Here is a 101180-nt window from a genome sequence, read left to right as displayed (position 1 = left end):
CATCGACTGGTACAACACCACCCGTATCTCGACCACGCTCAAGGGCCTGAGCCCGGTCGAATACCGAGCCCAGGCCCTCGCGGCCTAACCTTCAGCTAGCCAGTCCAACTTCCGGGGACCAGTTCACCGGGGACACCGCCCTTTCTCACTGCTTCCTGGCCCGCTCGACCACTTCCTCGAGCCGCAGCGGACTGGGCGGATGATGACTGAGGCACAACGGCGCCCGCATCCGCCGAAACCCGAACGTGTCGCCGGTGACGTAGAACTGCCCGCGCTCCAACCGCGAGATGTCCGCGACCGAACTCCCCTTGGCCCGCGCCATGTCCGTGGCCGCGGCGATCTGCGCGGGACTGTTCAACCGCCCGAAGAACTGCGTGGTGGCGTTCCCGGTCACCTGGTTGTGCACCCCTTTGGGCGCCTGCGTGGCGAGCACCAACCCGAGCCCGTACTTGCGAGCCTGCGAGGCCAGCAAGATCGTGGTCTGCAAACTCGCCGTGCCCCCACTCGAAGGCGCGATCGTCTGCGCCTCGTCCATCACCATCAACCCACCGAGCGGCCGATCCACCGCCGGATTCCGCTTGATCCAGGCGAACACCTCCAGCTGCAACTGGCTGATGAACCCCTGCCGCTGTTCCTCGGAAGGCAACCCGACAAAACTGATCACCGAAACCCGCGCCCGCCTGCCCTCGGCCGGCGTGAGCAACACCCCGGGATCCGTGGGTTCCCCAAGCCCACCGAGCAACGGATCGTTCACCATCGCGGCCCTGAGCGTCTCCGCGAGATCAGCAGCCGTGGCCGCCGCCGAGTTCAACTTGCTGACACCCTCCGGCAACTCCGCCAGCAGGTCCACGAACCCGTTCAAATCCCGCCGATCCTCCCGCGCATACCGCTTGAGCGCCTCCTTCAACACAGCGCGCCCTCGAACAGCGAACTTGGTCTCGTTGGCAATCCGCGCATGCGGCACCAACCGCGCCACCGCAGCCTCGACCGCCGCCGCGAACTCGTCCTCGTCCCCCCGGACCTCGGCAAAGTCGGGCAACGGATGAAACACCAACGGCCGACCGCTGGCCCGCCCCGGCGTCCACACCACGACCTCGGTGCCCGCGATGTACTCGGCAGCCTTGGCCTCGTCCCCCGGCAGCCACTCCCCCGGCGCCTCGGGCCAGGCATCACCAAGCCGCGCCAGGTCGTTGTTGGGATCCAGCACGATCGCCGAAACCCCGCGCAACGCACACTCCTCGACGATCCGGCGCAACAACACCGTCTTCCCGCTCCCGGACCCCGCGAACACGATCGCGTGCTTGCGCAACGACTCCAGCTCGATCCGGATCTCCCCGTCCATCCCGAGCACGATCGCGTCGTCACTCTCGACCGGCTGCCGCGCCTGTGGCTTCGGTGCCGACTGCGGCTTCAACGCACGCGGCTGGGGCTTCGGTGCCGCCTTGGGCGGAGGCCTGGTCTCCTGGTGCCCGCTCCTGCCACCGCTTCCCGCCGGGTCCGGCAGGATCGCCTGCAGGAAGGTGTTGCTGCTGGCCGGTTTCCGCGCCACCAGCCAGGCGAGCAGCTGGTGCGACTGCGACGACCACATCTCCTTGAGCGCGATGAACGTGCGCAGGTCGTCGTCCGACACGTCGATGCTCTTGCCGCCGCGCTTCTCGAACTCCGCGACCTCACCCTTGGTCTTCGCACCGGTCCAGCCCTTGGAGCCGTTGCGAATCAACACCAGGTGCCGGCCACGTCCGTCCTCCGCCGCCGCCCGCGCGTCCCTCAATCTGCGCAGCACCCGGTTGCCGTGGCTGCTCGCGATGAGCCGGAAGACCCAGCGCTCTTCCACATCGCGTTCCTCGTCCACGGTGTGCCGCAGACTCGCGTGCAGGCTGTTGTCCTCGGACTGGGGCTCGGGATGCCACGCGAGGTCGTCGTTGCCGATCTCGGTGACCCACGACCTCAACCCGGCCAGCAACAACGCGGGCATCACGTCGTCCTCGTTGTGCGGCTTGACGTCCGCGGCGGCCAGCGCGGCTTTCGTCCGCAACCGGGCGAACTTCGCGTCGAGCTCGACGAGGTAGTCCGGCTCCGGCCCTGTCGCGGCAACTGGCGTGGGTGCGACCGGCTCGGACATCTCCTCGGACTTCTCCTGGAACGAGCGCAGCTCGCGGATTTCACCGTGCAGGCAGGTCTCCGCGTGCGAGTGAACCCGCTTGAGCAGAGTGCGCGGAGTCTCCGCCTGCCATCCGTCACCGAACGCCTCCGGCGCCACCGGCCAGGTCGGATGAGGAGGCGTGATCCCGTGGCTCTGGTAGATCACCCCCAGCCACTTCTCCACCAACGTCCTGGCGATCGCCGGCTCCACGATGGCGCCGAGAATCGGAGTCGTCGTGAACCGATCGCCGACCGTGTCACTCGCGACCTGGCGCAGCTTCTTCCACGTGGTCGGCAAGCAGGCAACGATGGTCAACGTCCGCCGCGTGATTTCGCGTAGCTGCATCAACCCGTCCGAGATGAGCGCGATCTCCCGCGCCGCCTCGGGACTGATCTCGTCCTCGATGGCCTCCTGGCTCTTGTTGACCACGGTGTCCAGCTGGTCGATCGCGATCACGCACGGGCCGGTCATCGCGAGCACACGGGAGATGTCCCGCACTATGTGCTGGGCGGACTTGGCCCTGGCCGACAGTCCCCAGGTACCGCGATCGCCCTCCGTGTCGTCGAGCCCTTCAAGATAGGTGCGCCCAACGGCGGTGTGCTTGGACGCGTAGAGCACCAGCGCACGGATGACGTCTTCGCACTCGCTCGCGATCCGCGCGTCGACCTTCCACAGTCCACTGATGAGCGCGTTCAGATGTTCGGGCTTCAGCGGCGCTTCCTTCACGATCGCCCGAGCGACTTCTTCGGACACGTCGGCACCACGGCACAACTGCCGCAGCAGAACCAGGAGCTGGAGTTCGCCACCGTCATCGGTCCTGAGCAACTCGCTGCGCATGGCGTCCGCGACGTCCTCCCAGAACACCGCCGCCGTGGAGACCTCGATCAGGAAGAAGTAGCCACCGGCCTCCTGCACCATGCTGCGCACCGTGCCGAGCAGATGGGTCTTGCCCACGCCTTTGCGCCCCTGCAACACGAGCCCGATGGGGTTGGAGCCGGTGCTGTCCCTGGCGTCCGCGATGGCCGTCCTGATGCGGTGCTCCGCCCTCGTGTGCAAACCGTCCACATGGGACGGCGACCTGCGCCAGACGTCGTCCGGTGTCTCGGCGGAGTTGAAGCGCAACGCCGCCAGCGCCTCCCGCAGCTGCGCGGTCATGACTCCTCCATCGCCACGAGGTGCAGATCCTCGCTGCCGACCCGAAGCGCCGCGGCGTGGTCTTCGGAGGTGAGCACCTTGGTGTTGGACTCCGGCGCCAGGTGGACGGTCCCGGTCTTCATCATCTTCACCAGCGCCTCATCGACCTCGTCCTTCTGCGCACCGTTGAGCCGCGGCCGAATGCGCGCGAGCCGGATCCAGTCCTGCGGTTCGACGGCGAGGTCCTCGTAGACACTTCGGATCAACGACTCGAGGTCCCGAGACCTGATCACCTCGATCAGGGTGCCGCGCGCTTCGTGGTGCAGGATGAACTTCTTCAGCAGGCCGAACGTGGCCTTCGCGTGCGAGGTCGATCGTGGCGGCAGCTCGCCCCTGACGAGATCTTGCAGACACCACGCGATGCCTTCATTGGTGATCTCGTGAACCATCGGCTTCACGGTTTCGTCCGTCTTGACCAAACCGGCCTTGTTCAGCTTGATTCGACCAGGCTTCGTGAGCCTGGCCTGGTCGTTCAGTTCCGTGTTGGGCATCGTGCGGTTCGCCAGCATCAGGACCATCAGCACCGCACGTTCTGGAGCACCAAACTTCTCCGGCATCACGCCGCCTCTCTCAGTCGGTGAACGCGTTGAGTCGTCGATCGATCCGGGCGAGCAGGTCATCCACCGCAGCTCGCAGTTCAGGAGGCATCACGGACTGCGCGCCGTTGCCATGTGCCTTGCTGATGAGCGCGAGGTCGGCCGAGTGATCGAGCAGCAGCTCCACGTCGCCGCCGTCGAGCGCTGTCGTCATGCCGTGCACGGTTTCCTGGACGAGCGCGAACCGTCCGGCGTAGGGCATCTCGTCCGGAAGCCCGCGCAACGCGGCGGCGGCCGTCGCCAGCGCCTCGTGGTTCGGTTCGTGTTCGGGGACCCCCTGGGTGAGGGCGTGAAGCTGCCGCGCGACCAGCTCCGGCTGCGAGCCGAGTTCCAGGTGCCGGAGATTGCGCAGGAAGCCCGGGAGCTGGTCCCGTTCGCTGTTCTTCGACAGCACGCAGAACAACTGGCGTTGATCGCCTTCCGGACCGATCGCGTGCCGCAGGAAGCGCTCGGCTTCGGTGATCTGCCACCGGCTGGCCCGTCCGTCCACCAGGAGGCACAGGTGCTTCGCCGGTTCGCCGGCCTGCTCCAGGATTTCCGGGTCACCCGACACCGAACGCTCTGCTCGCAGGCCGAGCGCGTTCAGTTCGGCGATGAGCGTCTCGGTGGCTTTCAACAGGGTCCGGGGACTGGACACCAGCAGGTCGAGGTCGAAGTCCCGGTGGTGGTTGCGAGCGGCCGCGACATAGGCGTCGCGGTTGTCCTCCAGCACGTCGGTCCGGTCGAATCCCTGCGCGATCACCGCGGCGATGGTTTCCAGCGCGTACGAGATCTGGTCGGGGGAAGGGACGAGTTCGTCCAGCACCGGCAGTTGCTCGCCGAAACTCCAGTAGGAGACGTACGGCACCGTGAGATGCCGCAGCATCAGGTCCTCGGGGACGCTCTTGACGAGCCAGTTCTCGAAGAGCGGAGCGACCACGGCGGCGCACTTGCGCTGCCACATGTCCGCGCGTTCGTACTCCACCCGGTTGTCCAGTCGCGACAACACGGGGAGCACGGTGTGCCGAGGCCGGTCGTAGGGCATCCGGTCTCTCGCGTCGTCGGCGCGCCTGGCGATGTCGACGACCTCGTCGAGGTTCTGATCGTTGGCGGTGAAGACGACGACCAGACGGTCCGGTAAATGAGCGGTGCAGATGCTCGCGATGTCGGAGATACCGGTCCTGCTGTCGATCAGCACGAAGTCGTGGTCGGCGGTCCAGATCTCGCGGCACGTCTCGAGAAAGGTCGCGAACCCCTGCGCGTACAGGCTCTCCCAGTCGATCGACTGCATCCGGCCCATGTAGGAGCGGTCCATCTTCCCCGCGGCCAGCAACGCGAGCGATCCGTTGCCCTCGACGCCGACCTTTAGGACGTGCGGGGTGGGTCTCTTCGCTCCAGCGAGAAAATCGTGCGCGAGATCGATCACGCCGCCCTCCGGCGTCTCCGACATGACCGGCGCGAAGTAATGGTGCAGGCCAGGAGCTTCCAGATCCCAGTCGATCGTGAGCACCCGATAACCCCACCTGGCGAGCAGCACCGCGATGCTGGCCATCGTGAAACTGCGTCCGACGCCGCCCTTGTACGAGTAGAAGGTGATGACGGTCCCAGCCATGGTCAGAACCTCGGTATCTGCGGTGGTGGCATGAGCGGAGGTTCCGGTGGATCGACGTCAGGCCAATCCGACTGCCACGGAGGTGCCTGCTTGGCCAACCTGACGAGGTCGGCCGCAAGATCGTTCACCTTGGTGTGGAATCGGAGGTATTTCCTGCTCTGCTGGTACACCGGATCCGGGTGGGCCACGTCCTTCAAATCCACCCACGAGCGTTCCTTCTCCTCGATCGGAAAGTTCTCCGAGTCGGAATAGAGGATGGGGTAGATCAGCCCTTGCGAGATTTCCGAGCTGGCGAGCCCTAGCCTGTCCTCCCTGGCCCGCATGCTCTTCTGCTCAGCCATGCACCAGCGCGAGGTGTAGTACTGCGGGGTCAGGAGCTGGATCATGATCTTGCTGTGCCGCAGGGCGTCCTGCAGGTTCGACGGCCAGTGCACGCCGCGCTCCATCGTGCGGTCGACGTACACCGTGGGAGTCGGTGCGTATTGATCGGCCAGACATTCCTTGAGCTTGTCCAGAAAGTGGTTCAGCAACCATCTCTGCACGCTGCCGTATCGGCAGTAGCTGATGAAGAAGTCGTACTTGTAGCCGGACACAGCGACCAACAGTAGATGCGCCTATCCCGCGATAAAAGACAAAAAAGTGGGCATTTTCGGCCGTTCCGACCAATAATTGGACAAAAACTGGGTGCGCGCTGGACTGTGCCACGAACAGCAAGAAGCCCTCGATCTTGGTAGATCGAGGGCTTCTCTGAAGAGTGGACGATACAGGGATTGAACCTGTGACCCCTACCGTGTCAAGGTAGTGCTCTCCCGCTGAGCTAATCGTCCGAGCGGATGACGAGACTCGAACTCGCGACCCTCACCTTGGCAAGGTGATGCGCTACCAACTGCGCTACATCCGCGTGCCCCAGGGTTTCCCTTGGCGCGAGAGGAACTTTATCCGACGGTCCCCCGAAGTTCCAAATCGGCTGATCTTGAGGCCGCCCGCACCACCATCAGCGCCCTGAGACAGCAGTGGGGCCAGGCGCGACGTGCACCTGGCCCCACTGGTGATCCGAATGGACGATACAGGGATTGAACCTGTGACCCCTACCGTGTCAAGGTAGTGCTCTCCCGCTGAGCTAATCGTCCGAGGCGGAGACGGGAATCGAACCCGTGTACAGGGCTTTGCAGGCCCTTGCCTAAGCCACTCGGCCACTCCGCCAGGAGCATGAGTCCACAGCAGCTATCCACTGAGGACCCACAGAGCGGATGACGAGACTCGAACTCGCGACCCTCACCTTGGCAAGGTGATGCGCTACCAACTGCGCTACATCCGCGTACATCACTGACTTCATGATGTTGAAACGAAGCTTATACGAGGGGTTCAAGCGGGTTTCACCGGGGGTGCCCGCACCACCTTCGCGGGCCCCCTACCTCGGGTTGTTCAGCTCAGGTCGTTCGAGATGAGGTGCGTGAGCGCCTCGTCGACGTTGACCCAGAGGTGCTCGTTGCCCGGCACGACGACGTCGTAGGTCCGGTCGAGGAAGTCTGCGAGTTCCTGGGCGGACGCCTCGAACATGGCGTGCCCGGAAGGCGAGCTCAGCTCGATCACGACGACCTCGGGATCGTCGGCGGCGGGGCGAATCCGAACGTCACCATCGCCGGCGTCGGCGATGAGACCGTCTGCGAGCAGGTCGCGGGCGTACACCCACTCGACCCAACCGGCTCGGCCGGTGCGGAACGCGGCGACGACCGCGTACGGGTCTTTCGTGTCGTATCGCAGCTCCACTTGAACCGGGACCGCGGGGGTCCTCGGTGCCAGCAGGTCGAAGACCGCTGTCGAGCGGAGCGTCACGTGATCGTTGCGCATCGTCGTTACCCTCTTCTCCCTTCCCGGTCAATGAAACGACCGAGCACCTTAGTTGTGACGTGCATGTGGCGAGGAACGCTCGCGAAACGGGCGCAGATCACCCCATCGGGTCAGCCTCACTGCGTAACGCGACGGTCTGCACGCGCTCCGTGTCCTCCTCACCCGTTAGCCCGCGTTCAGCGACTCCCATCTTGCTGGGTCTAACCTGAACCCGGTACCGGCTGTTGCGCGAATGTTGGACGTGAGGACATCTCTGGTGGCTGACTCGCCCGGTCCACCCGTTGCGTCACGCGACGGCCGGCCGACCGATTCCGACCTCGTGCAAAGGCTCGCACAGGGCGACCGGTCGGCGTTCGGTGAGCTGTACGACAGGTACGGCACCCCAGCATATTCGCTGGCCAGACGCATCTGCGTAGACCCCGAACTAGCCGAGGACGTCGTCCAGGAAGCCTTCCTCGCGCTCTGGCGGCACCCCGCCAGGTTCGACCCCACCCGCGGAAGTTTCGGCACCTGGTTGATGACTTTGGTGCACCACCGCGCGGTGGACGCCGTACGTAAGGAGAACACTCAGCGTCGTCGTACTGTTCCCCTCACCGACGATGTGTCACCACCGGCCGAGGGCTCCGACCACGCAGCGTTGGTCAGCGTGGTGAGCGCCGAGGTCAGAGCGGCATTGCGAACGTTGCCGGAAGAACAGCGCCAAGTCATCGCACTGGCCTATCTCGGCGGCTACACGCAGTGCGAAGTGGCGAAGCTGACAGGCGTGCCATTGGGGACTGTGAAATCGCGCACGTTCGCCGCGATAAGACGTCTCAGAGGCACGTTGGGGAACTTGTGGGCCGGCGAGACCGGCGAGACGACAGGAGTTCACCGGTGAACGGCGAGTTGTGCCCTCACGAGGAGCTCGCCGTCGGCTGGGCGATGCACTCCTTGGAGCCGGACGAGGAATCACTGGCCCGTGACCACGTGCCGACCTGCGCCACGTGCCAGCACACGGTGCGGTCGACGCAGGAGGTCCTCGCGGGCATCGGCGGCGCAGTCCGCCAGGAGCAGCCACCGCCCCGCCTGCGCGCGAGGCTGATGGAACAGATCGAACACATCCCGCAGGAGACGCCGGCCCCGCACATCCCGCGCCACGCCGCCCCCACTCCCCTGCGCCCGCAACACCGCCGCCGCACCGGCCGCGTCCTGCTGGCCGCCGCGGCAGCCGCCGCGGTCCTGGCAGGCGGCGGCTACCTGGGCGTGCGCGTGAACCAGCTGTCCGGCGAGGTAGCGGCCTCCGAGGCCCGCACGAACGACCTGAACAAGGCCCTGTCCCTGGCCGCCGACCCGGCCACGAACAGGGCGGTGCTGCGCAACGGTTCCGGCGAAGAAGTCGCCGTGGTGTTCTCGAACCCCACCTCCGGCGCGGTGATGCCGATGAACCTGAAACCGAACGACTCAGATCACGTTTACGTAGTTTGGGGTGCAAGTACGAAAGCGCCGGTACCGTTGGCGCTGTTCGACGTACGCGCGGGCTCGACCGACCCACAACTGCTGAACTGGTCCGCCGGCGCGCACGAGCACACGACGTTCGCGGTGTCGCTCGAACCAGGCCGCCAAGCCCCGCCGAAACCCTCGGAGGTGCTGGCAGGAGGCCAGGTTGCACCCGCCTGAGTCCCAACAGGATGATCGACACATGACGAAGCCGGACGTGAAGCCCGACGAGCACAAGGGCTGGCGCCACTGGTTCCACCGCAACCCGGCGCTGAACCTGGCCTACCGCATCGGCGTAGGCGTGATCGGCGGCCTGGTGCTGGTCGCGGGCGTCATCATGATCCCGTACCCCGGCCCGGGCTGGCTGGTGGTCTTCGCGGGCCTGGCGATCCTCGCGACGGAGTTCGAGTGGGCGGGCCGAGTCCTCAAGTTCGCCAAGCGCTACTACGACCGCTGGGTGGCCTGGCTCAAGCGCCAGCCGAGCTGGGTCCGCGGCCTGGTGATGGCCGGCGTCTGCGCCATCGTCCTGGCAACCTGCTACTTCCTCAACGTGTTCGCGCTGGTCGGCGGCTGGTTCGGCGTCGAGTGGAGCTGGTTGCAGAGCCCGATTTTTGGTTCTCGTTGATGATGTTGTAGGCTATGGCCACACCGCGAGAGCGGGACAGCAACACAACAGAACACGGGCGTTTAGCTCAGCGGGAGAGCGCTTCGTTCACACCGAAGAGGTCACTGGTTCGATCCCAGTATCGCCCATTACAGCCAGAAGGCCCCTCATCTGCACAGATGAGGGGCCTTCTGGCTTTCGGCGCACGCCAACAACTCCCCGCACTGGCCTGCGGGACACAAATCTGTACACAAACGGGCTCTACAACGTCAGTCGATCTCCCTCGGCAGGAATAGACCACTGATGCTCTCCGCCGCTCCTGCATCGAGGTCCGGGATGTCCTCGGTGTAGGTGTCGAGGGTGAACGCGACCGTCGCGTGCCCAAGCCGACTGCTCACGATCTTGGGGTGCACACCGGACCGCAGTGAGATCGTGGCGTAGGTGTGCCGAACGTCGTGCAGTCGAATAAGCGGCACCTTGGCGCGGTCCACGAGCCGGTTGAACTGTTCGGTGATCGTGTCCGGGTAAATCCGACGGCCGTCCTCCCAGCAGAAGACCAGACCGTGGTCCTGATAGCCGTTGCCGAACGCTTCCTTCTCCTCCTCCACCTGTGCAAGGTGCCGGCGCAGCACCGCCACGGTGAATTTGTCGAGCGCTATCTGTCGGCGGCTCTTCGTGCTCTTCCCGGTTCCGCTCCTGACCGAGCCTCCCGCGACGACACGCGTCGCCTTCATCCGAACTACTGCGGCATCGAGGTCAAGTGAGGCGAAGGTCAGCCCGCACAGTTCGGAGCGCCGCATCCCAGTGGCGGAGACGAGCACCCACAGCGCATACAGCCGTTCCGGTCGAGCCACCTCCAGGAACCTCGTCAGCTGTTCGGGCTCCCACGTGGGGCCTGTAAAACGAGCGGTGTAACTCCCGATCATGGAAGTGCACCTGATGACCGACATGATGTCCGGCGTGCAGAACGCCGAGGACTCGAAGCCCGCGACTGGCCTGGATGGCCTGGATGAGCAGCTCGTCGCGCAGCTGCTGAGCAGCGCGAAGGCCAGCGGGCTGAAGCTGACTGGTGAGGGCGGGATGCTGCAGCAGCTGACCAAGCTGGTGCTGGAGTCCGCGCTCGAGGGCGAGATCACCGACCATCTCGGCTATGACAAGCACGACCCAGCCGGCCGCGGGACCGGTAACTCGCGTAACGGCGTCCGGTCCAAGACCGTGCTCACCGATGTCGGCCCGGTCGAGATCGATGTGCCGCGTGACCGCGACGCGAGCTTCGAGCCCAAGATCGTCGCGAAGCGTCAGAGGCGTCTGGGTGGCGTGGACGAGATGGTGATCTCGTTGGCCGCCAAGGGTTTGACGACCGGGGAGATCTCCGCTCATCTGGCGGAGGTCTATGGCGCGGAGGTGTCGCGGCAGACCATCTCCACGATCACCGACAAGGTGATCGAGGGCATGGTCGAATGGCAGAACCGGCCGCTGGACGCGGTGTATCCGGTGATCTTCATCGACGCTATCCACGTCAAGATCCGCGACGGGCAGGTCGCCAACCGGCCGATCTACGTCGCGCTCGCGGTCACCTGCGAAGGACGGCGCGACATCCTCGGGTTGTGGGCCGGCGACGGCGGCGAGGGCGCCAAATATTGGCTGCATGTGCTGACCGAGCTCAAGAACCGGGGCGTGGCCGACGTGCTCATGGTGGTCTGCGACGGACTTGCCGGCCTGCCGGACGCGATCACCACCGTCTGGCCGCAGACGATCACCCAGACTTGCGTGGTTCACTTGCTGCGCAACAGTTTCCGTTACGCGGGTCGTCAGCACTGGGCCGCGATCGACAAGGCGCTCAAGCCGGTCTACACCGCGCCGACCGAGGCCGCCGCGCGTGAACGGTTCGGCGAGTTCGCCGAGGCCTGGGGCGGCCGGTATCCGGCGATCGTGCGGTTGTGGGACAACGCCTGGGCGGAGTTCGTGCCGTTTCTGGCGTTCGACCCGGAGATCCGGCGGGTGATCTGCTCGACCAACGCGATCGAGAGCGTCAACGCCCGCATCCGCCGCGCTGTCAAGGCACGCGGGCACTTCCCCAACGAGCAGGCCGCGCTCAAGTGCGTCTACATGGCCATCATGAGCCTGGACCCGACCGGCACCGGCCGAGCACGCTGGACGATGCGGTGGAAACCCGCGCTGAACGCGTTCGAGATCGCCTTCGACGGCCGCCTGGCCGCCGGACGCAAGTAGTTTCCTTCAACCCGAGTTACACCGCTCGTTTGACACACCCCGTTCGGCGACGACCACGGCCATCCACCTGGTTGAAGTGACATCGCCCCAGCTCATTACGCAGATCATCTCCGTCTCCATCGATCGATCTCCACCAACTGGACTGGCATCTCGGAGATGAGTTGGCTAGAAGCAGAGAGTAGTGATAGCATCTCCACTATCGTTGCCAACCTCGACGAGAGACGACAGGGTGAAGAACGCAGGTCAGCACAGCTACGAGCACGAGTGCCGGATTCGCGACTACTACGCCGCCGAACTCGAGCGGCATCGCCCTAACGAGAGGCTGGTTGCGCGCGAGAACAGCTACGCGGGTACGACCGTTCGCGCAGACATGCGGACCATCGATCGCACCAACACGGTCCGCTTGTGGGAGTTCAAGATCCACGCAAGCTACGAGGCCCTCGGGCAGATCTTGGTTTACGTGGCGATGGCGCGGCGTGCAGAAGGATACGATCCACTCATCCGCGGCGTCATAGCCGCCTTTGATTTCCTGCCAGAACTCGTTGACACCGTTGAGCGATTAAACCTCAACATCGAGTTGGTCACTCTGCCACGAGTTCTCGCGCTCGCAGGGCGCATTCCAACCAATCATTCGCCCGTTGCCATCCCTGTAATTCCCAGCTTCACCTCACACTCGTTCTCGCTAGACGTTAACCATCAGCCAGCCAAGCGACAGGAGTACCCGAAGTGAGCACCCCTTTTATTGCACAGCAGAAGTTGATCAACACCGACGAGATCCCTGAGGACCAGAGCTTCAGCGGCATGCGCATCCTTCGCGTCAACTCGAATGACGATGAGCGCGAGAACTTCGAGAACCGCCGGTATCGATTTCAGCATGAAACCGAAAAACGGCACGTTATGCGCGGCATGCTCTGCCTGAAGGGCTCAGAAAAGGGTCGGCGCATATGCGTCTCATTGCATCCCAGCCTGCGCCAGTTCACCGACATCGTGAAGTACAACCCGTCCGATCCACCGCGAACGGTCGACTACGAGGCCATCGGCATGAAGTCCGCACATGAGAAGACCCAAAGTGACTTCAAAGGCGCCAAGGCAACGAACCGCACTGACTTCCGTCGGTACATCCTCGAAGCGGTTCAGGGCGAACGTACCGCCTACCTGCCAACCGTGACCGGCTGGCAGTCCGTCGAAGAGTTCGAAGAGGATCCTCAACCCATCTTCGTAGCCTTCGATGAAGCAAACCCGGCTGTCTTGTACGGGGAAATCTGGCTACCGAAACGACCCGTCATGCAGGCCGACGGCCAGACACAGACAGCCGCCCTCTTCGAGGCTGCGCAGAGCGGAATCGCGATAAAGAGCGGCGCTCTCGATTCGTTCTTCGTCTCGCTCGAGATCGAGCTTAATGTCAGCGTTGACGCTGCCGCGCAGAGCTTTGCTGACCGCAACGGCCGCGGTACCAAGAAGAACGCGAATCTTGTTGCTACCTACGACACCTCGTCTGCGCTCTCCAGACTCCGCAACCAAGCCATCAAGGGAACCGTCTTCGAAGATCGAGTGGCAGACGGCCGCAGCACTGGAGCAACGCTCACCGCGGTCCAGAACATCGTTGACGCTTCAACACTCGAACAGATGCTCCTTAACGTGATCTCGCACGGCAATCGCAAACGCGAGCACCTCAAGCACCACCACGTGCCGATCGTCCTGCCCTACTGTCGTGAGTTTCTCCAGATGCTGGACGACCTTTTTGGCGACGTATGGCGTGACACCAAGCAGGCTGACACCTACCGACGTCTGTACGTCCACGGCTGGGCGTTCGCTCTCAAGGCACTCGCACTCGCCTACAACCAGGTACGCCGCGACAAGCTCGGGCCAATTATGGAGGTCATGGGCCAGGAGCAGACGACGGATCACGATACCGTCGAGGACCTCGAGAAGAGGTTCACCGAAGCTGTGTCCAGCCTTGAAGAGCCCAAACCAAAGGTTACGCTCAAGGAGTTCAAGCACCGCTTGGCTGAGATCGATTGGCGGCGCGACCGCAAGCATTGGATCCGGATTACGGGCTTCCTTCAGGAGAAGAACGGCACGAAGAAGGTAGCGAAGCTGAAGACCACGGGAGAAGTCGTCGTGGCTGCAGCAGCATCCAACACACCAGCACACATCAGCCAGGTCGAAAACAAGATCCTTTCGGACACTTGGGAGGAACTCACCGAGCACGAGTCCGAACCTCTCAAGTAGGGAATCCTATGGCGGCGGCACAGGGTGGACCAATCAGCAGGGAACCCGGTCTGCTGGCTGCCGACGGCTTGTACCCGGATCTGTAGCCGGGACGGCGCTCCACTACGACGAACCATCGAGACGCGCCGAGACTTCTCGGTACAAACCCGCAGTTCAGAGAGCGACAACTGAGACTCGGTCGTCCACCACGGACGTAGCCGGTGCCGTTCACACCGAAGAGGTCACTGGTTCGATCCCAGTATCGCCCATTGCAGGTCAGAGGCCCGGAGCCATTCACGGTTCCGGGCCTCTGGCGTTGCTGCAAGCAGCGGAGTACAGCAGCACCTCAAATGTCGAGGCTTTCGCTGAGCTGCCGGAGAGCCTTCAGCGTCTCCTCGTCCGAGACCTCGGTGTAGATCTCCATCGTGACCTTCATATTCGCGTGCCGCAGGATGCGCATGATCACCCGAGGGTGCACATTCAGTTCCGCGAGCAACGAGGCACAACTCCGCCGGCCGTCGTGAACCGTGATTTTGGGAACGCCTGTGGGGTGCCAAAAACTAGGCTTAGCGGTCTGACCTGCGCCTTAGGCCGCCGCGGTTTCGTATTCGTTGATCAAGCCGCCGAGTACTCGCCGACGACGAACGGACCTACAGCCTGACCATTCTCTGGACGTCCGACAGATCCAAGGAATACGTGGCGTTCAAGTCGCTCGCCTCCGCGATGTCCGCCCTGCTGACCAGGAACCACCCGCGCAAGCAACCGTCCGCCGCCGCCGCGAACCAGGCATTCGCCGAAATCACCGCCAATCGCCACGAGCGGACGTGGACCGCCGTCCCCAGCACCCGCGAGCCCTGACCGCTCAACCGAGCAGCTTCACGAGCTTCGCCGGCGCCAGCACGCGGTAGCTCTCAGTCAGCAACTCCCGCACCTCGTCCCAGTCCACGTCCGGCCGCACCTTCAGCCCGACCACGTCCTTGCCCCACGCCGCCCGGAAGAACGGCTCCCCGGCTCCGGCCAGGGCGTCGAACTCCTCGGGCTGGGCGCGGAACGTCATGATCACTGTTGGTTCGGTGAGTTCGGCGGCCCGGCTGTACGCCCCGGTCTCACCGGGATGCGCCGTGAAGACGTGCACGAAGCTGCGGTTGCGGATGCTCCACCGCATGCCCACCCACGCCGCTTGCTCGGTGGCCTCCGGCAGCGCGGCGCAAATGGCCCGTACCTCGTCCAAGACCCGGTCCGGCACGTCCGCACGATCGTTCACGGCGCACAACGCTACGCGCCCGCTCCCCTGTCCACGAGCACGAGCGCCCCGCGCACCATCGATGCCCTGTCGCTGAGCAGCCAGGCCGCCACCTCGCGCGGTTCGGCCATCCTGCCGAGCGGACTCGAGGTGTTGTAGTGCGCGATGACGCCGGGTGCGGGGTGCCAAAACACGGTCCGGTGGGTCTGACCTGGTCTATCAGGCGGCCGCAGGTTCATACTCGTTGATCAAGCCGCCGAGTACTTGTCGGCGACGTACGGACCTACGGCCGGGCACCGCGATCGGGCGATCGGGTCGCGGTGGAGTGTGGTGTCGCGCTTGATGTGGCCGCCGGTGGTTGTAGTGGGACACGTAGCGGTTCAGCACTGACTTGAGGTGATGCTCGTTGATGATGAGCAGTCGGTCGGTGAGCTCGCGTCTGACGGTGCCGACAAAACGTTCGGCGTAGCTGTTCGCCCGCGGACAGTGCGGCGGGATCTTCACGACGTCGGTGCCGACGTCCGCGAGAACGGAATCGAACGACGCGGTGAACTGACCGGCCCTGTCACGAACTAGGAATCGAAAGTCACTGGCCCTGGCGCCGAGGCTCATCAGGAGGTTGCGAGCCTGCTGGGTGGTCCAGTGCCCGTCAGGATTGGTGGTGGTGCCGAGGATGTGGACGTAGCGGGTGCCGACCTCCATCACGAAGAACACGTACACCCGTTTCAGGGTGACCACGCAATCCACATGGAAGAAGTCGCATGCCAGCATGCTCGCCGCTTGAGCACGCAGGAACCGCCGCCACGACGTGTCGGTATTCCGGATCGGCGAGGGTGTGGGGTACCACAACGCCGCCCAACGGTCTGACCTGCACATCAGGCTGCCGCAGATTCGTCGGGGATGAGCACGGCGCAACACAGCGACCTGTGCCGCAGCCCCAGCAACTCCACGTCCTTGGCCACCGAGGAACGGCCGAGCAGAACCGGCCAGTCAGCAAGTCGGACGAAGATGAGGCACAGCAGTCGTAGCACCACCGTGTGCGCATCCGGCAACGCAACTTGATGCCACCGAGCGTCCCCGCCGACCTCAGACGCGACAGAACTGATGAGCCTTGGGAGCACGAAGTGGGAGCAGACTGGGAGCAGCTCCGCGTGGCGCGTCACCACGGATTCTAACGAAAACCTGTGTTGTTCTTAGAATGGTGGGATGGAGGACATCGAGGCGATCGTCGTGCTGCAGGACCCCGTCCGGCGGCAGCTGTACGAGTACGTGGTCGCCCAGGACCACGAGGTGAGCCGGAACGAGGCGGCCGAGGGCGCCGGGATCAGCCGCACGCTCGCCGCGTTCCACCTCGACAAGCTCGTCGACGCCGGGCTGCTAGCCACCGAGAGCCGGCGACTCACCGGGCGTTCGGGCCCAGGCGCCGGGCGGCCGGCCAAGCTCTACCGCCGGTCCGGCGCCGAACACCACGTCTCGGTCCCCGCCCGGGACTACCGCACCGCCGCCGACCTGCTGGCCGAGGTGGCGGACGGCGCCCGGCTGGATGTCGAGCTGCGGGCCGCTGCCGCGCGGGAAGGCCGGGCCGCGCGGGTCGCCGCCGGACCGATCGAGGACCTCGACGCGGTGCGGGCCGTTCTGGCCGTGCGTGGCTACGAGCCGCGCACGGACGGTGCCCTCCTTCGCCTGGTCAACTGCCCGTTCCACGTCCTTTCGGAGCGGCATCCCGCGCTGATCTGCGGCATGAACCTGGCGCTGCTGGAAGGCCTCCTCGAGGACACCGAAGGGCTGCGGGCCCGCATGGATCCGCAGCCCGGGATGTGCTGCGTCACCGTCGAGAATTCTAAAAATAATGGTGATTGACATAGAGGGATTGAGGATGGTGAGGTGGGCTGCATGGCCGGACACCACCTCGCCCAGCTCAACGTGGGCACCCTGATACATCCGCTGGACGACCCGCGCACGCACGGCTTCACGTCGATGCTGGACACCTTGAACGATGTCGCCGACCGGGCGCCTGGGTTCGTGTGGCGGCTGGTCGGCGACGGGAGCAACGACGCCACCGCGATCCAGACCCCCCTCGGCGCGGACGTCATCGTGAACATGTCGGTCTGGGAGAGTCGCGACAGCCTGTGGGACTACGTCTACCGCAGCGGCCACCTGGACGTCCTCCGGCGCCGCGCCGAGTGGTTCGAGCTGCCGAAGACGGCGTTCCAGGTGATGTGGTGGATCCCCGCCGGCCACGTACCCACCGTCGAGGAGGCGGTCGAGCGGCTGCAACATTTGCGCGCGCACGGCCCGTCGCCCAGCGCCTTCGGGTTCAGGGACATGTACACGCCCGAGGACGCGGGCCTCGGCGTCGTCACCACCGACGGACACGATCAAGGCCCAGACCGCCGACTGAGCTCCGCCGGGTGACCAACACCGTCCGATGCACGACCTCGAGGTCAGGCTGAACGATCAACTTCTCCAGCCCGTCAACACACTCGTACAGCGACACCCCAACCACCGTGACCGTCTCATCAGGATGGTCGTGCTGCAACAACCGTTGCCACAACGACGAAAGCGCCGACTGATCCGGAACTGTTACGTCGACGGGCATCAACTCGGTTGCGCCCCGACTCGGACGCCGCGACCCACCTGCGCACCCTCGCCGCCCCGCCGGCCGAGCCCCACCAGCCCAGCGAGGCCAGGGGCGAGGTGCTCGTGGCGGAACTGCAGTCCCACGACGAGTTCCGCGCGCTGTGGGACCGGCACGACGTACGCCCGACCCGCGACGAGATCAAGCGGTTCGACCACCCCGACGCGGGCCGGCTCACCCTTCGCCGCCAGACCCTCACCATCGCCGGAGCCGAGGACCAGGTGATCATCGTCTACCAGCCGGAAGCCAGCGGTCCCTCAGCCGACGCCCTGGCGAAGCTGCTGTAACCAGAGACTCAGCCGTGTCCTGCGTGCCGGCACGAGCGTGAACTCGGCGATCGGGCGAACCGTCCCGGTCGCGTGTGGGATCGTGATCGAGTGAACACGGGACGTGCGGTGCTGCTCCTGACATGTCTGGTGGTCGCGGGCCTGGCCGGCTGGTTCGCGATCGCCCGGTGGGACGACGCGAACAAGGTCGCGGCCTTCGCGTCGGCACTGGGTGCGGTCGCGGCTGTCGGTGTGGCGGTCTGGGCCGCGTTGCGGACCTCGGGATCGGGTCAGGTCACCGTGCGGCGCACTGGCCGGGCGGAGGCCCGTGGTGGTGGCTCCGCCAACAGCGGTGTGCGTGGCAAGACGTCCGGTCCCGTGCGCGTCGAGGACACCGGTGATGCGGTCGCCGACGACGGTGACGCAAACAGCGGCGTCCGCCTCGACTGACGCATGGCTCGGCGCATCGAGGCCTCGGACACGGGCGACGCGGTCGCGGGACCCGGAGGGTATGCCAACACCGGCGTCCACATCGGCGACGTGTACCTGTCGCCGGGGAGCCCGGTGCGCAGCGGGTACTTGCACCAGGTCCGCCGCATCGCGCCGCGTGAGCTGGTGGGGCGTGACGAGGAGCTCGCCGAGCTGGCCTCGTTCTGCGCCGACCCGGCCTTCGCGGGCGGCTACCGTTGGTGGCGGGCGCCCGCGTGGTCCGGCAAGACCGCGCTGTTCTCGTGGTTCGCGCTCAACCCACCTCCCGGCGTGCGGATCATCTCGTTCTTCGTCACGGCGCGGCTGGCCGGCCAGAACGACCGCATGGCGTTCGTCGACAACGTCCTGGAGCAGCTGCAGGCGCTGGTCGGCGGGCCGGTCGCCGTCACCGACGCGACCCGCGTCACCCGCCTGCTCGGGCTTCTCGACACCGCGGCCCACGCCTGCCAGGCGGCGGGCGAGACGCTCGTGCTCCTGGTCGACGGCCTGGACGAGGACCAGTGCGCCGACGCCGATGCCGGAGAGGACCGCAGCATCGCGGCGCTGCTGCCGATGGGCCCTCCCGCGGGCATGCGCGTGGTCGTGTCCGGTCGCCCGAACCCTCCCGTTCCCGGCGATGTGCCCGAACACCACCCGCTGCGCGCATCGGCCGTCGTACGTCCCCTGTCCGCCTCGGCCGCCGCTCAGGTCGCGCGCGGTGACATGGAACGGGAACTCGAGCGCCTCCTGCACGGCACGTCCGTCGAACAGGACCTCCTCGGTCTGCTGGTCGCCGCCGGTGGTGGCCTGACCGGCGACGATCTCGCCGAGCTCACCGGCCGCACCCACAAGCAGGTCAGCGACCAGCTGCGGACGGTTGCCGGCCGCAGCTTCACCAGGCGAGACAGCCGGTTCCGGCCGGGTGAGTTCCCGGACGTCTACCTGTTGGGCCACGAGGAACTGCACGTGAACGTCCTCGCCGCCCTCGGTGGGGAACGCTTGGCGGGGTACCGGGACCGGGTGCACGAGTGGGCTGACGGCTACCGCGATCGACGGTGGCCCACCGGTACGCCCGAGTACCTCCTGCGCGGATATCACCCGATGCTGCTCGCGACCGGTGAACTCGCGCGGGCCGTGGCGCTCAGCGTGGACCGCGACCGCCACGACCGCATGCTGGACATGTCGGGCGGTGACGTGCACGCGGCGGAGGAGATCACCGCCCTGCTCGACGTGCTCGGCGATCAGCTGCCCCCCGACCTGGCCACGATGGCGAGGTTGACCGTGCGCCGTGATCACCTCCTCTCGCGGTGGATCGGCCTTCCTCTCGAACTGCCCGCGGTGTGGGTGGCGCTGGGCTTCCCCGGCCGGGCGCTCTCGCTGGCGCGATCGATCGGTGTGCCGGGCATGTGGAACGACGCGGTGCTGAAGGTCGCCGACGCGCTGTTCACGGGTGGTCATCGCGAGTACGCCCACGAAGCCGTCGACCACCTGGTGGCAGACGCGCACGCGGAGGCCGTGTCGTACGACCGGGACGGTTACCTGATGTCGGTGGTGAAGGTGCTGGCCAAGGCGGGCGAGATGGACCGTGCCGCCGAGGTGGGCCACATGGTCGAGCGGCCGGGTGGAATGCGTGAGGCGCTGCTGGACGCCGCGGGCGAACTGGCAGGCTCCGCCGCGCGATCGCTGGTGCGGCACGTCGAGTCACTCCCCTTCGACGAGTGTCGGAGCCCGGCGGAACACGGCGGCGAGCTCGCGAAGATCGCCGCGGTGCTCACCGTGACCGGGGGACGCCGCCGGGCACGTCGGCTCGCCGCGCGCGCTCGCTCCCTGGTCCTGTCCGAGAGCACCGACTGGTGGCGCGCCAATGGGGCGCTGGCCGTGGTCCGATGCCTCAACGGGCTCGGGGCGCATCACCGTGCTCGCTCGTTCGCCAGGAAGGCTGTGCTGCCCATGGCCGCCCACCCCGGCGACTACTCACCCTGGACCTTCGAGACCGGAGTGCGGGTACTGGCCGATGCCGGACTGCTGCTCCGGGCGGAGTGGTTCATCACCCACGTCGACAGCGGGTTTTCCCGGTCCACGTGCGCGGCATACGTGGCGCTCGCCCATGCACGCCGCCGTGACTACGACGCCGCGGCCGATGTCATCGCACGGTGGGGCCGGCGGTCCAAGCTGCTCGACATGTGGTTCGAGGTCGGGATGACCGCGGCTCGCAACGGCGATCTCGATCAAGCACGAGCCATCGCCCGGTACCAGGACGAGGTCGGGCTCGGCTTCGGCGAGATCGACGGCAGCATCATGAGCGTGGCGGCGGTGGAGATCCTCTGCAGCACCGGAGACCTCGACGAAGCCGAGTCGGCCGCGCGATCCATCGCCCCCGTCCGCTCCCAAGCCGAGGCACTGACCGCGGTGGCCGAGGCGCTGGTCGCGGCAGGAGAGATGGATCGTGCCGCGCAGCTGCTCCGGCAGGCGGAAACAGCGGTACTCGGTCAGCAGATGCTGGAGGAGCAGTCCGGCCCGTACCTGGCCCTCGCCGAGACCTTGCGCGCCATCGGTGACATCGACAGTGCCCACACCATCGCAGACTTCCTGCCTGCACCTCGGGACCGAGCACAACTGCTCCATGCCGAAGTCGTCACTGGAGTGGCGGAGGCGGATGCACCGGACCGGCTGTTCGAACTCGCTGCCAAGACCGAGTTCGGCGGCTCCAAGGCACAAGTCCTCGCCTGGGCCGCCGAAGCGATGGCGTCGGCCGGACGACTCGAACAGGCGCACTGGTTGCTGAACGAAGCGGAGACTCTGGTCGGTGAGAACTGGCTGAATCGCAGTGCTTGCCCAGCACTCGCAATAGCGATGTTGCGTCTCCACCAACCAGAGCGCGCCCTGAAATTCGTCCTGAAGCACGAGATGTCGGCTTGGCGGCCGTTGTACGAGGCCATGCTCGTCACAGGCGAGCACGCCCTCGCGGCCGAACTCGTTCAGGCCGCCGACGCCCAACCAGCCGATGAACCCGTAAAACGGCTGCACCAGCGTGCGTCCCTCGTCGAACCGTTCGTGGCGACGGGCGACACCCGTCGCGCGAACGAGATCGTCCAAGAGGTGCTCGCGTATCTCGACGCGACTCCGGACCCGCAGCCCGACAGCGTCTACCTCGCGTCGCTGACGGCAGGTGTGCTGGCATTGCTCGATCTCAGCGAGGCACGACACCTCGTCGATCGAGTCCGTGCCCGAATTCGCCATGACGCGACCAGGTTCGACTACCTCGTGCAGAACGATCTAGCTCGACCGGTCGTGACGGCGATGATGAAGGCCGGCGATCTCGACGGTGCGCTCGAACTCGCGGCGATGCTCTCCACCAACACTTCCTTCCGGACGGATGCGCTGCTGCAGATCGCGGCGACGTTGCTGCGCGACGGGAACGTGGCGCGAGCACACCCTGTGGTGGCGGAGGCGTTGCGGCTTGGCGAAGGCCCGACGTGGAACCGGCTGGTGGCAGAAGTCGGTGAGTTGCTTCCCGACGTGGTGAAGGCGGTCGGGGCCGAGGTGGTCAGGTGCCTTCGCCGGGAGTGAGCTGGTGCTGGTGAGCAAAGTGTTGGTGTGCACCGAACTCAGAAGACAGGCGCCCCAGCCGCCTCTCACACCTTTGCCGTCGAGCTCACGGCGGACTCAAGCATGGTCGGCGGGTACCTCTCCTCGATCACGCGCACGATGGTGACGGCTTCCCTCGCAGCTGCCAGGGCATCCTCCCGTCGTCCCGTGACGACCAGCGCGATCGACGCCGTCGACCACTCCGGCAACTTGGTCGACCGCTCCGAAACGGCGATGGGCACGTCGGACGAGGCCCACCTCGTGCTGGGCGGCCGCGGCCACGACACCGACCTGTTCGTGCCCGACAGCGCACCGGACGTCGCCGCGGGCTTCCACACCGACCGGCACGCTGACGATCCTGCCCGCCCGCCGGCGCGCGGGCGGTCCCGACACCAACACCGTCGCCGCCCTCAACGACTGGCCGGTCCAGCCGTTGCCCGGCGGGGGTCACGGCTACCTGTTGCCGCGCTCGACGTGAACCTGTCGAACGTCGCGTCGATTCGACTGCCGCGGCGTTCGCCTGCGACCGAACTTCTCGCGGCAGCAGATTGATCATCCCAAAAGGACTCTTCCGCAGGGCACGACGCGCGGGCCACGGCCCCCGAGCTGCTTGAATCGTTTCAAGAAGGCCTGCGCCGGGTCGGCGGCAGCTCATCGTCGGCTCATCCGGAAAGCGATTACCTCACCAGGTTGAGCCAGAGTTGACCCTTGCGCCACCAATTGAAACGGTTCATCGTGACTAACCGTTGTCCGGCGTCGGCCGGCCTCGTGTCCCCTTCTGCCCGAAGGAAACTCATGCTGAAAAGTCTGGTTGTCGCACTGGTCGCGACGGTGTCGGCTGCGCTCGTCGCGCCGCAGGCCGTGGCGGCGACGGACGTCGGCGTGACGGATCCCAACCTCCACTACGCGGGCCGATGGCACGCGGACGGCTCGTTGCGGGTGCCCAACTGGGCCGGTGCGTACGTCCAGACGTCGTTCACCGGCACCACGGTCCGGGTGAAGCTGCGGGACGCGGTCAACATCTACGTGAGCATCGACGGTGGTGCCGACGTGTTCCACCAGGGCGTGCGCGGCACGGTCAACCTCACGCCGACTCCGCTGGCATCAGGCACGCACCGGCTGCGCATCGCGTTCCGTTCCGGTGACACCGTGTTCGGCGGGCTCGTGCTGGATTCCGGTGCGCGGACGACGAATCCGAACGTCTCGCCGAAGGTGCTGGAGTTCGTCGGCGACTCGATCACCGCGGGATACCTCGACTCGAAGCTCGCGTTGTCCTCGTACGGCTGGCTGGTCGGCCAGAAGCTCGGGCTGCCGCGCACGATCGTCGCCCGTGCCGGCTACTGCCTGGTCGCGAAGGACGGCTGCGTCGGACAGAGCACCCAGTTCTTCCGCCTGGCCAGCACCGGCACCACCTCGTGGGACTTCAGCCGGTACCAAGCCGCTGCCGTGGTGGTGAACCTGGGCACGAACGACGCCGGGCGCGGGGTCGCGGCGAGCACGTTCCAGTCCACCTACACGCAGTTCCTGAGCGACATCCGCGCCAAGTACCCGAACGCGGCCATCTTCGCGTTCGAGACGCTCAAGCGCCGGTACGTGCCGGAGACCAAGGCCGCCGTCACGGCTCGCAACAACGCGGGCGACAGCCGCGTGTACTTCGTCAACACCGAGGGCTGGCTCACCGCGGACGCGGACTACGTCGACGGTGATGGCCACCCCAACGACCAGGGCCAGGCCAAGATCGCCGATCGGCTCGCCCCGATCATCTCCGCACGGATCTGAGGGACGCTCACCACGGTCGGAAGACGACGCGGACTTCACCCGCGGGCACGTGCAGGCTGCCGCTGACGTCATCACCCGTGAGCAGCTCCGCGCCCGGCCCGATCGGGACCTCGGCGTCGTCACCGGTGTGGTTGATCGCGAACAGGTACCGCCCCTCCGTTCCGGCGCGTTCGACCACCTCGACGTCGCGGGGCAGCTCGCGCGGGGTGAGCGTGGTGGGTGCGATCGCGGCGCGCAGCACGGCATCGAGGCCGGCCGCGGTCAGACATGTGGAGACGTACCAGGCACTGCCGGACCCGTAGGTGTGCCGGGTGACGGCGGGAAGGCCAGCCACTGGTCCGTCCACATAGGACCACACCTGCTCCGCGCCGCGAAGGGTCACGACTTCGGACCACACGTTGCCCGCCGTGTCGTTGTCCAGGCGCACCTGGTGGCCGGCGGGCAGCGGGGTGAACTCCTCGACCGTCAGGCCCAGCACGTCACGCAGCGCTCCGGGATGAGGGCCGGGGTGGATGGTGTCGCGTTCGTCCACGATTCCGGAGAAGCAGGACACGACCACGGTGCCGCCGTCCTGCACGTAGCGGCGGAGGTTGGCCCCTGCGGCGTCCGTCATCAGATACAACGCCGGCACGACGACCAGCGGATAGTCGCCGAGGTCTGCTTCCGGGTGGGCGAAGTCCACCGTGAGGTGCCGGTCGTACGCCGCGGCGTACCAGGCTTCTGCTCGCTCGCGGGCGTCGAGGTCGACGCTCGGCCGCCATTCGAGCCGTTGGGCCCACCAGGACTGCCAGTCCCACAGCATCGCCACGTCCGACACCACGCGGCTGCCGCGGACGGGAGCGAGCGCGCCGAGGTCGTGGCCGAGCCGCACGACCTCGCGCCAGATCCTGCTCTCGGTGCCGGCCTGGGGAAGCATCGCCGAGTGGAACTTCTCGGCACCGAACCGGGAAGCGCGCCACTGGAAGAACATGGCACCGTCCGAACCGCGCGCGACGTGCGCGAAGCTGTTGCGCGCCATCTCTCCCGGCCGTTTGGCGATGTTGCGGGGCTGCCAGGACACCGCGCTGGTGGAGTGTTCGAGCAGCAGCCACGGCCGGCCGCCGGCCAGCGAGCGCGTGAGGTCGGCGGTCATCGCGAGGTTGACGTGCTTGCGGTCGCCGTCGGCGGGCAGGTAGTGGTCGTTGGTGACGAGGTCGACCTCCTTCGCCCAGGCCCAGTAGTCCAGCGAGTCGCACTGGGTCAGTGCCGCGTGGAAGTTCGTGGTCACCGGGATGCCCGGCGACAGGGCGTGCAGCACGTCGCGTTCCCGCTGGTAGCTCGCCAGCAGGGCGTCGCTGGTGAAGCGGGCCCAGTCCAGTTGCTGGGTCGGGTTGCCCACCGTGGGGGTGAGGCGCGGCGGCCGCACCTGGTCCCAGGAGTTGTAGGTCTGGCCCCAGAACGTGGTGCCCCAAGCCTCGTTGAGCTCCTTGACCGTGGTGTAGCGGTCGGCCAGCCAGGTGCGGAACTCGGCGGCGGAGGTGTCGCAGTAACACGCGCTGATGGGGGCGCCGTACTCGTTGTGGACATGCCACAGCGCCACGGCGGGGTGTTCGCCGTAGCGGTGGCCCAGCTGCTCGGTGATCGAGACGGCGGCCCGCCGGTAGTCCGGCGAGCTGTAACAGATCGCGCCCCTGCTGCCGAACGCGTACCGCACGCCCTCGCGGTTCACCGGCAGCGCTTCGGGATGACGCTCGTAGAACCACGCGGGCGGCACGACCGTCGGGGTGGCGAGGTCGACCCGGATCTCGTTGTGGTGCAAGAGGTCCAACAGGTGGTCGAGCCAGCCGAAGTCGTACTGGCCGGGCTCGGGCTCCAGCAGTGCCCAGGCGAAGATTCCGACGCTGACCATCGTCACGCCGGCCTCGCGCATGAGGCGCACGTCCTCCTGCCAAAGCGGCTTCGGCCACTGTTCGGGGGCGTAGTCACCGCCGTACGCGAGCGTGTCCAAACCAGTGGGCCAGTGCCGCCGCTTCATTCACGGCCCCCATCTCTGTGATCGTGCACAGTGAACGCTCCGCCGAACTTCCCGCTTACAACCGTACATTTCGGCTATTGAAAGTGTCGAGCCTGCGTCACTACTGTGAACGTGCACAGTCCAGCACCTCCCCCCGACATCGGAGGAACGGATGCAGCGCCGCACCGCCCTCACCGCCCTCGCCCTCATCGGCTCCCTGACCCTCGCCGCGTGCAGCGGCGGCGGCACACCCGCGGCCGACGGCCCGGTCGAGCTGACCATGTGGTCCTGGGCGAGCTTGCAGAAGGTCGCGGACCTCTGGAACGCCGACCATCCCGACATCAAGGTCACCGTGCAGGAGCAGGGAGGTGGCGACGAGCTCGTCACCAAGGTCATCACCGCCGCGAAGGCAGGTGACGGGCCGGACCTGGTGCAGGCCGAATACCAGATGATCCCGACCCTGGTGTCCAACGACGTGCTCGCCGACATCACGGAGCAGGGCGGTGGAGCCAAGGACAAGTTCACCGAGAACGTCTGGAAGCAGGTCACCCTGGACGGCGCGGTCTACGCGATCCCCCAGGACACGGCTCCGCTCGCGTTCTACTACCGCGAGGACGTCTTCACGCAGCTGGGACTCAAGGTGCCCACCACGTGGACGGAGTTCGCGGACGTCGCGCGGCAGCTCAAGCAGAAGGACCCGAAACGCGCGCTGACCACGTTCTCCAGCAACGACGCCGGCCTGTTCGCCGGGCTGACCCAGCAGGCGGGAGCGACCTGGTGGTCGGCCTCCGGTGACACGTGGAAGATCGCCATCGACGCCGAGGCGTCCCGCAAGGTCGCCACGTTCTGGGGCGACCTGGTGGCCGAGGGCGTGATCGACAACCAGCCGATGTACACGCCCGCGTGGAACGCGGCGCTCAACGACGGCACGCAGGTCGCCTGGGTGAGCGCGGTCTGGGCACCTGGCGTGCTGACCACCAGCGCGCCGGACACCAAGGGGAAGTGGCGGATGGCCAAGCTGCCGCAGTGGACCGCGGGCTCGAGCGCGACCGGCAGCTGGGGCGGTTCCGCCACCGGTATCACGGCCAAAGCGGCGAAGAACGGTCACGCGAAGGCCGCCGCCGAGTTCGCCACCTGGCTCAACACCGACCCGAAAGCCGTGGCGGCTCTGGTCAAGGAGGCCGGCGTCTACCCGGCCGCCACCGCCGCGCAGATGAGCGGTGCGCTGACCACGCCGGAGTTCTTCCCCAACCAGCCCGACTTCTACCAGCAGGTCGCCGAGCTCGCGAAGGGCACCGCCGCGGCGAGCTGGGGACCGAACGTCAACGTCGCCTACAACACCTTCAAGGACGCTTTCGGCAAGGCGGCCACGGAGAAGTCGTCGTTCCCGGTCGCGCTCAAGAGCGTGCAGGACTCCACCGTCGCGGACATGAAGAAGAGCGGCTTCAAGATCGAGGGCTGATCCATGGCGTCCACCCGAACCGGCAGACGGCTCGCGCCGTACGGCTTCCTCGCTCCGGCGATCATCCTCTTCGGACTCTTCTTCGCGCTGCCGATCGGCTACGCCCTTCACCTGAGCCTCCACTCGGTTCAGGTGAAGGGCCTGGGGATCGGCCGGAACGCGCGCGAGGAGGTGTGGGTGGGGCTGGACAACTTCACCACCGCGCTGACCGATCCCGAACTGCTGGCCGGCGCGGGCCGGGTGTTGCGCTACGGGGCGATGCTCGTGCCCACCATGCTCGGCCTGGCACTGCTGTTCGCGCTCCTGCTCGACCTGCCCCGCACGCGGTTCAGGGCGTTCTCGCGGCTGGCGATCTTCCTGCCGTACGCGGTGCCCGGCATCGTCGCCTCACTGCTGTGGGGCTTTCTGTACCTGCCGAGCGTCAGCCCCGGCTACTTCCTGCTCAGGGCAGTGGGTTTCAGCGGACCGGACCTGCTGCAGGGCGACTGGCTGTTCCTCGCGCTGACGAACATCGCGGTGTGGGGCGGCACCGGCTTCAACATGATCGTCATCTACACGTCGCTGCGGGCCGTCCCGCCGGAGCTCTACGAGTCCGCGCGGCTGGACGGCTGCTCGGAGACGCAGATCGCGCTGCGCATCAAGATCCCGCTGATCATGCCGTCCCTGGTGCTCACCTTCTTCTTCTCCACCATCGCGACGCTGCAGGTGTTCGCCGAGCCGATGACGCTGCGTCCCCTGACCAACTCGCTGAGCTGGACCTGGAGCCCGTACATGAAGGTCTACCGGGACGCCTTCGTCCAGGGTGGTCTGCACTCGGCCGCCGCCACCGCGGTGGTGATCGCGGTGGTGACGCTGGTGCTGTCGTTCGGCTTCCTCAAGGTGGTCAACAGGCGCACCGCGGAGCGCACCCCGTGAGCGCCTTGCTGGTCGGGCCGCGGGTGCAGCCGTCGGTGTCGGCACGGGCGACCCGCCGCACCTCGTGGCTGGCGACGTTCCTGCTGCTGCTGGGAGCCATCTACTGCCTGGTGCCCGTGTTGTGGGTGGTGATGGCCGCCACCAAGAGCCGCAGCGAGCTGTTCAGCACCTTCACCTTCCTGCCCGGCAGCGGCCTCTGGGCCAACGTCTCCGAGCTGTCGGCCTACCGCGACGGGGTGTACTGGCTCTGGATGCTCAACTCGGGGCTGTACGCCGGTGTGGGCGCCCTGTTGTCCGCGGCGGTGTCGGCGGTGAGCGGATATGCCCTGGCCAAGTACTCCTTCCCCGGTCGCGGCGCCATCTTCACCGTGATCCTGGCCGGGGTGCTGATGCCACCGATCACCCTCGCCGTGCCGCAGTACCTGCTGCTGGCGAAGGTCGATCTGGCGGGGAGCTACTGGTCGGTGCTGCTCCCCAGCGTCCTGAGCCCTTACGGCATCTACCTCGCCCGCGTCTACGCCGCCGCGGCGGTGCCGGACGAGGTGCTGGAGGCGGCCCGGGTGGACGGTGCCCGCGATCTGCGGCTCTTCCTCTCGATCGCGCTGCCGATGATGCGGCCGGGCCTCGTGACCATCTTCCTGTTCCAGTTCGTCGCCATCTGGAACAACTTCCTGCTGCCGTACGTGATGCTCGCCGACGACACGACCTTCCCGGTCACCGTGGGCCTCTACAGCCTGCTCCAGCAGGGCGCGAGCAAACCGGCGCTCTACACTCTCGTGATCACCGGTGCGCTGCTGTCGATCATTCCACTGATCGCGTTGTTCCTCGGTCTGCAGCGCTACTGGCGCGTCGACCTGCTGTCCGGGGCCGTAAAGTCGTAGTACCAGTCACCGCAGATGAGGCCAGATGACGGACACCACGCCACAACGGCGGGCGCGCCCCCGGACGAAGCGACCGCCGACGATCATCGACGTCGCCACGCACGCCGGCGTCTCCCGCGGCACCGTCTCCCGCGTCCTGCAGGGCGGGCACAACGTCAGCCCGGCCTCCCAGGAGGCGGTCCACGCCGCGATCCGCAAGCTCGGCTACGTGGTGAACCGGGCGGCCCGCAGCCTGGTGACCCAGCGCGCGGGCTCGGTGGCGTTCCTGCTGTCGGAGACCCAGGACCGGTTCTTCGAGGACCCGAACTTCACCACCCTGCTGCGCGGCTGCACCACCGCGCTGGGTGAGCACGACATCCCGCTCATCCTGATCACCGCCGGCACCGAGGCCGAACGCCGCCGCGTCGCCCCCTTCCTGTCCCCGCACCACGTCGACGGCGTGCTGCTGATCTCCTCGCACCGCGGCAACCCGATGATCGACCACCTCCGGCGGGCGGACCTGCCGTTCGTGTGCTGCGGCAAGCCGCTCGGTGAGCGCGACGCGGTGTCCTATGTGGCGGCCGACGATCGTGCGGGCGCCAGGGCCATGGTGCGCTACCTGCTCGAGTCCGGCCGCAAGCGCGTCGCGACGATCACCGGCCCGCAGGACACCCCCGGCGGGCTCGAACGGCTGCAGGGCTATCGCGAGATGCTCGCCGAGCACGGCATCACCTACCAGAAGCGGCTGGTGGCGGTCGGCGACTACAGCCGGGCCAGCGGTGAGGCGTGCATGCAGCAGCTGCTGTCCGCCGTGCCGGACATCGACGCGGTCTTCGTCGCGTCGGACCTCATGGCCGAGGGCGCGCTGACCGCGATCGAGCGGGCGGGCCTGCGCGTCCCCGAGGACATCGCGGTCGGAGGTTTCGACGACTCACCGGTCGCCTCTGCGGCCCATCCCCCGCTGACCACCATCCGGCAGCCATGGGATCGCATCAGCGAGATGATGGTGCGCCAGTTGCTCGCCCAGATCGACGGCGAGGGGGCGGCCACGGTGATCCTGCCGACCGAGCTCGTCGTCCGCGAATCGGCCTGAATCACCCGGCTTCGTCGAATGTGCCGTCGAATTCGACGGGTTCTGTGCACGTTCACAGAAATGCATTTAACTCTCTCTTGAGACGATCACCTGAATACGGTTCTATCAGAGTGAATCGTGCGTTTTTGCGGACTGTGCACGTTCACAGTTCTGGGGTACGCGCGAGCCCTGCTTCACTCGATCAAGGGAGATCGAATGACCGCACGCGGTATTCGCCGTGCAGGGAAGCTCGCCTTTCTGCTGACGGCCGTCACCCTTCCCGCGACGCTGCTGACCCCTGCCGTGTCCGCGGCGAACTCGCTCAGCATGCTGGGCGCGGACGTCTCGACGGCCCAACGAGCACTGGAGCTCGGCGCGAAGTACTACGACGCGAACGGCACCGCCAAGGACCCGCTCGACGTCCTCAAGGGCGCCGGCGTCAACTACGTCCGCCTGCGCATCTGGAACAACCCTCGCAGCGGCTACAACAACAAGGCCAAGGTCCTGCAGTACGCGCGGACGGTGAAAGCCAAGGGCCTCAAGCTGATGGTCGACTTCCACTACTCCGACACCTGGGCCGATCCCGGCAAGCAGGGCAAGCCCGCCGCCTGGGCCGGCCACGGCATCAGCCAGCTGCAGACCGACGTCTACAACTACACCCACGACGTCTGCAGCAGCCTGAAGGCCCAGGGCACCGTCCCGGACAGCGTGCAGATCGGCAACGAGATCAACACCGGCATGCTGTGGGACGACGGCAAGGTGGTCAACAACAACTTCACCAACCTCGGACGGCTGCTCAAAGCCGGTTACAACGCCACCAAAGCCTGCAACGCGGGCACACAGGTGATCGTCCACACCGCACTGGTGGAGAGCGGCGCTCGCTGGTTCTACGACGGGATCCGGGCTCAGGGCGTCCAGTGGGACATCACCGCCCTGTCGTACTACTGCTACTGGCACGGCAGCATGTCCTCCATGGCCGGTGTCCTGTCGGACATGCGTTCCCGGTACGGCAAGCCGGTGATCCTCGCCGAGACCGCGTACCCGTACACCACGGCGAACCACGACGGCACCGCGAACGTCATCACGTCGTCGCAACCGTGCTCGGGCTACCCGGCGACACCGGCGGGCCAGGCAGCCAACTTCACCGCCGTGCAGAACGCCGTCCGCAACGCCGGCGCGATCGGGATCTTCTACTGGGAACCGACCTGGCACGCGGTGCCCGGCAACGGCTGGGACCCCGCCGACATCACCAACTCCGGCAACGGCTGGGAGAACCAGGCCGTCTTCGACCGCACCGGGCGCCTGCTGCCCGGCATCCGCTGGACCCCCTGACCACAACCCCGCTCAGCCCTTCTCTTCACCGTCCCTGCCGAAGAAGAGGTACCGAACCATGTCCCAAATCCAACTGTTCCCTGGTCCGCTGCGGAGAGTGGCGATCGCGTTCGCGGCCGCCCTCGGCGTCCTCGCGTCCACCGCGGCGCCCGGACCGGCCGCTGCCGCGGACAACCCCTACCAGCGGGGCCCGAACCCGACCCAGTCGAGCGTCGCCGCGAACCGCGGCACGTTCGCCACCACGGAGACGAGCGTGGGCGGCGGGAACGGCTTCGGTGCCGCGAAGATCTACTATCCGACCGACACCAGCCAGGGCACGTTCGGTGCCATCGCGGTCTCGCCCGGCTACACCGCCACCTGGGCCGCCGAAGGTGCGTGGATGGGGCACTGGCTGGCCTCGTTCGGGTTCGTCGTCATCGGCATCGACACCATCAGCCGTGAGGACTGGGACGTCGCGCGGGGCACCCAGCTGCTGGCGGCGCTCGACTACCTGACCCAGCGCAGCTCCGTGCGCACCAGGGTCGACCCGAACCGCCTCGCGGTGATGGGCCACTCGATGGGTGGTGGCGGAACCATCTCGGCGGCCCTGCGCCGGCCGACGTTGAAGGCAGCCATCGGACTGGCGCCGTTCAGCCCGTCGCAGAACACGTCGGGCCTGCAGGTGCCCACCATGCTGCTGGCGGGGCAGAACGACGGAACGAGCACGCCGGCGAGCGTTCTCAACCACTACAACACCATCCCGGCCTCGACCGAGAAGGCGTACCTCGAGCTCTCCGGCGCCGGGCACGGTTTCCCGACCTCGAACAACTCGGTGATGACGCGCAAGGTCATCCCGTGGATGAAGATCTTCATCGACCAGGACGCGCGGTACACCCAGTTCTTGTGCCCGGTGCAGGACTGGACCGGCATCAGGACGTCCCGCAACACCTGCCCGCTCCTGCCGGGCGATCCGGCTCCCGGCACCACCTTCGGCCTGGCGGGCTCGGCTTCCGGCAAGTGCGTGGACGTGCCGGGCCGGGTCCAGACCAACGGCACCGGGCTGATCCTCTGGACCTGCAACGGCGCGGTCAACCAGCAGTGGACCCAGACGGCAGCGGGCGAGCTCCGGATCTACGACAACGCGAAGTGCATGGACGCCAACGCTTCCGGCCAAGGCACACGGGTGACGATCAACTCGTGCACTGGGGGCAACAGTCAGAAGTGGACGGTCAACACGAACGGAACGGTGACGAACGCGGCGTCCGGACGCTGCCTCGACACCTCCGGCACCGCTGACAACGCACCGGTCGTCGTGAACACCTGCACCGGTGGCACCGGTCAGGTCTGGGCCAAACGATCATAACGTGTGACAGGAGAATCCGTGTCTCTCAAGCGCCTCGCGCTCCTCACCTCCGCGCTGAGCGCGGCCGTGCTGGTCCCGGTCCCCTCGGCGGCCGCGCTGCCGCCGCAGTGCTCCGGCTCGGCGCCGATCAAGTGCAGTTTCGCCGTCGCACCAGGAAACTACGACGTCACCGTCGAACTGGGCAGCAGCACCAAGGCCGCCAACACCTCCATGTCGGTGGAGGCACGCAGGCAGATCCTCAACCCCGTCTCCACCACCGCCGGCCAGCTCGTGCGCACCACGGCCACGGTCAACGTCCGCAGCCCTGAAGGCCAGCCCACCGGCCAGGGCGGCACCGGCACAGCGGGCCTGCAGATCACCTTCAGCGGCACCGCTCCCGCGATCGGCACGCTCACCGTGACACCGGCCAGTGCCCCGCTGGTGGCCTACCTCGCCGGCGACTCGACCGTCTGCGACCAACCCACCGCGCCCTACACCGGCTGGGGCCAGTACCTGCCCACCCACCTGCGCAACGGCGCGGTGGTCGCGAACTACGGCGACTCCGGCGAGAGCTCCGGCAGCTTCCTGTCCAACCGCGCACTGTTCCCGACGATGAAGCCACTGGTCAAGAGCAGGGACCTGGTGTTCATCCAGTTGGGGCACAACGACAAGGAGACCACCGCGACCGCCTTCAGGGACAACCTCACCCGGCTGGTCGACGGCGTCCGGGAACGCGGAGGTGTCCCGGTGCTGATGACGCCACCGGTGCGCAGGCTCTTCAGCGGCACCAAACTCACCGCAACCGCGTTGCACGTCAACAGCAAAGGCGTGGACCTGCCCGCCGTCATCCGGGCACTCGGCCGCAGCGCGGGCGTGCCGGTCATCGACCTGACCACCAAGAGCAAGAACCTGGTCGAGTCGATGGGACCGTCCGCGTCCGAGGCGCTGTTCCTCACCAAAGAAGCGGGCGACAACACCCACTTCTCCGCACGCGGCGGCGCGGAGATGGCCGGCCTCGTCGTGCAGGGCGTCCGCGAGCTGAACCTGCCCCTGACCGGCTATCTGCGCTGACCCAGGCGTTCAACTCTTCTGTTGGAGGTCAACCATGCTCTTGCATCGACGGCGCGCCACACCGCTCGCCGCAGGCGTCGTCGCCTTGACCTTGGCCGGCAACGGTCTCGTCGTCTCGGCGGCTTCGGCGGCGGCGACCCGGTACGAGGCGGAAGCCGCGCCGGCCACCTGCGCCGGTGCCATCGAGTCCAACCACGCCGGCTACTCCGGCAGCGGATTCTGCAACGGCGACAACGCGATCGGCGCCGCTGCGCAGTTCACCGTGACCGCAGGCGCGGCCGGCCCGAAGGTGCAGACGTTCCAGCTCGACGGCGTCTCCGTCTGAGAACGTGCGCGGGAAGGGCGACGGCCTCGCAGCCGTCGCCCCTCAAGCGTGCTCAGCTCACCAGGAACTGCCAGCGCAGGTTGGGGCTGCCGTCGTCGGTCCACACCTTCAACGGCGATCCAGAACCCACCTGACCGCCGCTGTCGAGGACGAGCCCCGTCACCCGGTTGGCGATCTTGAACAGACCTCCGCCCGTGTCGGTGATCGACCACTGCTGACTCGCGGCGCCGGTGTACACCGACTGCACCGGATAGCCACCGTCCACAGTGGCGCCTGCCCCGTCGACCACGAAACCGTTGGTGCGGTTGGTCAGCGTGTAGAACCCGTCACTCGAGTTCTCCGCCCGGAACTGGAGGTTCGTGCTGTCGTCGGGAGTCCAGATCTTCAGCCGGCTTCCCGCCGCGACCGCGCCGCCACCGTCGATCGCGAGGCCGTTGGTCACGTTGACCACGCGGAACCACTTCGTCGCGTCGAACGCGACTCGCATCGAGACGATGGCGTTGTCGAAGCCGCTCGTCCGCAGATCGGGCGTCGGCGCGGTGTACGTCGACGCGCTGCCGCCCGAGTTGTCGTCCGTGTAGCCGCGAACCTCGTACCCCTTCGCGGGCAGGAGGGCGGACACGGTCCTCGGCTGGAGACCGAGGGGTGTGAGCTGAGCGGCCGTGTACGTGCCGACGGTGAGGGTCGCCGCCGTGCCCCGGTAGTCGCGGTCCGCGTAGGCCTTGGCGCCGGTTTCCGGCCGCAGCGCGGGAATCCGGTCGCCGAAGGTCAGTTTCAGGACGTACGCGGGCGACTCGAACGGCTTCGCCGCCGGCAGCGCGACGTGCAACCCCGCCGTGTCCTGGGTGTGGCTCAGCACCGTCCTGGTGCCCAGCAGCTCGACCCGCCGGAGGCCGGTCAACGGGATCCGGTCGCCGGCCAGCGTGGTGATGGTCAGCGACTCCCCCGGCCAGGCGAGCACCGTCGCGTAGACCACGCGGCCGGCCTTGTCCCGGGTGAAGCGGATGTCCTTGGCAGTGCCCACTTTCGGTGCCACGAACGAACCGCCGCCCATCTTCGTCGGCCCCTCCCCGTAGGAGTCCCAGACGCGCGTGGCGTAGATCGACTCGCCGAGGCGGCCGAGGTAGGTGCCGATGTCGGCGAGCACGGCGCGCTGCTCGGCGGGGATCGTGCCTTCCAGGGTCGGCGAGATGTTGAGCAACATGTTGCCGCCCTTGCTGACCCGGTCGATCAGCGCGTGGATCATCTGCGTGCTGGAGTAGTAACCGATGCCCTTGGTGTAGCTCCAACTGCTGCTGCTGATCGCGTCGTCGGTGAGCCAGTACGGGGTGACGATGCCGGCCGGTCCGCCGCGCTCGTAGTCCTCGACCTGACCCTTGTTGGTGAACCCCTGGTCGAAGTGCTTGTAGGTGGCGACGACCTCCTTGCCCCACTGCTCGGCCCGGTTGTAGTAGTAGGCCAGGAACTGCAGCCGTTCCCGCTCACCGACGGCGCACGGCCCGTTGTTGAGGCAGTAGCCCGGTGAGTTCAGGCTGAAGTCCTGCCAGAGGATGTCGGGCTTGGCGCGGTCGACGACCTCCTTGAGCTTGGCGAGCCAGAGCGCGTCCATCTCCGGACGGGGCAGCTGGCCGTAGAGCTTGCGCAGGCTCGGATCGGTCTGCTGTGGCGCGTAGTCGAAGAAGCCGTTGTAGTTGTACGCGTGGTGCATCGCCACCAGCAGCTTCAGCCCCTGTTCGCGGACGGCGTCGGCGAACAGCTTCATCAGGTCCAGCCGGGGACCTTTCGCGACCGAGTTCCACTCGTTGACCGAGCTGTCCCACATCGAGTAGCCGTCGTGGTGCTCGGCGACGGGGCCGGCGAACTTCGCGCCGGACGCCTTGATGATCCGCGCCCACTCACGTGGATCGAACTGACCGCCCCGCGAGGCCAGCTTCGGCGCGAACTGGACGTGGTTGCCCGCGACATCGGTGCCACCGTTGATGAACCGGTCGTAGCCCCAGACGGCGGGGTCGCCGTAGGTCGCCTTGTGGTGGTCGTACTCCCGGCCACCACTGATGTACATGTTCCGGCCGTACCACTCGCTGCCGAACTCCGGCGTGGTGAAGGCACCCCAGTGCCAGTAGACACCGAACTTGGCGTCCAGGAACCACTCCGGGGCGGCCAGGTGCCGGTCGACCGAGGGCCAGGTGGGTTCGTAGGGCTCGCGCCGGGAGGACGCGGCGGCCGGACCCGCCAGCGCGTCGGGCGACATCGCGGCCGTGAGTCCCGCAGCGGCGAGTGCGCCGAACTGCCGCCGGGACAACGGGCTGTCAGCAGGATGCGTCATTGCGATCTCCTGATGGTGGATGGACCCGCGCTGGAACGGCTCACCCGAGCGCGAAACATCACATGTATGCCAACGCAACCGGCCACAGATGTCCAGATGTTAACGTTCACATGCGGCCTTGCGCGAGGCTGGTGCACTCAATCATCAGATCTCTAGCTGGGTAGTTCAGCCTCAGCCAGATAGGTGCGCAACCAGCGCTCGGAGGTGACGACGTGCAGCAGCGCGGCCGCGTGTGCCGAGGCCGCGTCGCCGTCGGCCAGCGCCTGGTGGATCGCGGCGTGCTGAGCCAGGGTGAGTGCGGCGGCGTCGTCGTCGACGGTGCCGCGCCACATCCGCGCACGCAGCGTGGAGCTGGAGATGCCGTCGAGCACCGTCGTCAGCGCCTCGTTGCCCGTCGCGGCGGCCACGGCCCGGTGGAACGCCGCGTCGTGCAGGTTGAGCAGTTCGACGTCGTCGGCGGCCGCGTGCATCGCCACGAGATGCCCGTGCACCACCGCGAGATCGGCCTTCGACATCCGGGTCGCGGCGAGCGCGGTCGCGCCCGGCTCCAGCAGCCGCCGCACTTCCATCAGTTCGAGCAGGGTGTCGGCCCGCATCAGTTCGACCGCGGCGCCCAGCCCGGCGAGCAGCAGACCCGGAGCCAAACTGGTGACGTAGGTGCCGTCACCACGTCGCACGTCGAGCACACCGGCCACCGACAGCGCCTTCACCGCTTCCCGCACGGGACTGCGCGACATGCCGAGCTCCGCGGACAGCTCGTGCTCGGGCGGCAGCTTCGCGCCAGCCGGGAAGCGACCGGACCTGACCAGCTCCCGGATTCGCGCGATGGCCTCATCGGTCAATGACATCGGGTGACATGGTAGCGATCACCGCTCGAACGGTGCCCGCGCGCAGGCAACCAGGCCACCCGGACAGACGTCATGGGAGCAGCAACAATTCGGTCAGGAGGCCGCGATGAGGCGTTCCCTCGTAGTGCTGATGACGATCGTCCTCGGTGTGCTGCTGGGGGTGCCCGCCACGGCGGGGGCCAGTACCCCGTACTGCGGCATCACCTGGGGGTCCCTGCCGAAGGAAGCGGGTCCCGGCTCCACCGACGAGCTGTACGGCATCCGCACCGGCCGCCACGACTGCTTCGACCGGATGGTCCTCGACGTGCACGGCGACGTGCACGGCTACTCGGTGCGCTACGTCGACGAGATCCGCAAGGACGGGTCGGGCGAGCTCGTGCCCGTGCGCGGCGGTGCACGGCTGGAGGTCGTCGCGAAGGTGCCGACGATGGCAACCGACGCGATCTTCCTGCCGAACGGCGAACTCGCCGACGTCAGCGCGTACAACACGTTCCGGCACGTCGCGTGGGCCGGCCAGTTCGAGGGGCAGACGACGATCGGGCTGGGCGTCCGCGCGCGGCTGCCGTTCCGGGTGCTGCTGCTCGACGGGCCCGGCACCGGGTCACGCATGGTCGTCGACGTCGCGCACCTCTGGTAGTCAGAACGGTCTGCCCGTACGCGTCGTCGGTCGGGCGCCCTGACCGACGACGTCTACGGGCTAACCAGCGGTCATCCGGTCGCGCTGCTCGACCCGCTCCCACAGCCAGCCGAACCGGTCGATCCGCCACAGTTGCGCCACGACCAGCAGCGCCGTGCCGAACACGGTGGGCCACACCTCCAGGCGCACCAGCCCCCAGACCATGAGCCCGAACCCGGCGAGCCCGAGCACCACCAGAATCCGCAGCACCACGAGGTGGTTCGGCGGCACCAGCGACTTGTCCCGCACCCACGCGTGCTCACCGTAGATCCCGCGGGCCACCCACCCGCGCGGCTCGACCGGCGGGAACGCCGACGGGTTCACGAACAGCCACCCGATCACGGCCGCGATCGGCACCAGGCACCACCAGCCGATCCAGTCGCGGCTCCAGATCCCCAGCAGCATCAACGGAATCGCGGCGAACCGCGTCCACACGCTCCACGGGTTCGCGTGCCGGCGCCAGGCCTCCTCGTCCATCCGGAACGCCTTGGCCACCGCTTCCTTCAGGTCCATCGTGGTCCCTCCCCGGTCTCCGCCAACGCCCTCATCGCTCGTCCACCGCCGTGAACGCCTTGAGCCACCGGTCGTCGGCGAACAACCCGCCGGTGAGCATCTCCAGCCCGGCCCGCGCACTGCGCACCGCCGTCGCGGTCTCCGCCGGATCACCGCCCAGCAACCGGCCGACCTGGTCACCCAGCACCAACGGCGCCAGCAGCCACGACACGTAGGTGACCGCCCGCGCCCGCGCATCCGCCGCCGGGCGTACCCAGCCCTCCGCCTCGCCCTGGGCCAGCCACCGTTCGGTGCGTTCCACGACCTCCGTGAACAAGGTCGTGGCCGCCTCCGAACCGTCCAGCAGGGCACGCGCCAGGTACCGGCGCAACGGGGTCGCCGCCTGCAACATCTCGCCCAACGCGCTGATGTCGGCATCGCCACCGGCTCGGATCGCATCGAGCACGTACTCGTCGCACGCCTGGCGCAGCCCCTCCTTGGAGCCGAAGTGGTGCAGCACCAACGCCGCCGACACCCCGGCGTCCGCGGCGACCGCGCGCACCGAGGTGGCGGCGATGCCATCGGCACCGAACCGGGCCAGGGCGGCGTCACGGATCCGCGCACGCGCGGTCAAGTCCGAGGCTGAACGCATGTTCAGAGTATTGAACAGTTGTTCAGTTCACGCAAGGTTCGCGGGCACCGGGTTTCGCGCGCCGCCGAGGAAGATCGCCAGAGCGGCCTCGGTGGCTTCTTCCGGTGTCATCTGCTCACCGGTGGTCAACCGACGCGAGAAAACGTTTTCAGCATTTCCATTCCATACATCCGACCAATCATTGGCGACGAGACAAAACAAGATTCAACAAACTCTTGCTCAAACAGCACAACAAGTGCCAATGTCTCGCGCCAGTGCTCCAGCGGACGAACCAGCCAGATGTTCGGGAGCCTCGCGTAGAACCTTCATTGATCGGAGGTATCGCATGCCCGAAGGCATCAGTCGTCGAAGCCTGATCACGGGCGCCGGTGCGCTCGTCATCGCCGCCACCGCCACGAGCCAGCTCCCTTCCCCACTCGCGCGGGCGGCCACCCTCACGAGTCCCCTGCCGCTCGGCTGGTGCGTCGACGGCGACGGTGCGTCCACAGTGGACGGCGCGAAGATCGTCCAGTGGCCCGGCACCGGCGGTGCCAACCAGGACTGGCGCATCGTCGGTCTGTAGCACGAGTTCCCACGCACACATCCGGAGAGAACAATGATGTTCCGCAGATGCGCCGTGGCCGTCGCCATGGTTCTCCTGTCCCAGATGACGATCATCGGGCCGGCCTCCGCCGCGCCGGTCGTCATCACGAACGCGACGCAGTTCACCGACACCACCGGAGCCGCGGTGCACGCCCACGGAGGTGGCGTGCTCAAGGTCGGCGCGTTCTACTACTGGTTCGGCGAGAACCGCAATCCCGACAACACCTTCAAGGCCGTGTCGGTCTACCGCTCGACCGACCTGAAGAACTGGGAGTTCCGCAACCACGCGCTGACCCAGTCCAGCGCCGCGGAACTGCAGGTGGCCAACATCGAACGGCCCAAGGTCATCTACAACAGCACCACGCGCAAGTTCGTCATGTGGATGCACAAGGAGAACGGCAAGGACTACAACGAGGCTCGCGCCGCGGTCGCCGTGTCCGACACGGTCGACGGCAACTACACGTGGCAGGGCAGCTTCCGTCCGCCGAGCGGCACGACGTCCCGTGACCAGACGCTGTTCACCGACGACGACGGCACCGCGTACCAGATCACCGCCACCGCCAACAACGCCGACCTGAGCATCTTCCGGCTCAACGCCGCCCACACCGGTTACGACGCCCTCGTCGCGAACCCGTGGCCCGGCCAGTTCCGCGAGGCGCCGGCGTTGTTCAAGCGCAACGGGGTGTACTTCATGCTCACCTCGGGCACCAGCGGCTGGAACCCGAACCAGCAGCGCTACGCCACCGCCACCAGCATCACCGGTCCGTGGACGGCCATGGCGGATGCCGGCAACGCCACCACCTACGGCTCGCAGACGACGTTCGTCCTCCCCGTCCAGGGCACGTCGGGCACCTCGTACCTGTACCTGGGCGACCGGTGGGGCAACTCCATGGGCGGCACCGTCAACGACTCCCAGTACGTCTGGCTGCCGCTGACCTTCCCCACCAACACCACCATCACCCTGCCCTGGTACCCGCAGCTGTCCATCGACACCGCCGCGGGCACGATCACCGGCGTCGGCGGAGGCCCCTACTACAACCTGGTGGCGCGGCACAGCGGCAAGTGCGTCGACGTCTCGAGCAACTCGGCCGCGGACGGCGCGACCGTGCTGCAGTACGGCTGCCGCGGCGGGCTCAACCAGCAGTGGCGGCTGACCGCCACGAGCGGTGGTTACGTCCAGGTCATCGCCCAGCACAGCGGCAAGTGCCTCGACGTCTCGGACGCGTCGACGGCCGACGGCGCGACCGTCCTGCAGTACAGGTGCGGCAGCGGCACCAACCAGCAGTGGTCGTTCCAGGACCAGGGCAACGGCTACTACCGCCTGGTCGCCCGGCACAGCGGCAAGTGTCTCGACGTGTCGGACGCGTCGACGGCCGACGGCGGCCGGCTCATCCAGTGGACCTGCGGCACCGGCACCAACCAGCAGTTCACGCGTCGCACGGTCTGAGTCTGATCTGCTCCCACGCCCCGGCCGTGAACTCGGTCGGGGCGTTCTGCGGATAACAGGGTGAAGACCCTTCGCCCGAAAGGCCACCATGACAGCAACCGACGCGGAGCTCATCGAGGCGTCGCTGCGCGTGCCGGAGAAGTTCGCTCTCCTCTTCGACCGGCACGCACCACACATCCAGCGCTACCTCGCCCGGCGCCTCGGTCAGCAGATCGCCGACGACCTGCTCGCCGAGACGTTTCTCGCGGCGTTCACGAAACGGGAGCGCTACGACTCGTCTCGCCCCGACGCCCGGCCGTGGTTGTACGGCATCGCCACCAACCTGGTCGGTCAGCACCGGCGGGAGGAGGTGCGCCGGCACCGGATGCCCCCGGTCGGGTCCCACGTGGACGACCACGCCGACCGGGTGGCCGCGGACGTCACCGCGCAGGCCATGCGGTCGATGCTGAGCGGCGCGCTGGGGGCGTTGTCCGTCGAGGACAGGGACGTGCTGCTGCTGGTCGCGTGGGAACAGCTCAGTTATCTGGAGGTCGCCGAAGCGCTGGCGGTTCCGGTGGGCACGGTGCGATCCAGGCTGAACCGCGCCCGCCGGAAGGTCCGGGCGGCGTTGGGAACCGACAACCACACCGAGGTCGAGGAGCTGCTCAACAATGGATGACCTTCAGCTCGTCCGGGATCTGGACGACACCCCGCTCAAGTCCGCCGACCAGCTGGCGGCCGCCCGCGCGCAGCTCGTGGCGGGTATGAAACCGGCCAGGCGCGGCCGGGCCGGGATCATCGCCGTGGCGACGATCGCCGTGGCGGCGGCAGCCGCCGCCGTGGCCGTGGTGCTGCCGTCCGGCACACCGGACCCGACCAGCCCTGACGCCGCGATCACCGAGCCCAAGGCCCCGGTGGACGCCGCCGTGCAACTGCTGAACCACGCCGCGGCGGCAGCCCGTTCGAAGCCCGATGTGGTGCCTCGGCCCGACCAGTTCTACTACTTGCGCGACGGCAAGTGGGAGGCGTGGTTCTCCGTTGACGGCACCCGTGACGGCCGGATCAGCACCGGTAGCTCCGACCCGAGCACCGTGCCCGGTTGCGTCGACGGTCGCAGCAGGGTGTTCGACAAGTACGACCGGCCGACTGGCGAAACCGAGCCGTGCACGCCGAAGCGCCGGTACCGGGACGACCTGCCCACCACGCCCGACGAGATGCTGAAGGTGTTGCAGGGCGACGACAAGGACCGGCCTGTCAACTCGTACGGCAAGGACGTGCTGTCCATGTTCGCCTTCTCGTACCTGCCGGGGCCGCAGCGCGCCGCGCTGTTCGAGGCGGCGACCAAGGTGCCGGGGCTCACGCTGGTGGAGAACGTCTCGTCCGGCCGTCCCGGCATCGGGATCACCTGGCCGGTGCCGAAGGGCTCGGCGCCGTCGGCCGAGCCGACGGTGATGGTGTTCGACAAGGACACCTACGAGTACCTCGGCACGAAGAACCAGCCGCAGGGCGTGTCCGGGTTCGTCGACCAGGTGGGCGACCGCATCTAGCCCGGGACTCTTCCCCTTTATGCTCGGCCGGTCGCCGGGAACGGTTCGAGGTGACCAGAGCTCTGGGGGAGTCACGTGCAGCTCACGCATGCCCGCGTTCGCGGTAGAGGGTTCCGACGCGTCCGACGACTGGCGTTGCTGGCGGTCGGCGCGCTGCTGCTGGCCTCGACCACCTCGTCGGGGACGGCGGTGCTGGCCGCCGAGTCGCCGGCCGCGTCGGATCCCCACAACTTCGCACCCGCGTCGCGCACGGTGAAGCCCGTCTCGGTGCACAGGACGGCCGGCACCGTGACCACGCCGGAGAACCTCCTCAACGGCGGCTCGGCCCGGTTGTCCGGCAAGGACTCCTACGTCGTGCTCGACTTCGGCAAAGAGGTCGGCGGCCTGGTCTCCCTGGGGTTCGCCGGTGCGAGCGAGGCGGGCCGGCAGGTCGGTCTCGCGTTCTCCGAAACCGCCGCGTTCGTCGGCGTGGAGAGCGACCGGAGCAGTCAGCACTTCGGCTCGGACGGCGCGATCTTCGCCGCCGTCGGCGGTTCCGGCACCTACACGATGCCCAAGGAGAAGCTGCGGGGCGGATTCCGTTACCTGACGCTGTTTCTCGGCAGCGATGGCTGGGTCGACGTCAACGACGTGACGCTGCAGTTCACGCCGGACCCCGACCGCGCCAACCCGCGCGACTACCCGAACTACTTCCGTTCCAACGACGATCTGCTCGACAAGCTCTGGTACGCGGGCGCGTACACGGTGCAGACCAACACCATCGCGCCCGACACGGGACGAAACAAGGTCGCCCCGAACCCCGGCTGGCAGAACTCCGCCGTCATCGGTCCCGGCACCAGCGTGCTGACCGACGGGGCGAAGCGCGACCGCACGGTGTGGCCCGGCGATCTCGGCGTCGCACTGCCCACCGCGTACGCGTCGCTCAACGACACGAAGTCCTCGCGCAACGCGCTCGAAGCGCTGTACTGGCTGCAGCGGGGCGACGGCATGCTTCCGTACGCCGGTCCGGAGATCAGCCGCCTGGACAGCACGGAAGGGGACACGTACGTCTCGGACACCTACCACCTGTGGACGCTGGTGGGAACCGGGCTGTACCACCGCTACACCGACGACACCAACTGGGTGCGGTGGATCTGGCCGAGGTACGTCAAGGCGATGGACTTCAGCCTGGCGAAGGTCGACGGCACCGGGCTGCTGAACGTCTCCGGGCTGCTCGACTGGGGCCGCTCGTTCAGCCCAGGGCACAAGATCACGGCGAACGCGCTGCTGTACGCGGCGCTCACCTCCGGCGCGAAGCTCGCCGACGCACACGGCGACACGGCGCACGCGAACGCGTGGCGGGAGCGGGCGGCCGCGGTGAAGACCGCGGCCAACGCGCAGCTGTGGAACCCGGCGACCGGCCTGTACCGCGACGTTCCCGGGGCCGCTCTGCACCCGCAGGACGGCAACTCGATGGCCATCTGGTTCGGGCTCACCGACAGCCCCGCGAAGAACGCCTCGATCGTCAGGACGCTCACCGCGAACTGGACCGACATCGGCGCGGTCACACCGGAGGCCGGCAACCTGGTCGGCACGTTCACCGGATCGATGGAACTCACCGCGCGCCTCATGGCGAACGACGACGTCGACGCGCTGGCGTTGATGCGCCGGGCGTGGGGTTTCATGCTCAACTCCCCGAACGGCACCAACAGCACCTTCTGGGAGAGCTTCAAGTACGACGGAAGCCCGTACTACGGCAACTCGTATATGAGCGCCGCGCACGGCTGGGCCACGGGCCCGACCAACGCGCTGACGTTCTTCGTGCTGGGGCTTAATCCCAGCGACGCCACGCACTACGACTTCGTGCCGCACCTCGGCGACCTCAGCCACGTGGAAGGCAACATCACCACGCCGAAGGGCGCGGTGCACGGCACCTGGGACTACACGCCCGGCACGTTCACCTCGAAGCTCACCGCTCCGGCCGGCACCACGGGACGGATCGGCGTCCCCACCTACGGTTCCTCGTCGGTCGAGGTCACCGTGAACGGCGCCACCGTGTGGAGCGGCGGGAAGTTCCAGCCCGGCGCGGGCCTTTCCGGTGGTTCGGCCGACGGCGCCTACGTCTACCTCACCGGCGCGGGCGGCGGCACCTACACCGTCACCGCGACCGGCGTCGTGAAGCCCGACTCGTTCGACGTCGCGGTGCTGCCCGACTACCTGCCGCCCGGCTACACGTTCTGCGCGACCGAGGGCCAGACCTGCACCCCGAACGGCACACAGGTGCTCTCGTTCGGCGCGGGCGACCACGCGTACCGGACGATCAGCGGCCCGGCCAAGTGCGAGATCGGCACGTTCGGGAAGGATCCGGCGCCGAACGTGCTCAAGTCCTGTTACCTCGCCCCCGCGGGCGGGCCCTCCGGTTCAGCCAAGTGCGCCTCCGAGGGTGATGTGTGCCAGGTGGACGGCAGGCGAACGGTCGCGTTCGGCGCGAACGGCGCGTTCCGGTTCATGACGGTCAACGGCACGGCCAAGTGCAACGCCGCGGCGTTCGGTGCCAATCCCCTGCAGGGCGTGGCGAAGTCGTGCTACGTGCTGCCGGACGCACCGGCCGGCGCGTGGGAGAAGTGCGTGGACGAGGGCACCCCGTGCGTGGTCGAGGGCACGCAGGCGTTCGGCGCCAGGGGTTCGTACTGGACGGCGAAGTCGGACAGCACGGCGAACTGCGCGGTCGCCACTTTCGGTGTCGACCCGCTCGTCGACTTCGTGAAGTCCTGCTACGCCTGGACGGGCAAGCCCTCCGGTTTCACGACGGAATGCACGGTGGAGAAAGGAACCTGCTCGTTCACCGGCGAGCAGACCGTCGCGTTCGGACGGAACGGGTCCTATGTGTACCGAACCTTCACCGGATCGACGCCCTGCACCGAAGCGGCGTTCGGCGCCGACCCGGTGTTCGGGGCCGTGAAGTCCTGCTACCTGATCCGCTGACCGGCGGATCAGGCCCTTGCCGCTTCGAGCGCCGATTCGAGGCGTCCAAAATTGTCAGACCCCCTTGCTACGGTCGGACCAGGTGATCAAACCGAGGGGGAGACCGTGGCTGCTGCCACCACGTACCTGGAGCTGTCCGAGGCCGGCGGGGGTGCGCACAAGTTCTACGAGGTGATCGTCGACGGCACGACGGTCACCATCGCGTTCGGCCGCATCGGCGAACGGGGGTCGATTCGCTCGTCCACCTTCGCCGATGAGGTCAAAGCCGTGCAGGCGGCCGAGAAGAAGATCGGCGAGAAGGTGCGCAAGGGCTACGCGCCCGCGGTGAAGGGCGCCCGGCAGCGGCGCCCGATCACCCGGCGCGAGATCACGAGCGTCCGGTCGAGCGCGCGGCAGGCTCCGGTGCTGTGGCGTTTTCACTCCGGCGCGCCCGCGTTCGGCATCTTCATCGGCGAAGACGAGGCGTGGGTCGGCAACGAGCGCGGCGACGTCTTCACCCTCGCGCACGACGGCCAGGTCACCGGCCGCTACGGGCTGCCGGACGGCGTCAAGTGCATCGTCGCCGACGACTTCTGGATCTACGCGGGCTGCGACGACGGCCGCGTGTACGACTTGGGCGGCAAGGTTCCCCGCGTCGCGTACGAGATCGCGACCGACGTCGACATCTACTGGCTCGACATCGACGACGGCGTGCTCGGCGTGTCCGACCGGCAGGGCGGCATCACGATCGTCGACCACGAGGACGAGTTCCAGTGGTCGCGCCGCAGCAGCGGCGAAGGCGCGTGGATGGTGCGGTGCGCGCCGGAAGGCGTGTTCCACGGCCACTCGCGCGGCGTCACGCACTACGCGGCGCGCACCGGCAATCCCGTGTGGCACACCGACACCGTCGGCGCGGTGCTGTTCGGCTGGCAGGAGCCGACCGAGGTCTTCGCGGGCACGAGCCGCGGCTGGGTGCACCGGTTGACGCGCGCCACCGGCGCGGAGACGGGCCGCTACCGTTGCGACGCAGCGGTGTTCTCGTGCGCCACGTCACCAGACGGCGACTACGTGTTCGCCGGCGACAACCACTCGTCCGTCTACTGCTTCGCCGCCGACGGCACGCGCCTGTGGAAGCTCGGCACGGGCTGCGGCTCCGCGTATTCCATGCAGTACCGCGACGACCGCCTGTACATCGTCACCACCGACGGCTCATTGGCGTGCATCGACGCGAGCCCGGCCGCGATCCACGCCGCCGAGCAGGGCGAGGTGCCGCAGCCCAGCGACATCAAGGCCGACCACTGGCAGCGCGTCGAGGCCACCACCGAGGTGGAAACCGTGGTGGCGAGCACGGTTCCGCAGGGCGGCGTCATCGTGGAGTGCGTGCAGGAGGGCGGCCGTCTGCGCGTGCACGTGATCTCCGACGGCTACGACCGCGCCCGCGCGGTGCAGTTCCCGAAGGACATCCGCATCCCCGGCGCGCGCTACCTGGTGACCGAGATCCACACCTCGGCGAGCGGCGGTTTCTACCGAGCGAGGGGAGAAATCAAGCGCCTGCTGTGAGGCGCGGAGCCCTCACCACGTCGTCACCTGGTCCGCCCAGCTACCCAGCGAACTGGTGGAGTGGCTCGCAACGTTGCCGTGGGAATTCGCGGTCAGACGGGTGCCGCGAGGCGCCCTGCTGACCGTGAACCACCTCGGGTCGCACCGCTAGCTGAACCAGGTCAGGTCGCGAGCGCGGGCGATGTCCTCGGCGAGCTGAACAGGATCGCGGTGCCACAACAGCACCGACGCGCCGATCAGTCCGCCATCGCTGGCGTTCCCCTCCCAGCCGACCCTGCGAACGTGGACCTCGTGCTCACTCTCAAGTCCACTCAGGTCGGGTCCCGGCGCGTGCAACCGCGCGCCCGGCATGACCGGCGGCCACAGCCAGCCGGCGTGGAGGCCCTGCGAAACCGGCTCCGACACAGGCAGTCCCGCCTGCATCCTGAGGTTGGCCACCTCCAGGTTCACCCCGGCGTGCAACCGCGCCAGCTCCGACACCAACGCCCCCGGCGCCCGACCGGCAACCTCCAGCACCACCAGCTCCCCGTCGCCGTTCACCGCGAACTCGGTGTGCACGACGAAACTCCCCTCACCCCCCAACGCCCGCACGACGCGTTCGTTCAACTCGTGCGCGGCCGCGGTGAACGGCGACACCGGCTCAGTGACACCACCGAGCGTGCGCCCGACGTCGACACCGAGCAGCGGCCCCAGGTACCGCCCCACCTGCACCGGCGTGATCACACCGTCCCGCACCAGCGCGTTGACGTGGTGCAACGTGCCGTCAACGAACTCGTCAACCTGCCACCCGGCCTCACCGTCGTGCGCACCCAACCAGTCCCGCACCTCCTGCGGCGTGCGCAAGATCGCGATGCCGCGCGAGTTCGCCTCCTGCCGAGGCTTAGCCACCACGGGCAGCCCGATCTCCTCGACCAACACCCCCGCCGCCTCGGTGACAACAGGCTCGAAGGCGTGAAACCGCGGCACCCGAACACCACCGGCCGCGAGCAACCGCTTCATCAACACCTTGTCCAGATACGCAAGCGGCCGCCGCGGATGCCGAGCCGCGAGGCCCAGCTCCTCCCGCAACCGCGCACACTCGGCGAGGCAGTACTCGTCGTTCGTCACAACCTCGACCGGCCCCTCGAACCTGCGAAGGTGCGCGAGCCACTTCTCCCGGGCCACCACGGTGACCTCGGGCATGACCCCGGTGACGTCCTCGCGCACCACCGCGCCCGCCGGACCGTCGGTCACCACGACGAGGTCGAACTCGTCAGGCGGAAACGCCACGGCCGGCGCCACGGTGAACGGCTGCTTCGACTGCAACGCAACAATCGTCGTCCTCATCGGTGCTCCCCCAGCTCTCGCACAAGGTACTAGTTCCGGTACAACGGGTTCGGGAAGTCCACGTACCGGCTCGCCGCGCCCTCCGCCCGCGTCCACCGCAGCAACAGGTTCGCTTTCGCCGGCACGAACGGGTTCTCCAACAAAGCCAGCTCACACCCGTAGTCCCGGGCATAAGCAACGAAAACGGCCCGCGCCTCCGCCCAGACATCCAACCCGGGATGCCGCTCCAGCACCGCACCGGCAATCTCCACGAGATGGTTGACAACGAGGCAGTACTGCAGCCGCTCCCACCCCTTGGCCTCCGACACCCCGCGACCATCACCGTCCACTTCGGACAACAGCTGCGCGTGCCGAGGCAACAACCGCATGCCTTCCGGATCACGGTAGATCGCCTGAACCGGCATCCCCGATGCATCCACCCCCACCAGCACGTTCTGCAGGTGGCACTCCATCACCACACCGTGCGCGAAAAACGCGTGCAGCACAGGCGGAACGACGACCGAAACGTACTGACGGAACCACTCCAACGCCGTCGACGGGTCCAGTCCGTCCAACGGATTGCCGTCGAACCCCTCGCTGATTCCGGCCGCCAGCAACGGAGTAACGCCGGGCAACGTGCGCTGCCGAACACCGTCACGCACGACAACAGCAAGTCCCTCAAAGGATTCCGCAGAAGTCCGGTAGCCGCGATCGATCAGGAACGCCGCACCGGGAAACACCGAAGCGATGTCCGCGAACACCGGCCTCAACAGACGGGCGAGTGGCGGAATCCAGCGCAGGTCATGAGCCCACAGGCGGCGCACGTCGTTCGTGATCTGCACGTCGAGGCTGAACTTGTAGAACAGGTCGGCCACCGGGTCGTAGACCGTGCGCACCGAAGACGTCGGCCACACCTCGTGATCAGCCGAGGCACCTTCCAGCCCCAGCAACGAAAGCTGCCACGGATGCGCGGGCAGCACCCCGGCGGGCAACGGCACCTCGCCGTCGTCGATGAAGGAACCTTCCAGGTGTGCCAACGAAAAGCGCGCGTGCACCTCGGGCGCGTACGGCAGCCAGTCCGACGCGGGCAGCCCGCCGCGGCCCTTCGGCGCCGGGTGGTAGCGGTGGCCGGCGATCAGCGCTTGCTCCGAGCGTTGGTAGAGGTCGGGCGGTGGGGCGGGACGGGCGTCGAGGACGGCGGCGATCGCGGCCCGCGAGCCCGCTATCTCGTCCAGGAAGCCGACCGGTGGGTCGCCCAGCTCCTTGGTGATGAGCACCGCGAGCTCCTGCCAGGAAACCGGCTGCCACGAACCGGAAAACAATTCAGGTTCGGTGAGCCAGCGACCCTCCCTCGCCCGCAGCAGGACGTCGGTGCGGGGCAGCCGGATCGTGCCGCCGGGGCCTGGTTCTGCCACCTCGCGGCGCAGGCAGTTCAGCAGCGCGGTCGTGGTGATGCCGTCGGGGTCAGTGATCGCTTCCACCGGTGTCCGCTTTCCTGAAGGCGATGTGTCAGGATCTGATCATTCTGACGCAGACGCCGATCGAGACCGAGTTCGCCGCCACGCTTCCACCCGAACGCGCCGAGCGGTTTCTCGCGGCATTGCCGGGGGCGCGTGCGGCTGTGCTCGCCCGGCTGCGCCGAGCCCTCGCGGTTGAGCCGTTGCCTCAGGTCAGAGTCGATCCAGCGGAGGATCTCCACCCGGTCGACCTCCTCACCGCACTGCGCTGGCCCCACGCTGAGAGCCTCATCACCGAAGTCGCCCACAGCGTGGCCGGACTGGCGCTCTCCCGCACAACGAGCGCGCTCACGACTCCATTCCTCGAACGGTCGTTGGAGGAGCACGAGCAGAGCGTGGTCGACGGCCATCCGCTGCACCCGTGTTGCCGCAACCGCACCGGGTTCACCGCCAGAGACCACCTGGCGTACGGCCCGGAGCACCGGACGACCGTTGCGCTACGTCTCCACCCGACAGCGGACCACGTCGTGTTCGGCGACTGGCCCGACGAACTCCGCGACGGCGCGCAGCTCCTCCTGCCGGTGCACCCGTGGCAGGCTGAACGACTTAAAACCCCCACGATCGGCACGCTCGACGCCAGCCCCCTCATGGCGTTGCGGACCCTCTCCACCGAGAACTGGCACGTCAAGACGACCCTGAGCGCGCAGATCACCTCGGCCGTGCGGGACATCTCCGCCGGCTCGATCGTCACCGCGACCACGGTCTCCGACTTCCTCACCGCGCGGGTCGAGGGCATCGAGCTGCAGCACAACCGGGCGTCCGCGGCGGTTCGCACCGACGGCGAGCCGGACCGCGCGCTCGGCGTGATCCTGCGCGACAAACCCGTGCCAGGCGACCACGAAACCCTGCTGCCGCTGGCCGCGCTGACCGCGCGCCCGGTCGACGGCGGCCCTCCCCCGATCCGCGCGCTCGGCGACCCGGTCGCGTGGTTGAAGGAGTTCGCCGAGCTGGCCGTGCCGCCGTTGATGACGCTGCTCGCGCGTGGCGTGGCGTTGGAAGCGCACGAACAGAATCTCGTCATCGGTCTCGTGAACGGCAGACCGCACCGGTTGATCTACCGCGACCTGGCGGACATCCGCGTCAGTCCGCGCGCGGATCTCCCCGAACGGCTGCACGGGAGCCCGGAAGGCCTGCGCGCCAAGACGTTCGCGACGTTCTTCGCGACCGCGCTGACCGGCATCGTCAACGCCCTCGACGCACCTGAAGCCGAGCTGTGGCAAACGATCGCGAGGACAGTCCCGGACACGCCTGACAGGCACGCGTTGCTGCACGACCCGATTCCGGCCAAACCGCTCACGTTGATGCGGCTCGACCCGAAGACGACGAAATGGGCGTACCTGTCCAACCCGTTCTAGCCCAGCAACGCCGAACGGTGCTGCCACGCCAACGACAACAGCGCCGCACCCGCCGCCTGAGTCGGCTCAGCACGCACGAACCGCTCGATGTTCGCGGCGGTGAACGAAAGCCCCTCCAGAACGCGGCCTTCTTCGTTGTGCGACACCAGATCCCCGAACAGCTCGTCGAACCGCGCAGCCTCGATCACCGCCACCGTCAGCATGTCCGTGGCGAACGTCAGCGGATCCACGCCCATGCCGAGGTAGAACACCCGAGCCGCAGACGTCAGCTCCAGTGCGAACGGCCACGTCGAATAGTCGGCGGAGTGGATCTCCGGCGCCCCGAGCAGCTCCTCGGCGAACTCGCGGATCATGCAGTGCCACAACGAGAAGTCGCTGTCCTGCGCGCCCTGGAAGACACCGACGGGCAGCACCTGGTACATCCCGCCCGCATGGCCGACGCGCTTCGGGTCGCGCCAGTGCAGGAAGAACGTCGAGCCGAGTGGCGAGTGGCGGATGGTGAGCGTGCTGATGGCGACGTTGACCGGGCGACGGGTGAGATCGCACGGATTGCCGATCGACGCACGCAGCGGCAACTCAGAAACCCGCCCGAGCGAACGCGCCGCGTACTCGTGCGCGCAGGCCTCGCCCACGTCGATGCCGTCGAAGTAGGAGCCGATCCCGAACGTCAACCGCCGACCGCTGAAGTCGAGCAACCGGTAGGTCTCGCGGTTCTGGAACACCGTGGGCGCGGCCAAAGCGGCCATCGCCTCCGAGTAACTGCCGAAGCCATCGGGAAGCAGACCCGAAACCGGCTGGAAAACCTCACCGGACCGACGCAGCTCCAAAGTCAGGTCCGACAACGGAACGGGCGCCGCCGGCGTCCAGTGCTGGGCGGTGAGGAGCGGGGTGCCGGCGACCTTCGGCACGTCCGGGTACTCCGTAGCGGCCTCCAGCGCCAGGGCGTGGCGGTGTTCCAGCAGGTGAGCGCGCACTTCGAGCCACTCGGCAGACGTCGGCATGCCCCCATTGTCAGGCGAAGAGGCCGGCCAGCTCCTGCCGGGAGCTGATCGCGAGCTTCCGGTACGCGGCCGCGAGATGGCTTTCCACCGTGCGCACCGAGACCACGAGCGTCTCGGCGATCGCCCGGTCGGTCTTGCCCGCCGCCGCGTGCCGCACGACCTCCAGCTCACGTCTGGTGAGCCCGTGCCTGCGTTCGGTCAGTTCAGCGAACTTCGCCGCCTCAAGGGGCATCCCGGCTGCCCGGTAGGCCTCGGCCGCCGCCAGCAGGTCGGAGGCCGACCGGGACGCACGGGCGCAGATCCCGATCGCGCGGGCCCTGGTCTCCGGCGCCTCGAACGAACGGTCGCCGAGCGCGTGCACGGCCTCGGCGGCAGCGCCCTGCTCGGCCGCCGCGGCGAGGTAGTAGACCATGCAGCGCAACGATCCCGCGTCCGCGGCCTCCCGTGCGGCCGCGAGGTACAACGCGGCCGCCGGCTCCTGTCGCGCGGTGGCCGACGCCGCCGCCACCCACGTGGCCAGCGCGGGCAACACCGCGACCTCGTCCGGTTTCTCGCTGGCCGGCAGCCCTGCCGCCGCTTCGGCCACGGCGAGGTTGGCGATCACCTCGGACCGGAACGCTCCTCTGCCCGCGTTCTGCACCACCAGCGCCTCGCGCAGCCTGGCCAGGGAGGGCATGTCACCGTCCGGTCCGAGCAGCCCCGCGACCGAGCGGGCGAGACCTCGGTAGTACGGCGATATGTCCGTCGCGGAGGTCAGCGCGGCCATCGCCTCCGCGGCCTCGCGCGGACGGTCCGCCATCACCAAAGCCGCCGCGCTGACCAAGGTTGCCCGGCCCCACGCCGTCCGCGACGGAGCACCCGCGAGGACCTTCTCGGCACGAGTCAGCGCTTCGGCCGGGCGGGCCGAGAACAGCGTCGCCACCGCCGCGGCTGATTCCAGGTCGGCGTGAAACCGTTCGGGCAGTGGGGCTTTCTCCAGCAGATCGACCGCCGCCAACGGCTTGCGGTCGCACCAGATCGTCAGCGACGCCTGCGTGAGCACGACGGCAAGCCGGTCGTCGTCGTCACGAACTCGTTGGGACGCAAGGTGATAGGCCTGCCACGCCGATCCGGGCGAACCGCACTCGGCGTGAGCATCGGCCAGCACGAGCGCCGCGTGCGGGCCGGGATCCAACGACAAAGCCCGTTCAGCGAGTTGCACGGCCAGTTTGGGCTGGTCCAGCAGGACCGTCCGGGCCGCCGCCACGAACTGCGCCGGGTCGGTGACGCCCGAGTCGAGCAACAGATGCGGTCGGCCAGGGTCAACGGCCAGCAGCCGGTCCACGAGCCGACGTCGGCGCAACGGCGTGAGAAACGGTGCGGCGGCCGCGGCGAGCATCGGGTGCGACAACCGGACGGTGCCCGCCGCTCCGTCGACCAGGCCGCGTTCCTCGATCTCCGCGAACCCCTCCGGCGAGGCGGTCCTGCACAGCACGTCCACGGTGACCGGCTCGGCGAGCACCAGCGCGCACAACGCCTCGACACCTTCGGCCGACAGTCCGGTGATCGGCTGGGCAGCCGCGACGGGCGGGACGTCGGTGTCGCCGCGCCACATCCACACGTCGCCGGTGCGGGTGAGCGTGCCGTCCATCAGGCCGCGCTGCACCAGTTCGGTCAGGTGGCGCCCGTTGCCGCGGCTCCACCGCCAGAGCAGGTCGGCCGTGCGGGGCGCGATCTCGCCGCCGAGCCCTTCCGCCAACGCTCCCGCCGTGTCGTCGCGGCCGAAGGGCTGCAACGGCATCATGTCCAGGAACCCGTCCTTGACCAGCGCGAGCACCGCGTCCGGCACCGGTCCGGTGAGCTGGGCGGTGACGAGCATCCGCGCAGACCCGCCGACGGCCAGCGCGAGCAACGTGGTCGCGGAGGCCTCGTCGAGCAGGTGGGCGTCGTCCACGACGAGCAACGACCGCGGCCCGAGCCTCCTGCGCAACTCCTTGAGCACCGCGACCGGGTGCAGGTCTTCCAACAGCCCGGCCAGCGCGCCGAACGGCATCGACCGGCTGCTCTCGGTCGCGACGACCCAGTGGACCTCGGCGCCGGTCAGCTCCGCGAGGGCCCGCGCGAACCACGTCCTGCCGACCCCGGGTTCGCCGGTGACCAGCACACCTCGGGTGCGGATCCGGCCGAGTGCGTAGTCGAGCTGCGGCTGACGCCACCGCCGTCCGGTGGTGGCGTCAGCCGTGGGACATCTGCGCAACGCCAGCTCCGCGACAGGGTTCATGCCTCGGATGGTGACAGCCGCGCCTGCTCGGTGCGAGCGATTTCACCGAAACCGCTCGCACTGTCCACAGTGGAGTCAGCTGGCGCAGACCTGCCAGTTGTTCAGACCCCACGAGTTTTCGGTGTTGTCGTCGTCCTCCAGGGCGCCGATGGACACCTCCTGCCGCGGGAAGTCCGACGGGAGCACCGACAGCATGTGCGCCTGCCCGAGCGAACCGGTCAGGTCGAACATCGGGCCCAGCACCTTCTTGCCCGCTGGGCACTCCTTCGTGGTGATCTTGCCGGCCGAGTGGATCGGGCCGGGCTTGTTCACGATCTCCCAGCCCGCCGGCTGGAACGCGCAGATCGCGTAGGCGTCGAGGAACCAGCTCGACGACGTGCCCGCCTTGCCCTCGAAGGCCTTGGTGGAGACCTGGTTGGTGGTCGGCAGCAGTTCGTCGACCAGCACCGTGCCCAGCCCGCCGACGACGTCGAACCCGCCACCGACGACCACCTTGCCGGGTGAACAGGTCGCGACCGCCGGCTTCTCGAACTCCGATCCGATGTTCACGCTGCGGCCGACTTTGATCTCGTAACCGGGCAACGGGTTGGCGCACACGGCGATCACCGTGATGCCCCAGTTCTTCGAGGTGCCGTTGGCGTCCTCGTAGGCCGTGCCGGTGACGAAGGTGTCCCTCATGATCAGCTCGTTCATGACGACGGACCCGTCGTTGCCGACGCCGGTCGCGGTGGAGAACCCTCCGCCGACCACGACCATGCCCGGCGGGCAGTTCGCGGTCCTGCTCTTCGGACTGACGGAGTTGATCTCACTCACGACCGGTACGTGCTCCGTGGTGACCGCTTGCACGGACACCGGTGCCGCCTGAGCCGTTCCTGCCATCGCCAGCAGCCCGATTCCCAGCAGCGCGATGAGCCTGCGCATCCGAATCCCCCTCGCATTTGGTGAAATGTGACTTCGACATTTCAGCCGCGAGGGGTGGAAGCGGACATCCGTGGAGCGGTACGGAGATTTCCGGCACGAGGTACGGAGACGGGTCCTGCGCACACGACGAAATGACCGGGCCGTCCTGCTTGGCCCGGTCTCCGCTCTACGAGGTGGTCAGGCCCGCCAGCGCCTGGACGCGTGGACGACTTCGCCGACCGCACGAGCAAGGCTTCCGTCGGCGTCGACGTGGTGCTCGTACTCGACGGCCGGAAGCGGCTTGGCCACCTCGGGCGGTGCCTCGTACGAGTCGCTGTCTTCCCAACGCAGCCTGCGCGCCGTCTTCACGAACACGACCGCCGCGGCCAGCAGCAACACCCCGACCACGGCCGGCCACCAGACCGATTCCGCGACCGCGATGGCGAACTGGACCTGGGCCACCACGACGAAGACGACAGTGAGTCCGACCACCGACCACGGGGCCGATCTACCGTCGCTTCTGCGCTTGGCGGCACCGGTTGCCCCCATTGGCGTCACCTCCACCGATGTTGTCGTGGACATCGGCGATTGATCGCACGGAGTTACAGGTCTCAGCGTACTCTCTGGTCGTTTGGTTGCATTCCGTCATCTTCGGCAGATCTGCGGAACTGCGAATAACCGCAGCCCAGCCGATGCGCGATTCACCCCGTGGTGTGATCATCGACCGGGTGTCCGCTCTGCACGCGGGAGATCCCGCCACTTTTGCCACCGATGTCCTGGACGAGGGTCCGGCCGAGCTCGAGTACGAGCCGGGCGTGGCCTCGCGCAGGCCCACCAAGACGTGTGCCGGTGGCGCGCTGATCCGTGATTCCACGGGACGTGTGCTCTTCGTGGTGCCGATCTACAAGGCGGTGCTGGACATCCCCGGCGGCATGGCCGAGGACGACGAGTCCCCCAAGGCGGCGACGATCCGCGAGATCCGGGAGGAGCTCGGACTGTCCCGGCCCCTCGGACGGTTGCTCGTCGTGGACTGGACGCCGCGCAACGGGATCTGGCGCGACTGCCACCAGTTCGTGTTCGACGGTGGCGTTGTGGACGATGCGGTGGCGCACGACCCCGAACTGTCCGGGGTGGTCTACCTGACGCTCGACGACGCCAAACCCAAGATCTACCCGTCGCTGCACCGGCGCCTCACCCTCGCCGTAGCCGCACTGGAAAGCGGCACCACCCGCTACGCCGAATTCGGCCGCGAAGTCTGACCAGGCCTCCCGGCCTGGCCATGAACGGCGTTCTAAGCTCGCGGGCATGGATCTGAGCGCGTTCCCCCGAGTCGCACTGGGCAGCTGGCCGACCCCGCTGGACGACGCCCCGAGGCTCGCGGCCGCGCTCGGCAGCCCGCCGGTCCTGATCAAACGCGACGACGTCAACGGGCTCGGCGCGGGCGGCAACAAGCTGCGCAAGCTCGAGTTCCTGCTCGGCCAGGCGATCGAGCAGGGCGCGGACACGATCATCACGTTCGGCGCGCTGCAGACCAACCACGGGCGTCAGACCGCCGCCGCGTGCGCGAAGCTCGGGCTGCGGTGCGAGCTCGTGCTCACCGCCAAGGTGCCGATGAAGGGCGACGCGTACGAGAGGTCCGGCAACGTCGTGCTGGACCACATGTTCGGCGCCAACGTCCACACCTGCGCGGACGCCGACGAGACCGTGCAGGCGTACGAGAAGGTCAACCACGACAAGGCCGTGACGCTGCCCGTCGGCGGTTCGAACGGTCTGGGCACGCTCGGCTACGTCGCCGCCGCCGCGGAACTGGTGGGCCAGCTCCACGAGCGCGGCATCGACAACGCCACCATCGTCGTGCCGGACGGCAGCGGCGCCACGGCGGCCGGCCTCGCGCTCGGCACCGAACTGCTGGGCTGGCCCGGCAAGGTCCACGCCGCGAGCGTCTCCCACTCCGCGCAGGACGCCGAGCAGGAGCTCCGCACCCTCGCGACCGACGCCGCGGCCCTCCTCGGCCGACCGGAACCCGAACTCGGCCACGTCACCGTCACCGACGACACCATCGGACCGGGCTACGGCGTGCCGACGCCGGACATGTGGAGCGTGTTGAAGCTGTTCGCGGAAACCGAGGGCGTGATCCTGGACCCGGTCTACACGGGCAAGGCCGCGGTCAAGTTCCGCGAGCTCGCGCTGCACAGCGATGTGCCCGTGGTGTTCGTCCACACGGGTGGTCTCCCGGGCTTTTTCGGTTACGCACCGGAAGCCGTCGCCGAGTTCTGAGCGCGGTCACCCATCAACGCATCCTATCGATGCGTTTCCTCGGCGTGCCCGGCATGCATAGGTTGCCAATTGACCAAGTTTTGTCCATGATTTCCGGTCATTTGGACGGGCATAATCGCGCTCATGCACGACTACGTTTCAGCGCTGCCAATTTTTCACTCCACCGGCGCAATCCGCGAGAAATCCATGCCCACTGGAATCCTCTGACCTGCGGCAACACCTCTGATCAGCGGCGTAACAACTCAGCGTGCGCGCTCGATCGAAATACCGCGACCCGCCAGTGCACCATTCCACGAGCGTCAGTGGGTGAATTGAGCCATGCGTCTATCAGTGCTCGCCTCGACAGCGGTTGTCGCGCTGCTGGTGCCGTTACCGGCGGGCGTGGCACAACAGTCGGAACAAGAGCCCGTCATCACTCCCGCGAACATCGTCGTGCTCGTCGACGAGTCCAGCAGCATCAGCCCCGACGACATGCAACGGGAACGCGAAGCCGCCGCCGTCATCGCGCTCGGCGAGTTCGCGCCCGGTTCGACGGTGACGGTCGCGGGATTCGGCAGCAACAACGGACAGCCGGGGCAGAAGGCCGTCAACGAGGTGTGCTCGCCGAGCAAGGTGGCGACGGCGCAGGACCAGCAACGGCTCAGCGACTGCGTGAAGCAGCTGCACAGCCGCACGGCCGCCGAGGGCGACGGCACCGACCACGCGGCCGCCCTGCAGCAGGCGCTGAACCACCTCTCGGGCCGCAAGGACGGTGCCAAGCTGGTGTTCCTGCTGACCGACGGCAAGCTCAACGTGGAGGACAGCCCCGGCTACGCCCCGGACAACGTCGGCGACCAGCGCAACAAGATCGCGGCGGGGATCATCGACACGCTGCTGGTCAAAGCACGCGAGGAGCAGGTGCAGATCTGGCCGCTGGGATTCGGTGACGTCGACGGGACCCGGCTGGAACAGTTCGCGAAGAACGCCTACCAGGGCAAGTGCGGCGCCCGCTCCCCCACGCCGTCCGCGTCCATCGTCAATAGCAGCGCGGACGTGGAACAGGTGCTGCTCAAGGCTTTCGGGGCGGCGCGCTGCGCGGGCATCGGCGACGTCCAGCGCACCACGGTCGGCAGCGGCGGCAGCCAGACCGCCGAGGTGGTCATCCCGGTGATCGCGACCGACGGCTCGATCGTGGTGACCAAGCACGACTCGCGCATCTCGGTGTCCTATGTGGACCCCAACGGCACCACCGTGCCGAAGAACGGCACGCAGGGCGAGTCCACGTTCCAGGTGAGCGGCGAGAACGGGTCCGTCGAGGCGTTGCGGATCGTGAATCCGGTGCCGGGCAGGTGGAAGGTCCAGATCAGCTCGACGCCGGACGTGCCGGAGCAGGACGTCAGCACGGTCGTGATGTACCAGGGCGCGGTGCGGTCGACCATGATCGTCAACCCGCCGTCGCCGCGGGCCGGTCAGGAGGTCACGGTCGCGCTGAGCCTGCAGACGCGCACGCGTTCGATCACCGACCCGGCGGCGCTCAAGGAGCTGTCGTTCACCGCGGAGGCGGCCGGAACCGGCTTCACCACCCCGATCTCGCTCAACGACGAGGCCCGCGACGGCGACGACAAGAGCCAGGACGGCGTCTACACGGGCAAGGTCGTGGTGCCCGCCGAGGCCACGGGTTCGGTGAAGTTCTCCGGAACGATCGCCGGCGTCGGCATCAGCGGTGACACCAGGACCGTCGAGGCACCGCTCGTGGCCGGTCCGCCCGCGCTGACGGCGGCGAGCACGTTCGGCAACTCCGACCGCACGGTCGCACCCGGTGGGTCGATGAAGGGCTCGGTCACCGTCACGAACAACTCGGGGCGGGCCCGCAAGGCGCGGATCATCGCGACCGATCCCGCGCCGGGCACGCTCGTGTCGATCCCCGGCGAGCAGACCGTGCTGTCGCTGCCGCCGTCGGGCACCAGCACGTTCGACTTCGACCTGCGCTTCGCCGACGACACCGTGCGGGGCCCGAACGCCGTCACGCTCAAGGTCGTCGACGACGAGAAGCCCGACGACGTCATCTACGAGTGGCGGCTCACCGCCAACGTCGAACAACCGCCGTCCCCGCTGATCTGGTTCGCGATCGGTGGCGCGGTCGTCGCCGCGGCCGCGCTCGCCGGGCTGGCCCTCCGGCGCCGGCGCCGGGACGTGCGCGGGCTCGTCGTCCACCTGTACGAGGGCCACCGGCCGCGCGGTGACCTGGCGGCGCCGGAACAGCCGTCGAGCGCGTTCCGGTTCACGCTCACCGAAGCGGCGCCCGGAGTTCCGCTGCTCACCCACTCGACCGGCGGCGACGACACCTACGTGCTGCGCCGGGTCGGTGGCCGGCTCCGGCTGATCACGCCCTACGGCGAGGACACCCGTTGCCACGTGGGCGATCTCGTCGACGTGACCCCGGCGCTCGCGATCAAGGTCCTGGACGAGCACGCGCCCCTCGGCCTCACCGACGAGCAGGACCCGCTCACCACCCCGTCACCGCGCGACTCAGGCCTGCTCTAGCGGCAGCGGAAGGACAACCATGCAGATCTACCAGCCCATGCTGTACGTCGGACTGGGCGGGACCGGCTGCCGGGTCGGTGCCGAACTGGAGCGCAGGCTGCGCGAGGAGCTGTGCGGACCGGACGGCCGGGAGCTCCAGCAACGCATGCAGGGCAAGAACTTCCTGCCCTACCAGCTGCCGTCGTGCCTGCAGTTCGTCTACGCCGACCTGAGCGAGGACGAGTTCGGCGCGCTGGAACGCCGGATCGTGCCCGACCCCGAGTACCTGCCCGCCGCCGAACGCACCATGCACCTCGTGCGGGAACTGGTGCCGCAGCACGACACCTACCCGGAGGTGGCCCGCAGTCTCCGGCTCGGTGCGGCGCGGTACGTGGACTCGTGGCTGCCACCGCCGCAGGGCGAGCCGCGGATCGGACCGCTCGCCCGCGGCGCCGGCCAGTTGCCGACGGTGGGCCGGGCCGCGTTGTTCGAGACCTTCCGGGGTGGCACGTCGGCCGCGCAGGCCCCGCTGGCCAAGGCGGTCGGTGAGATCAACAACTCGCTGGGCGAGCTCGCGATGCTCGGTGGCGGCAAGAGGTCGTTGTCGTGCGACGTGTTCGTGGCGTTCTCCGTCGCGGGCGGCACGGGCAGCGGCATCTTCTTCGACTTCCTGCACCTGATCGGCGACGTCTTCGCGCACCAGGACTACCGCGCCCGGATCTTCCCGCTCGTGCTGATGCCGTCGGCGTTCGACGAGGGCCTGGGCGGCGGCCGGGCGGCCCGGCTCAACGCGGGCCGGTCGCTGCTCGACCTGTTCCGGCTGGTCGACGACCAGAACGCCCAGGTCGCGGGCACCGAACTGGACAGCTCCGGCATCAACGGCACGCTGTCGGTGCGCTACCCGGACCGCGAGGAGATCCGGCTGCGGGCCTCGACGGTGCAGACCGCGTTCCTGTTCGGCAAGGGCGCCGGCGTGCAGCGCGAGGACCTGCACAGGTCGATCGTGTCGCTGGTGCTGTCGTTGATCGGCACGGACCTCGGCACCGAGGGCGACGGCGGCCGCAGCGCCGTCGCCCAGACCTACATGTCGTTCGCGGACAGCTTCATCAACAGCGCCGTCGAACGCGAGGTGCCCGCGCCGACCGGCATCGGAAACCGTGGTGTGTCAACGAGCTCCGTGGCGTCGATGACGGTGCCGGTCGACGACATCGCGGACATCGTGAGCACCCGGCTGCTCGCCGAGGCCGTGCTGGAGCTGGACGAACCGCCCACCGGGCAGGCCGAGAACAACGCCGGGCACATCGAGCGGTTCTTCACCGAGTCCAATTTGGACCCGTTGCGGCTGCGGGCACCGGTGCCGATCAGCGAGCCGGCGCCGGCGGTCGGCGCGGAGGCCGTCCAGCGGGCGCTCAACACCAGGGCCCGCACGATGGAGTCCGGTCTGCGCACGCTCGACCAGCAGCTGTCCCGGCAGATCCCCGAACTGGTGGCGACGTTCGACGCGAGCCGCGCGGTGCGGTCGCTGCTGGGCGAGATCGACCTGTTCCGGTTGCGGCGCGTGCTGAACGGGCACGATGGACTGCACGACCAGGCGAGCGAGATCGGGTTCGCGAAGCTGTTGGAGCAACGGCGCGGCGAACCCCAGGCGCCCGTCGGCATGACGCTGAACCCACCGGCGGCGGCGGGCATCAAGGGCAAGTTCCTGCGCAAGCTGCAGTGGTCCGATCCCGTGGTGCGGGCGGCGATCGCGCGTCAGGACCAGTGGTACGAGTGGCGGGCCAAGCGGGTCTGGCACGCCGCGTGGAACGACCAGGCGGTGCGCTGGGACCTCAAGCTCAAGGCGGTGCGCGGTCAGGTCGCCGGGCTGGTCGAGGCGTTCGAGGACCAGGCGCGGCAGAGCGAGCGGCGGTTCACGGCGCGGGCGCGCGAGCTGTACCAGCAGCGGGTCGGTGTCACGTACCTGTTGCCGCGCCAGGGTGATCTCGAACCGTTCTACCAGGCCGTGGTGCGCCGGTTCGTGGACTACTACGTGCACCAGGGCGGACGGCTGCGGCCGACCGCGACGCCCGGCGACCTCGTCACGGAGATCCTCGGCGACGAGGGCTGGCGGCACGCGTTCGACATGGTGCTCGACGGCCGTGGCGCGGGAATGGCCGTGGCGCACGTCAAGGACCGGGTGAAGCAGGCGGTGAAACGCCTGTTCTCCTACCGCGACGGGCAGCACCGGCCGTTGCTGCCCGCGTTGCAGGACCTGCTCGCGGCCGCGGCGGGCAAGCCGGGTGTGGCGGTCGGTGACGACGAGTTGCAGCAGTTCCGGGAGAAGCTCGCCGGGCTCGTGCCGGGCGGGTTCGCCCCGAGCGGCACCGGACGGCTGCGCATCCTGTTCTCCTATCCCGCGTCCGCCAAGGACTTCGAGCTGGAGAAGTTCCTGCAGCAGGAGGTGTCGCTGCCGCGCAGCGGGGCGGTGGTGGAGTTCCGGCCGATCGCGGCCGAGTCGATCGCCGTCGTGCTGTTCCGCAGCTCCATGGGGCTCACCGAGGTGCCCGAGGTCCGCGAGGTGCTCAAACACTGGTCGGACGCGCTGAAGAACGAGGAACAGCAGGACTTCCTGCGCTGGCGCCAACGGCTGGGCTACGACTTCGGTTATCTCGCCACGATTCCCGAGCACCGCGAACGCATCCTGCACCACCTGCTGTGCGCGGCCTGGAACGACCAGATCTCCGTGGTCGGCGACGAGGACTCTCCGTCGGCGATCGTCGTGCGGCTCGGCGACAACGCCCAGGCGACGATGCGGCTGGAGCTGCAGCCGTTCGGCCGGCTGTCCAGCTGGGCGAGCGTGTTGTCCGCGTACGAGGCGTGGGTGCTGACCGACGACGAACAGATCCGCCGCGACTTCTGCTCGAAGCTCATCGGCACGACCCCGATCGGCGTGGACCGCAGGCCGGACAAGCCCGCCCGGATCTACGACCGGATCGTCGAGATGGCCGCGGGCGAGCTCGACCGCGTCGACACCGAACTCGCCCGGCGCAGCAGCGAAAGCGGCTCACGGCGGCTGTTCGCGGTGCGCGAGTTCTGGGAGACGACGCTGCCGGGCGCGGTGCGGCTGCCGTTCCGCGGGGTCAACAACCCGTTGCAGGACAACCTGCACGACCTCCGCGAGTGGGTCGCCCGCGACCCGGAGTGGCTGCGGCCGTGAAGCGTTTCGAGACACCGGATCCGGTGATGACGCTGGACCTGCGCTCCACCGAGGGCCAGGTCTACGCGGAGAACCTGCGCCGCCGCGACGCGAGCGAGCTCGGGCCGTCGAGCCGGGTGCTGGTCGTCGACACCACGACCGGGGTGAGCGCGCACCACGACTGGTTCGCCCGCCTGGCCAGGCTGCCGCAGGTGACCTCGGTCGTGCTGGTCGCCGTCGGCGCGCTGGAGACGGGTGAGTCGGGGCCGATGCTGCGCACCCCGTCGGCGTTCACCGGCGTGGGCGTGACGCTGTGGGTGGGCGACGGTCCCGGCGTGCCGTGGGAGGGCGGATCGCAACGGCCCGGCGCCGGGCTCGGCACCGCGGGCTTGGACGACCTGCTGACGGCACTGCGGTTTCCGAGCGTGTTCGACCGCGTTTTCGAGACGATCAGCCACATGCCGCACCAGGCGGCGAACCCCGGTCTGGCGGTGGACTACGCGACGGTCGAGCCCGCGATGATGCGCGCGCTGCGGCTGCGGGCGTTGCGGCAGCTGGTCGCGACCGGTGTGACGGCCCGCCAGCACGACCGCGAGTCGGCCGAGCTGACCTCCGTGGTGCGCGGTGCGACCGGCGACGAGACGGCGACGCTGAAGCCCGGCTCGCCGCTGAGCGAAGCGACCAAGCTGGCGCAGGACCGGCTGGCCAAGGCTCGTAGGGCGGTGACCGCGCTGCGCGGCTGGGCCGGGCTGCTCGGCACCCGGCAGGCGCACCGGGTCGTGCTGAGCAGGCTGGCCGAGGCGGGCGAGGCGGTGACGCGGCACCAGCAGGTGGCGCGCCGCGTGTTGGAGGACGCCGACTCGAGCCTCGCCGAGGGGTACCCGCCGCCGACCGAGCTGGTCGAACAGGGCCTGCCGTCACCAGCGCCGGTGAACTCCGCCGAGCTCGCCGAGTCGTTGCGCAAGGCCATCACCACGGAGCTCGCGGGCGGACGGACGTTGCCCGGCCTCGCCGAGCAGGCCCGCGGCCTCGGCAACCAGCTCGGCGCCGCGCGCAGCCTCGCGGTCGTGGGCGGGCACACCGACGCCGAGGTGTGGACGCTCGCACCACCGCCGATGCGGCTGTGGCCCGCTCCGGTCGCCGGGTTGCTGCCGGTGGTGTTGCTGACGTGCCTGGTCGCCGCGTGGCTGCCGGGGATGGGCTGGTGGCCGGCGGCGGCGCTGGGCCTGACGTGGTTGCTGCTGCTGGGTTTGCTGACGTCGAGGGCGCCCGGCCGGCAGTCGGCCTGGCTACCGCTCGCCGGTGCCGGGACCGTCGCCGGCGAGATGGAGTTGGGCAGGACAGCCGGCGGACAGTCCGCCCGGCCGCCGGTCGCGGCGACCGGCGGGCTGGTGCGGGCGGGCAGGGCGCCTGGCCGGCAGTCCGCCTGGCTGCCGTTCGTGGCGACCGCCGGTGCCGCCGCGGCCGGGGCGGTGGCCGGCGGATTCGTGCCAGGGGTGGAGGTGAGCAGGCCGGTCGCCGGTGGCGTGCTGGGCCTGCTGGTCGTGGTGGCGGTGGCCGGCACGGTGATCGGGTGGAACCGCGCGGTGGATGCGTGGACCGCCGCGATTCCCCTGCGCCGCACCGCCGGCGCGCACCAACGCCTGGCCGACCAGGTCACCCGCCTGATCGAACACCGGTGGACGCCCGCCGACCGCACCCGCCGGCTCGCCGACGCGCTGCTGGTGGTGGCGGGCGGAATCGACGCGGTGGCCGAGGTCTTCGCCGACGTGATCAAGAACCGGCCGGACGACGACGGCGGGCAGCCGGTCAGCGGCGACAGCTCGGAGGGCCTCGCCGAGGTGCTGCACCGCGACCTGGTGGCGATCGCGCTGGAGGTGCTGCGGCCGTCGTTCGACGAGATCGCCTCCCGCATGCCGCTGTCCGGTGACTCGCACCGTTCCCTGTTGCGGGCCCAGGAACTCGTGTCCGACTACAACGACCACCTGGAACACGTCGGCCTGCGCGAGCTGCCGCCGTTCGTGACGGACGACGGCCCCCGGCGGCGGCTCGCGGCGACGCTGTGGCAGAGCTCGGCGGCGAGCCGGCGGGTGCTGCTGCTCACCGAACGCAGCCGGATGACCCAGCTCTGCGCGGCCGAGGACGTCCGGCGCCTGCAGGCGGACGGCGCCGTCGTCGTCCACTTCGCCTCCTCCGACATGGACCTGCCGCCGACCGACGGCGCCGAGGTGATCCGCACCAGGGGTGACGCGGTGGGCGCGATCAGGCTGACCCCGTTGCTGCGGCGCTACGTCGAGCGAGAGGTCCACGTGGCCGCCGAGCACGCCGAGACCCCGGAAGGAGACCTCCCGTGACCGACAGGCACTACGACCCGGTCGACGGCCGCGACCCGGCGGGCGGTCCCGCGTCCTGGCAGATCCACGTGGCCGGCCCCGCGCCGTTCCCCGGCTCGGTGCTCGTCGCCGAGCGGGTGAAGACCCACGACGGGCCGGAACTGGTGCGCAGGTCGTTGCCGCCGGTGAAACACCCGACCGACCGCGCGCGAGCGGAAACGCTGCTGGACAACGAGATCCGCGCGCTGACCCGGCTGCACGCCCGCTACCGCGCGCCGGTGCCGGAGCTGCCGTCGATCGTGGGCTACGACTTCGACTCCGCGACGCCGTTCGTGCTGATCGAACCGCCGAAGGGCCGGTTCCTCGACGGTAGCCGGACGTTGCTGATCGACGAGCGGCGCCGGTTCCTGATCGGCCTGTTCCGGGCGCTCGCGCAGCTCGCCGCGGTGGACCTGGTGCACGGGTCGGTCGAGCTGTCGTCGCTGTGCTGGGACGGTGGCACCGCCCAGCTGGTGAACCTGGAGCAGGCCGTCCGCACGGGCGAGCCGTCCCACGGCGGCGCTCCGGCCCACCCCGGTGACGACGTCCGCGCGGCGGGCCGGGTGGTGCACGAACTGTTCACCGGCAAGCGGATCGGACCCGCGGACACCCCGAACCTGTCCGGTGAACCCGAGGAGCTGGCGACGCTGCTGCGCGACGTGTTCGCCCCGAACCCCGGCGACCGTCCCACCGCGGTGGAGATGCTCGCCCGGCTCAACGACCGCGAACCGTTGCCACCGCCCGTGAACGTGCGGTCGGCCCTGCAACGCGGCTACGACCGGTTCGACGCCCTGCGCCCGCCGCACGCCGAACCCGGTGCCGCGCAACCACTTCTCCCCCCGACCCCGCCACGACGCCCCCTGCTGCGTCGTTTGTTCCCGCTCGCCGTCGGTTTCGCCATCGTGGCCGCCGCCACCCTCGTGACCCTGTTGGTGATGTGATGACCGCTCCCCCGGAACCCCAGCACGTCCTGTGCCCGATCTGCCTCGGCTTCTTCCCCTGGCGGGAAGACGAGTTGTACCGGCCGGAAACCGACCAGAACGTCGGTGGCCGGTGGGTGAAGGTCGATCTGGCCCACCTGAACAACCCGATCGTGCGCACGGACCGGCGCGGGAGTTGTTACGTCAAGTGCCCGAACCCCGGCCGGGAGCACCAGGAGCACTTCCTGCCGATCACCTACCGCGACCACGGCGAGCCGATCATCATCGGGCTGATCGGGTCCGGCAGGTCCGGCAAGACCCACCTGCTGGCCACGATGATCCACGCCGCGTTGCGCGGCGGCCTGCGCCATCACGGCCTCGACTTCGAGCCGGCGGACGAACTGCGGCACGAGAAGTTCGAGGCACAGGTCAAAGCGCTCATGCAGGGTGAGAAGCTCGGCGCCACCGAGGACCTCAAGCAGGACTTCACGACCTACCTGCTGGTGCGGACGCCGGGAGACCGGGCTCGGCCGGTGGTGTTCTTCGACGTCGCCGGTGAGGACTTCAACAACCCCGGCAAGCAGAAGCTCGGCGGCCAGTTCGTCCTGGCGGCCACCGCGCTCATGTTCGTCGACCAGCCGACGTCCGCGCTGCCGTCGCTGTTCGGGCTGCCCGACAACGAGCTCAACCCCGCGATCGACATCGCGCTGAAGCGGATCAAGCAGCGCCCCGGGTTCCGGGACCTGCCGGTCGCCGTGGTGCTGACCAAGGCCGACGAGATCCGGTACGCCGATCCCGTCGATCACTGGCTGCGCCGCGACGACACCCGTGCGCCGCTCGACGCCGCGCCGTTCCGGGCCGAGAGCCGGGACCTCTACGCGTTCCTCGACCAGCACGGCGCGCCCCAACTGTTGAAGGCCTTCGAGACGTTCGCCAGGGGCACGCTGCACGCCGTGTCCGCCACCGGATCGCCGGTCGACGAGAACGGCCGCTACCCGCGAGGTGTCCGCCCCGCCCGCGTGCTGCAACCGTTGCTCGCCCTGCTCGCGATGATCGGGCTCGTCGAGCACCCCGCCGCCGCGGAGGTCGGCAGATGACCGGCCGGCTCGACCAGATGATCGTCGCGTTCACCGACGACGCGGGCATGGCGCCGGTGGCGTGGTCGTTCAGCGGCCGGGAAGCGCGGTTCGCGTGGCACGACAAGCTGCGCGAGCACGTGCGGCTGCTCAGCCAGCCGGATCGCGTGCCACCACCGGCCGCGGCGTTCAGCCACCTCGACTTCGGCGACGGAACGGCGGCGCTGGTGCGCCGGTCGGCCCGGCCGGCCGACAAAGGCCGTGGCGTGGCACACGCGCTCATCGGTTCCGGCGAGACCATCGCGCGGATGGCGCCGCAGCTGACGGCCTGGGACGGCTGGCAGGAGGCACGACCAGCCGGCGACCAGCTGGACGTGTTGGGGCCGCACGACTTCACCACTACGAACAGGTCGTCCGAAGTGGACCGCGAGATGCTGGTGTCGATCCTGGCCACGGTCCGGTCGTGGCAGAACGGCTCCTTCTCCGTCATCGGCGTGCCCGACGAGCTACGCCTGCCGGTCGTCTGGCGGATCCGCGAGGTGCTGCCGGACCAGGTGTGGACGTTCTCCACCTACGAACAGGACGACGCTCCCCGGCGGTTCCTGCCGCGGCTCGTCTTCCTCTCCGAACCGCCCGGCAACTTCCTCGGTCCCGAGTCCGGCCGCGTGCGGACGAACGTCGCCATCGAGCTGAGCCCCCAGCACAACGCCTACCAACAGGCGGAAGCACTGCTGGACGGCGACCGGCAGCAGAGCGACAACGACCGGCCCGCACCGGACGAGCAACCGACGATGGTCATCGGACCGGTGGCCACCCCGGTCCCGCCACCGCCGCCACCCGTCGCCGAAGACGAGTGGGACCGCGTCCTGCACCACGAGGCACCGTTGCTGGACGGACTTTCCCGGCTCGCCGAACTCGTCCGCACCACGGACCGGATCGAGGTGCGCGAGCGCGGACTGGCGGCGATCGCCGATCCACGGGTGCACCCGGCACGCGTCAACTACCTCGCCGAACACCTGACCCCCTTCGACCGCGACGCCGTCGACCAGGCTCTCGGCCGCCGTTCGCGCGCTGACGTGCGGGTGTACGAACCGGCTGCCGTGACGGCACCGGCGCCTCCCGCCCGGCCGGAGATCGACGCGAAGCTGGTCGACGAGGTGAGGCACCGGCAGCAGCAGTGGTCGGAAACCGCGAGCCGGTCCAAGACGAAGGTCTTCCTCTACCGGCTGCTCGGGCTGGTCGCGCTGATCATGGGCGCGATCGGCGCCGTGCTGGCCTCCCAGCTCGCGCCGGTCGACCAGGCCTGGATGATCGTCGTGGGCGTGACCACGGCGGCGGTCGTCTCGATCGGCACCTGGTTGCGCACCTCGAAGGAGCCGAGGGAACGGCAACGGTGGGCGGACGCGCGCCGGTCGTCCGAGGAGATCACCTCCGAACTGTGCACGTACCTCGTCGGCGCCGGCCGGTACCGCACGTCCAACGCCGCCCAGCTGCTGAAGAAGCTGCTCATCACCCACGAGGGGGTCAGCGGGCCGGTCCGGCGCCGGGAGCACCCGCCGAAGATCCACGACCTGGACAGCTACGTCAGGGTCCGCGTCACCGGGCAGATCGACTACCACCAGTCCAAAGCGGACAGGTACGAGACCGGGCTGGAGATCGCGAAGGTCGTCGAGGTCGGGTTCGGGTTCATGGCGGCGATGTTGTCGCTGCTGGCACCGCTGTGGGGTCAGGACATCGCGGTGTGGGCCGGGGTGTGCACCGCCATCGCGGGCATCGTCGCCGCGCACGTCACGCAGATCGGTTACCAACGGCTGTGCGCCCGGTATCGCAGGACGGCGAAGGAGTTGCGGCGGTTGCTCAAGGAGCTGCCGGACGACCCCGATCACGCGGCCGGCGACGCGTTCGTCGCGGCCTGCGAACGAGTGCTGGTCGAGCAGAACGACGACTGGCACGCGCACCTCACCCCGTTGGCGGGAAAGGAGCAACCGTGACGGACTACCTGTGGGACGTCTTCGTCAGCCACAGCACCTCGTCCGCGCCGGACGGCACCGCGTCGCGGCTGCTGGACGAGCTGATCGCCCGGTTCCCGATCGAGTCGTGCCGGATCCAGGCCGACCGGAACTTCCTGCACGAGGGCACGCGGTGGGAGGAGGGCATCCGCCGGGCGATCAACGACAGCCACCTCGGCGTCGTCCTGATCGACGAGAACGCCCTGCGCAGCAAGTGGGTGCGCCGCGAGGTCCAGCAGATGCTCGACCAGCCCGACGACAAGCACTACCGGATCATCCCCATCCTCGTCGGGATCGACACCGCACGGGTCAAACGGGCACGGCACCGAGTGTTCACGCAACTCGTGAACACGTTGCAGGCGCAGATGGTCACGGCCGACGGCGTCGACGAGGCGGTGCGCCGGCTCGTCGAACTGCTGCGGCTCGACGTGCTCGGCGGCATCGACGAGGGTGAGATGTCGCTGGTGAAGCGGATGACGGAGTACCTGCCGGAGGACCAGGTCAAGCTCGCGAAGATGTACCGCAAGCTCAAGGACCAGCCGAAGCCGCCACCGCTGCTGCCCAAGGAGGAGCTCTCCTTCCGCATCCTCCGGTCCAAGTTGGACAGACCCGTCACGGACCTGATCGTCGACTCCAAACACCACTTCCTCACCAAGGTGAGCGACGACGGGCGAGAGATGTTCGCCAAGATGCTGTCGTCCAGCTGGATCGACCTCGAGGTGGCGAACAGAGCGGTCGAGGAGCATCCCGACGCACCGCACAGCCGCCGCCACGTCTGCGTGCTCAGCACGAGCATCGGGGTGGAGACGGGCGTTCAACTCGTCCGCCGGGCGACGCACTGGGACGAGGTGCAGGTCGAGGTGAAGACGGGCGGAGACGTGCCGGTCGGCGAGTTCGGGGAGGAGAGAAAGCTGTCCCTGCTCGACCAGTACGAGTGGTTCGACTACCAGGACAACTACCTCGTGCTGAAGGAGGGCATCAGCCCCGGCTCACGGCTGAATCTCGTGCTCGCCGCGCGGGACGCGTGGCCGAACGTCATGGTGGTGCTGGTGATCGGGCCGGACACCGATCTCACCCCGGAGGACTTCGCCAAGCACCTCGGCGAGAACTACTGCCACACCGTTGTGGCGCAACAGGACGAGCGTTCCGCGCAACTCGCGATGGAACGCATCCGCACGCACCTCGGGGTGGGAAGGCAGGCGTCATGAGCATCGGGACCGGGGCGACCCAGATCGCCGAGCACGGCCGCAAGTACGTCCGGTCCGAGGACCTGAGTCTCGCCGTGCGGGTGGCGCGCGCGACGAACCGGCCACTGCTGTTGTTCGGCGCTCCGGGTTCGGGGAAGTCGAGCCTGGCCAAGAACATCGCGTTCGACTACGACCTGCGCTACTACGAGCACGTCGTCACCGCCCGCACCACGGCGCGGGATCTGCTGTGGTCGTTCGACAGCGTCCGCAGGCTCGGCGACGCCCAGGTGCGCCGGGAAGGCGTGCGGGACGACGACTACGTCACGCCGGGCGTGCTGTGGTGGGCCTTCGACCGGACGGACGCGTTGAGTCTGCCCCGGCCCACGGAGCCGTACCAGGACTGGAACTCGGTGCAGAAGCGGCGCGACCGCAGCGCCGTCGTGCTGATCGACGAGATCGACAAGGCCGACCCGGACGTGCCGAACAGCCTGCTGGTCCCGTTGGCGGGCCGGCACTTCACCATCACGGACCTCAGCGACGCGAAGGTCGTGCAGGAGACGTCCGACCCGCCGTGCCTGATCATCATCACCTCCAACCAGGAACGGGAGCTGCCGCCCGCGTTCGTCCGGCGCTGCGTGGTGCACCAGGTGCGCGAACACGACGAGCAGGACCTGCGCAAGATCGCCGCGATGCACGTCGGCACCGAGGTGGACTACCCGCTGGACGACCTGATCAAGGCGCTGGAGAAGGCACGGGCGAAGGCCGACACCGACCGGCGCCGGCGGCCGAGCACCGCCGAGTTCATCGACGCCATCAGGGCGTGCCTGGGCGTGGGGATCACCTCGGCCGGTCACGCGGAGCTGACACCCGTCCTCAAGATGATCTTCAACAAGGAGACCGGGAGCGACTCGGCGCAGAGGTCGTTGTGACGCCCGCGACGTGGCTCGGGGACGTGGTGCGCGCGGTCGCCGCCGAGACACCGCCGGGCACCACCCCCGATCCCGAGCTGGTGCGCCAGATCGCGCGCATGCTCGGCGTGGACCTCGACCCCCACCGCCGGGCCGAGATCGAGGAACCTGAGCCCGTTTTCGCGCCGACGCGGCTGCACGCCACCGAGGTGGCCGAACAGCCATGGCACGAGCAGCCTGCCACCACCGCGGAACGCGTGGTCCGCAGCAGCCGCGCGACCGGTGAGCCGGAGGCACGCGAGCAGGGCCCGATGGTCGGCCTGCAGGAGTCGTGGACGGAGAGGCCCGACCAGCCGTGGACCACCGACGCCGTGCCCGATCTCCCGCGGATCACCGAGAAGCAGCTGATCGCGGACCCTCCGCACGAACCGTTGCTGCGGCGCGCGACCACGTCCGCCGTCGTGCAGGCGTTGCTGTCGCGGCACGCGCCGGACAGCGAGATCGACGTGCCCGCGCTGGTCGAGCAGACGGCGTCGGCCCGGGCGGTGCGCGAGCTGCCGCGGCTGCCCCGGCCGACGCTGCGGTTCGGGGCGCACGTGCTGGTCGACCAGTCCGAGGGCATGTCGTTGTTCCGGCGCGACCAGCAGACGCTCCTCGGCGCGATCCGCGGCGTCGTCGGCGAGGCGCTGACCGGGGTGAGCGTGCTGGACGGCTCACCGCGCCGGATGCGCCGCGGCCACCGGGATCCCGAGCCGGGACGCGCGGTGCTCGTGCTCGCCGGTTTCGGCATCCGCTGGGGCCGGGTGGAACGCAACGCGTGGGAGAACTACGTCTGCCGGCTGCGGCAGCGGGAGTGCCGGGTGGTGGCCCTGGTGCCGTTCCCGCGGGACCGGTGGCCCGGCTGGCTGACCGCGCTGATGCCGGTCGTCTGCTGGGATCGCGGGACCACGGTCGGGGTGGTGCGGGCGGCGCTGGGGAAGGCGTCGTGATCCGCGAACGGCTGCGGGCCGAGCTGTCCCGCGAGCGGCCGCGGCCGGACGTGCTGCTGGCCGTCGCGCTGAGCACCGCGACCCGGATCGAGGCGGAGCTGGTCCGCGAGGTCAGGCTGGCCGTGCTGCCGCACCTCGACGTCGGCGCGGAGTCCGACTTCTGGTTCAGCGAGTGGGTCGGGGCCCGGCAACGGCAGGTCGTGGCGTTGCGGCCGGACCTGCTCGAACCCCTGCGCGCTCGGCTCGACCTGTTCGACGCGCGGGCGTTGGCCGCGTTGCGGGCGGCCGTCGAACGCGTGCACGTCAACCTCTCCCCCGCGCTGGCGCTGGAGGAACAGGTCACGTGGCTCGCCTGCACCGGCGGGGAGAAGGGACTGTCGCAGGCGCAGGCGTTGCTGCGCAGCGCTTCCAAGGCGATCACGGTCGAGCTGCGCGACGGCGTGGCCGGCTGGGTGATCGACGCGATGTCCCGGCTGCCCGCGCCGGTGTTGCACAGCAACGACGGCTGGCACCTCGTGCTGAACGCGCGGAAGCTGCGGTCGGACGACATCTCGGCCGAGCCGAAGGGCATGGACCGCAAGGTCATCGAGGAGATCCTCGTCCCGGTCGCGCACGGCGGCGCCGACACGACCATGCGCCGGATCATCGGGGTGCGCTGGGACGACGGCGTGCTGGTGCTCGGCGAGGGTGTCGAGGGCGGCATCACGATCAAGCTGCCGCACCACGTGCCGCCGTTCGTCGAAGTGTTCGACAACGGCAGCGAACGGTCGCGGTGGCTGTCCCTGCGCAAGATCACCCACTACCGGCCGAAGCGCCCCGGCGCGGTCCGGCTGCGCACGCTCGACGGGCGGGTGTTCGAGATCCCCGAGGCGATCGGCGGCGCCGTGCACGCGTCACCGGTGCTCGTCCAGGTCGAGGGCGCCCAGGGCGAACCCGCCCGGTTCTGGTTGCAGCCGGTGCGGTTCGAGACCGGTGGCCGGGCGCGGCAGGGGCAGCCCGTGGCGTTGCTGATGAAGGTGCTCGACACCATCCCGGTCGACCCGAACGCGCTGACCAGGCTGCACAAGTGGCTCGCGCGGGACACCCGGTCGGCGATCCGGCTGCTGCACGGGTGGACCGAGGAGCACCGGATCCGGCTGGCCACCCAGATCGCTGCGGAGAGCGAGCAACACGGCTGGCACGTCTACCGCGGCCGGCAGGACCCGGCCGCCGCACAGTGGTTGCGGGCCGACAAGCCGCAGCCGGGCAGCAGCGGCGTCCTGCTCGTGGTGGACCGCGCGGACTCGTGGCACCCGCAGCACCTGCTGGGCATGCTCAGCGCGTTGCTGGACGACGACACACCGACCCGCGTGCTGCTGCTCTCGCCCGACGCCGGGCACTGGTGGAACGCGATCACCCGCTCGTTCGAAGCGTCCGGAGTGGACCTGGGCGTGCAGAAGCTGTTGCCGGAACAGCCTCATCGCGCCTCGGCCGACCTGTTCGCGGCGATCGTCGACGTCGTGGCGGACGCGGCGGGCGAGGACCTGTCGTCGTTGCGCGCCCGCGACCGGGGTCGTGCCGAGGACGCGGAGCTCACGGCGGTCGCGGCCGCGCTGGACGTGCTGAAGGGACCGGTGGGCAAGACCGGTGCCGCGAAAGCGGTGCTGCGCCACGAACATCTCCACCGCGAGCAACGCGAGTCCGCGCACGCCGTCCAGCTCGCGGCACTCGTCCTGCTCGCCACGCTGCTGCGGCCGTTGCACGTCGGCGTGGCCAGGGAACTGAGCCTCCACTTCGGACTGATCGACTCCGAGGACGACTGGCGGCCGTTGCTCGCCGCCTACGAACGCCTCTACCCGCTCGACCAGGACGCGCTCGACCCGCTCGGCCGCTGCCAGCTCGCGGACCACCTGCTCGCGGGCGTGCTGGTCGACCGCGACGCGGACCTCGGCGTCGACCCCGGATGGGCGCTGGGGCTGGTGAGCTCGATCGCGGCGGGCACGTTTCCCCGCGAGGACCCCGATGTCGCGAAGGCCGAGGCGCACGCGCTGACCGCGCTCGGCCACGCCGCGACGAGGTTCGCGAAGATCGCCACCGATCACCTCAAGCCGCTCGTGCGGGCCCGGCCGGGACTGCTGGCCGCGGCGGGCGCGCCCACGATCCTGTCGGTCGTCGGGCACGCCGACACCGACCTGCTCGACGTGATCAGCCACGCGTTGCGCGACGAACCGGACGTGCGTCTCGCCCCGGCGATCGCGGAGTTGGAAGACCTGCTGGTGCGGCGCAGGTTGCGCCAGGCCGACGCGGGTCCCGTCCGGGACGCGCCGTTGTTCCTGAGGCTGGCGCACAGCCAGGCCCGCGCGGGCCTGCCGGAAGCCGCGCTGGCGTCGGCCGAACGCGCGACGACCGAGTACCGCCGTCTCGTGCTGACCGAGCCGCGGGTGCACACGCCGAACCTGTGCGAGGCGTTGATCCTGCAGAGCGAACTGCTGGGCGAGCTCGACTTCCCGGCGCAGGCGCTGACCGTGGCCGAGGACGCCGAGACACGCCTGCGCAAGCTGCAGCTGCGGCAGTGGGCCCGCCCGAACGCGAATCTGGGCTCCGCGCTCGCGAACCTCGGCAGGCAGAAGGCCCGCGCCGGCAACGCGCCGAACGCGCTGCAGGACGTTCTGCAGGCCGTGCGGATCCTGCGCAGCCTCGCCGCCACCCAGTCCGCCGAGTACTCACCGGAACTGGCCGAGGCGCTCGTCAACCTCGCCGAACGCGCCGCGGAAGCACACCGCGCCGACCTCGCGCTGTCCGCCGCGCAGGAGGCGGTGGAACTGGCCGAGGAGCTCTACCGCAAGAACAAATGGGCGCACATCCACCGCTACGCCGCCGCACGTGCTTGCCTGGCCTCGCTGGTGTCCGACGCGTTGCCCCAGGTCGAACAGGCGGTGGAGCTCTACCGACGCGCCGCGCAGGCGTCGTCCGAACGGTTCGAGCCGCACCTCGCCGCCACCCTCGTGCAGTACGCGCGGGCAGCCCACCACGCCGGCCACCCGACCACCGCGATCAAGGCCCTGACCGAGGCCATCGCCCTGTGGGAGCGCCGGGAACGACCGGCCGAACTGGCCACCGCCGTCGCTCTGCGTGACCTGTGGGCCGATGAATCCGCGTGATCAGTACCCTGGAGTCGTGACCGACCTGGCCGACGACCTGAGCCTCCTTCGCGACCTCGAACGGCGGTTGCTCGTCTACAAGTTCGGGATCGAGGAGCTGATGACGAAGCTCCGGATCCTGAGCGAGGAGTTCGACTCGGTCCACCGGCACGACCCGATCGAGCACATCACGAGCCGGGTGAAGAAGCCGGAGGGCATCCTGGAGAAGCTGCGGCGCAAGGGCTTCCCGCTCGAGGTCGACCGGATCGGCGACCACCTGGACGACATCGCCGGTGTGCGCGTCATCTGCCCGTTCGTGTCCGATGTGTACCGGGTGTCGGCGATGCTCTCCCGCCAGCACGACGTGAAGATCCTGCGCACCAAGGACTACATCGCCTCCCCGAAGCCGAACGGGTACCGCAGCCTGCACCTGATCGTGCAGATCCCGGTGTTCCTGTCCGACCGGGTCGAGCACGTGAAGGTCGAGGTGCAGCTGCGCACCATCGCGATGGACTTCTGGGCCACGCTGGAGCACAAGCTGTTCTACAAGTACGACGACAGCCCGCCCGCCGACTTCGTGGACGAGCTGATGTCGTCGGCGATGATCGCCGCACAGTTGGACGACCGGATGGAATCGCTGCACCGGCGCATCCACCAAGAAGACGTGTGAAGAACGTCCTGCCGCTGTGCGCCGCGGGTTTCGTGACGGCGTTCGGCGCTCACAGCGTCGCCTCCAGCCTGGGTTTCCTCCAGACGAACCTGCTGGCGCTGGGCCTGATCCTGGCCGTGTACGACGGCGCCGAGATCATCCTCAAACCGGTGTTCGGTTCCCTGGCCGACCGAATCGGCCCCCGCCCGGTCCTGCTCGCGGGACTCGCGGCGTTCGCCGTCGCGAGCGCCGCGTTCGTGCTGATCGACAACGTGGCCGTCACCAGGTTCGGTCAAGGTGTCGCCGCGGCGGCGTTCTCACCGGCCGCCGGCGCGATGGTCGCCCGCCTGACCCCGGAAGACGCCCGCGGCAAGGCGTTCGGGCGGTACGGCGCGTGGAAGGGCATCGGCTACACCGCCGGCCCGCTGCTCGGCGGCCTGCTGATCCACTTCGGCAGCTTCGACGCCCTGTTCCTCACGATGGCCGCACTGGCAGTGGCGGTCGCGGTCTGGGCGGCCGCGGCGGTGCCACCCCTACCACCCCTGCCCCGCCACCGGCAGACCGTCAAGGACCTGGCGAAACGCCTGTCCCACAGCGACTTCCTCAGGCCGACGGCGGCACTCGCGGCGTCCACGGCGGCACTGGCCACCGGAGTCGGTTTCCTGCCGGTGAAAGCCGCCGAGCACGGCCCGATCGTCACCGGCGCCGTCGTGAGCCTCCTCGCGATCACCGCCGCACTCGTGCAACCACGCGTCGGCAAGGCCTTGGACGCCGGACGCATCGCCACCCGCCGCGGCACCCGAGCCGGCATCCTCACCGCGGCAGCGGGTTTCGTCGCCGCCGCAGCGATCCCCGGACTCGCCGGCGCTCTCGTCGCGGCCGTTCTGATCGGTGCCGGTTCGGGAGCCGTGACCCCGCTGGCGTTCACGGCGCTCGCCAAGTCCACACCGGACGAACGGATGGGCCAGACGATGGGCAGCGCCGAGGTGGGCCGCGAACTCGGCGACGCGGGCGGCCCGCTCGTCACGGGCGGGCTCGCCGCGGTCGCCTCGCTGCCGGTCGGCCTGCTCGGGCTGGCCGTCGTGATCGCGCTTACGGCTTGGTGATCTCCAACTGGAGCTCGGTGGTCCACTCGGCGGGGTCCCCGTGGCCGTAGTTCAGGTAGACCTCGCGGGCGAACCCGTTCTGCCGGTAGCCGTTGGCCTCGACCCACGACGCGACGGCCTGGTAGGTGGCGTCGACGTCGTCCATCGGCCCCCGATGCACCACGGTCGCGGCGGAGGCCAGGGCCGGCAGGTCCACGACCTCGAACTCGAACGCGGCGGCCGGCTCGACCGACACCGTCATCCCGGCGTGCACGACCACGGCGTCACCCTCGGCGGGTTCGTAGGTGGCGATCCCGTACCCGGTGATGGGCACCCCGGCGCGGTCGAGCCGCGCCATCAGCTCCGGGTACAGCGGTTGGATGACCGGACCGATGTCCTCGGGCCCGTAGGACGCGGCGGTCGCGGTCAAACGGGCGACCCGGGTGGCGGGAACGGGTTTCACAACAACGTCGTCGGTGGGCATGGCGCCTTCCCTTTCAATGGCGCGGAGACGTGCTTCCACCCGCCGCAAACGCGACTCGTCCGCAAGAATCTGCTGCCGCAGCTCCGCGCGCCGCAACGAAAGCATTCCGTGCAGCTGCTCGACGGAAAGCTTGTCGTCGAGCACGATTCGCACCTGGTCGAGCGTGAGACCGAGATCTTTCAACGCGACCAGCCGGTTGAGTCGCTGCAGCTGGGCCGCGGTGTAGAAGCGGTAGCCGGACGACGGATCGACGTGGGCCGGCGGGAGCAGACCCACCACGTCGTAATGGCGCAGCATCCGCACCGACACACGCCCCAGACGGGCGAAGTCTCCGATGGTGAACATGACTGCTCCTGTGTAGGGGCTGACACGGTGTCAGGGTCAAGAAATGATGGTTTGAGCAACGTGCCGGGTGCGCATCCTGGGCGTTGGCGAGAGGTGGCTCATGACGTTCGCACATCCGGCGTTGTTCTACTCCGACGAGGAGTCCTACATCGACGGGACCGTTCCGTTCGTCGTGGAGGGCCTCGCGAGCGCCGAACCGGTCACCGTGGCGGTGCCCGGCAGGAACCTGGAGCTGCTGAAAGAGGCGTTGAGCGGGTTCTCCCACCTCGTGACGTTCATCGACATGGCGGACACCGGCCGCAACCCCGGCCGGATCATCCCCGAGCTCCGCGCGTTCGCCGACCGGCACCGCGGAGCCGTCCGGATCATCAGCGAGCCGGTGTGGGACCTGCGCACCGACGTCGAGTACCCGGCGTGCACGCTGCACGAAGCGCTGGTCAACTACGCGTTCAGCGGCCGTGACCTCAGCATTCTGTGCCCCTATGACATCTCTGCCCTCAACCACGACATCCTGGCCGACGCCGAGAAGACCCACCCGGTCGTCATCGACGCGAGCGGCCACCGTCCGAGCGACCACTTCCACCCCGCGCGGGTCGTCCTCGCAGCTCACTCGCTTCCGCTGGCGACCCCCGCGGACGCGGCGAGCACGCTGGTCGGCGCCGGTGCGATGGCCGCGGTGCGGACGTTCGCCCGTGAGCAGGCCACGAAGTTCGGTCTGCCGCGCGACCGCGTCGACGACTTCGCGCTCGCGGTCACCGAGCTCGCGACGAACAGCGTCCGGCACGGCGGCGGCGAGTGCACGGTTCGCGTCTGGACGGAAAGCGAAAGTATTGTTTGCCAAGTCAACGACAACGGGCACATCACCGACGTGCTGGCCGGGCGTACACCAGTTCACGCAAACGATCCAGGTGGTCGCGGACTGTTGCTGGTGAACCGTTTGGCGGACCTCGTGCGCACCCAAACGACGTCGTCGGGCACCGCAATCCAGGTCAGATTCGATCTGAGGAACAAAAAGGCAACGTGATCGACATACATTTGGGCGTCTTCGTTATAGCTTGAGCACGTGCACGACGAGGAAGCGACGGAAATCGGTTACACGGGGGCGCGTTTCGGGTCTCCGGCGACCCGTAGACGACTGCGCGCCGATCAAAGACCTGACCCGCACGGCGCGGAGACGCAACAACTGCCCCGTCAGCAACCGTTGCGCCAACGCCCACCGGAACCGCCACCGGAGTGGCCGATGCAGGAAGAAGATCCACCACCCGCCCCCGCGCGGGACAGCTCGCTCATCCGTCCGTACGCCCGCACCGGCGGCCGCACCACCGCCCGCCACGACCTCCGTTTGGAAACGCTGCTCTCCACGGACGAGGACCGGCTGTACCACGCCAACAACGACCAGGCGGCGATGATGCGGCTGTGCCTGCAGCCGCGGTCGGTCGCCGAGATCTCCGCGCTCATGAAGATCCCGCTCGGTGTCACGCGCGTGCTGCTGAGCGACCTGATCACGCTCAACCTGGTCGCCGTGCACGAGCCCGGTGACAAGCCGAACATGGCGTTGCTCGAACGGGTTCTCTCAGGTTTGCGCAGGCTGTAACCCTTTTGCCAACGCGCGAGAGCACGCCTCGTCGCCGATAATCAGCACTGTGGCGACCCCCAGCGACGAGACCCCGAAGACGCCGATCACCGAGCCGATCCCGACCGCGCCTCCGGTGGCGGCCGCACCGAAGAAGCTGCGGCCCACCCGGATCAGCGGCACGTGGATCGCGGTGCTGATCGCGATCGTCGTACTGATCTTCCTGCTCGTGTTCATCCTGCAGAACGGCGGCAACACGACGATCCGCTTCCTGTGGGGCGAGTTCAGCCTTCCGCTCGGGGTGGCGCTGCTGTTCGGCGCGATCGGCGGCGCGCTGCTGGTCGCGGTCGTCGGTGCGGCCCGCATCCTGCAGCTGCGCCGTCAGGCGAAGCGGGTCACTGGTCGTCCCGCGACCTCATCACCAGCTCGACGCGAGAGCTGATCCCGAGCTTGCGGAAGATCTTGCGCAGGTGGAAGTTCACCGTGTGCGGTGACATGAACAGCTGCGTGGAGATCTGCCGGTTCGTCTGACCCTTGGCCACGAGGTTCGCGATCGCCCGTTCGGTGTCGTCCAAACTGGACCATCCGGACGCAGGCCGCACTGGCGCCGCGCGTCGGCGCCGCCCGAGTTTGCGCAGCCGCCCCAGCACGCGGGCGCTGTCTCGGGACGCGCCGATCTCCCGATACAGCCCGAGCGCGTCCTCCAGCGCCTTCACCGAGGCCGCGCGATCGGCCGCCGTCGTCAGCAGCACGCCGAGGTCCTCGGCCGCGTTGGCCCTGGCCCACAGGTCGCGGTGCTGTTGCGCGGCCAGTTCCAGCAACGAGGTGTCGGCGTCGAACAGGCCGCGGGCGTGCAGCGCGGCCGCCGCCACCGCGCGCAGTCCGGGGTTCTCCTCGGCGAGCCGTTCCACGCGGTCGACCACGGCTTTGGCCAGCCGCTCGTCCCCCGCCTCCACCGCGCGGCGGATGAACCACCCGGCGGCGCGGGGTTCCTCGGCGAACAGCCCGGACGTCACCAGGCCCGGGTACTCGTCGGTGAGCAGCGCGAGTGCCTTGTCCAGGCCGTGGGCCACGTACGTGACCAGCACGTCGGCCCACTGGTAGTAGGCGCGCGAGAAGATGATCCCGTCGACCGGGACGCGCTCGCGGTACCGCTCGACGTGCTCGATCGCGGCGGGCAGGTCACCGGTGTGGATCGCGACCATGGCCAGCACCGCCAACGCCGGCGCGACCAGCGCGGTGTGCCCGGTCTCCTCCGCCACCGTCAGCGCGCAGCGGGCCTCGGCGGCTGCTTCCTCGATCCGCCCGGCCTGCAACAGGATCCGCGCCTGGACGACCGCGGTCATGAGTTCCTTGGTCACCACCGCGGACGGCCCGCTGCGCGCCCGCCGCACCACGCTGTCGGCCTCGGCGAACTCGCGCATGCCCGAGTGCAGCGTCGCCAGCAGCAGTTGCGGGTAGGCGCCGAGATCGTGGGAGGTCACGGACTGCGCGGCCTCGCGCGCCAGTTCCAGTGCGGCAGCGGGTTGTCCGGCGTCGCGCGCGATCGCCGCCAGCACCGCCAGCGCCGTGGCCAGCACGTCGTCCGGTGAACCCGTGTGGTTGCGCACGACCGCCTCGGCCACTTCTTCCGCGCGGCGCCGATCGTGGCTGAGCAGCGCCATCATCCGGGTGATCTCCACCCACGGCGCGAGTTCCGGCAGCAGGTCGGGTTCGGCGAGCAACGCCTCGGAGATCTCCGCCGACTCGCCGTGCTGCGCTGTCAGCAACATCGTCGTGGCCACGCAGTGCCGCAGTTTGGCGGCGGGCTCCGGGGAGACCTGACGGGACAACGCGTCCTGCGCGAGCGCTTGCGCGGCGGTGAGCTTGCCGGCGGCGATCAGCGCGCGGACCGCGATGACCGTGCGGTGCACCAGCGAAGCGGAGGCCTGGTCGGTGAGCTCGAGGGCCCGCACCGCGAGCTCGGCCGCGGCGTCAGGTGCGTTCCACAGCACGGCTTTCGCGGCGGCGACCAGCCCGTCGATCGACCGCACGTCACCGCGCTGGGCGCCGTGCAGCAGGTGCTTGGCGGCGTTGACGGCGGAATCCCCGCGCCCCAGCAGCATCTCGCCGGCCTCGCGGTGCAGCGCGCGGCGCACGGGCGGTGGCACGGAGTCGGCGACCAGCCGCCAGACCAGCTCGTGCTGGAACGCCAGGCGGTCGTCCAGCGACGTCACCACGCCAGCGCCGATGACCTCGTCCAGTGAGGGCAACAGGATCGCCGTGCTGGAGGCGAGCATCTCGGCGACGTCACCGGGTTCGAAGCGGAGGCCGAGCACGGACGCGACCTGCAGCAGGTGCTTTGCTTTGCCGCTCAACGAACTGAGCTGGTCGCGCAGCAGCGACTCGGTGCGCCGGGGTGCGCGGTCGGTCCGAAGCGAGGCGTGCTCGCCGGTGATCACCACCTGACCGTCTTCGTCGAGCGCGGTGAACAGACCGACCAGTGCGCCGGGATTTCCCTGCGCGGTCGCCGCCAGCGCCCGCAGATCGTGATCCGGAGTTCCTCCGGTCAAATCGGCGACGAGGTCCACGACCACGTTGTCCGGCAACGGCCGCAGCTCGATCCGCACGGCCCCGCGCTGTGCGGCGGCGGCGAACAGGCGGTCCGCACCTTCGCCGTGGCGGCGGGCCAGCAGCCAGACGACCTTCTCGTGGGTGGCGGCGGACAGCAGAGCGCGCAGCGCGGCCAGCGTCGAGGGCTCGGCCAGGTGGAGATCGTCCAGCACGACGAGCGCGGGACCGTCGGGCGCGCGTTCGGCCAGGCGAGCCAGTAAAAAGGGCTGATCCAGTTCGTCCTGCGCGGCGGCGACTTCGAAACCGCGGCGCGCGGCGAGGGCGGCGAACTCGGTCAGCAACCGCGTCTTGCCGGTTCCCGCCGCGCCGTCGACCAACACCACACCGGTGCCCGCGTCCAGCACACCGCTGAGGAGTTCTCGTTCTCCCGCACGGCCGCGGAACACACCGTCACGATTCCCCGACACCCATTTTCCTTTCGCTCCGCGGCGGCGGAGAACAAGCGCTGCCTTACCACAACGACCCACATCCCGACCAGCCCCGAGGCAGCGCCCCTGGGCCGTTGGGATGATCACCTGAGGTCACCGCCCGGCTGCCGCTACCCATTCGGGTAGTTGCCCGGCGGATCATACGGGCCGTCACCCTGTTGAGACGCCTCCTGGCTCAGGAACCTTTACCTGGGCAAGTGGTGCTCTTTCTCCTAGCATGAATTCCGCTGATCCATTACCCACGGATTGCGGAGAGATCTTGGAAAACCGGCTGAAAGCGTGGTGTGCCGGAATCAGCGACCGAGTGACGCCGGGCACGACCACCGTGGTGGAAGGTGCTCCCGGCACGGGGAAGACCGCGGTGCTGGACGATCTCGCCGCACGCTGGGAAGCCACCGGCCGGCACGTCGTGCGGGCCCGCGGCAGTGCGCTGGAGGGCGACCTGCCGTTCGGAATCGTGGCCCAGCTGTTCGACCTGATCGACCCGGACGTCGTGCCCGCGGAGGCGCTGGGCGCGTTGCGGCTGACCGCGCCGACCGCCGGCTTCGCCGTGCTGCACGGCGTGTACCGGCTGGCCGCGACGCTGGCGGGCGCGTCCGGCCTGCTCATCGCGGTGGACGACGCGCACTGGGCCGACGCCGCGTCGTTGCGCTGGCTCGCCTATCTGACGTTGCGGGTCCAACGGCTGCCCATCGCGGTCGTGCTGACCGTGGGTGCCGGTGAGCGGTGCGACGACCCTTCTTATGGCGAGATCATGGGCGGGTGCGGCCGGGTGACGCTGGAGGGTTTGTCCGCGGACGCCGTCGCCGCGTTGATCTCCCCCGCCCCGGCTCCCGAGTTCGTCGCCGCGTGTCTGGACGCGACCGGCGGCAATCCGCTGGCGGTGACCCGGCTGGTCAGCGCGTTGGCAGAGGACGGGGTGCCGCCGACCGCCGAGGCCGCGTGGCGGGTCGCGCAACGCGGCGCGGAGGTGTCCGGCGAGATCATGGCTGCCCGGCTGCGGCGCCGTCCGGCCGCCGTGGTGGCCGCGGCGCAGGCGTTGGCGGTGCTCGGGCCGTCCCCGCAGCACGGGGTGCTGGCCGAACTGACGGGGCTGTCGCCGGTCGAGCTGGCCGAGGCCGTCCGGACGGTCGAACTGCTCGGGGTGGCCGGGCCGGCGGTGCTCAACGACATGCCCGCCTCATCGCGGGCTGCGCTGCATCTTCGGGCCGCACGGTCGTTGCGCACGCACGGCGCGTCGGACCGAGTCGTGGCCGACCATCTGCTGGAGACCTCGCCGGGGCTGGAGCCGTGGGCGGGCGAGGTGCTCGACCGGGCCGCGCAGGAGGCGGTGAACCAGGGCGACACCTCGGGTGCCGCGCGGTTGCTGTGGCGGGCCCTGCGCGAACCGGTGGCTAACCCGTCGCGGGCGTTGCGGTTGCTGGGTGTCGCCGAACTGGTCGGCAACCTGCCGGGCGCTTCCGCGCGGTTGCGCGAGGCCTTCGAGTCCAGTTCGGACGATCCGGAGGCCGCCGTCGCGCTGTCCTACGCCCTGCACGCCGAGGGAAAACCGGCCGAGATGGCGGCGGTGCTGTCCGGTTCGCCGTGGGCACAGGCACATCTGGCCGTGCACGGGTTGGTGTGGCAGGAGGCCGTGCCGTCGTCGGTCTCGCTCGACACGCCCGCCGGGGTGCTGCACCACGTGATGGTCGGTGACATCAGTGCCGCCGAAGCGGTTCCGCTGGTGTCGGCGAAGGGCACGATGTCGTCGCTGGCGTCCGCGATGATCCTCAACCTGGCCGATTCGCCGGACGCGGCGCTGGCACTGCTCGACGACGTGGATCGCACGCAGCCTGCCGCGGTGCGCGCGCTGACGTACGTCATGCGGGCGAACGTCCAGCGCCGCAAGGGAGATCTCGTGTCGGCCCGCGCCGACCTGGAGTTGGCCGGCGACCACCTGCGGCAGGATCGGCGCTGGCACGCCATGTCCGCGTGGCACGCGGCGTTGCTCGCCGACATCCTGCTCGAGGAAGGACACACGGACGAAGCCGCGTCGGTGATCGCCGAGGCCTCGACCGACGAGGCGCGCCGGACGTGGACTTACGCCAGCCTGCTCACCACTCAGGGCCGGATGCTGACCGTGCGAGGCGCGGATCACGAGGCGCTGGAGTCGTTCCTGGCGGCCGGACGGCACTGCGAGGGCTGGCCCTACCGCAACCCCGCGCCGCTGGCCTGGCGTTCCGGGGCGGCCCTGGCCTGCGCGGCGCTGGGCGACGGCGAACGGGCGCGCGAACTCGCTCTGGAAGAGGTCGCGCTGGCACGGCAATGGGGCGCGCCACGGGCCTTGGGCATGGCGTTGCGCGCGGCGGGCCGGGTGACCGCGGGCACGGCCGGACGCACGCTGCTGGAAGAGGCCGTGCGGGTGCTGCGCTCGTCACCCGCCCGTTTGGAGCTGGCGCGCGCGTTGGTCGACCTCGGCGTCGTGGTCCGTCGTCAGAGCGATTCGTCCTGTGCGCGGGCATATCTGCGTGAGGCGGTGGATCTCGCGCAGAAGTGCGGATCTTCCGCGATGGCCGCGCGGGCTTACTCCGAACTGGTGGCGACGGGCGCCGGACCTCGGCGGATGCGCCAGACCGGACCGACCGCGCTGACCCCGACCGAGCACCAGGTGGCGGCGCTGGCGGCGCGCGGCCGTTCCAACGAGGAGATCGCCGCCACGTTGCTGATGCCCGCGGACTCGGTGGAGGGCGTGCTGTCCGGCACCTACCGCAAGCTCGGTGTTTCCGGCCGCTTGCAGCTGGCAGACGCACTCGATTTCGGTTAGTTCGGACCCGTTCGGCCGATGGTTTCCGTTGCGACGTTCGGCCTATCGTGCTGCGCATGGCGAGTGACTTGCAAAGGCGCAAGGTGTCGGTGGTGTTCGGCGCGATGGACGCCAACCGCGACGGCTACCTGGACGAAAGCGACTTCCGCGCGCTCACCGCGCGCTGGGTGTCGTTGCGCGGCGGCGACGAGGAACTGCTGTCCGGCGTGATGATGGGCTGGTGGGCGACCCTCTCGGCGGCCGCCGGCCAGGACCGGGTCACCGTCGACGACGTCCTGACCATCGTGGACGCGCTCCCGAAGACCCCGGAGGCGGTCACCGACACGGCGGAAGCGATGTTCGGTGCCGTGGACGAGAACCGGGACGACTACATCTCGTCGGACGAGTACCGGACGATGATCACCGCGTGGCTCGGGCACGACGGCGTCACCGACTTCGCCGCGCTGGACTTCGACGGCGACGGCAGGCTGTCGCGCGAGGAGTTCGCCCAGCTGTGGCTGGAGTTCTGGGCCGGCGACAACGCGGAGGCCGCCGGCACCTACGTCTTCGGCCCGGTCTAGCCACCTCTGGCCATGAACGGCGCTTTTGTGGACCCCAGGTCCACAAAAGCGCCGTTCATGGCCAGCGAGAGCTAGGAGTGGACGAGGGTGAAGAACTCCTGACGTGACGCGGGATCGTGCCGCAGCACGCCCTGCAACGCCGACGTGACGGTGCGGGATCCGTTGGCCCGCACGCCGCGCAGCGTCATGCACATGTGCTCGGCCTCGATCACGACGCCGACTCCCTTGGGTTGCAAGTGTTCCTGCAACCAGTCGGCGACCTGTTTGGTGAGCCGTTCCTGCACCTGCAGGTCGCGGGCGAACATCTCCACGACCCGCGCGAGCTTCGACAGGCCCAGAATCCGTTCGCCCGGCAGATATCCGACGTGCGCGACCCCGTGGAACGGCAGCATGTGGTGCTCGCACAACGACTGCACCGGGATCCCGCGCGCCAGCACGAGTTCGTCGTACCCCTCGTCGTTCGGGAACGTCGTGAGGTTGAACTCTCTCGGCGTCAGAAGCTCCGCGTAAGCCTCGGCGACGCGGCGCGGCGTGTCGGCCAGGTGCACCGAGTACGGGTCCTTCCCCAGTGCCTTCAGCAGGTCGGTCACCGCCTGCCGCGCCGCCTCGGTGTCGATCGGGTCGGTCATCGGGCGGCCAGCCTCGACAACGCCAGCGCGCCCACCAGCAGGCCGAAGTCGCGCAACGCGATGTCGTAGTAGCCGGGCCCGGTCACCAGGTTCACGATGATCCCGAGCAGCCACGCGGCGACGACGAGCCCGCCCCACTTCGGCCGCAGCGCCACGAGCACACCGGCCACGATCTCGATCACGCCGACCATGTACATCGCAGTCTGCGGGGTGCCGGGCACGATCGAGTCGATCCACGGCGCCAGGTAGACGGGCCAGTCCACGAGCAGGTTGAAGAACTTGTCCAGCCCGAACAGGATCGGCGCCACCGTGAAGACCGTGCGCAGCAACACGAACGCCTGCGCAGCCGGATCCGTGCGCGTCAGGACTGCCATGACTCCTCCTTCTAACGACAACTTTGGTCAACGTTAGAACTAGGTGCCGAATTTCGTCAACTGGAGTAGGTTTTAGAGATGGCCGACCACGTCGCCGCCGTCGCGGCCCTCGACGAGCCGAACCGGCGCAAGCTCTACGACTTCGTGGCGCGCCAAACCGCGCCCATCAGCAAGGACGAGGCCTCCGAGGCCATCGGACTGCCGCGCACGACCGCCGCGTTCCACCTCGACAAGCTGGTCGAGATGGGGCTGCTGGACGTGGTCCACGAACGGCGCTCGGGCCGGACCGGGCCGGGCGCGGGACGGCCGGCGAAGCTCTACCTGCGGTCCGGCGAGCAGATCGAGGTGTCGCTGCCGGATCGACGGTACGAGGCAGCGAGCCACCTGCTCACCGACTCGCTGCTGGAAGCCCAGACCACGGGCGAACCGCCGCGCGAGATCCTGAACCGGCGCGCGTACGAGTGGGGCGAGGACCTGGCTTCCACGGCGAACGGTGACGTCGTCCAGGCGCTGGAGAACCTCGGCTTCGAACCGCGGCAGGACGGCACGACGGTCGTGCTGGGCAACTGCCCGTTCCACAGCCTCGCCCAAAAACACACTCAACTGGTGTGCGGGATGAACCTCTGTCTGATCAGCGGCCTGCTGGACGGCCTGGCGTCAACAACGCACACCGCCCATCTCTCTCCGTCACCACCCAACTGCTGCGTCCGCCTCGATCGTGTTTCCGAGCGGCACGCGGGGTCCCCGCGTGCCGAATGAGGGCACGCGGGGCCCCCGCGTGTCCACACACGTTGGGCCGGACGAGTGAGGATCAGGCGCCGTCTTCCAGGTCGCCCTCGGTTTCCAGGTAGGCGGCGCGGAGGGCGTCGAGGGTGGCGGGCTCCGGGTGCTCCCACATCTGGCGCTCCGCCGCCTCCAGCAGGCGCTCGGCGATGCCGTGCAACGCCCACGGGTTCGAGGTCTGCAGGAACTTGCGGGTCTCCGGGTCGAGCACGTACGTCTCGGTCAGCTTCTCGTACATCCAGTCCGCGACCACGCCGGTCGTGGCGTCGTACCCGAACAGGTACTCGACCGTCGCCTGCAGCTCGAACGCGCCCTTGTACCCGTGCTGGCGCATCGCCCCGACCCAGCGCGGGTTCACCACGCGGGCCCGGAAGATCCGTGAAGTCTCCTCGGTCAGCGTGCGGGTCCGGACCGCCTCGGGACGCGTGCTGTCACCGACGTACGCGGCGGGCGCCTTGCCCGTCAGCGCCTTCACCATCGTGACCATGCCGCCGTGGTACTGGAAATAGTCGTCCGAGTCGGCGATGTCGTGCTCGCGGGTGTCGATGTTCTTGGCCGCCACCGCGATCCGCCGGTACGCCGACTCCATGTCCTCGCGCGCCGCGACACCGTCGACCCCGCGGCCGTACGCGTACCCGCCCCACACCGCGTAGACCTCGGCGATGTCCGACGAGTCGCGCCAGTTGCGGCTGTCGATCAGCGGCAGCACGCCCGCGCCGTACGCGCCCGGCTTGGAGCCGAAGATCCGCAGCGTCGCCCTGCGCTCGTCACCGTGTTCCGCGAGGTCGGCGACCTTGTGCGCGTGCACGAAGTTCTGGTCCGCGGGCTCGTCGAGTGACGCCACCAGCTGCACCGCATCGTCCAAAAGGGACACCACGTGCGGGAACGCGTCGCGGAAGAACCCGGAGATCCGGACCGTGACGTCGATGCGCGGCCTGCCCAGTTCCTCCAGCGCGATCACTTCCAGGCCGGTGACGCGGCGGGACTGGTCGTCCCACACCGGTCGCACGCCCAGCAGCGCGAACACCTCGGCGATGTCGTCGCCGGCCGTGCGCATCGCGGACGTGCCCCAGACCGAAAGGCCGACGGACGGCGGCCATTCGCCGTCGTTCTCGTCGCGGTACCTGGCGAGCAGCGAGTCCGCCATCGCCTGGCCGGTCTCCCAGGCGAGGCGCGACGGGATGGCCTTCGGGTCGACCGAGTAGAAGTTGCGGCCGGTCGGCAGCACGTTCACCAGGCCGCGCAACGGCGAACCCGACGGGCCGGCCGGGATGTAGCCGCCGTCCAACGCGTGCAGCACGTTCGTCATCTCGTCCGTGGTGCGGGCGAGCCTGGGCACGACCTCGACGGCCGCGAACTCCAGGATCTTCCGCACGTCCTCGGACTCGTGCAGACCAGCGGCCGCGGCACGGTCCCAGCCCGCGTCTTCCATCGCCTGGACGAGGGCGCGGGCCTGTTCCTCAACGGCGTCAACGTCTTCACGCGCGGTCGTCGTGAGTCCCAGCGCTTCCCGCAGCCCCGGCAGCGCGGCGACCTGGCCGCCCCACATCTGCCGCGCCTGCAGCATCGCGAGCACGAGGTTGACCCGGACGCTGCCGGTGGGCGCCTCGCCGAGGATGTGCAGGCCATCGCGGATCTGGACGTCCTTGACCTCGCACAGCCAGCCGTCGACGTGCAGCAGGAACTCGTCGAACTCGGCGTCGTGCGGCCGGTCGTCGAGGCCCAGGTCGTGGTCGAGCTTCGCGGCCTGGATCAGCGTCCAGATCTGCGCGCGGATCGCCGGCAGCTTCGCCGGGTCCATCGCGGAGATGTTGCCGTACTCGTCGAGCAGCTGCTCCAGCCGCGCGATGTCGCCGTAGCTGTCCGCGCGGGCCATCGGCGGCACCAGGTGGTCGACCAGCGTGGCGTGTGCGCGCCGCTTCGCCTGCGTGCCCTCACCGGGGTCGTTGACGAGGAACGGGTAGATCAGCGGCAGGTCTCCGAGCGCCGCGTCCGTGCCGCAGGACGCCGACATGCCGACGGTCTTGCCGGGCAACCACTCCAGGTTGCCGTGCTTGCCGACGTGCACGACCGCGTCCGCGCCGAACGACGACTCGATCCACCGGTACGCCGCGAGGTAGTGGTGCGACGGCGGCAGGTCCGGGTCGTGGTAGATCGCGATCGGGTTCTCGCCGAACCCGCGCGGCGGCTGCACGATCACGACGACGTTGTTCGACCGCAACGCGGCCAGCACGATCTCGCCGTCCTTGGACTTGCTGCGGTCGACGAACAGCTCACCCGGCGCCTCGCCCCAGTGCTCCTGCATCGACTCGCGGAAGTCCTCGGGCAACGTCTCGTAGTACGCCCGGTAGTCGGCCGCCGCGATGCGCACGGGGTTGCTCTCGAACTGCTCCTGCGTCAGCCAGTCCGCGTCCTGGCCACCGGCGGCGATCAGCGCGTGGATCAACGCGTCGCCGTCCAGTTCCGCGACACCCGGCAGCTCGTCGCCGATGTCGTAGCCGTGCTCCTGCATGGCTTTGAGGAGCCGCACGGTCGACGCCGGCGTGTCCAGGCCGACCGCGTTGCCGATGCGGGAGTGCTTGGTCGGGTACGCCGACAACATCACCGCGATCTTGCGGTCCCGCACGGGAATGTGGCGCAGCTTGCCGTGGCGGACCGCGATGCCCGCGACGCGCAGCGACCGTTCCGGATCGGCGACGTAGACGGTGAGGCCGTCGGAGTCGATCTCCTTGAACGAGAAGGGAACCGTGATGATCCGGCCGTCGAACTCCGGGATCGCGACCTGGGTCGCGGTGTCCAAAGGAGACAGTCCGTCGTCGTTCTCATCCCACGACTCGCGGCTCGACGTGAGGCACAACCCCTGCAGGATCGGCACGTCGAGCGCGGCGAGCGCCCCCACGTCCCACGCGTCGTCGTCGCCACCGGCGGACGCCTTCGCCGGGTTCGTGCCACCGGCCGCGAGCACCGTCACGATCAACGCGTCGGCCTGGCGCAACGTGTCGAGCAGCTCGGGCTCGGCGGTGCGCAGCGACGAGCAGTAGACCGGCAGCGGCTTGCCGCCCTTGGCCTCGATCGCGTCGCACAACGCGTGCACGAACGCCGTGTTCCCGGCCACGTGATGCGCGCGGTAGTAGAGAACCGCGACCGTCGGGCCTTCACCCGTGGTTTCCCGTTCGAGCACACCCCACGTGGGCGTGGCCGTGGGAGCTTCGAAGCCGTGGCCGGTCAGCAGCACGGTGTCCGACAGGAACTTGTGCAGCTCGGTTAGGTTCGCCGGCCCACCGTGCGCGAGATAGAGGTGTGCCTCGGCACACACGCCACCGGGCACCGTCGACAGCTCCATCAGCGCCGCGTCGGGCTGCTGCTCACCGCCCAGCACCACCACGGGCAACCCGCTGGCGAGCAGCCAGTCGAGCCCTTCCTCCCACATCCGCCGCCCGCCGAGGATGCGCACCAGCACCAGGCTGACGTCCTGGACGAGCGCGGGAAGGTCGTCGGCGGTGAGGCGCGCGGGGTTGCCGAGGCGGTACTCGGCACCGCTCGCACGCGCCGACAGCAGGTCGGTGTCGGAGGTCGACAGCAGCAGGATCACGCAGGCTCCATCCCTCGTGGGGTCCTCGCCCCAAAGTGCGGGTGACTCGGAAGCGGAGTTCCTGACTCCCAGCGAGTTCGCTGGTCACAGTGGCGGGACCGCGCCGGATTCACACCGGCTTCCTCCTGCGCTTCGTCGTTCGGGCTCACCCTAACCGGCGAGCTACAGTCCGACCTATGCGTAGTCACCCGGACGCCTGCCCCGGCGCCGTCGAGCTGCATGCCGCGGCCGACGGCGGGCTGGCGCGCATCCGGGTGCCGGGCGGCACTCTTTCCGCTGCTCAGTGGGACGTCGTGCGGCTCGCGGTACTCGAGTTGGGTTCCGGCGTCATCGAGCTGACCTCGCGGGCGAACCTGCAGCTCAGAGGGGTCGCGGACGGTGTGGAGCTGGGTGCGCGGCTGGCTGCGGCGGGTCTGCTGCCGTCCGCCACCCACGAACGTATCCGCAACATCATCGCCGCGCCCTTGGAGGACAACCAGGCGCTGGTCGACGAGATCGACGCGGCCCTGTGCGCGGACCCGGCGCTGGCCTCGCTGCCGGGGCGATTCCTGGTCACGGTGGGTGGCTCGGTGAGCGGGCTGGGCGGCGACTTCGGGCTGGTCGACGACGTGCTCCTGCTCGCCGGAACCGACACAGGCGTGCGGGTTTCCAACCCGGTCGACGCCGTCCTGGTGGCCGCGCGCCTGTTCCAGCAGCTGCGCGGCACCGCTTGGCGCCTGTCCGAAGTGGACGACGGTGTGCGAAAGATCACCGAGCACTTCGGCGCCACCGACGCCCCGCGCATCACCCCGACTGTGACGCCTGTCGCACCTTCGCTCACCACTCCCGGAGTCCCGCTCGGCAGGCTCGACGCGCACCAGCTTCCGGGCGTCCAACTCCGCCTGACCCCGTGGCGCAGCCTGGTCGTGCCCGCCGGCACCGACGTCTCCGGCCTGATCACCGACCCGGCGTCCCCGTGGCACGGCGTGAGCGCCTGCACCGGCCGCCCCGGCTGCGCGAAATCGCTGTCCGACGTGCGCTCCGACGTGCGCGACTGGCTCGACCGCCAGGAATTGTCAGACCCGCCTGAGACGATAGGAGTGGGGACCCGATCCCCCCAGGGGGCCCGCCAGTCAGAATCGATTCGGCGCCCCGTGCACTGGTCGGGTTGCTCACGCCGCTGTGGTCGTCCCGCCGGCGATGTGATCGAGTTCGTCGCGACCGGCGACGGCTACGAGGAGATCCGTTGACGCAGTACATCAAGGACGGCGCGGAGATCTACCGCCAGTCCTTCGCCACCATCCGCGCGGAGTCGGACCTCACCAGGTTCCCCGACGACGTCGCGAAAGTCGTCGTCCGCATGATCCACGCGTGCGGCATGACCGACCTGCCGAACGACGTCGCCTTCTCGCCGAACGTCGTCCGCCACGCCCGCGCGGCACTCCAAGCGGGCGCGCCCATCCTCTGCGACGCCAACATGGTCGCGTCCGGCGTGACCCGCCGCCGCCTGCCGAAGGACAACGAAGTCCTTTGCCACCTCCAGGATCCGCGCACGCCCGAGCTGGCGAAGACCATCGGCAACACCCGCAGCGCCGCCGCCTTGGAGCTCCTCCAAGACCGCTTCGAAGGCGCCGTGATCGCGATCGGCAACGCCCCCACCGCGCTGTTCCACCTGATCGACCTGATCAACGCAGGCGCGCCCAGGCCCGCCGCGGTCCTGGGCATCCCGGTCGGGTTCATCGGCGCGCAGGAGTCCAAGGAAGCTTTGGCCGCAACGGACCTGGAGCACCTCGTGGTGCACGGCCGGCGCGGCGGCAGCGCCATGACGGCAGCGGCCATCAACGCGATCGCGAGCGAGGAAGAATGACGGGCAAGCTCTACGGCGTCGGCCTGGGTCCCGGCGACCCCGAACTCGTGACGGTCAAGGCCGCGCGACTCATCAAGGAAGCCGACGTCGTCGCGTTCCACAGCGCCCGGCACGGCAGGTCAGTCGCGAAAACCATTGCGCAGCCGTACTTCCGTGACGACCAGATCATGGAACAGCTCGTCTACCCGGTGACGACCGAGGACACGGACGACTACCAGGGCGAGATCGACGCCTTCTACGAGGAGGCCGCGGCCACGCTCGCCGCCCACCTCGACGCCGGCCGCGACGTCGTCGTCCTCGCCGCCGGAGACCCGTTCTTCTACGGCTCCTACATGCACATGCACAAACGTCTGAAAGACCGTTACGAATGGGAAGTGGTCCCCGGCGTGACGAGCGTCAGCGGCGCCAGTGCGGTCCTCGGCACCCCGCTGGTGGAACGCGACGAGGTCCTGACGATCCTGCCCGGCACCCTGCCTCCCGCCGAACTCGCCGCACGCCTCGCCGACACCGACTCGGCGGCGATCCTCAAGCTGGGCCGCACGTTCGGCAACGTGAAGCAGGCCCTCGACGAAGCAGGCCGCCTCGACAACGCCTGGTACGTCGAGCGCGCCACCACCGGCCGCCAGCGGACCTCGCCCCTGGCCGACGTGGACCCGGACACCGTCCCGTACTTCTCCCTGGCCCTGCTCCCCAGCCATTCCAAGCCCGCGCGCGACAAGGGCGAAGTCGTGGTGATCGGCCTCGGGCCCGGCTCGCGGGCGTGGCTCACCCCGGAAGCCCGCCAGGAACTCGAGGCCGCCGACGAACTGGTCGGCTACTCCACCTACCTCAACCGCGTCCCCGACCGCCCCGGCCAGACCAAACACGCCTCCCACAACCAGGTCGAGTCGGAACGCGCCGCCTTCGCCCTGGACCTGGCCCGCCGCGGCTCCCGCGTCGCCGTCGTGTCGTCCGGCGACCCCGGCGTCTTCGCGATGGCCACCGCCGTGCTGGAGGTCGCCGCGGAAGCCGACGACATCCCGGTGCGGGTCATCCCCGGCGTCACCGCCGCGAACGCCGTCGCGGCCAAGGCAGGCGCCCCGCTCGGCCACGACTACGCGGTGATCTCGCTGAGCGACAGGCTCAAGCCGTGGGACGTCATCGCCGAACGCCTCAGCGCCACCGCCAAGGCCGATCTGGTGATCGCGATCTACAACCCGGCGTCCAAGGCCCGCACGCACCAGGTCGCGGACATGCGGGATCTCCTGCTGCAGCACCGCGAACCGGAGACCCCGGTCGTCGTCGGACGCGACGTCGGCGGCCCCGAGGAGGAGATCCGCGTGCTGACGCTCGGCACCCTCGACCCGGACACGATCGACATGCGCTGCCTGCTGATCATCGGCTCGTCGCAGACCATCGTGACGGACGCGGGCGTGGTCTTCACGCCGCGCCGCTATCCGTCCTGAGCAGCGGCAAGATCAAACAACCGCCTCCCGGCGAGCCACAACGATCGGTTGGACCTGCCTAGGCTCGTGCCATGGACACCGAGGCAGTGCGATCGTTCGTCCTCGCGGCGGAGCTCGGGCAGCTGCAACACGCGGCCGACGAGCTGGGCGTGACGCAACAGGCCGTGTCGAAGCGGATCGCCACCCTGGAACGGCGGCTCGGCGTCCAGCTGTTCACCCGCACCGCCCGAGGTGTCGAGCTGACCTTGGACGGTCAGGCGTTCCTGCCGCACGCACGGGGCATCGTCACGGGCGTCGACCGCGCCATCACCGCGATCACACCGGGTGCCCTCCGGATCGACGTGCTCGGCTTCCGCAGCGCGCAGGCCGTCGTCCTGCACGAGTACTGGCGATCGCGTCCCGGCATCCACCTCGACGTGGTGACCCTCAGGGAGAACGACCCGCGCGCGGTGGTCGCCGCCCTCCGGTCAGGCGAGGTCGACGCCTCGTTCCGCACCGTCACCGAGCCGGCCGCGCTCCCGCACGACGTACGCATGATCCACGCGTTCGACTCCCCGCTCGAACTCCTCGTCGGACCAAGGCATCCGCTGGCGTCGGCGAACAGCCTGACGCCGGCCGAGCTGCGCCGGCACCGGATCTGGGTGCCGGGAATCGCGCCCCGCAGCGAGTGGGCGGACTTCTACGACCAGCTCGCCACCACGTTCGACCTGCGCGTCGACGGGGCGGGCCCGCACTTCGGCAACGAGGTGCTGCTCGACACCCTCGCGGAGTCCGCCGACGTGGCCACGCTCGTCGGCGCGCGCGACCGGTACCTCTGGCCGGCGGGCTACGACCTGCGCCGCATCCCGATCGTTGATCCGCTGCTCGTCTACCCGATCTCGTTGCTGCTGCCGGAGAACGCGCATCCCGGATTGCGGCCGATCATCGACCACCTGAGGAACCTGCCGCCGCTCAGCGGGCAGACGTGGCGCCCGTCCTGGGGTTTGATGCAGATCTGACTGTCGCGAGTACGAGGAGATGAAGATGAAGGTCGCAGTTGCCGCAAGCGCGGTCGTGGCACTCGTCGCCACAGCACTGATGGCCACCCCCGCGGTGGCGTCCAGCCCCGTGGAATACGTCATCCTGGTGCAGGCCGCACCGGACCGGACCGAGTTACCCGAGCAGTCCTGACCTTCCGGTTCCGGCGAGTCCCGGCCAGCGCAGCACGTCCTCCACCGTGGGCACCACCTCGGCGGGCGGCAGCGGTGGCCTGCGCACGATCACGACCGGAACACCGAGCTGAGCCGCGGCCTCCAGCTTGGCCGAGGTCATCGAGCCGCCGCTGTCCTTGGTGACCAGCACGTCGATCTCGCGTGACCGCATCAGCTCCAGCTCACCGTCCACGGTGAACGGACCGCGTGACAGCAGGACCTCGATCCGTTGCGGCATCGGAGGTTCCGGCGGCTCGACCATCCGCGCCAGGAACCACTGAGGGCAGGCGGCGAACTCGGCGAGGTCCTGCCGTCCGGTGGTGAGGAACACCCTCGAGCCGGGCAGGTGACGCGCCGCCTCCGTCACGCTGTCCACCCACAGCCAGCCCTCCTGCGGAGTGAACCCGGGCCGCCGCAGGATCAGGAACGGCACACCGGCCCGCCCGCAGGCCTCGAACGCGTTGGCCGTGATCTGCCGCGCGAACGGGTGCGTGGCGTCGACAACGGCGTGGATGTCGTTGTCCCGCAACCACTGCGTGAGCCCGTCCACGCCGCCGAACCCGCCGACCCGTACCTCACCGGCCGGAAGACGCGGCGCACTTACCCGCCCGGCCAACGACGAGATCGCCGGAACGCGGGCCGCCAGCTCGCGCGCCTCGCCCGTCCCGCCGAGGATCAGGATCATCGAACGCGCGTGGCCGAGTACAGGTGGCTGTCCGGGAACTGGGTCGCGCCCAGCACGGTGCCCACGATGATCACCGCGGTCCGCTTGATCCCGGCGGCCTCGACCTGCGCGGCGATGTCGTCCAGCGTGCCCCGCAACACGATCTCGTCCTCACGGGAGGCGTACGCGACCACCGCGACCGGGCAGTCCACACCGTAGTTCGGCACCAGCTCCGCGACGACCTCGGAAATCCGCTGCACAGCCAGGTGCAGCACGAGAGTGGCGTGCGAACGCCCCAACGTGTCCAGGTCCTCGCCAGGCGGCATCGGCGTGGCGCGCTGCGACGTCCGGGTCAGGATCACCGTCTGGCCGACACCCGGCACGGTCAGTTCGCGCCGCAGCGACGCCGCCGCAGCCGCGAACGCGGGCACGCCCGGTGTGACGTCGTAAGCAATGCCCAGCGCGTCCAGCCGGCGCATCTGCTCGGCCATGGCGCTGAACACGGCGGGATCCCCGGAGTGCAGCCGTGCCACCTCCAGGCCCTGCTCGTCAGCGGCGGCGAGCTCCGCGACGATCTCGTCCAGCGTCAGCTCGGCGGTGTCGACCTTCCGCGCGCCGTCCGGGCAGAAGTCCAGCAGCTCGACGGGCACCAGCGCACCCGCGTACAGGCACACCGGCGACGCGGCGATCAGGTCCCGCCCGCGCACCGTGATCAGGTCGGCGGCCCCCGGACCAGCGCCGATGAAGTGCACAGTCACTTGGTCACGCTCCACGTCGTCACGGGCATGTGCGGCCGCCACCCGGTGAACTTGCCGACCGCCGAACCCCGGTTCACCGAGATCCGCACCAGGTCACCACCGACCTTCGCGTACCACTGCGCCACCACGGCCTCGGACTCCAGCGTCACGGCGTTGACCACCAGCCGCCCACCGGCGCCCAGCGCGTCCCAGCACGTCTGCATCACGCCGGGAACCGTCAGCCCGCCACCGATGAAGATCGCATCGGGCTTCTCCAGCCCCTCCAACGCCTCCGGTGCCCGTCCGATGTGGACCTCGACCCCGGGAACCCCCAAGGAAGCGGCATTGCGCATGATCCGCTCAGCCCGCTCAGCGGACTGCTCCACCGCGATCGCCCGGCACGTCGGATGCGTCCGCGACCACTCGATCGCGATCGAACCCGACCCGGACCCGACGTCCCACAACAGCTGGCCCGGCAACGGCCCCAGTGTCGACAGCGAAATCGCCCGCACCTCACGCTTCGTCAGCTGGCCATCGGTCTCGTAAGCGTCGTCCGGCAACCCCGGCACCCGCGAATACGCACTCCCGGTGCACTCGATCGCGATGACGCACAACGGGTCCGCAACCTCCCCGGACCACTGGTAGACCCGCTCGGCAAGCCCACCCAACTGCTCCAGCACGGTGATCGGCCCGGCGATCCCGGCCACGACCGCCGGATCCCCGCCCAGCACGAGCACCCGGCGTCCCGGCGTCAACGCGGGCCGCAGCAGGTCAGCGGGCCGCCCGACCAGCGAGACGACCTCGACCTCGTTCAACGCCCACCCGAGCCGCGCACACGCCAGCGACACCGACGACGGGTGCGGAATCACCGTAACCCGCGAACCCAGCAAACGGACCAAAGTCGTACCGATCCCGTGGAACATCGGATCGCCCGAAGCCAAAACGCACACGTCGCGGTACTTCTCGAACAACGCGGGCAACGCCGGCACCAGCGGCGACGGCCACGCGACCCGCTCGAACTCGCCGGGCACCAGATCGAGCTGCCGCCGCGAGCCCATCAGCACCTTCGCGCCGCGCACCGCCTGTTGCGCGGCGGGCGACAGCCCGTCCCACCCGTCGGCACCGATGCCGACGACGACGACATCAGCGCGGTCAGACGGTTCCGGTGACACGCTTCACCTGAATCTCGATCACCACGCGCTCCGGGTTGACCCGAGGCTGCTTGTAGCGCAGTGCGTACCGCCGCACGGCCTCGTCGACGGATTCCGCGTCGTCACGAATGACCGCCGGACCCTCCACCGTGGACCAGCGCCGACCGTCCACCTGGCACACCGCCGCGTACCCGGCTTTGCGCACGTGCTTGACCTTCCAGGACGCCCCGTGCGTGATGATCCGCGCGATGCCGTTCTCCTGGTCGAGCGTCACCCCGACCGGCACGACGTGCGGGGTCCCGTCCGGACGCACGGTGGACAGCGTGCACAGGTGCCGCTCGGCCCAGAACTCGGCGAACTCGGCGCCCCGCTCGATCGACATGTCACGCATCATGCAATGCCACGCCCCTGAAACGAAATCGGGCCCGCCGGCAATCACCGACGGGCCGTCATTCGAGTGCTACTACGGGTAACTGACGACGTTCACCGGCACAGTCCCCGGCGGTGTCACCCCACCCACGTCGTTCACCACGTGCGTGATCGTTCCCTGGTAGTTGAGCGAGACGGTCAGCAGGTTGTGCATCCTCACCCCGGGCCGGTTGGGCACCTCGAACGCGTTCTCGGCCCGCACCGACGGGTTGACGTTGAAGAAGCAGTAGCTGCCGAGCCCCCACGCCTCGTGCGTGGTGACGTTGTCGCCGACCTTGTAGGCCGCATACCCGGCCTGCCCGTTCGGCCTGTTCCAGGACGCCTGGTTCGGCACGTCGTAGGGCATCTCGTTCTGGAAGAAGATCGTCCGCCCGCGCTCGCCGTTCCAGATCACCTGGTATTTCTGATAGTGCTCGACGAACAACCCGGTGGCCAGCACGTCGTTGCCGTTCACGACCACGCCGGTGTCACCGATCGCCTCGTTCCAGCCCCACGTGCCGGCGTTGCCGTGGTCGGCGCGCCACACCCAGGTGTGGTCGATGATCGTGTGGTTGCTGTTGACGACCAGGCTGTTGGTCGCCTTGCCCGCGACCGCCCCGCCGACCCGGAAGAACACGTCCTGCAACGTCGTCGGGTTCGCCGCGTGCGACGCCGACGAGCCGGCCGGCCCGACGGTCAGCAGCGAGTTCGACAGGGTCGTGCCCGCGTCGAACAGGATGCCCTTGATCCGCACGCCGTCGACGTCCGCGACCTGCATCGCGGTGACGCCGTTCTGCGGCACGATCGTCGCGTACCCGATGCCGAGCACGACGGTGTTAGGCCGGGTGATGTTGATCGTCTGGTTGACGTTGTAGATGCCGGGCGTGAAGAACAGGTTGCAGCCCTGGCCCAGCGCCGCGTTGATCGTGGCCGCGGTGTCGCCCGCCTTCACGACGTAGAACTGGTTCATCGACAACGACGTGCCGGGCGTACCGCCGTTGACCCACGACGCACCGGAAGCGTTGGTGCGCAGCGACGGCAGGAACACCCTGTACGCGCCGTTCTCGAAGTACAGGTACGGCACGTCACGAGAGATAGGCGTCGTCGCTAGCGTGGTTTCGGGCGGGTTCGGGAACGTGTTCGGCGGCGCACCCGGCGTACCGGAGAACACCATGTTCCACACACCGCCGTTCCAACTGCCGTAGTTGGAATCGCGCGTGTACCACTGCTGCTGCGAGATGGACGCCGTCTGGCCAGACACACGCGTGTCAGCCGTGTAGCCACCCGACGCGAACCCGTAACTTGCCGGGTAGAGCGCCAGGTTGCCGCGGATGTCCATGCGACGGAACGGCGCCGCCTGCGCGACCGCCCAGCGGTTGGTGCCGTTGCTCGGGTTGACCGCCATGTTCTCGGCCGAACGCCAGAAGTTCTGCAGCGCAACACCCTTGTCCGACTCGTTGAACGCGTCCACGGTGATGTCACCGTTGATCACGACATCGCCGGGGTTCTTGCCGAGCCCCGAAACCGACGTGTAGTAGCCGACGTCGTCGTGCACGTTGTAGGTGCCCGGCTTGAACAGATGCGCGACCCGGCGAGGTGCCATCTGCGCGGTGATCGTGTCCTTCTGGTTGTTGAAGTCGGTGTCGAGCTGCGCCTGGATGCTCTG

The 101180-nt window shown here is 68.8% G+C and carries 87 protein-coding genes, 6 tRNA genes and 1 riboswitch (1 of these 94 cut by a window edge); of the genes, 57 read left to right on the top strand and 36 right to left on the bottom strand.

What is annotated here, in order from left to right; all coding sequences use genetic code 11:
• The coding region (locus G7043_RS34955) for an IS3 family transposase (protein ID WP_166044847.1) at nucleotides 1–88 on the top strand (88 nt) is incomplete at its 5' end.
• A gap of 57 nt (nucleotides 89–145) precedes the next feature.
• Here G7043_RS34955 and G7043_RS34950 read toward each other — a convergent pair.
• The 10 genes from G7043_RS34950 to G7043_RS34905 all read right to left on the bottom strand — a co-directional run bounded on the left by G7043_RS34950 (nucleotide 146) and on the right by G7043_RS34905 (nucleotide 7375).
• The gene (locus tag G7043_RS34950; RefSeq protein WP_166052907.1) at nucleotides 146–3298 is read right to left on the bottom strand and encodes an ATP-binding protein; all 3153 of its coding nucleotides are present in this window, start codon (nucleotides 3296–3298) and stop codon (nucleotides 146–148) included.
• Entirely contained in the window at nucleotides 3295–3894 is a 600-nt protein-coding gene (locus G7043_RS34945) for a hypothetical protein (protein ID WP_166052906.1), read from the bottom strand. The genes G7043_RS34950 and G7043_RS34945 overlap by 4 nt, the downstream gene beginning before the upstream one ends.
• 13 nt (nucleotides 3895–3907) lie before the next feature.
• Entirely contained in the window at nucleotides 3908–5524 is a 1617-nt protein-coding gene (locus tag G7043_RS34940; RefSeq protein WP_166052905.1) for a tyrosine-protein kinase family protein, read from the bottom strand.
• A 2-nt stretch (nucleotides 5525–5526) separates the two neighbouring features.
• Nucleotides 5527–6117: a TIR domain-containing protein gene (locus G7043_RS34935; protein ID WP_166052904.1), complete on the bottom strand. Its 591-nt coding sequence runs from the start codon at nucleotides 6115–6117 to the stop codon at nucleotides 5527–5529.
• Nucleotides 6118–6279: 162 nt separating this feature from the next.
• Nucleotides 6280–6351, bottom strand: a tRNA-Val gene (locus tag G7043_RS34930).
• Nucleotide 6352: 1 nt separating this feature from the next.
• Nucleotides 6353–6425 (bottom strand) — tRNA-Gly (locus G7043_RS34925).
• A gap of 157 nt (nucleotides 6426–6582) precedes the next feature.
• Nucleotides 6583–6654: transfer RNA gene (locus G7043_RS34920), tRNA-Val, on the bottom strand.
• 1 nt (nucleotide 6655) lies between these two features.
• Nucleotides 6656–6727 (bottom strand) — tRNA-Cys (locus G7043_RS34915).
• 42 nt (nucleotides 6728–6769) lie between these two features.
• Nucleotides 6770–6842 (bottom strand) — tRNA-Gly (locus G7043_RS34910).
• A 107-nt stretch (nucleotides 6843–6949) separates the two neighbouring features.
• The gene (locus G7043_RS34905) at nucleotides 6950–7375 is read right to left on the bottom strand and encodes an SsgA family sporulation/cell division regulator (protein ID WP_030477975.1); all 426 of its coding nucleotides are present in this window, start codon (nucleotides 7373–7375) and stop codon (nucleotides 6950–6952) included.
• A 256-nt stretch (nucleotides 7376–7631) separates the two neighbouring features.
• Between G7043_RS34905 and G7043_RS34900 the strand changes: the two genes are divergently transcribed.
• The 4 genes from G7043_RS34900 to G7043_RS34885 all read left to right on the top strand — a co-directional run bounded on the left by G7043_RS34900 (nucleotide 7632) and on the right by G7043_RS34885 (nucleotide 9604).
• Complete coding sequence (locus G7043_RS34900; RefSeq protein ID WP_313888220.1) at nucleotides 7632–8252, top strand: RNA polymerase sigma factor; 621 nt, start codon at nucleotides 7632–7634, stop codon at nucleotides 8250–8252.
• Nucleotides 8249–9031 (top strand): anti-sigma factor, encoded by a 783-nt coding sequence (locus G7043_RS34895; RefSeq protein WP_166052902.1) that lies wholly within the window; start codon nucleotides 8249–8251, stop codon nucleotides 9029–9031. Before G7043_RS34900 ends, G7043_RS34895 begins: the two co-directional genes overlap by 4 nt.
• Nucleotides 9032–9053: 22 nt before the next feature.
• A complete protein-coding gene (locus G7043_RS34890) occupies nucleotides 9054–9476 on the top strand; it encodes a TIGR02611 family protein (protein WP_166052901.1) in 423 nt (140 codons plus the stop codon).
• Nucleotides 9477–9532: 56 nt separating this feature from the next.
• Nucleotides 9533–9604, top strand: a tRNA-Val gene (locus G7043_RS34885).
• A 120-nt stretch (nucleotides 9605–9724) separates the two neighbouring features.
• Here G7043_RS34885 and G7043_RS34880 read toward each other — a convergent pair.
• Complete coding sequence (locus G7043_RS34880) at nucleotides 9725–10381, bottom strand: site-specific integrase (protein WP_166052900.1); 657 nt, start codon at nucleotides 10379–10381, stop codon at nucleotides 9725–9727.
• A gap of 25 nt (nucleotides 10382–10406) precedes the next feature.
• On the opposite strand from G7043_RS34880, the gene G7043_RS34875 reads away from it, so the two are divergent.
• From G7043_RS34875 to G7043_RS34865, 3 genes are all read left to right on the top strand, one after another.
• Nucleotides 10407–11687 (top strand): IS256 family transposase, encoded by a 1281-nt coding sequence (locus tag G7043_RS34875; protein ID WP_390828808.1) that lies wholly within the window; start codon nucleotides 10407–10409, stop codon nucleotides 11685–11687.
• A 229-nt stretch (nucleotides 11688–11916) separates the two neighbouring features.
• Nucleotides 11917–12417, top strand: coding sequence for a hypothetical protein (locus tag G7043_RS34870; RefSeq protein WP_166052899.1), 501 nt, complete (start codon nucleotides 11917–11919; stop codon nucleotides 12415–12417).
• Nucleotides 12414–13919 (top strand): DNA sulfur modification protein DndB, encoded by a 1506-nt coding sequence (locus G7043_RS34865; protein WP_166052898.1) that lies wholly within the window; start codon nucleotides 12414–12416, stop codon nucleotides 13917–13919. Before G7043_RS34870 ends, G7043_RS34865 begins: the two co-directional genes overlap by 4 nt.
• A 325-nt stretch (nucleotides 13920–14244) precedes the next feature.
• Here the strand turns inward: G7043_RS34865 and G7043_RS34860 are convergent, their stop codons facing one another.
• The gene (locus G7043_RS34860; RefSeq protein ID WP_166052942.1) at nucleotides 14245–14430 is read right to left on the bottom strand and encodes a tyrosine-type recombinase/integrase; all 186 of its coding nucleotides are present in this window, start codon (nucleotides 14428–14430) and stop codon (nucleotides 14245–14247) included.
• 164 nt (nucleotides 14431–14594) lie between these two features.
• Between G7043_RS34860 and G7043_RS34855 the strand changes: the two genes are divergently transcribed.
• The gene (locus tag G7043_RS34855) at nucleotides 14595–14756 is read left to right on the top strand and encodes a hypothetical protein (RefSeq protein ID WP_166052897.1); all 162 of its coding nucleotides are present in this window, start codon (nucleotides 14595–14597) and stop codon (nucleotides 14754–14756) included.
• A gap of 4 nt (nucleotides 14757–14760) precedes the next feature.
• Here the strand turns inward: G7043_RS34855 and G7043_RS34850 are convergent, their stop codons facing one another.
• From G7043_RS34850 to G7043_RS34840, 3 genes are read right to left on the bottom strand one after another with little or no spacing between them, the layout of a single operon-like run.
• On the bottom strand, nucleotides 14761–15162 hold the full coding sequence (locus G7043_RS34850) for an MmcQ/YjbR family DNA-binding protein (RefSeq protein ID WP_207312100.1): 402 nt from the start codon (nucleotides 15160–15162) through the stop codon (nucleotides 14761–14763).
• Between the two features lie 11 nt (nucleotides 15163–15173).
• Nucleotides 15174–15335 (bottom strand): SDR family oxidoreductase, encoded by a 162-nt coding sequence (locus G7043_RS34845; protein ID WP_390828793.1) that lies wholly within the window; start codon nucleotides 15333–15335, stop codon nucleotides 15174–15176.
• A 25-nt stretch (nucleotides 15336–15360) separates the two neighbouring features.
• Entirely contained in the window at nucleotides 15361–15912 is a 552-nt protein-coding gene (locus G7043_RS34840) for an integrase core domain-containing protein (protein ID WP_207312099.1), read from the bottom strand.
• Between the two features lie 435 nt (nucleotides 15913–16347).
• On the opposite strand from G7043_RS34840, the gene G7043_RS34835 reads away from it, so the two are divergent.
• From G7043_RS34835 to G7043_RS34805, 7 genes are all read left to right on the top strand, one after another.
• On the top strand, nucleotides 16348–17001 hold the full coding sequence (locus G7043_RS34835) for a helix-turn-helix transcriptional regulator (RefSeq protein ID WP_166052896.1): 654 nt from the start codon (nucleotides 16348–16350) through the stop codon (nucleotides 16999–17001).
• 33 nt (nucleotides 17002–17034) lie between these two features.
• Nucleotides 17035–17556: a DUF3291 domain-containing protein gene (locus G7043_RS34830; protein WP_166052895.1), complete on the top strand. Its 522-nt coding sequence runs from the start codon at nucleotides 17035–17037 to the stop codon at nucleotides 17554–17556.
• Between the two features lie 192 nt (nucleotides 17557–17748).
• The gene (locus G7043_RS34825) at nucleotides 17749–18066 is read left to right on the top strand and encodes an MmyB family transcriptional regulator (RefSeq protein ID WP_242642972.1); all 318 of its coding nucleotides are present in this window, start codon (nucleotides 17749–17751) and stop codon (nucleotides 18064–18066) included.
• A gap of 90 nt (nucleotides 18067–18156) precedes the next feature.
• Complete coding sequence (locus G7043_RS34820) at nucleotides 18157–18495, top strand: hypothetical protein (RefSeq protein WP_166052894.1); 339 nt, start codon at nucleotides 18157–18159, stop codon at nucleotides 18493–18495.
• 3 nt (nucleotides 18496–18498) lie between these two features.
• Complete coding sequence (locus G7043_RS34815) at nucleotides 18499–22083, top strand: tetratricopeptide repeat protein (RefSeq protein WP_166052893.1); 3585 nt, start codon at nucleotides 18499–18501, stop codon at nucleotides 22081–22083.
• 186 nt (nucleotides 22084–22269) lie between these two features.
• Entirely contained in the window at nucleotides 22270–22653 is a 384-nt protein-coding gene (locus G7043_RS34810; RefSeq protein ID WP_166052892.1) for a hypothetical protein, read from the top strand.
• Between the two features lie 243 nt (nucleotides 22654–22896).
• Nucleotides 22897–23880, top strand: coding sequence for an SGNH/GDSL hydrolase family protein (locus G7043_RS34805; RefSeq protein WP_166052891.1), 984 nt, complete (start codon nucleotides 22897–22899; stop codon nucleotides 23878–23880).
• A gap of 7 nt (nucleotides 23881–23887) precedes the next feature.
• On the opposite strand, the gene G7043_RS34800 is transcribed toward G7043_RS34805, so the two are convergent.
• On the bottom strand, nucleotides 23888–25894 hold the full coding sequence (locus G7043_RS34800) for a beta-galactosidase (protein ID WP_166052890.1): 2007 nt from the start codon (nucleotides 25892–25894) through the stop codon (nucleotides 23888–23890).
• A 151-nt stretch (nucleotides 25895–26045) separates the two neighbouring features.
• Between G7043_RS34800 and G7043_RS34795 the strand changes: the two genes are divergently transcribed.
• From G7043_RS34795 to G7043_RS34760, 8 genes are all read left to right on the top strand, one after another.
• Nucleotides 26046–27335, top strand: a complete 1290-nt coding sequence (locus tag G7043_RS34795) for an ABC transporter substrate-binding protein (protein ID WP_166052889.1) — start codon at nucleotides 26046–26048, stop codon at nucleotides 27333–27335.
• Between the two features lie 3 nt (nucleotides 27336–27338).
• Entirely contained in the window at nucleotides 27339–28250 is a 912-nt protein-coding gene (locus tag G7043_RS34790) for a carbohydrate ABC transporter permease (protein WP_166052888.1), read from the top strand.
• Nucleotides 28247–29131, top strand: a complete 885-nt coding sequence (locus G7043_RS34785) for a carbohydrate ABC transporter permease (RefSeq protein WP_313888219.1) — start codon at nucleotides 28247–28249, stop codon at nucleotides 29129–29131. Before G7043_RS34790 ends, G7043_RS34785 begins: the two co-directional genes overlap by 4 nt.
• Nucleotides 29132–29156: 25 nt before the next feature.
• The gene (locus tag G7043_RS34780; protein ID WP_166052887.1) at nucleotides 29157–30203 is read left to right on the top strand and encodes a LacI family DNA-binding transcriptional regulator; all 1047 of its coding nucleotides are present in this window, start codon (nucleotides 29157–29159) and stop codon (nucleotides 30201–30203) included.
• Nucleotides 30204–30398: 195 nt separating this feature from the next.
• Nucleotides 30399–31514 carry a glycoside hydrolase family 53 protein gene (locus tag G7043_RS34775; protein WP_166052886.1) on the top strand — a complete coding sequence of 372 codons (1116 nt, stop codon included), beginning with the start codon at nucleotides 30399–30401 and terminating at the stop codon, nucleotides 31512–31514.
• A 58-nt stretch (nucleotides 31515–31572) separates the two neighbouring features.
• Nucleotides 31573–32856 carry a poly(ethylene terephthalate) hydrolase family protein gene (locus G7043_RS34770; protein WP_166052885.1) on the top strand — a complete coding sequence of 428 codons (1284 nt, stop codon included), beginning with the start codon at nucleotides 31573–31575 and terminating at the stop codon, nucleotides 32854–32856.
• An 18-nt stretch (nucleotides 32857–32874) separates the two neighbouring features.
• Entirely contained in the window at nucleotides 32875–33906 is a 1032-nt protein-coding gene (locus G7043_RS34765) for a rhamnogalacturonan acetylesterase (protein WP_166052884.1), read from the top strand.
• 34 nt (nucleotides 33907–33940) lie between these two features.
• Entirely contained in the window at nucleotides 33941–34231 is a 291-nt protein-coding gene (locus G7043_RS34760) for a hypothetical protein (protein ID WP_207312098.1), read from the top strand.
• 52 nt (nucleotides 34232–34283) lie between these two features.
• Here the strand turns inward: G7043_RS34760 and G7043_RS34755 are convergent, their stop codons facing one another.
• Both G7043_RS34755 and G7043_RS34750 read right to left on the bottom strand, forming a co-directional pair.
• Entirely contained in the window at nucleotides 34284–36557 is a 2274-nt protein-coding gene (locus G7043_RS34755; RefSeq protein WP_242642971.1) for an alpha-L-fucosidase, read from the bottom strand.
• Between the two features lie 152 nt (nucleotides 36558–36709).
• A complete protein-coding gene (locus tag G7043_RS34750) occupies nucleotides 36710–37405 on the bottom strand; it encodes a FadR/GntR family transcriptional regulator (protein ID WP_166052883.1) in 696 nt (231 codons plus the stop codon).
• Between the two features lie 106 nt (nucleotides 37406–37511).
• On the opposite strand from G7043_RS34750, the gene G7043_RS34745 reads away from it, so the two are divergent.
• On the top strand, nucleotides 37512–38042 hold the full coding sequence (locus G7043_RS34745) for an AMIN-like domain-containing (lipo)protein (RefSeq protein ID WP_166052882.1): 531 nt from the start codon (nucleotides 37512–37514) through the stop codon (nucleotides 38040–38042).
• Nucleotides 38043–38102: 60 nt separating this feature from the next.
• Here the strand turns inward: G7043_RS34745 and G7043_RS34740 are convergent, their stop codons facing one another.
• Both G7043_RS34740 and G7043_RS34735 read right to left on the bottom strand, forming a co-directional pair.
• Nucleotides 38103–38594, bottom strand: a complete 492-nt coding sequence (locus G7043_RS34740) for a DUF6653 family protein (RefSeq protein WP_166052881.1) — start codon at nucleotides 38592–38594, stop codon at nucleotides 38103–38105.
• 31 nt (nucleotides 38595–38625) lie between these two features.
• Nucleotides 38626–39225: a TetR/AcrR family transcriptional regulator gene (locus G7043_RS34735; protein ID WP_166052880.1), complete on the bottom strand. Its 600-nt coding sequence runs from the start codon at nucleotides 39223–39225 to the stop codon at nucleotides 38626–38628.
• Between the two features lie 325 nt (nucleotides 39226–39550).
• On the opposite strand from G7043_RS34735, the gene G7043_RS34730 reads away from it, so the two are divergent.
• The 6 genes from G7043_RS34730 to G7043_RS34705 all read left to right on the top strand — a co-directional run bounded on the left by G7043_RS34730 (nucleotide 39551) and on the right by G7043_RS34705 (nucleotide 47283).
• Entirely contained in the window at nucleotides 39551–39787 is a 237-nt protein-coding gene (locus tag G7043_RS34730; RefSeq protein ID WP_166052879.1) for an RICIN domain-containing protein, read from the top strand.
• 33 nt (nucleotides 39788–39820) lie between these two features.
• Nucleotides 39821–41254, top strand: a complete 1434-nt coding sequence (locus tag G7043_RS34725; protein ID WP_242642970.1) for an RICIN domain-containing protein — start codon at nucleotides 39821–39823, stop codon at nucleotides 41252–41254.
• Between the two features lie 88 nt (nucleotides 41255–41342).
• Nucleotides 41343–41912: an RNA polymerase sigma factor gene (locus tag G7043_RS34720; RefSeq protein WP_166052878.1), complete on the top strand. Its 570-nt coding sequence runs from the start codon at nucleotides 41343–41345 to the stop codon at nucleotides 41910–41912.
• Nucleotides 41905–42780 carry a CU044_5270 family protein gene (locus G7043_RS34715; protein ID WP_166052877.1) on the top strand — a complete coding sequence of 292 codons (876 nt, stop codon included), beginning with the start codon at nucleotides 41905–41907 and terminating at the stop codon, nucleotides 42778–42780. Before G7043_RS34720 ends, G7043_RS34715 begins: the two co-directional genes overlap by 8 nt.
• A gap of 75 nt (nucleotides 42781–42855) precedes the next feature.
• Nucleotides 42856–45744, top strand: a complete 2889-nt coding sequence (locus G7043_RS34710; RefSeq protein ID WP_166052876.1) for an alpha-L-rhamnosidase-related protein — start codon at nucleotides 42856–42858, stop codon at nucleotides 45742–45744.
• A gap of 105 nt (nucleotides 45745–45849) precedes the next feature.
• The gene (locus G7043_RS34705) at nucleotides 45850–47283 is read left to right on the top strand and encodes a WGR domain-containing protein (protein ID WP_166052875.1); all 1434 of its coding nucleotides are present in this window, start codon (nucleotides 45850–45852) and stop codon (nucleotides 47281–47283) included.
• A 147-nt stretch (nucleotides 47284–47430) separates the two neighbouring features.
• On the opposite strand, the gene G7043_RS34700 is transcribed toward G7043_RS34705, so the two are convergent.
• Both G7043_RS34700 and G7043_RS34695 read right to left on the bottom strand, forming a co-directional pair.
• Nucleotides 47431–48609, bottom strand: a complete 1179-nt coding sequence (locus G7043_RS34700; RefSeq protein ID WP_166052873.1) for an ATP-grasp domain-containing protein — start codon at nucleotides 48607–48609, stop codon at nucleotides 47431–47433.
• A 29-nt stretch (nucleotides 48610–48638) separates the two neighbouring features.
• A complete protein-coding gene (locus G7043_RS34695) occupies nucleotides 48639–50069 on the bottom strand; it encodes an IucA/IucC family protein (protein ID WP_207312096.1) in 1431 nt (476 codons plus the stop codon).
• A gap of 2 nt (nucleotides 50070–50071) precedes the next feature.
• Between G7043_RS34695 and G7043_RS34690 the strand changes: the two genes are divergently transcribed.
• Nucleotides 50072–51460: an IucA/IucC family protein gene (locus tag G7043_RS34690; RefSeq protein ID WP_207312095.1), complete on the top strand. Its 1389-nt coding sequence runs from the start codon at nucleotides 50072–50074 to the stop codon at nucleotides 51458–51460.
• On the opposite strand, the gene G7043_RS34685 is transcribed toward G7043_RS34690, so the two are convergent.
• From G7043_RS34685 to G7043_RS34670, 4 genes are all read right to left on the bottom strand, one after another.
• Complete coding sequence (locus G7043_RS34685; RefSeq protein ID WP_166052872.1) at nucleotides 51457–52461, bottom strand: transcriptional regulator; 1005 nt, start codon at nucleotides 52459–52461, stop codon at nucleotides 51457–51459. The two genes, G7043_RS34690 and G7043_RS34685, sit on opposite strands and share 4 nt — an antisense overlap.
• Before the next feature lie 10 nt (nucleotides 52462–52471).
• Nucleotides 52472–54721, bottom strand: coding sequence for a helix-turn-helix transcriptional regulator (locus tag G7043_RS34680; RefSeq protein ID WP_166052871.1), 2250 nt, complete (start codon nucleotides 54719–54721; stop codon nucleotides 52472–52474).
• A 75-nt stretch (nucleotides 54722–54796) separates the two neighbouring features.
• On the bottom strand, nucleotides 54797–55642 hold the full coding sequence (locus tag G7043_RS34675) for a hypothetical protein (protein WP_166052870.1): 846 nt from the start codon (nucleotides 55640–55642) through the stop codon (nucleotides 54797–54799).
• Nucleotides 55643–55819: 177 nt separating this feature from the next.
• A complete protein-coding gene (locus G7043_RS34670; protein ID WP_166052869.1) occupies nucleotides 55820–56170 on the bottom strand; it encodes a hypothetical protein in 351 nt (116 codons plus the stop codon).
• 179 nt (nucleotides 56171–56349) lie between these two features.
• Between G7043_RS34670 and G7043_RS34665 the strand changes: the two genes are divergently transcribed.
• The 14 genes from G7043_RS34665 (at nucleotide 56350) to G7043_RS34600 (ending at nucleotide 77910) form a co-directional block, all read left to right on the top strand.
• Nucleotides 56350–56880 carry an NUDIX hydrolase gene (locus G7043_RS34665; RefSeq protein WP_313888218.1) on the top strand — a complete coding sequence of 177 codons (531 nt, stop codon included), beginning with the start codon at nucleotides 56350–56352 and terminating at the stop codon, nucleotides 56878–56880.
• A 46-nt stretch (nucleotides 56881–56926) separates the two neighbouring features.
• Nucleotides 56927–57898 carry a D-cysteine desulfhydrase family protein gene (locus G7043_RS34660; protein WP_166052867.1) on the top strand — a complete coding sequence of 324 codons (972 nt, stop codon included), beginning with the start codon at nucleotides 56927–56929 and terminating at the stop codon, nucleotides 57896–57898.
• A 318-nt stretch (nucleotides 57899–58216) separates the two neighbouring features.
• A complete protein-coding gene (locus G7043_RS34655; RefSeq protein ID WP_166052866.1) occupies nucleotides 58217–60421 on the top strand; it encodes a vWA domain-containing protein in 2205 nt (734 codons plus the stop codon).
• A gap of 19 nt (nucleotides 60422–60440) precedes the next feature.
• Complete coding sequence (locus G7043_RS34650) at nucleotides 60441–63596, top strand: tubulin-like doman-containing protein (protein ID WP_166052865.1); 3156 nt, start codon at nucleotides 60441–60443, stop codon at nucleotides 63594–63596.
• Nucleotides 63593–65929 carry a hypothetical protein gene (locus G7043_RS34645; protein WP_166052864.1) on the top strand — a complete coding sequence of 779 codons (2337 nt, stop codon included), beginning with the start codon at nucleotides 63593–63595 and terminating at the stop codon, nucleotides 65927–65929. Before G7043_RS34650 ends, G7043_RS34645 begins: the two co-directional genes overlap by 4 nt.
• A complete protein-coding gene (locus G7043_RS34640) occupies nucleotides 65926–66888 on the top strand; it encodes a hypothetical protein (protein WP_166052863.1) in 963 nt (320 codons plus the stop codon). The genes G7043_RS34645 and G7043_RS34640 overlap by 4 nt, the downstream gene beginning before the upstream one ends.
• Nucleotides 66888–67964, top strand: a complete 1077-nt coding sequence (locus G7043_RS34635; RefSeq protein WP_166052862.1) for a TRAFAC clade GTPase domain-containing protein — start codon at nucleotides 66888–66890, stop codon at nucleotides 67962–67964. Before G7043_RS34640 ends, G7043_RS34635 begins: the two co-directional genes overlap by 1 nt.
• On the top strand, nucleotides 67961–69934 hold the full coding sequence (locus tag G7043_RS34630; RefSeq protein ID WP_166052861.1) for a DUF4231 domain-containing protein: 1974 nt from the start codon (nucleotides 67961–67963) through the stop codon (nucleotides 69932–69934). Before G7043_RS34635 ends, G7043_RS34630 begins: the two co-directional genes overlap by 4 nt.
• On the top strand, nucleotides 69931–71160 hold the full coding sequence (locus tag G7043_RS34625; protein ID WP_166052860.1) for a toll/interleukin-1 receptor domain-containing protein: 1230 nt from the start codon (nucleotides 69931–69933) through the stop codon (nucleotides 71158–71160). Before G7043_RS34630 ends, G7043_RS34625 begins: the two co-directional genes overlap by 4 nt.
• Entirely contained in the window at nucleotides 71157–72068 is a 912-nt protein-coding gene (locus tag G7043_RS34620) for an AAA family ATPase (protein ID WP_166052859.1), read from the top strand. The genes G7043_RS34625 and G7043_RS34620 overlap by 4 nt, the downstream gene beginning before the upstream one ends.
• Nucleotides 72065–73036 carry a hypothetical protein gene (locus G7043_RS34615; protein WP_166052858.1) on the top strand — a complete coding sequence of 324 codons (972 nt, stop codon included), beginning with the start codon at nucleotides 72065–72067 and terminating at the stop codon, nucleotides 73034–73036. The genes G7043_RS34620 and G7043_RS34615 overlap by 4 nt, the downstream gene beginning before the upstream one ends.
• Nucleotides 73033–76176 (top strand): hypothetical protein, encoded by a 3144-nt coding sequence (locus G7043_RS34610; protein WP_166052857.1) that lies wholly within the window; start codon nucleotides 73033–73035, stop codon nucleotides 76174–76176. Before G7043_RS34615 ends, G7043_RS34610 begins: the two co-directional genes overlap by 4 nt.
• Nucleotides 76163–76825, top strand: a complete 663-nt coding sequence (locus G7043_RS34605; protein ID WP_166052856.1) for a GTP pyrophosphokinase — start codon at nucleotides 76163–76165, stop codon at nucleotides 76823–76825. Before G7043_RS34610 ends, G7043_RS34605 begins: the two co-directional genes overlap by 14 nt.
• On the top strand, nucleotides 76822–77910 hold the full coding sequence (locus tag G7043_RS34600) for an MFS transporter (RefSeq protein ID WP_313888217.1): 1089 nt from the start codon (nucleotides 76822–76824) through the stop codon (nucleotides 77908–77910). Before G7043_RS34605 ends, G7043_RS34600 begins: the two co-directional genes overlap by 4 nt.
• Here the strand turns inward: G7043_RS34600 and G7043_RS34595 are convergent.
• Complete coding sequence (locus G7043_RS34595) at nucleotides 77897–78718, bottom strand: MerR family transcriptional regulator (RefSeq protein WP_166052855.1); 822 nt, start codon at nucleotides 78716–78718, stop codon at nucleotides 77897–77899. The genes G7043_RS34600 and G7043_RS34595 overlap by 14 nt on opposite strands.
• A gap of 100 nt (nucleotides 78719–78818) precedes the next feature.
• Between G7043_RS34595 and G7043_RS34590 the strand changes: the two genes are divergently transcribed.
• The 3 genes from G7043_RS34590 to G7043_RS34580 all read left to right on the top strand — a co-directional run bounded on the left by G7043_RS34590 (nucleotide 78819) and on the right by G7043_RS34580 (nucleotide 80733).
• Nucleotides 78819–79742: an anti-sigma factor RsbA family regulatory protein gene (locus G7043_RS34590; protein WP_166052854.1), complete on the top strand. Its 924-nt coding sequence runs from the start codon at nucleotides 78819–78821 to the stop codon at nucleotides 79740–79742.
• A 216-nt stretch (nucleotides 79743–79958) separates the two neighbouring features.
• A complete protein-coding gene (locus G7043_RS34585; RefSeq protein WP_166052853.1) occupies nucleotides 79959–80312 on the top strand; it encodes a DUF742 domain-containing protein in 354 nt (117 codons plus the stop codon).
• Between the two features lie 49 nt (nucleotides 80313–80361).
• The gene (locus G7043_RS34580) at nucleotides 80362–80733 is read left to right on the top strand and encodes a LapA family protein (RefSeq protein WP_390828773.1); all 372 of its coding nucleotides are present in this window, start codon (nucleotides 80362–80364) and stop codon (nucleotides 80731–80733) included.
• On the opposite strand, the gene G7043_RS50100 is transcribed toward G7043_RS34580, so the two are convergent.
• A complete protein-coding gene (locus tag G7043_RS50100; RefSeq protein WP_166052852.1) occupies nucleotides 80687–83311 on the bottom strand; it encodes a helix-turn-helix transcriptional regulator in 2625 nt (874 codons plus the stop codon). The genes G7043_RS34580 and G7043_RS50100 overlap by 47 nt on opposite strands.
• Before the next feature lie 280 nt (nucleotides 83312–83591).
• Between G7043_RS50100 and G7043_RS49590 the strand changes: the two genes are divergently transcribed.
• Both G7043_RS49590 and G7043_RS34565 read left to right on the top strand, forming a co-directional pair.
• Nucleotides 83592–86135, top strand: coding sequence for an AAA family ATPase (locus tag G7043_RS49590; protein WP_166052851.1), 2544 nt, complete (start codon nucleotides 83592–83594; stop codon nucleotides 86133–86135).
• Nucleotides 86136–86191: 56 nt separating this feature from the next.
• Nucleotides 86192–86695 carry an EF-hand domain-containing protein gene (locus G7043_RS34565; protein WP_207312094.1) on the top strand — a complete coding sequence of 168 codons (504 nt, stop codon included), beginning with the start codon at nucleotides 86192–86194 and terminating at the stop codon, nucleotides 86693–86695.
• 71 nt (nucleotides 86696–86766) lie between these two features.
• Here G7043_RS34565 and folE read toward each other — a convergent pair whose 3' ends face one another.
• Both folE and G7043_RS34555 read right to left on the bottom strand, forming a co-directional pair.
• The gene (gene folE, locus G7043_RS34560; RefSeq protein WP_166052850.1) at nucleotides 86767–87324 is read right to left on the bottom strand and encodes a GTP cyclohydrolase I FolE; all 558 of its coding nucleotides are present in this window, start codon (nucleotides 87322–87324) and stop codon (nucleotides 86767–86769) included.
• Nucleotides 87321–87698 carry a DoxX family membrane protein gene (locus tag G7043_RS34555; protein ID WP_166052849.1) on the bottom strand — a complete coding sequence of 126 codons (378 nt, stop codon included), beginning with the start codon at nucleotides 87696–87698 and terminating at the stop codon, nucleotides 87321–87323. The genes folE and G7043_RS34555 overlap by 4 nt, the downstream gene beginning before the upstream one ends.
• Before the next feature lie 78 nt (nucleotides 87699–87776).
• Here G7043_RS34555 and G7043_RS34550 point away from each other — a divergent pair, with 78 nt between their 5' ends.
• A complete protein-coding gene (locus G7043_RS34550) occupies nucleotides 87777–88457 on the top strand; it encodes a helix-turn-helix transcriptional regulator (RefSeq protein WP_166052848.1) in 681 nt (226 codons plus the stop codon).
• A 52-nt stretch (nucleotides 88458–88509) separates the two neighbouring features.
• On the opposite strand, the gene cobN is transcribed toward G7043_RS34550, so the two are convergent.
• Entirely contained in the window at nucleotides 88510–92073 is a 3564-nt protein-coding gene (gene cobN / locus G7043_RS34545; RefSeq protein WP_166052847.1) for a cobaltochelatase subunit CobN, read from the bottom strand.
• Between the two features lie 35 nt (nucleotides 92074–92108).
• Nucleotides 92109–92238, bottom strand: a riboswitch (cobalamin riboswitch).
• An 11-nt stretch (nucleotides 92239–92249) separates the two neighbouring features.
• Between cobN and G7043_RS34540 the strand changes: the two genes are divergently transcribed.
• The 5 genes from G7043_RS34540 to G7043_RS34520 all read left to right on the top strand — a co-directional run bounded on the left by G7043_RS34540 (nucleotide 92250) and on the right by G7043_RS34520 (nucleotide 96534).
• Nucleotides 92250–93302 (top strand): hypothetical protein, encoded by a 1053-nt coding sequence (locus G7043_RS34540; protein WP_166052846.1) that lies wholly within the window; start codon nucleotides 92250–92252, stop codon nucleotides 93300–93302.
• A complete protein-coding gene (locus tag G7043_RS34535) occupies nucleotides 93299–93919 on the top strand; it encodes a precorrin-8X methylmutase (RefSeq protein ID WP_166052845.1) in 621 nt (206 codons plus the stop codon). Before G7043_RS34540 ends, G7043_RS34535 begins: the two co-directional genes overlap by 4 nt.
• A complete protein-coding gene (locus tag G7043_RS34530; protein WP_166052843.1) occupies nucleotides 93916–95364 on the top strand; it encodes a precorrin-2 C(20)-methyltransferase in 1449 nt (482 codons plus the stop codon). The genes G7043_RS34535 and G7043_RS34530 overlap by 4 nt, the downstream gene beginning before the upstream one ends.
• A 71-nt stretch (nucleotides 95365–95435) precedes the next feature.
• Nucleotides 95436–96362: a LysR family transcriptional regulator gene (locus G7043_RS34525; protein WP_166052842.1), complete on the top strand. Its 927-nt coding sequence runs from the start codon at nucleotides 95436–95438 to the stop codon at nucleotides 96360–96362.
• Between the two features lie 25 nt (nucleotides 96363–96387).
• Nucleotides 96388–96534, top strand: a complete 147-nt coding sequence (locus G7043_RS34520) for a hypothetical protein (RefSeq protein ID WP_166052841.1) — start codon at nucleotides 96388–96390, stop codon at nucleotides 96532–96534.
• Here G7043_RS34520 and G7043_RS34515 read toward each other — a convergent pair.
• The 5 genes from G7043_RS34515 to G7043_RS34495 all read right to left on the bottom strand — a co-directional run.
• The gene (locus G7043_RS34515) at nucleotides 96517–97239 is read right to left on the bottom strand and encodes a cobalt-precorrin-6A reductase (RefSeq protein WP_207312093.1); all 723 of its coding nucleotides are present in this window, start codon (nucleotides 97237–97239) and stop codon (nucleotides 96517–96519) included. The genes G7043_RS34520 and G7043_RS34515 overlap by 18 nt on opposite strands.
• Nucleotides 97236–97976: a precorrin-4 C(11)-methyltransferase gene (gene cobM, locus G7043_RS34510; RefSeq protein WP_166052840.1), complete on the bottom strand. Its 741-nt coding sequence runs from the start codon at nucleotides 97974–97976 to the stop codon at nucleotides 97236–97238. The genes G7043_RS34515 and cobM overlap by 4 nt, the downstream gene beginning before the upstream one ends.
• The gene (cbiE, locus tag G7043_RS34505) at nucleotides 97973–99127 is read right to left on the bottom strand and encodes a precorrin-6y C5,15-methyltransferase (decarboxylating) subunit CbiE (RefSeq protein WP_166052839.1); all 1155 of its coding nucleotides are present in this window, start codon (nucleotides 99125–99127) and stop codon (nucleotides 97973–97975) included. The genes cobM and cbiE overlap by 4 nt, the downstream gene beginning before the upstream one ends.
• Nucleotides 99108–99500, bottom strand: coding sequence for a PPOX class F420-dependent oxidoreductase (locus G7043_RS34500; RefSeq protein ID WP_166052837.1), 393 nt, complete (start codon nucleotides 99498–99500; stop codon nucleotides 99108–99110). The genes cbiE and G7043_RS34500 overlap by 20 nt, the downstream gene beginning before the upstream one ends.
• Before the next feature lie 69 nt (nucleotides 99501–99569).
• Nucleotides 99570–101180 carry the 3' portion of a chitobiase/beta-hexosaminidase C-terminal domain-containing protein gene (locus G7043_RS34495; protein ID WP_207312092.1) on the bottom strand. Its footprint extends 870 nt past the window's final position, so only the last 1611 of its 2481 coding nucleotides appear in the window; its start codon lies off the right edge, out of view; its stop codon occupies nucleotides 99570–99572.

The sequence above is a fragment of the Lentzea alba genome (genome assembly GCF_011067745.1).
In the GTDB taxonomy this organism is placed as follows: domain Bacteria; phylum Actinomycetota; class Actinomycetes; order Mycobacteriales; family Pseudonocardiaceae; genus Lentzea; species Lentzea alba.
The sequence above is the reverse complement of the archived record's forward strand: the minus strand, read 5'-3'. Positions and strand labels throughout refer to the sequence as shown.

Bases quoted from the DNA above. Each gene is read 5' to 3' on its own strand.
- G7043_RS34730 (WP_166052879.1), top strand. From the start codon at position 39,551: ATGCCCGAAGGCATCAGTCGTCGAAGCCTGATCACGGGCGCCGGTGCG.
- G7043_RS34760 (WP_207312098.1), top strand. From the start codon at position 33,941: ATGCTCTTGCATCGACGGCGCGCCACACCGCTCGCCGCAGGCGTCGTC.
- G7043_RS34540 (WP_166052846.1), top strand. From the start codon at position 92,250: ATGCGTAGTCACCCGGACGCCTGCCCCGGCGCCGTCGAGCTGCATGCC.
- G7043_RS34835 (WP_166052896.1), top strand. From the start codon at position 16,348: ATGGAGGACATCGAGGCGATCGTCGTGCTGCAGGACCCCGTCCGGCGG.
- G7043_RS34555 (WP_166052849.1), bottom strand. From the start codon at position 87,698: ATGGCAGTCCTGACGCGCACGGATCCGGCTGCGCAGGCGTTCGTGTTG.
- G7043_RS34770 (WP_166052885.1), top strand. From the start codon at position 31,573: ATGTCCCAAATCCAACTGTTCCCTGGTCCGCTGCGGAGAGTGGCGATC.
- G7043_RS34755 (WP_242642971.1), bottom strand. From the start codon at position 36,557: ATGACGCATCCTGCTGACAGCCCGTTGTCCCGGCGGCAGTTCGGCGCA.
- G7043_RS34675 (WP_166052870.1), bottom strand. From the start codon at position 55,642: ATGCGCAGGCTCATCGCGCTGCTGGGAATCGGGCTGCTGGCGATGGCA.
- G7043_RS34815 (WP_166052893.1), top strand. From the start codon at position 18,499: ATGGCTCGGCGCATCGAGGCCTCGGACACGGGCGACGCGGTCGCGGGA.
- folE (WP_166052850.1), bottom strand. From the start codon at position 87,324: ATGACCGACCCGATCGACACCGAGGCGGCGCGGCAGGCGGTGACCGAC.
- G7043_RS34525 (WP_166052842.1), top strand. From the start codon at position 95,436: ATGGACACCGAGGCAGTGCGATCGTTCGTCCTCGCGGCGGAGCTCGGG.
- G7043_RS34890 (WP_166052901.1), top strand. From the start codon at position 9,054: ATGACGAAGCCGGACGTGAAGCCCGACGAGCACAAGGGCTGGCGCCAC.
- G7043_RS34655 (WP_166052866.1), top strand. From the start codon at position 58,217: ATGCGTCTATCAGTGCTCGCCTCGACAGCGGTTGTCGCGCTGCTGGTG.
- G7043_RS34650 (WP_166052865.1), top strand. From the start codon at position 60,441: ATGCAGATCTACCAGCCCATGCTGTACGTCGGACTGGGCGGGACCGGC.
- G7043_RS34550 (WP_166052848.1), top strand. From the start codon at position 87,777: ATGGCCGACCACGTCGCCGCCGTCGCGGCCCTCGACGAGCCGAACCGG.
- G7043_RS34840 (WP_207312099.1), bottom strand. From the start codon at position 15,912: ATGCTGGCATGCGACTTCTTCCATGTGGATTGCGTGGTCACCCTGAAA.
- G7043_RS34670 (WP_166052869.1), bottom strand. From the start codon at position 56,170: ATGGGGGCAACCGGTGCCGCCAAGCGCAGAAGCGACGGTAGATCGGCC.
- G7043_RS34800 (WP_166052890.1), bottom strand. From the start codon at position 25,894: ATGAAGCGGCGGCACTGGCCCACTGGTTTGGACACGCTCGCGTACGGC.
- G7043_RS34795 (WP_166052889.1), top strand. From the start codon at position 26,046: ATGCAGCGCCGCACCGCCCTCACCGCCCTCGCCCTCATCGGCTCCCTG.
- G7043_RS34595 (WP_166052855.1), bottom strand. From the start codon at position 78,718: ATGTTCACCATCGGAGACTTCGCCCGTCTGGGGCGTGTGTCGGTGCGG.
- G7043_RS34880 (WP_166052900.1), bottom strand. From the start codon at position 10,381: ATGATCGGGAGTTACACCGCTCGTTTTACAGGCCCCACGTGGGAGCCC.
- G7043_RS34775 (WP_166052886.1), top strand. From the start codon at position 30,399: ATGACCGCACGCGGTATTCGCCGTGCAGGGAAGCTCGCCTTTCTGCTG.
- G7043_RS34745 (WP_166052882.1), top strand. From the start codon at position 37,512: ATGAGGCGTTCCCTCGTAGTGCTGATGACGATCGTCCTCGGTGTGCTG.
- G7043_RS34945 (WP_166052906.1), bottom strand. From the start codon at position 3,894: ATGCCGGAGAAGTTTGGTGCTCCAGAACGTGCGGTGCTGATGGTCCTG.
- G7043_RS34750 (WP_166052883.1), bottom strand. From the start codon at position 37,405: ATGTCATTGACCGATGAGGCCATCGCGCGAATCCGGGAGCTGGTCAGG.
- G7043_RS34660 (WP_166052867.1), top strand. From the start codon at position 56,927: ATGGATCTGAGCGCGTTCCCCCGAGTCGCACTGGGCAGCTGGCCGACC.
- G7043_RS34620 (WP_166052859.1), top strand. From the start codon at position 71,157: ATGAGCATCGGGACCGGGGCGACCCAGATCGCCGAGCACGGCCGCAAG.
- G7043_RS34590 (WP_166052854.1), top strand. From the start codon at position 78,819: ATGACGTTCGCACATCCGGCGTTGTTCTACTCCGACGAGGAGTCCTAC.
- G7043_RS34715 (WP_166052877.1), top strand. From the start codon at position 41,905: ATGGATGACCTTCAGCTCGTCCGGGATCTGGACGACACCCCGCTCAAG.
- G7043_RS34520 (WP_166052841.1), top strand. From the start codon at position 96,388: ATGAAGGTCGCAGTTGCCGCAAGCGCGGTCGTGGCACTCGTCGCCACA.
- G7043_RS34790 (WP_166052888.1), top strand. From the start codon at position 27,339: ATGGCGTCCACCCGAACCGGCAGACGGCTCGCGCCGTACGGCTTCCTC.
- G7043_RS34780 (WP_166052887.1), top strand. From the start codon at position 29,157: ATGACGGACACCACGCCACAACGGCGGGCGCGCCCCCGGACGAAGCGA.
- G7043_RS34830 (WP_166052895.1), top strand. From the start codon at position 17,035: ATGGCCGGACACCACCTCGCCCAGCTCAACGTGGGCACCCTGATACAT.
- G7043_RS34630 (WP_166052861.1), top strand. From the start codon at position 67,961: ATGACCGGCCGGCTCGACCAGATGATCGTCGCGTTCACCGACGACGCG.
- G7043_RS34905 (WP_030477975.1), bottom strand. From the start codon at position 7,375: ATGCGCAACGATCACGTGACGCTCCGCTCGACAGCGGTCTTCGACCTG.
- G7043_RS34565 (WP_207312094.1), top strand. From the start codon at position 86,192: ATGGCGAGTGACTTGCAAAGGCGCAAGGTGTCGGTGGTGTTCGGCGCG.
- G7043_RS34805 (WP_166052891.1), top strand. From the start codon at position 22,897: ATGCTGAAAAGTCTGGTTGTCGCACTGGTCGCGACGGTGTCGGCTGCG.
- G7043_RS34585 (WP_166052853.1), top strand. From the start codon at position 79,959: ATGCAGGAAGAAGATCCACCACCCGCCCCCGCGCGGGACAGCTCGCTC.
- G7043_RS34940 (WP_166052905.1), bottom strand. From the start codon at position 5,524: ATGGCTGGGACCGTCATCACCTTCTACTCGTACAAGGGCGGCGTCGGA.
- G7043_RS34875 (WP_390828808.1), top strand. From the start codon at position 10,407: ATGTCCGGCGTGCAGAACGCCGAGGACTCGAAGCCCGCGACTGGCCTG.
- G7043_RS34680 (WP_166052871.1), bottom strand. From the start codon at position 54,721: ATGAACCCTGTCGCGGAGCTGGCGTTGCGCAGATGTCCCACGGCTGAC.
- G7043_RS34725 (WP_242642970.1), top strand. From the start codon at position 39,821: ATGATGTTCCGCAGATGCGCCGTGGCCGTCGCCATGGTTCTCCTGTCC.
- G7043_RS34950 (WP_166052907.1), bottom strand. From the start codon at position 3,298: ATGACCGCGCAGCTGCGGGAGGCGCTGGCGGCGTTGCGCTTCAACTCC.
- G7043_RS34700 (WP_166052873.1), bottom strand. From the start codon at position 48,609: ATGAGGACGACGATTGTTGCGTTGCAGTCGAAGCAGCCGTTCACCGTG.
- G7043_RS34605 (WP_166052856.1), top strand. From the start codon at position 76,163: ATGAATCCGCGTGATCAGTACCCTGGAGTCGTGACCGACCTGGCCGAC.
- G7043_RS34530 (WP_166052843.1), top strand. From the start codon at position 93,916: ATGACGGGCAAGCTCTACGGCGTCGGCCTGGGTCCCGGCGACCCCGAA.
- G7043_RS34635 (WP_166052862.1), top strand. From the start codon at position 66,888: ATGACCGCTCCCCCGGAACCCCAGCACGTCCTGTGCCCGATCTGCCTC.
- G7043_RS34735 (WP_166052880.1), bottom strand. From the start codon at position 39,225: ATGCGTTCAGCCTCGGACTTGACCGCGCGTGCGCGGATCCGTGACGCC.
- G7043_RS34740 (WP_166052881.1), bottom strand. From the start codon at position 38,594: ATGGACCTGAAGGAAGCGGTGGCCAAGGCGTTCCGGATGGACGAGGAG.
- G7043_RS34515 (WP_207312093.1), bottom strand. From the start codon at position 97,239: ATGATCCTGATCCTCGGCGGGACGGGCGAGGCGCGCGAGCTGGCGGCC.
- G7043_RS34500 (WP_166052837.1), bottom strand. From the start codon at position 99,500: ATGATGCGTGACATGTCGATCGAGCGGGGCGCCGAGTTCGCCGAGTTC.
- G7043_RS34685 (WP_166052872.1), bottom strand. From the start codon at position 52,461: ATGCCGACGTCTGCCGAGTGGCTCGAAGTGCGCGCTCACCTGCTGGAA.
- G7043_RS34720 (WP_166052878.1), top strand. From the start codon at position 41,343: ATGACAGCAACCGACGCGGAGCTCATCGAGGCGTCGCTGCGCGTGCCG.